The sequence below is a fragment of the Psychrobacter sp. BI730 genome (genome assembly GCF_013414195.1).
Lineage (GTDB): Bacteria > Pseudomonadota > Gammaproteobacteria > Pseudomonadales > Moraxellaceae > Psychrobacter.
In genome coordinates this window covers 1-115,343 of the sequence record NZ_JAATTV010000003.1, presented here as the reverse complement: position 1 = coordinate 115,343, position 115,343 = coordinate 1, and the positions used below count along the sequence as shown (strand labels likewise).

The window sequence follows — 115,343 nt, the reverse complement described above, 5'->3', positions numbered from 1 at the left end:
GGATATTAGGCGACTGCTCATTGTTACTTGCAGGAGTTAATTCAACCACTTCGGCACACCACGGCTGTAGCAACCCTGTATCTAACCAAGGCGCGATAAACTGTTGAAAGTCAGCAGTTTTCGCAGTAAAAAACTGTGCGCCGAACGACCATTGCCAGTTTTTACCAGTCTCACTATCGCTACGATAGCGGGTCGCTAAACGGCCCACACTACGTGATTTTTCGAAGATAGTGATTTGCGGGGTATTGCCTGTCTGGTTTGACGCGCGCTCTAATAGTGTTGCTGTGAGCAATCCCGTTAGGCCACCACCAATGATGGCGATTTTTGGGGCAAATAGAACAGGTGAGCACAAAGCATGATCAGTCATGATGACAGTAGACCTTATAAAGTATTTATGAGTCGCTACTATATTAAGTATCTAGCCTAGTAAATACCGAGTGACTCGTAAATTAACATGGTAGCGATATTGTCTTGTTAGTATTATTGAACCTTCAAAATGCGCCAATATCAATATCGTCTACGTAAAAAAGCCATGCTATTCTCAATAACATGGCTTTTACTCAACTTTAATATACAAATATCAATGGCTAGTATTGAGTCACTATCCTTAACACTATAGGTTCGTTATCAGGCTAACTTACTCTCCGCGGCCCGCTTTGACTTCTTCAACCAAGTCATTAATCACTGAGCTATCGGCAAGCGTAGATAGGTCGCCCAGTCCTACATATTGACCTGCTGCAAGGTTACGCAAGATACGGCGCATGATTTTTCCTGAGCGCGTTTTTGGTAGTGCATCAACCATATAAATGGCATCTAAAGTCGCAATTGGTCCAATCTCGGCACGCACATGACGTTTTAGTTCTGCTTTTAGATCGTCGGTCTTTTCTTCACCTGACTTTAGAATGATAAATGCACAGATACCTGTACCGCGTATCTCATGCGGCATACCGACAATCGCAGCTTCAGCAGTTGCAGGATGCGCAACCACGGCGCTCTCAATCTCTGCTGTACCCAAGCGATGCCCTGCAACATTGAGTACATCATCGACACGACCAGTAATCCAGTAATGCCCATCTTCATCACGCTGAGCGCCATCACCCGTGAAATAATGACCTGGATAATCGCTAAAGTAAGTCTTTAAGAAACGTGGATGGTCATTGTAGATAGTACGCATCTGCCCTGGCCAACCGCTACTGATCACCAAGTTGCCTTCTGCAGGGCCTTCTAAAATCGCACCATCGCTATCAACGATTTCTGGTTTGACGCCATATAGTGGTGTCATGGCCGCGCCTGGCTTGAGATCGACCGTACCTGGTATTGGTGCCATCAAGATGCCACCAGTCTCGGTCTGCCACCATGTATCGACGATAGGACATTTACCATCACCGACGACATTGTAATACCAGTCCCACGCTTCTGGGTTGATCGGCTCACCGACCGACCCTAGCAGACGCAAACTAGAACGATCCGACTCTCGAACAAAAGCATCGCCCTCTTTCATCATCGCGCGAATGGCTGTCGGTGCAGTGTATAAAATAGTCACGTCATGCTTATCGATAATATGACCGATACGCGCCCATGTTGGATGCTCTGGCACACCTTCAAACATTACCGTTGTCGTACCATTGGCCAGTGGTGCATAGGTTGAATACGTGTGACCAGTAATCCAGCCCACATCTGCCGTACACCAGTAGACGTCATCTTCTTTGATATCAAAAACATCACGGAACGTTGAGATAGCATAGGTGATATAGCCGCCTGTAGTGTGCACTACACCTTTTGGCTTACCTGTCGAACCAGAGGTATATAATAAAAATAGCGGGTCTTCGGCGTTCATGACTTCAGGCTCGCAGATCTCTGATTGACCATCGACCAAATTGTGATACCACACATCACGGCGGCCACTCATCGGTATAGAGTTACCCGTACGATGAACGACGATGACTTTTTCGACACTCTCAGTGCCATCCATGTCGAGTGCGTGATCGACATTGGCTTTAAGCGGTGTGTGCTTGCCGCCGCGTAAACCTTCATCAGCGGTAATAACAACTTTTGAGCGACTGTCTATCAAGCGATTACCCAAACTCTCGGCAGAAAAACCACCAAACACCACTGAATGCACCGCACCGATACGCGCACATGCCAGCATCGCTACCATGGCTTCCGGTATCATTGGCATATATAGTGTTACGCGATCACCTTTTACAACGCCAAGCTTGCGTAATGAATTACCTAAGCGGCAGACAGCTTCGTGCAGCTCTTTAAAAGAAATGATTTTATGTAATGAAGGGTGATCACCTTCCCAGATGATAGCAGGCTTATATGGGTTTTCTTCGAGGTGACGATCAAGACAGTTAACTGAGATATTTAGCTCACCATCTTCAAACCATTTGATGCGAAAATCATCTAAATCATAATTGACGTTACTAACCTTAGTTGGTTTTTTTATCCAATCGATTAGCTCAGCACGCTTCGCCCAAAAAGCATCAATGGCTTCGGCTGATTCGATAGATTGCTGGTAGTCTGTAACGTACTTATCAGGTGTGGTATTGGCAGCAGCCATAAACTCGGCTGAGATAGGAAATGATTTCTGAGTCATAGTATTTGGTCCCTTTTAATTATTATGACCTACATGGGTGTTCGTCTATGATGCGCCCCATGTAAGCAATAAGAGTCATCTTCCATAATGTGTGACGCTCATCGTTAGTTTGACAAATAAGCGTGACCGTTGCAAGACATCAAAAGCCAAACATAACAATTTCACTGTACATCTGTATGTTTAGATAATTATATTAGTACTTATACTGGTACGTATAATGCTATTTATAGGGGCAGCTATCATAACGATAGTACTAAAATGACAGCTGGTTGTGATCACACGGTAACAGCGTATGGCTTAGGGCATTTAATCCTTGTAACCTTTAGTGAAATATGGACAATAGCTACACTAAACATACTGCTTCATTTAACAAAATGTCAGCCGCGTTTTTAATAAAAACAATGCTTGGCCTGGTTATACTTTTTTCACCCCATCGTTTTACGAGACCGCAATGACTAATCAACGCAATGCACAAAACCATACTCACTATGATGTCGTTATTATTGGTGCTGGCGCTTCAGGGTTGTACTGTGCACTGACTGCCGGACGGCGCGGTCGCCGCGTATTGGTTTTGGATCATGCCAATAAAGCTGGTAAAAAGATTTTGATGTCAGGTGGTGGTCGCTGCAACTTCACCAATTACTTTGTAGAGCCTGAGCACTTTATTGGTGCCAATCCCCACTTCTGCAAATCAGCGCTAAGTCGTTACCCAAGTTGGGAGTTTATCGGCATGGTAGAGTCGCATAAGATTGCCTACCATGAACGCGAACACGGTCAGCTGTTCTGTGACGACTCGGCACAAGATATCTTGTCTATGCTCCTAGATGAATGCACGGCTGTAGGCGTACAAGTAAAGCTTAATGCTCAGATTGATCACGTTAAAACTGCTGCTCATGATAACGGTGAGCGCTTTTATCTAACGACGAGTAAAAAGCTTGGTAAAAAAGACATTGCGAACGGCACTCAATCTTCGCAAACAGGCTATAGCTGTGAGTCTTTAGTCATCGCCACTGGTGGACTATCTATCCCGACCATGGGAGCAAGTGGTATCGGCTATGAGTTGGCGCAGCAGTTCGGGCATACTCTTGTGCCAACTGACGCTAGCCTTGTACCCTTTACCTTCACTGACAAAACAGGCGAGCTTATCCGTGCTTTGGCTGGTATCAGTTTGCCAGTTATTGCCAGTAATGAGCGTATCTCTTTTAAATTGCCCGTCCTATTTACCCATCGTGGTCTCTCTGGCCCTGCCATGCTACAGCTCTCCAACTATTGGCAGACTGGGGAAACCATCAGTATCAATTTGTTGCCTGAAATAGACGTCACTGAGCTTTTACTTGCTCGCAAAAAGTCACATCCACGCCAGCTTATTCGTACCGTATTGGCAGAAAACACAGATAATGTATTACCCAAGAAGCTATTAGCAGCACTACAGACGCATCTGTGGGAAGACATCAAAGATACGGAGCTTGCTAATATTAAAAACGAACGTCTCACAGAGCTTGGTATTACCCTTAATGGTTGGCAGCTCAAACCTTCTGGCACGGAAGGCTACCGTACCGCTGAGGTCACACGCGGCGGCGTCAAAACTAATGAGGTTTCTTCAAAAACGATGCAAAGCAATTTACAAGACGGCTTATACTTTATCGGTGAAGTGCTTGATGTGACCGGCTGGCTTGGTGGTTATAATTTTCAGTGGGCATGGGCAAGTGGTTTTGTGAGTGGTGAGACCGTCTAATCATGGACACTTATAAGTGTTTAACATTTGCTTAATCGCTGCTGACAGCACTAGGAATGAAATAGTAATAAAAACTCATACAATCCACTCTTATATTCATAGTAGTATTACTTAATAATAGCTTTTCTATTGATAGTAATTCTAATTAGACTAATGAGGTGACCCATGCGTTCAATTAAACACATTCACGGTGAAAAAGAGTCGCACTGGGTAGGTGACGGCTTTTTTGTAAAAACTCTGATCAGTCATTTAGATGACAATCCAGACCTTAATTATAGCCATACTGATCCTTTCTTATTATTAGATTATGCCAAGCCAACAACGTTTTCACCCAATCCCTCTTATAAAATGCAGCCACATGGCGTTGGTCAACACCCACATAAAGGTTTTGAAACTGTCACCATTGCTTATGCAGGTGAGATTAGTCATGTAGATTCGACAGGTGGGCGCGGTGATATTTTAGAAGGTGATGTACAGTGGATGACTGCTGGTCGCGGTATTCTGCACGAAGAGTTCCACTCTGAAGCCTTTGGGCAACGTGGTGGTATATTTAGTATGGTGCAGTTATGGGTCAACTTGCCAAGCGCCCATAAACTGACCGACCCAAAATACCAATCTATCAAACGTGCTGATATGCCTATCGTTGATCTGATAGACAATAGCGACGAGCAAACTGTCATTGGCCAAGCTGCCATTATTGCCGGTGACTGGCATGGGATAGCGGGAGCAGCAACGACCTTTACGCCAGTCAATATGTGGGATATTGAGCTACATACAGCAGGTACAACCACGCTACAAGTACCGAAAACGCACAATACCCTACTCCTGGTACAAGAAGGTCAAATATTGGTCAACGGTACAGCCGTCAGCGCAGGCAGCCTAATTGAATTTTCAGCGCCTATTCGAAATCATGTAGGCACTCAATCTGAACATTCATCATTACCTGCTACTGATACTATCGAATTGACCTACCCTGCAACTACCGATGAAGACACACCTATCAAATTGCTACTGCTAAGCGGCGAGCCAATCGGTGAACCTATCGCAGGTCACGGCCCCTTTGTGATGAATACCCAAGATGAGCTACGACAAACGTTCCGTGATTATCAAACAGGCAATTTTGGATATTAATCAAAATAAATGCGTAAAAAAAAGCCCTCTAACTATCGATAGTCAAAGGGCTTTTTTATAACGCGTTTGTCTGCCTATTCAGTGATACTGACGGATGGATAATTGCTTACACTTCATTCATAAACGGATAATCAGTGTAGCCAACCGTGCTGCCACCATAGAAGCTCTCTGGATGCTGCTCGTTGAGCGGTGCGCCCTCTTGAATACGTTCAGCGAGATCAGGGTTGGCAATATAATCACGACCGAATGCTACCGCATCGATATAGCCTGCTTTGATGTTCTTCTCAGCTTTGTCCGCATCATAGCCACCCGCCGCGATGATGGTCTGATCGAACGCATCACGGACACGCTGACGGAACTCATCGCTATACGGCGTACCACCTGCCCAATCTGGCTCTGACAGATGCAAATACATTAGACCACGCTTATTGATTTGTTCAATCAGCCAAATGTTATCGTCTTCTTCGTAGCCTCCCTCAACATTGTTGAATGTGCCCAGTGGCGAGATACGAATACCAATATGATCTGCATCCCAAGCATCCACACATGCATCGATAACATCTAAGGTCAGACGCGCGCGGTTTTCGCGGCTGCCACCGTATTCATCGTCACGCTGATTGGTATGCTCGGCCCAAAACTGATGCAGCAAATAACCATGCGCGCCATGAATCTCAATACCATCAAACCCCGCTTCCTGCGCGCACTTGGTTGCATGCGCAAAGTCAGTAACCACTTGCTGAATCTCATCAAGACTGGCTGGGCGCGGCGGCGTGGCATCCGCGCGAATGGCTTGGTTGTCACTATCACGCAATGAGGTACGGATACCTACATCGACATCTGAGGCTGAAATTGGCGCACGGCGTTCAGGTTGTACGCTTTCATGTGAGACAAGTCCTGTGTGCCATAGCTGGACGACGATCTTGCCACCTTTGGCATGGACATTGTCAACGATGGCTTTCCATGCAGTGACTTGATCTTGAGTATGTAGCCCTGGTGCGCCTGCATAGCCTTTTGCTTGAAACGATACTTGCGTTGCCTCAGTGATGACAAGGCCCGCCCCTGCACGCTGCGAGTAGTACTCTGCTGCCCATGTGATAGGGACATCGCCTGGCTCAACGGCACGCAGACGTGTCAGTGGGGCCATCATAATGCGGTTTTTTAGCGTTTGTGTGCCCATTTTTACAGGCTCAAATAAAATATCGTGTGCCATAATCTGTCCTATTGGTTATTGTCGCTATTTATGATCTTTAGTTATAGCAACCATCATTCATACTGATTATTATCGAATGCTGTTTAGAAAAACTTATAATATCATTAGTAAATCTACGTTTAGCGCCTACCTTTATAGGGAACAGATTTCATTATTCCAAGCAATATTTACAAACAGATACAACAATATTCACCTATACAAATATTCGTATCTGTTTACTACGAAGACTGTTTACTAAGCCTTAAATACTGTTCGTCTGGGTCTTGTCTTTTGGCTTTAGCATTTTCTTAATTGATAGCTCTAATGACAGATATGTGCCGATCAATATCACAATCGAACCAATGATAGCTTGTATATTTAGCGCCTCGCCAAGCAATAGATACCCTAAAATAATAGCAAAAATTGGGATGACTAAAGTAATACTGGTGGCGCGCGTCGGGCCAATATTTTTAATCAGCTGATTCATAAAGATAAGGGCAATGGCGGTCGAAAATACACCGATACAGATCACGGATACCCACGCCTTTATGCTGATATCTTTACCATAAGGGAACTCATTAAAAGCCACAGGCAGCATAATAATACTACCGATAATGAGCGAGCCTGCAGTGATAGCGACTGGCGATACTTCGTACAGATAGTTCTTGGTGATGTTGGCCCCAAGCGCATAACCTACACAGGCTAGTAGCGCGTAGCCCATCGGTAGGAGTCCTTCGATCAATCCTTTGCCTGGCTCGCCGCCACCAAACAAGCTTTCGCTCATCAGTATGATTACCCCGATCACCCCGATCACCAAACCTAGTGCTTGTTTTTTTGATAGCCTATCTTTAAAAAAGACTCTGGCGATAAAACCACTCATCATCGGCACAGAGGCATTTAGTACGGCTAGCACGCCTGCGTTCACTGACTGCGCGGAAAACGAGAACAACACAAAAGGCAGCGCTGCTGAAAACAAGCCAACGAGCGCTAGCATTTTCCAATGCTCCTTGATGCCTACTCTGTTTTTCTTATTGAGCAATACAAAGACCAACATGACCAATCCGGCGAATATCACACGCAAGCTGGCGAATGCCAATGAGCCAAACTCAGGCACGCCGATACGATAAAAAACGAAAGAGAGTGACCACATAAAAGAGAGCGTCACAAAGATGATGAGGTCACGGTTGGTCATTGGGTAATCCTATTAAGCGCTTAGACTGCGTTTACCAACTCGTGTCGGTCATAAGCGTCTGATGCGTTGTAAAAATTATCATGTGATTAAAAACTCATGATGATAACTTTTTAATTGTTTGATGGGTAATTTTTTATAAAACTTATAGTGAGTTTTTATCCATTTATTAATTTTTTTAGCACAGTTTTAAGGTTTTCACCTTTTTGATAATCTGTAAATTTGGACAAATCCTTTTTAGTAAGCACCATATAGCAAGCAGCGCTTATCCTATATTTCTTATAATGTAGCCTATTCCAGCGCCTTTCTATTCACATACTAAAGAACTCCAAAGTCATCCTTAAGTAAGTCATCAGTTCAATATCTACAAAAACAGATTCACAATCATAGTAAATCCTTCTTATAACACTGCTCTATAACAGCTATGCTTAATAATGCTGATGATAAAAGTAGCTTTAATACATCAGTTCAAGATTTTCTTAAAATATATTAGTTGATATTTGTTTACTAATTTTTTACTATCTACAAGGTATTGGTTAATATTTGGCAATACAAAAAATAGATGGCAAACATCATTAGTAGGATTTATAAATTATTGAGGAATGATTATGAAAAGGATAGCGTTATTTGTCGGTATGATATCAGTTGCAACGGCAGGTTTTTGCGGGGTTGGTCAGTTCTCAGATGAGACCACTTGCTATGTTTATAAACAAGATAAACTACAAAAAAAGCTAAACTGTCAGTATGAGGGCGCTGAGGGTGCAGCGATGAGTTATAGTTTTAGGCAGGTCTCCTATAACCTGCCAGGATTTGGCAAAATGGCAACATCCACCAGCGCAAACTATAATGACCGTAATGAAGTGACTGGATGGACGACCACCGTCAATGATGAGCCCGCGATCATCAGATATCGTCTGCCAACCAATCAGCGTATCGTCAGTGATGCCTATGCGCAGTCTGGTAAAGAGGTTATGCAGTGTTATCTCAGTACAAAATCGCAGTGGGAGATTTGTGCTAAATAGAACAAAATACTCTGGCAATTTATAGTGCAATAAAGCTGAGTGTTTTGCTTGGCTTTTATTGCCACCCGCTAAAAGCTGAAGCATCAACCTTAGCGCCCTCTTCTATAAAATTTTCTCACCGTTTTTTCTATATACTCAACGTCTTCACCACTGTCAAAGCCACTGATAAAATCACTCTTCCTATTAGACAGCCATTGAATTACAACCCTGCATCGGTAAGAATGATGCTACCTATTTATGAAACCTACTCACCAACCCAGTTTATTAACGAGTCAAATACATGAAACTGCGCATCCTAAAGTCTGCTGTGACCAATCCTTGGTTTAATCTTGCCACCGAAGATTGGATATTTAATACGCTCAACCCCGACTCGCATACTCTATTTTTATGGCGTAACTCTGAGACCGTGGTTATTGGACGCTCGCAAAATCCATGGGTAGAGTGCAAAACCGATAAGATGGAAGCAGACGATGTATTTTTAGCGCGGCGTCAGAGCGGCGGCGGCGCGGTATTTCATGATTTGGGCAATACCAATTTTACCTTTTTATCGCCCAGTGATGCTTACGATCAAGAAGCAAACTTCACTATCATCATCAATGCGCTTAAGAAACTCGGCATAGACGCTACGCTGTCTGGTCGCAACGATATGCAGGTCGGCGACCGCAAAATATCGGGCAGCGCATTTAAACATGCAGCCGATCGCAGCTTTCATCATGGCACATTGCTGGTCAATGCCAATATGCAAAAGCTTGGCGACTATCTAAACCCGCATCTACTAAAGCTTAAAGCAAAAGGCATCAAATCTGTGCGCGCTCGCGTGGCAAACTTGGTAGATTTCAATGAGACTATCAATCACGAGACATTGTCTGAGGCGATTATCGAAGCGTTCTGTGAATATCATGGAGAGACTGCACAGGTTGAGCAATTAGATGAGGCCAGCCTTGCTAAGCAGCCCACGCTAAACGCTTACTATCAGCAAATGGCAGACTGGGATTGGCGCTTTGGTAAAACGCCTGAGTTCACTCATCATATCGAGACGCGCTTTGATTGGGGCATGATGGATGTGCATATAGATGTGAAGCAAGCGATGATTACCGAAGTTGTCATCTTCTCTGACGCGCTAAATGTTGAGCTTATCGACCTGCTTAAGAATACATTGACTGGCGTTAAATATAATAAGCCTGAGATTAAAAACAAGCTCGATGACCTAGCAAAAACGCAACCTGAGTTGGTAGCGCAAGTTAGTGATTTTGAAAAATGGTTGGTTGGTGAGATGGAAGGTTAGATTTTGCGACGTCAGATTTAAGCTAGCAAGTATTGCAGGGTATGCTGCTTACACTGCTTGATAAAAAGCTACTGACACAAATGCGCTGTATATAGTTAATGGTATTGATATCATACAGACGCCATTTGAGATTTTGTATATTAATGATGCATAACAAGCACCCTACCATTACTCCATTTTTATGAATAATAAATATTAAGGCATTTTTATGAAGTACTTACATGCAATGATTAGAACCAACAAATTAGAAGAAACGTTATCTTTCTATTGTGACCTTATGGGCTTACAACTGCTAAGAAAGAGAGACTCTGAATCAGGCAGATTCAGCTTATATTTTTTAGCAACGCATGAGGGTGCGCCAGAGATTGAGGTGACACACAACTGGGATGAAAAAGAGTATTCCAATGGCGATAATTTTGGGCACTTTGCCTTTAGAGTCGACAACATATACACGCAGTGCGACACCTTTATACAGGCAGGGGTCGAGATATTAAGACCACCTAGAGATGGCCATATGGCTTTTGTTAAAGACCCTAACAACATCTCAATTGAGCTGCTACAAAATGGCGAAGACCTAGAGCCTATTGAGCCTTGGATTTCGATGGAAAATATTGGCAGTTGGTAAATGAGTGAGGCTAGTTAGTTGGGCTAGGATGAATGGACTGATTCATTTTTTGAAGATAGTGATGATGACACGTATATCACAGTTATAGCGTTTTTAAAATACAATCAAGCTCTAAAAAATGAGGGTAATATGAAAAAGTTATGCATCGCTATAATCGGTATTTTAGGCACTTGCCTACTCTCCACTCATGCAAATGCAGCAAGTTTCGATTGCAATAAAGCGACTACTTGGATAGAAAAAACTATTTGTACGAACACTGAATTGTCTGATCTTGACGAAGCTATGGCAAAAAAATATAGAGAAGATATCAACAATGCAGCTAACAACGAAGACAGTGAAGTCTATAGAAACAATGTGATTATAGATCAGAAATTATGGCTAACTTTTCAACGCAATACTTGTAAAGATACCGAATGCCTCATTCGTGAGTATACAGAACACATCGAAGAGCAAACCAATTACGGTGTGGCTTGGAATTTTTCAGATGAATTAAATTCTTCTGATTTACCGAGAAAAAATGCCTTTGGTAAGTTTTCTCAAACCTCTCAAATCTCAATATATAATTCAGGTACTCAACGCTGGGAAGATACGGGAAAGGCAAAAAACACGGTATCGATTCATAGTGTCGCTAATAAGCCTTATCTTTCTATCATCGAGGGCGTTTTAATTTTTACCAATGCTCATACCTGCGATTTGGGAGAGAGTAAAGCCATATGGTCACAAAACCATTGGGTCATTAACGATAATAATCAGCCAGATGAAACCCTAGAACTACGCTTGTATCCAGCAACTTATAAAGGTAAATCGCATTTGTTATTAAAAGATATTGATGATCAGTTTAGGTGGGGGCGTTGTGGTGCGCGAGGATATTTTGACGGTATTGTATTAGAGCGTGAGTAAGTAAACAACACCTCTCGATTCTCTCAGAATAAACATAAGTTGAACTGAAGATCTAATTTAATAAGTCAAATTTTCATTCTAAATAAAAAAAGACGGCAAGAGATACCCCCTCGCCGTCCATTATTTAACACTCATGCTAAAGAGTTTAGATCTGAGCAGCGACTTCAGCACCATCACGAATCGCACGTTTGGCATCTAGTTCAGCTGCTAGCTTAGCACCGCCGATTAGATGGTACTGCGCGTCTGGCGCATCGCCAACGTTTGGCATCAGCTCAACGACTGACTCTTGACCGGCACAGACAACGACGCTATCGACACGTAATAACTGGCTTTGACCTTGTGGGTTAGTCACCCAGATACCTTCGTTGGTGATTTTGTCATATTGCACGCCCGCAACTTGGATAACGCCGTGAGATTTGATATGCGCACGATGTACCCAGCCTGAGGTTTTGTTCAGACCACTGCCTAGACGACCTTTGCTACGCTGCATCAAATATACTTGGCGAATTGGTTTAATCGCTGCTGGTCTGACCAGACCACCATCACTTTGATAATCGGTATCATTGGTCACGCCCCACTCTTCGCGCCACTCACTGATTGACTGTGGCTCAGGGCGATAGCTTGGATCTTTTAGTCCTTCAGGGCCGATCTCATCCAGTGATTTACCATGATTAGCTGTCAGATATTCACTGACATCAAAGCCGATACCACCAGCACCGATGACCGCGACTGTGTTACCCACTGCTTTTTCGCCAGACAGTAGCTCAGCATAGCTCATTACTTGTGGCAGCTCAGCCCCTTCGAGCTTACCTTCTAGACTTCTCGGTACGACACCCGTTGCCACGATGACATGATGGAACTTAGCTTTTTCAAGCATGTCCTTATCGACTTTGGTATTCAGTTTAATCTCAACACCCAGATGCTCAAGCTCATTGATATAGTAGCGAATAGTCTCAAAGAACTCTTCTTTACCAGGGATGACTTTAGCGTAGTTAAACTGTCCGCCAAGCACGTCTTTAGCTTCAAACAGAGTCACGTCATGACCACGTAAGGCCGCTACATGAGCGGCTGACATACCAGCGACACCGCCACCGATGACGGCGACTTTTTTCGGTTTTTTAGTTTTCTTATAGACCAGTTCAGTCTCATAACAAGCTTGCGGGTTGACCAAACAAGTCGAGCGTTTGTTTTCAAACGTATGGTCGAGGCAGGCTTGGTTACAAGCAATACAGGTGTTAATGCGATCTGTCTGTCCATTTTTGGCTTTATTGACCCAGTGCGCATCAGCTAAGAATGGACGCGCCATCTGAATCATATCAGCTTGACCAGTCGCAACAATTTCTTCTGCTGTTTCTGGCATGTTGATACGGTTAGCCGCCATCATCGGGATACTAATGTGCTTTTTGATTTCAGCGGTGAAATCAACGAAAGCGGCTCGTGGTACGCTAGTCACGATAGTCGGCACACGCGCTTCATGCCAGCCGATACCGGTATTCATGATAGTCACGCCCGCTTCTTCTAGCGCTTTGGCCACGGTGATAACTTCATCCATGACATTACCGTCTTTGACCAAATCAATCACTGATAGGCGGAATAGAATAATAAAATCTTTGCCAGTCGCCTCGCGTACCGCTTTGACCACGTCGACAGCGAACTTCATACGTCCATAAATATCACCACCATAGATGTCTTTACGCTTATTCACATGGCTTGATAAAAACTGGTTGAGCAAATAGCCCTCAGAACCCATGATTTCGACGCCATCATAGCCTGCTTGCTTGGCAAGTTTGGCTGAGCGAGCGTAGTCTTTTACCGTTTGCTCGATGTTTTTGATGCTCATCTTACGCGGTTTAAACGGTGAGATTGGTGACTTAATCGGGCTAGAGGATACGGCAAATGGATGATAGCCATAGCGACCACTGTGCAATATCTGCATAATGATTTTGCTATCGTGCTTGTGCACAGCACGGGTTACACGCTGGTGGTTGATAACGTCAGCTTTAGTATTCATCGTTCCGCCAGCAGGCAACAACCAACCTTCGCGATTAGGCGAGATACCGCCAGTGATCATCATTGCCACGCCGCCCTTGGCACGTTCTGCAAAATACGCCGCCAGCTTGCCATAATTATAAAAACGGTCTTCAAGCCCAGTATGCATTGAGCCCATCACCATACGGTTTTTTAGCGTAGTAAAGCCCAAATCTAGCGGCTCAAATAAATGCGGATAGTGTTCATTGGTGCTAGCGGTTTGGATCGTATTGGCACTATGGCTGGCAGACATATCATTTTCCTTATGAATAGTTTATGAGGCTACTTCTTAAAAACGGCTTTTTAGAATTAATCGGGCTAAGAGATTTAGCATCATCGATATCGTAACACACCGCGATTATTGTCAGCTATGCAGACAAGCGACTGATGAGTGAGCACTATATTAATTGCTATAACGAGCGGGACGGTGTATCAGGCGTTACTGTGGCATATGGTTAAGCAAACACCACAAAACCTAGCCAACTTTTGAGGTAGATTATATACCGTTAGCTTAATGTCACCTAAAAATTAGACTAAGATATAAATCGATAAATATCGACTTATACCTATAATTTCTATGCTAGATTACTGTACTAAATAATATACTGACGTTAATGTACTGACGCATTATAGAAATACGATAAAGGACTATCATCATGACAGATTTCCATACAGGTCTCGGCAAAAATGCCGCCAACCATCAACCACTTACTCCTATTGATTTTATCATTCGCAGCGCGCAAGTTTATCCTAATAAGACTGCCATCGTTTATGACGACCTAGAACACAATAACCTCACTCAGACATGGCAACAGACTTATACTCGCTGTCGCCAACTGGCTGATGGCCTGCGAAAATTGGGCATCGATAAAAACGACACCGTAGCCGTGATGCTACCGAATACCCCAGCGATGGTCGAATGCGCTTTTGGTGTGCCGATGTCAGGCGGTGTCCTCTGTACTTTGAACACTCGTCTCGACATCAATGCGCTTACCTTTTGTTTGCAGCATTCCGAAGCGAAGGTCTTAATCTTAGACAGCGAATTTGCTGAACATGCTGAAATCATCAATGAGACTTTTCCAGACTTAATCGTCATTCACTCAACGGACAAGGCTGTCGATGTCGAGCGCTTTGGGCACATGAGCTATGAAGCATTAGTAGCCAGTTCAGACAGCCTGAATAACTGGGAGATGCCGAAAGATGAATGGGATGCCATTGCGCTAAATTATACCTCTGGGACGACAGGCAAACCTAAAGGCGTGGTCTATCATCATCGTGGTGCAACTCTCAATGCTATCTCTAATATTTTAGATTGGGACATGCCCAAGCACCCGATGTATCTGTGGACGCTGCCGCTGTTTCACTGTAACGGCTGGTGCTTTCCGTGGACTATCGCTGAACGTGCTGGGGTCAATGTATGCTTGAGAAAAATTGATGCTGATTTGATATTGCAGCTGATTGCCAAGCATCAAGTTAGCCATTATTGCTCTGCGCCAGTCGTGCACAATATGATTGCTGGCGGCAAACCAGAGTATAAAGAAGCTATCACCCATACGGTCAAAGGCTGGGTCGCTGGTGCACCGCCGTCTGAAACCATGCTGGCCGCTATGGAAGCAATGGGCTTTCATATCTCGCATGTCTACGGTCTCACTGAAGTATATGGGCCAGTAACGGTTTGTGCTGAGCAGGAAGAATGGAATGAGCTTGATGTGGCCACACGCGCCCAAAAGAAATCACGTCAAGGTATGACTTCTCATCTAATGGCAGGGTTTGAAGTATTTAAGCAAGGTACTACCGAGCCAGTCGCCGCTGACGGGGAAGAGATGGGCGAGCTGGCGCTACGTGGCAATATGGTGATGAAAGGCTATCTAAAAAGCCGCAAGGCTACCGAAGAAGCATTCGCTGATGGCTGGTTCCGTACAGGCGATTTGGGGGTTAAGTACCCTGATGGCTATATCAAAATTATGGATCGACTCAAAGATATCATCATCTCAGGCGGTGAGAACATCTCTAGTATCGAGGTAGAAAACGTCTTGTATAAACTACCTGCGATTGAAAGCTGCGCTGTGGTCGCCGCGCCACATGATAAATGGGGCGAAGTACCTGTCGCCTTTATCGAGATTCACGCCGGTAGCACTCTGCAACGTGATACGGTGATGGAGCATTGTAGTCAGCACCTAGCAGGTTTTAAAGTGCCCAAATATATTGTCTTTGCAGAAATACCGAAGACCAGTACCGGTAAAGTGCAAAAATTTGAGCTACGTCAAACAGCAAAATCATTGGCACACGAAACGCCAAAAGTAACTGCCAGTGCGAAATAAAACGGCAATCTATTAAGTCATATCATTAATTAACATCCATCAAAAAGGTCAGCGATATATAGCTGACCTTCTTTAACTATATTTATAGAGAACTAACTATATCAGCCAAGCTTAGGCTCAAGCCATTGATAAACTAGCATTCCTATAATCATGGAAGGAATAAAGACATAGGCTTGCCATTGCCCAGTACCAAGCAATACAATTCCTGGTCCTGGGCAAATACCAACTAGCCCCCAGCCGATACCGAACAACATCGCACCGATAAGCAATTTTTTATTAATGACAGTTTTGCTTGGCATATCAATCGGTGTACCAATCCAGCTGCTTTGTTGACGCTTTGCTAATCGTACACCGAAGAAAGCGACAATCAGACCACCGCCCATCACAAGAGCAAGGGAGATATCCCATGCACCAAATACGTCCAAAAACCCTTGTACCTTTATAGGATCAGTCATACCTGACACCAGTAGTCCCAGTCCAAACAGCAGTCCTGCTAGCAATCCGATTATATTTTTTAGCATCGTCGTATCTCGCTATTATTATCTTTTATTAACCATCATATGTCGTTCGCGTATGAGTCCGACCATCAGTCTTCATCTGGCAATCTGCCATGAGTTCGCTATAGTAGGCTTAGTACGTGACGACCGATATAAACGGTCAAAATCCCAAACAGCATAAAGGTGACAGTCGCTGCCAATGACCGTGGAGACAGCCGTGCGTTACCACAGATACCATGCCCACTCGTGCATCCTGAACCTAAACGCGTGCCGAAGCCGACCAATAACCCTGCACCAATCAATAATGGCACGGAAGTACTGATAGCTACCTCAGGTAGCGGTCTTGCCAACTGATATAGCAGTGGTGAGATGACCAGACCCAGTATAAACAGCACCTGCCACATCTCTACACGCTTGGGCTTTAGTAGGCTTGAAAAAATACCACTGATACCTGCTATACGACCGATACCTAGCAGTAAGATAACCGTCGCTACGCCTAGCATCAGACCCCCAACTAAGGAGATCGACGTAAATGCTTGCCAGTCTATTTGTATGCTCATAACGGACTACCTAATTAAGTTCATTAAATACGTACTTGAGTTTTAATTTATAAAAATACATTATATTATAAAATATAATAAAAAGGTAAAAAAATACTGAACCTAGCATAATGCGAATAGTTCAGTATTTTCTATAACTGTTAGGACTATACTGTAAAGGCTTTAAAAAGGGCAGTGAAAAAGACTTAATCAGCTATCATATTAATATCTTTATCAGCCCTCTTAATTGGTATCTTTACTGGCCTAACACTTTATCAAGTGCTGCCTCAAAACGCTCTACTGTGCCATCGATATCAGTCAATTTGTCCAAGCCAAATAGACCCAAACGGAAAGTTTTAAAGTTATCAGGCTCGCCCACTTTCAATGGTACGCCAGCAGCGATTTGCACTCCGATTTCAGCAAACGCGTTACCTTTATGCATGTCATCACGATCGGTATAAGAAACGACCACACCAGGCGCTTTAAAACCTTCGGCAGCGACGCTCTCAACACCTTTAGCTTCTAATACTTCACGGATACGTTGGCCAAGTGTCCACTGCGCGTCACACAATTTATCAAAACCGATTGCTTTGGCTTCATTCACGGCATCACGGAACTGACGTAAGCTGTCTGTCGGCATAGTCGCATGGTACGCATGACCGCCATTTTCGTAAGCACGCATGATGTTCAACCATTGCTTTAAGTCGATACTAAAGCTATCAGATTCAGTACTGTCTACTTTTTTGACAGCAGTATCGCTTAGCATGACCAAACCAGCGCCCGGCGTACTGCTCCAACCTTTTTGCGGTGCGCTAATCAGTACATCGATGCCCAATGCTTTCATATCTAGCCATACACAGCCTGAAGCGATGCAATCAATGACTAACAGTCCGCCAACGCTATGCACAGCCTCACTCAACGCTTTGATATAGTCATCTGATAAGATGATGCCCGATGAGGTTTCGACATGCGGCGCAAATACCACTGCTGGCTTTTCTTCTTTGATTTTGGCTACAGCAACGTCGATATCGACTGGAGCAAACGGCTTTGGCGACTCACTATCATCAGCACGATTGGCCGTGAGGACTGTAGATGACTTGGCGATTTTGCCTTTTTCTAGGATTTGCGTCCAACGATAGCTGAACCAGCCATTACGAATGATTAGGCAGTCTTCATCATTTGCCAACTGGCGAGCGACTGCTTCCATACCATAAGTACCAGATCCTGGAACGATCACCACTGCGTCAGCGTTATACACAGATTTTAGGTCACTAGATAGGTCGTTCATCACTTGCTGAAAGGCTTTTGACATATGGTTCAGCGCGCGATCAGTATAAACCACTGAATACTCTAATAAGCCGTTTGGATCGATATCTTGACGTAATGCAGGCATTGAACACTCCTAGTGTATGGTTAGATAATATGCGACATGGATTAGATAGCACTATAATCAAGTACTATTATTTGATGGTGAGGTCTTGCGCTGTCTAGAGATGCATTGTTTCTAAACAAATAAAAAACAACGAACACTGATGAGGTCTACTAACGTGAAGCTAATATATTTATAGTCATATTACGAGCAAACACCAGCACATATCTTGACCTAAGCCATCCATGAGAGCTTGATATTAGCACTGATACTGAAGGTTGACAACGATACGCTCAGGCAACGATATGACTTGCGCTATCGATCATTTATTGGTAGGTATTGGTTGATAAGTTTTGATTTATAAAGCCACGATAAAAACATCAATGCCCTCGATGAGCATCTTGTAGTCCTGACACCACGAAGTCTAGCAACTCACTATCGCCTTCGCGGGCAGCTTTACGCATCAGTTTCGATGGTGCATGGGTCAATGTTTGAGTCAGACGTCGTGACAGCTCAGTGATGATATCTTCTGGACTGACATCGTCTTGTTGCAGCTTAGCAATAGACTCATGCAGCAGCTTATCCACCTGACCTTGAGTACACGCGCGGTACTGCTGAATGTCTTTGCCGACTTGGCGAACCTGAAAGCGGCGATCTATCTCGACCACCAATTGACTCACTAACAGTTCAGCATCTACTGCGGCTTGGCGACGCTGTTCGATATTACCTGCAATGACATGCTGCAAATCATCGACAGAGTACAGATAAACATCATCAATACGGCTAATGGTAGAATCGATATCGCGCGGTACGGCCAAATCTATCATAAGCATTGGTTGATAACGGCGACGCTTGAGCGCTTGTATGGTCATTGTCTTATCAATCAACAAATCCATACTGCCACTACAACTGCTGACAATATCAGCTTCCGCCAATACTTGCGGCAACTCTTGTAAAGGTCTAACGTCTACGCGGCGATTAGGGCCACGTAGCTCAGCCGCTAATGCTTCGGCACGTTCGGGATTACGGTTACAGATAATGACTCGTCCGACCCCTAGCCCTGCGATATGGGTGGCCACCAAGCGATTCATCTCGCCTGCTGCAACGACCAGTAGAGTACGACTGGGTAAATCATCAAATATCTGTGTGACCAATTTGGCAGCAGCAAAGCTAAGCGATACGGCCTGTGCGCCAACTTGAGTCTCGTTACGCACTCGTTTGGCGGCAGCGAATACTTGATCGATGATCCAGCCTAGCTGATTGCTGAGTACTTTTTGGTCTTGAGCCAGATGCACAGAGTTTTTGATTTGCCCGAGAATCTGCGGCTCACCCAATATCATAGAGTCGAGACCAGCCGCTACTCTTAACCAATGAGTCAATGCATGAGTATCACGATGTACATAGAGATAAGGATCAATATCAACGAGTGGTAATTGCTTGAAATCAGCCAGCCACGTTTTGATTTTGGTAATATGCGCACTAATCGCAGCAGACGAGATATTCATGCTACTACTAAAAGTATTGTTGGATGATGATTGGCCAGCAGCTTTGACATCCTGCACATTGGGTAATTGTGAGTCAGACAATTGGCTATTAACATGATGCGACGTTGAAGTGTGCGGCACTAGCGCATAGATTTCGGTGCGGTTACAAGTAGAGACGATCACGCTACCATCAGTAAAGGCTTCTATTTGTTTGAGCGCGACATTTACATCGTCACCCACAAGCGCCAAGCGCTCTCGCAGAGCGACTGGTGCAGTTTTGTGATTGACCCCAATGACCACTAATCTCATTATCGATAGACCATAAACATGACGCTCAGTTGCCCCTTACGCTATCTTATTATTTTTAAAAGACAGTTTTTGACGACAGCGCTAAAAAGGAAGACCCTAAAAACCGCCTATTATATCATTATTGCGGGCTTTAATTAACACTCACCCATCTATGATAACCATATCTCTGTATCTGGTCGCAAATGTAACAAATCAACTACTCATACGATTTATAAAATCAATAGCTGGGTTTTAACTTATGGTCAATAATATAATGTTAAATCATTCGCTTACTCTATCTTAACTTGTTATATTTCTATAATATTCAGTTCGACAGACATATCTATATTTAATCATCTTCAGTGTCGTTCTTTGGCAACGTGCTCGCTACTAGTAGCATATTCATACGGTCAGACATGCCACTATCTGAGTAACACGGATGCTATTGTTTATCTCATCGGTCTACTCGTATAATGTTTGTCATGGGTACATATTGCCAATATTTAACTTAAAATGATTAAAACAAACTTGCCTTATCTGTGTAGGTAAACCATGGGCGAATACGGCTATCTATGATTTTTTTTGGGTCATTACTTCGGTCACCACATCCCTATAGCGAATACTCTAGCTTCCGTGCTTTATTGCATGTCGCTATTAAGCGCCTGTGTCAACGGTATAAGCTAGCGTTGTCTCTAGCCGTGTGCCTGTGTTTGGCAGCCCCTGTTCATGCTAGCCATCCCGATGTATTGCTAGAAGCAAAAATTCCTAAAGTATCCGTTGCTACCGATAATAAAGCAGCTAACAATAAGCTAAATGATGATAGTGCTGCGATTGATACACCTTATAATGAAGATACGCTCACCATAGAGAACGTAAAAAACATTAATGGCTTAGCGCCAACCAGTCTATGGCAACCTGAGCTTAGTGAACCAAGCTTGTACGCTCTACTGGATGCCGAGTTTGCTGCTGATCGCGATGACAAACGACGCGCGGTCTCTATTTATAAGCAACAGTCTTTTAAAGAAGATGCGACAGCCGTGTTTGAGAGAGCGCTTAGCCTGTCTTTGCGTAACGAAAGGGTTGAAGACTCATTACAGTTTGCCAAGACATGGCAAGACCAAAACCCTGACCACGTACCCGCTTGGTTTTATGTCGCGCATTTGGCCCTACGCGCCCATGACTATATATTAGCGGGTGAAACTTTAAACCGTATCTTGCGCTATGACCCACGCGCAGACTTAAGCGAAATCCTTATAGGCATTTACCCAAATAATGATGATGACAAACGTGAACTTCTTGCCGCGTTGCAGCCATTAGATAGCGAGCAAAACGCCTCATTGTCGGTATTAAAAGCAGGTTTACTCTATCAGTTTAACGAACCTGAAGTCGCCATCGTTCATATCAATCGAGCGCTAGAGCGTCAGCCAGACTACGTGCCCTTTATTACCTTAAAAGCCGATATATTGCGCAAAATTGTCACCGCAGAGACTGTCATCAATTATGTCAGTCAAGCTCGCCTACGCAACCCTGATAGCAAAAGCTTGTATTTATATGAGATTCGCTATCTATTAGATTTAAAACAAAGCGAACAAGCGTGGAAGTTACTGCTTGAGGCGCATAGCCGTTTCAGTGATGATTCTGAGATTACTCTACTCGCAGCTTTAGTGAGCTTGGATATTGAAGAGTACGCTAGTGCCGATGAGCTACTCAATATGCTTGCCAAGAGTCCAGCTTATCTTGATCAAGCCTATTATTATCTGGGTATCAGTGCTGAGCGTCAGCAGTTGTTCGATCAAGCCAAATACTATCTCAATGGCGTCATGCAAGAGGATTTGGTATTAGAAGCTCGTAGAAAAGTAGTGGCGTTTGAATTACTCGATAACGACGTCGATGGGGCAATCGCGACGTTAGAGAAGCTGCGCAAAGACTTCACAGTATTCGCGCCTGACACTTTTGTCATGCAGGCCGATATCTTGTGGCAACAAAACGAATCTGATGAAGCTCTGCGCTTACTGACCCGTGCCGCTCGTAAATATCCTGATAATGAGATGCTACTCTTTGCGCGGGCTCAGCTGTTAGATGATAAAGCAGACTATGTCGTTAAGCGTACCCTGCTTAACCATTTGCAAGCATTAGATCCTAGCAACTTATCGTATCAGTTGAGCTATGCACATTTACTACTGGCAAATGAGCGCAGCTCAGAGCAAGGACTGGCACTAGCGACAGCGATTATTCAGATTCGCTATGATGATCCACGTTATGATAACGACCTACATCTACAAGCCCTAAATGTCTTGGCAGGCAATGCATTAGCCAAAGAGAACTATCAGCAGGTCATCGACTACCTACAGACACCTTATGATGTGCTACCAACTCTGCGCTCAGGCACGCTGTTATTGCGCGCCTATCAAGGCTTAGGTAACAATGACAAAGTTGAGGCATTACTCGCAGATTTGCAGCAGCGCTTTTCATTTGGACAGCATAATATCAATGACCGCATACAGCTGTATTAATAGCGCTGATTTTGGATATGTTATTCGAGCTTTGTAGTCACAGAGATATGATAATTGATAAGGTTCTTATAAAACCGAAGCATTTATAAATTACAAGGTCGTTATAAGAAGCTAACAGCCGTGCATAACCGAGCAACAAATAACGCTTAAGCTAATATCTTTGTTCATCTTTCCATTTTGAGAAACTATTATGTCAGCATTAATCACTTCTTATAAACCAAATAAATTGGCTCTGTTTACTGCTATGACTGCAGCAATGGTCATTACCTCTGGTTGTCAGTCATTAAAAACAGCCAACGCGACCAACCAGCCAACGACTACTGTACAAGGTCAAAACGCTGATCAACCCAAAAAGCTAGAGAGCTTTAATATCACGGGCAAGATTGGAGTGACGACACCTGCGAATGATTCGACCGGTACCCGAGGTGGTAGTGCGTTCTATGCATGGGGTCAGCAAAATGACCGATTTGCCATTGAGCTGATTGGCGCACTTGGTATTGGTAAAACCAACATCGAATACAATGGTCAGACCGCTACTCTAGTTAGCGAAAAGACAGGTACATTGACCGCTGATGATCCCGAAACCTTGCTAAAGAAAGCCACTGGTTGGCAAGCCCCAATTTCACAAATGCCTTACTGGATTTCTGGTCGCCCAGCGCCTTCAGATAGTGCGCCACAGCTGGATGATCAGAGCCGTTTAGTTAGCTCAGTCAATGGTGAGTGGACAGCCAGCTTTACTTATAAAGGTACGGATAAGCTACCTAGTAAAATTAGTGCAGTACAGCCACAAGGCAACAAAGTTGTAATGACGATCAATCATTAATCCATCTTTCATTAACAACAGAAAGCCTGCTAAAAACTAGCATTGTTAATTAAGATAGCTATTTATAACTGCACCTTATGATAAAAAATATGACTGAAAATATAGCCGCATCATTTGCTTGTACGATTACTCGTTTATCACCTGCAAAACTCAATCTGTTTTTGCACATCACTGGTAAACGTACCGACGGCTATCATAATTTGCAAACGGTATTTCGCCTGCTTGACTGGGGCGATTACTTGCATTTTTCGGTCAGTGATGATGCTGTTATTTCTACTATAGCTAGTGAATTAAGTGCTAATCAATTCTGTCATCAGCTACTGATACTAGATGGTGCAGAGGCTATCACTACCAGTATAGAAGATAATTTAATTTTCAAAGCAGCACGCGCATTGCTAGCATTTGCCAGACAGTCAAATACTTTACCTGAGCAGTTGGCAAAAGTGCATGTTACTTTAGATAAGCACTTGCCAATGGGCGCGGGTCTAGGCGGTGGCTCATCTAATGCAGCAACGACTATGCTAGTGCTCAATGAGATTTGGCAGCTTAATTTTACCTGTGATGAGCTTATAAAGATTGGCGCGACTGTAGGTGCGGATGTACCTATATTTATCTTTGGCCAAGACGCTATTGCCATGGGAATTGGTGAAGAACTGACTACGATTGAGTTGCCTGACCAGCAATATTTAGTACTGACGCCTAACGCTCATGTAAATACTGCCAAGCTGTTTGCACATTCCAAACTACAGCGAGATATCGCGCCCCTATCGGTTGCAACTATCCAAAACCAATACGCTGACTATGTACAAACGCTCACTACGCCCTATCATAATGTCTTTACCCCAGTCGTCACAAGCCTCGCTTCTGCTGTTGCAGATGCCTTAAGTTATCTACAGGGGTTAGAAGCGCAAGCATTGAGCACAGCACGAATGACTGGCTCTGGTAGTGCCGTGTTTTTACCTCTAGATGCGAGTGTGGCTACTAACAAAAAACTTGTGGCGAAGTGGATTGCAGATGCGCCTTGTGCGGCATATATCGTTGGAAACTTAAAATAGCACATATAACCTTTAGATTTCTTATCATCTAAATAATGACAACGGTAGGATTGCCTATTTTAATTTGCTAAAATAGCGCCAGCAGTAACCTATGATGAATAAATACCAGAAAAAGCTGCAAATGACTTGCAAAATCTGAAAATTTACTTATAATAGGTCGCCACAATAGGGGTATAGCCAAGTTGGTAAGGCATCAGGTTTTGATCCTGACATCCGTTGGTTCGAGTCCAGCTACCCCTGCCATTTTTTAGTACAAAGCGTTAGAGATACATCGAGTATAAGCGGTTTATAGACAGCCACTTATCTTATTGTCATTGACAACGTTATCCCAGTTTCGGTATAGTTCGCAATGGACACCGCTAGGGAAAAGTTATGTTTTAAACGGTTTATCCGTTTTTTAGATAACTGACAGGTCATGACACCATATTAAGAACGACTACTTAGTCGCTATTATATATCGGTTGTTCATAGCCTAGACATTACAGGGGTATAGCCAAGTTGGTAAGGCATCAGGTTTTGATCCTGACATCCGTTGGTTCGAGTCCAGCTACCCCTGCCATTTTTTACTGTAATAGTATACTTCAACACCTTCACCACTCTTTTCTTAATTTGAGCAGTTTGACACTGCTTAGCGGTCGCTGCTTGAGTCAATCAATAGGACTTCTGTCATGCCTTATTTGGCGATTTTTACGGGTAATGCCCACCCAGAATTAGCAAAAACCGTAGCCGATCATCTTCACATACCTCTTGGTAAAGCTGACATCACGCGTTTTTCTGATGGCGAAATTGCCGTGGAAATCAAAGAACACGTACGTGGTAAAGATGTGTTTATCATGCAGCCTACTTGTGCACCGACCAACGACAACTTGATGGAAATCATGATGATGGCTGACGCCTTGCGTCGCTCTAGTGCTGGCCGTATCACAGCTGTCATGCCTTATTTTGGTTATGCTCGTCAGGATCGTCGTCCACGCTCAGCTCGTGTACCTATCTCGGCTAAAGTGGTCGCTGACATGCTGAACATCGTTAGTATCGATCGCGTAATGACTGTTGATTTGCACTCAGATCAGATTCAGGGTTTCTTTGATATTCCTGTAGACAACATCTACGGCACACCTGTATTACTAAACGACCTACAAAAGCAAGACTATGACAATATCATGGTTGTTTCACCTGATGTAGGCGGCGTGGTTCGTGCACGTGCGATGGCTAAGCAGTTAGGCGATACCGATATGGCAATTATTGACAAGCGCCGTGCTCGTGCCAATGAGTCACAAGTAATGCATATCATCGGTGATGTTCGTGACCGTGATTGCGTTATCGTTGATGATATGGTCGATACTGCAGGTACATTGTGTAAAGCTGCCGAAGCATTGAAAGAAAATGGTGCCCGTCGCGTCTTAGCTTACATCACGCACCCTGTCCTATCAGGCAACGCACTTAAAAACATCAGCGAATCTGCATTGGATGAAGTGGTTGTGACCGATACAATTCCACTATCTGCTGAAGCCAAAGCCTGTAGCAAAATCCGTCAGGTAAGTATTGCACCGATGCTGGCTGAAAGCTTACGCCGTATCAATAACGAAGAATCTATTAGCGCGATGTTTGATGCCTAAGTTGATACAACTGCCTTTTCAACAGCTATTGCAGTAATTTCGAATAGCAATGACTGTAGTAAGACATCTTGAATAGTTAAAAAATAGAGCGTCAAGTATCCTTACTTGGCGCTTTGTTTTGTATAGGCGTTTTGCGTAGGTCTTTATTATTGCTACAGAATCACGTATAATGCGCGCCTGTGCTGACCTTTTCGTTGTTTTTATTAGGCTGGCACTATCAAAAGTGCTGATCATGCTTAACAGCAACCATCGTTATGGTAATTATCATAGCGAGCACTGCTATAAGCAAATGGCTAAGCTTAGACATTATGAGGTTTATTCGTAATGATAATATTAGCTATCATCACGTATTAGTGGATTGGTCGCAAATCCACTTTTTTATGACCAGACACTTCATCATTTTTTTTATAGGATTATATCCATGAGCATTAATCATTTTGAACTAAACGCCGTTGATCGTGCTGCTGAACTACAAGGTAAAGGTGCGAGCCGCCGCCTACGTAAGCAGAACCTAGTTCCTGCTATCATCTATGGTGGCAACGAAGAGCCAACAGCTATCTCTATCAAGCTTAACGAACTAGTAAAATCACTAGAATTCGAAGCGTTTTTCTCACACATCTTGACTATCAACGTTGACGGTGAAGAGCATCAAGCAGTTATCAAAGACTTGCAGCGCCATCCTGCTAAAGGCTTCCCAATGCATGCTGATTTCCAGCGCATTGTAAAAGGTCAGAAAATTCACATGAACGTTCCTGTTCATTTCACTGGTCGTGAAGATGCGCCTGGTACTGCTGCTGCTGGTGTACTATCTACTCTAGTATCTGATATCGAAGTTATCTGCTTACCATCACAACTTCCTGAATACCTAGAAGTAGATGTATCTGGCATGGAAATCGGTGATTTGTTCCGTCTATCAGACATCAAACTTCCTGAAGGCGTTGTAATTCATGAGCTTGAGCTAGAAGACGGCCATGACCGTACTATCGTTAACATGCAGCCACCAACAGTAGAAGAAGTTGATGCTGATGCTGACGTTGATGCTGATGAAGTACCAGCAACTGAGCAAAACGACGGTACTGAAGAAAACAAAGACAGCGAGTAATAACTATTTCTAACCAGTGCATTATTTTGTGCTGGTTAGTGATACATTCGTTTAGTCAATAAAACAGCAGGTGATTAAAATCTCCTGCTGTTTTTGTAAGTAAGGTTTGAAAATAAACTGTCTATCAGTACTTCAAACCTTACCCCTATTTATCAAATTCAAGCAGGGTGTTTTTATGGCCATAAAGCTTATTGTCGGTCTTGGTAATCCTGGTCAGCAGTATATGTTTACGCGTCATAATGCAGGATTTTGGTTTGTCCATCATTTGGCTCAGCAGTTTAATATCACGCTCTCCCCTGATAAGAAGTTTCATGGAGTGACAGGGCGTGGGCAAATTCATGGGTCTGATGTGCGTTTACTTATGCCGCTGACGTTTATGAATAAATCTGGTCAGTCAGTGGTGCCTATGGTAAATTTCTATGGCATCAAAAATGATGAATTGTTGATTGCTCATGATGAGCTCGATATTCCAGCTGGTAGTATCAAACTCAAAACAGACGGTGGACATGGTGGTCACAACGGCCTACGTGATATCACGCCGCATATTGGCAATGATTTTCATCGCCTGCGTGTGGGTATCGGCCATCCTGGTCACAAGTCTAAAGTTAGTGGACACGTTCTCTCTAAAGCATCTCCTGATGAGCAGATTGCGATTGATAGCGCGCTGACAGCTGCTTTTGAAGCGCTCCCATTGTTGTTAGATGGTGATGTCGAAAAAGCACGTTCACAAATTAATGGCTTTAAATTACCAGAATAATATAGTCATTAAATTATAATGACCTTTTATTTTGGCAGTTTTATCCCCATTAACCTTTTGATTTAGTTAATTAATATCAGTTACGCCAAGGAACCAACCTATGCTACTTAATATGCTTAAATGCAAATTACACCGTGCCCGTGTTACCCATGCCGAGCTTCATTACGAAGGCTCTTGCGGTATCGACGGCGATCTATTAGATCTTGCTGGTCTACGCGAAAACGAATCTATTGATATCTATAACGTGACCAACGGTAAGCGCTTTCGCACCTATGCTATCCGTGCTGAGGCGGGCTCTGGTATTATCTCATTAAATGGTGCTGCGGCTCATATGGCAGATTTGGGCGATATCGTTATCATTTGTGCGTATGCACATTTTGATGAAGTTGAAGCGTCAACGTATCAGCCAAAACTTGTCTATTGCAACGAAGACAACACCGTAAAAGACACAGCAAATATCATTCCTGTACAAGTTGCTTAATATGACAGGATGGTGAGGTTTTGGTAAATTTAAGATAAACACAAAGTTACATCTTTGAATTAGCTGTTATTATTACTAAAAATCTCGATGCTAAAAGGAAAGCTGAATCTAAATCAAGATTCGGCTTTTTTTATACCACTTTTATTTATCAAATTCACATTTTTCATCATATACAAGGAAACATACTGATGTGGTTGGCCGCGCTTGCAATACTGATTGGGTTAGCAATTTTAGTTTGGAGTGCCGATGTCTTCATTGATGGGGCAACAGCACTAGCAAAGAAGTTTAGTGTGCCTAGCTTCTTAATTGGTGTCTTAATATTGGGTATAGGCACGTCAGCGCCTGAGATGGTGGTATCAGTACTAGCAGCAATAGAAGGCAGCCCTGAGCTGGCTCTAGGTAACGCTTATGGCTCAAATATCATCAACATCGCATTGGTACTCGGTGCAACCGTATTGATTAGCCCTATTATCATCCGTAGAGGCATCGTAAAACGCGACTTGCCCTTGCTGCTGCTAATTACTGTCATTGCCGCTTGGCAGCTACGTGATGGGACATTGAGCCAAGTTGATGGTATCGTATTATTGATTTTGTTGGTCGCCGTTTTAGGGCTACAGATCATAATGAGTATACGCGAAGGCTATCATGAGCACGAAGACGATATAGTCGTGGCTAATGCTGACTCAGCGCACTCAAATAACTTAGAGCACTTAAATAACTTAGAGCACTTAAATAACTTAGAGCACTTAAATAACTCAGAGAGCTTAGAAAAGCTAGAACCAAGTGTAACGCGTGGTCTTGTCAGTTTAATTATCGGTATGCTGATGCTCGTAGCCAGCTCACGCGCTATCGTTTGGGGTGCTGTCGAGTTAGCAACGCTATGGGGTCTTAGTGAGCTCATCATTGGTCTAACGATTGTCGCCGTTGGGACCTCATTACCTGAACTGGTATCGAGCTTGTCAGCTGCCCGTAAAGGCGAACATGATATGGCGCTTGGCAATATCATTGGCTCTAATATTTTCAATACTTTGGCAGTTGTCGGCTTGGCAACGGTCATCGCTCCTATTGCCGCCGACCCAGTGATTCTATCGCGTGATGTAATGGCAATGGGACTATTGACGATATTGCTAGTGACACTATGCGTGTTTGCCTTTAAAACAAAGCGCCAATTCGGTCGTACGTCAGGTGCTACGTTGGTGCTGTTCTTTATGGGCTACACCGCATGGCTGATTCAAAGCGTTAGTATGTAACTGTTTAGGCTAAACCAGCTGAGCAGTGCTACAACTAAATTATCACGTCGATAAGAGTTACTAGGTTAATAAAAATTGTTACGTCAATAAAATCAGATTAAGATTTTTTCTTACGATTTTTAAAACCGCGCCATAGCCCTTCATGTGCCACTTTTGGCATTTTTAGGGTTATGGTGTTGGACAGCATATCTTGTACCGCCAGACCGCGAGGGTTGAACAGACAGAACACATAGTTGAATACCAAACCAAGAAACGCGCTGGCCAATAAGGCTGCGCGTGACCCATCAATAAGACTGCCAATAATGCCGAAAATCAACGGCATCAAACAAGCGGCCAAAATACGCTTAAACGACTGACCCCACGTTAGCCATTGGCCTGCATCATTAATCGTTTTTAATCGCCACGTCTGCATACCTAATGTCTGACCACCACGGCGCCAAAATATTCCGTAGAATGCCACAAGTGTTAGTACAAACGATGGCGTCATAATGGCGTTCTGATACCAGAGCGGCAGTGACTGAGCTTGTGAGGACTCAGTACCCGTCTCCATGGTCAACAGTGTACCCACCACAGTCAATATAGTACCGACCAAAAACAGTAATGCCAAAATCAGCATACCATCATAGAGAATCGCCACGACACGAATCATAGGCTTAGCGATGGTTGGCTCTTCGTTAGGATCTTGCTGTACAGGCGCACTAGATTGAGGCTTTGATTTGCGAGTCGTTTTTGACGGACGTTTAGATGGACTTTTTGACATGGTACAAGCTCATAGCAAGCAGTGAATAGTAACGCTATTGTACCGTAAATGGTGGGGCTATCGTACATTATCCTAGATGACTATTTAACATCGTAGATGGCTGTCCAATCATGCTACATACAAGAGATGGTCGAAGAATAAATAAGTAGAAGGGTGAAAGTTACAGACATAAAAAAACCGCCAATTGTCATAAGACAGGCGATTATTTTAATGTTTTATCAGCTTAAATTAAGCTATTATGCAAATGGTGCGCCTGGAGAGATTCGAACTCCCGACCCCTTAGTTCGTAGCCAAGTGCTCTATCCAACTGAGCTACAGGCGCGTATTTTGCACTTTATCCACTGCGCAGATAATATCTTTTACAGTAAATTAGGTTGGTCATTATATAGATAATATCGCTTGTGTCAACATCTTTTTTAATTAAAACAAATTATTTTTTGAATTAATTATTAAAATGTTTAACGCAGTATATTGCGTTATTACTTTAATAACAACTGAATAAATGGCGGTGAAGGAGGGATTCGAACCCTCGATACGCTTACACGTATGGTTCCTTAGCAGGGAACTGGTTTCAGCCACTCACCCACTTCACCTAACGATTCAAGACATTTATAAAATTTCTATAAACATAGTATTGATGCTAACAATACGTCTCATGTCGTGGGCGAGTATTATAACAAAGCCGAAACGAATTGCAAGCGTTGTCTACAGATTTAATGCGGCTTTTATCAAAATTATAGATATAAGTACTTATATTGCATTTTTATACGGAAAATTGCGACATATCATTGCTAAATATAACAACCAAACTGCTTACTAATATTAGGCCTACTCACTCTACCGTCTTATACCTAATCGACAAGCATAAGACTATGATAGATTTTTTAGTAGTAGGTAGCTATAGTATTTATTACTTATTTCAAAATATCTCAAAAGGAGCTGTTATGCGACCTGTCGTACTGTGTTTTTCAGGATTAGACCCTTCAGGCGGTGCTGGATTACAAGCGGATATCGAGGCCATTGGACAGTCAGGGGCACATGCAGCCATCGCGTGTACAGCGGTCACTATCCAAAGCTCACAGCAGGTATTTGGCTTTGAGGCTTGTGCGGCATCATTGGTAAAAGCCCAAGCTACTGCGGTGCTTGATGACTTGCCTGTTAGTGCTATCAAATCAGGTATGCTCGGTACCACTGATAACATCGCAATGTTGACCAAACTATTTGCTGATCAAGTTATCGATAACAACACGCCATTTGTCTTAGACCCTGTACTAGTTGCAAATAGCGGTGGCAGCTTGGGCGATGAGAAAACACTGGTTAGCGCCTTTAGACAACTGCTGCCCTACGCCACTTTAATCACTCCAAATACTCATGAACTACGAGCGCTTAGCGGTGAGCAAGACTTGCATGTCGGTGCACAAAAGCTATGTGCTCAAGGTACTCATGCCGTACTGGTAAAAACCTCACATGATTTTGATAGTGGTGATATCGAGCAGTACTTATATATACAGGGCGAAATGGTCCATAAAAGTACCTTGCCGCGCTTAGATGGTGAGTTCCATGGCTCAGGATGTTCACTTGCCAGCTTCATCGCTGGACGCTTGGCAATGGGCGATGCTCTCATTGATGCTGTGCAAGCGGCAGACAGCTGGATTACCCAGACATTGCGGGCAGCTGATGCACCGCATCCTGATGATTCGCAAGCTCAACTCATACCAAATCGCTTTGTTCGTTTTTAGAATATTTACAAAGCAATAGCTTACCCAAGTAGCAGACGCAAAAAAGGCGCTCTATATTTTTATAGAACGCCTTTTTTATACCAGTTTTTACATTTAATTAGGTTTAACCCAAGGTTGGCAACACACTCGCGGCCAAACCGCCGATGAATACCTCCAGCAAATAAAAGGCTAAGAAAGCAACCATTGGCGATAAGTCGAGCATACCTAAATTCGGCGTGATACGACGAAACGGAGCCAAAATAGGCTCAGCCAAATTAATGATAATGCCAATAATCGGATGCTCAGATCTGGTAAACACCACAATCCAGCTAACGATGATAGAACCAATCACTAGATAGCGACACATGCGTAAAAAGTCTAACAATAAGCTAGTCGTACCCGTAAAGAATAGCGGTACAGGCGCAATACCTTTATGTGTCAATGCGGCTTTTCCAGAGATATCGATTAGACGAATCAAAAACATCAGCACGATAGCGGCAATGCTAATGCGTCCCTGTGCAACAGTCGGAAAAATACGCCCGAATACATCGACGATATGCGTCGCTTTATAAGCAGGTGCAATCATCGGATTGCTCGCATCCATCCCTGCAAACTGCAACATAAAACGAATAAACACCAGCATCATAGCGAATGTGGTGACCAAATCAAAAATTTGAAATAACATGTTGTTCATGAAGTGCTACTCAATGTGACATTATTAACAGATTCTAGGATGACAAATGTCATTATCAGATGCTGATGATTACATAAGGTGTGACGTCAGTGGTGACTCACAGCACACCTTGTCAGTGTTTACTTGCTCATCTCTTCACTTAACGCTTGGCTACGATCATAACAAGCTTGCATGGCCTCGCTGATTTGACGGCCAATCTCATTGGCTTGCATTGACTCAACCGCTGCTTGAGTAGTACCGTTCGGCGAAGTAACTTTACGGCGTAACTCAGCTGGTGCATCATTACTATTCATCGCCATTTTTGCAGCACCTAACATGGTCTGCATAGCAAGCGCTGAGGCTTGTTCTTTATCCAGCCCTAATGCAACTGCCCCATCGACCATCGATTCGATGAAGTAAAACATATACGCTGGCGCTGAACCTGATACAGCTGTAACCGCATGCATATGTTCTTCGTCATCAACCCACATGACCAAACCTGATGCTTCCATAACGGCTGTTGCTAGCTGCTTCTGTTCTGCTGAGATATTGTCTGTACCATAAAGGCCAGTCGCACCCATCTGAATCATAGAAGGCGTGTTTGGCATTGCACGCACGATATTGCTATAGCCGCCTAGCATGTTTGATAAAAGATCAGTCGACAAACCTGCCGCCACTGAAATGACCAACTGAGTGTCTAATACGTCAGCAAAAGCACTTACCACTACTTTCATCATTTGTGGTTTGACTGCTAGCACCACGATATCCGCACCGATCACAGCAGACTTTGGATCAGCCATTGGATCAACAGTATTTAGACCTTTAGCGGCTAATTGCTCACGTGCATCGCTGCTAGGATCGGCGACCGTGATTAGATTTGGTTTGATGCCGCAACCCACAAGCCCGCTAATGAGCGCTTGTGCCATGTTTCCGCCACCAATAAAACTGATTTTTTTATTATCTAATACCGACATACTTGTCTCCTAGTCACAAAATTCAAAGGTATTCAACTTAACATACTGATATGTAAAACGACACTCAGTTTATCATACTGCCACTATTACCGTTTGATAAATTCAAAATGTCACGCCTGACATCAACCTGATAAAAATCAATGAGTCAGCCAACGGATATTAAACTTTTAACGCTTTCTATTTTAGACTAAGCTCACTTTTGATGTACTCAGCTAATTGATTGCTTTTGGCATCGCTATCTGTCTGCTCAGAACTCAAAAGCCAACTCTCAAATGGTGATGCTAGTAATAGAGGAATATCAGTTTCTATTTCGCTTCCATCTTCAGATTTTTTTGTAAGGGTAATGCTGACTACCATTAACCTTTCTCGTAGCCATAATGGGATCCCGAGCGTTTGATACAGTTTTTTGCCTGCTTGTGGGCGCGCAGCCATCTCAGTTTTCAACCGTAGCTTACGTTCTAACGGTGCTACTTTTAACACTGCCTGCTGAGCTATACCGTCCGCACTATTTTCTAATAATCGTAACAGCGCATCTCCCATCACTCGTAATTGCCAAATGTAGTCATTACTGCTGCACAAGGTGACTAATTCGAAGCTATTATCAGCTGAATGACTAGATGAGTTACTAGATAATGGTAGTACCTGCTCGGTCAGCGGTGCATTTAGCCAAGATAGCCATTCGCTGCTCATACGATAGAGCTGCTGACGATAGCGGCGAATGGTATAAGATGCCTTACGACCTTGCCAAAACAGTTCTGTCTGATGATCTTGGTCATCACGTTGGCTGAGAGTTAGTACGTCATCGACGAGTTGCTTAGCAGGTGGTAATGGCTCATCTTGACCCAACCAATAGTGCAATAGTTGCCGCTGACGATACATGGGTAGCTTTTGCAACGTATCGATATTTAGCACGCGCTGTGCAGGTAAAAGTTGCAGGTCTGTATTTTCTGTCTGCTGCATATCCTGCATAGCTTGAGCATTGACTGTTTCCTGTGCATCACTTAACAGCTGCGCACTACGAGCAATATTATCGATGACATTGTGATTGTATGTAGCCAGTATTGGCATGATGTCGCGGCGTAGCCCACTACGTACGTTATCGCCGCTGTCATTCGTAGGATCATCTATATAAGGCAACTCTAAGCGCTTGGCGTAGGCGCTAATATTGGCTCGTCGTATCGTGAGCCAAGGTCGCCACAGGATATTGCACTGTACGCCCTGCGTTTGCACTCGCCATGGCTGCATACCAGACAGACCATTGACTCCTGCTCCTTGAATCAATCGCATTAATACCGTTTCAGCTTGGTCATCAGCGTGATGCGCTAATAGTAATACATCGTCTTGGTTGATATGAGCGCGCATAACATTATAGCGTGCTTGCCGAGCGGCCTGCTCATCATGTCCATTCACTTGTGCCTGTAAAATGCGACAAGGTATTTTTTGAGCCGCTGCCCAATTGGCAACATGCTTAGCCCAATGCCGACTATCCGATTGTAGCCCATGATCGACATGTAACAGCTGCGGCAGACATGGCAATTTACCTTGCCGATAGAGCTGCACACATAACGCTGCAAGCGCCAATGAATCACGCCCACCACTACAGGCTAGCCACAGGCGACGACCATGCAACTGACCACTATACTCAGACATACTGCTCAATAATGCGGTTGCTAGTGTCTTATCAACTGGCAAATCTGCAATTGCTTTAATAGGATGTGAGATGATTGCACTGCTGGTCATATTCAGCCTTAGTTATTATTAAGCGGTTGTACATTTACTATCGTGCCGATGTGTAAGCACCTACGTTAATCAATACATTGCGTTAGGTGCTTTGTATTAAGGGCTTTGTATAATAACAGCCATAAAAAAACGCGCCATTGAATGACACGTTTTTATTTTAGCACTAAGACTCAGACTCTAATATTAAAAGCCACGCATTTGTGACGTTTAATATTAGGTTGGTACAGTATTAGCCAACTAGGCAGGCAACATCACTTCTGAGTTAAAAGACTTTAGCTTTTCATAACGTAGCTCACAACGCTCTTGAGGATCTAAGTCTTTAATTTCATCGAGCTGTTCAGTGATTAATGCTTTTAAGGCATTCATCACAGGTTGTGGCTGTACATGTGCGCCTTCGCCCTCTTCGATGACAGCGTCAATCAAACCCATTTGGTAAAGGTTGATTGCATTTAATTTCAATGCTTCACTAGCATCTTGTGCTTTTTCAGCAGTTTTCCAAAGAATAGAAGCACAACCTTCTGGCGAGATCACTGAGTAGATGCTATTTTGTAGCATATTTACTTTATCACCAACACCAATTGCCAATGCGCCGCCTGAGCCGCCTTCACCAATGATAGTCACAATCACAGGCACTTTAAGGCTAGAGAATACAGCGATACTTTCTGCAATCGCTTGCGCTTGTCCGCGCTCTTCTGCGCCAATACCAGGATAAGCACCTTGGGTATCCACAAAGGTCATCACAGGAATGTTAAAGCGCTCAGCCATTTTGACCAAACGAATCACCTTGCGATAGCCTTCAGGATTGGCCATACCAAAGTTATGAGCAATACGCTCACGGGTGCTACGACCACGATGTTGACCAATCACCATCACAGGCTGGTCATTAAAACGCGCAAGACCACCTAAAATGGCTTTGTCATCGGCAAAAGCACGGTCGCCATGCAACTCGTCAAATTCGGTAAAAAGCTGATTAACATAGTCCATAAATAATGGACGCTTGGCGTGTCGTGCAAGCTGCACACTATCCCAGACAGTGCTCATAGACGCTTCCCTTTAATAATTATACTTAATGTATTTATGTTTAAGAATAATATCGTTATCCGTGTTCAGATAATGAAAGTACAGTTGTAAACTGAGTAGAAGCTATAGTAGCACATCTTAAATAGCATGACATTATCGACAACACCGCTTTTGTTACGTTAATCTTTAACTCAATACTTACAATGGTAACTGCTCAACCTCTGGAGTCTCAGCCTCTTGAGCTTCAATCACACTAAGCTGTACGCCCCATTTGGCAAACTGGTCAATCTCAGTACGCAAATCTGCGAGCAAGAACGCATAATGCTCGCTGCTATCCGCCAAAGTTATTTGCCAACTGTTTTCAGCGACTACCTTTAGTTCCAGCTCTGGTAGCGCATAGTCACTGCGACTATGATGTGCCAGTACGGCGAGGCGCAACAGTAAACAAAGGTAAACCAACTGATCGCCACCAATCTGACAAGTCTGCTCTAGCATATCGGCTTTAAGCTTGCGGCGATGGTTAAGCATCAGCTGCGCCATGCGTTTTTGATCGACTTGCGAAAACCCTGGAATATCAGAGTATTCAAGCAAATATGCGCTATGCTTGTGATAGCTACTATGACTGATTGCCAGCCCTATCTCATGCAAGAATGCAGCACGTCTGAGCAAGTCGCAATCATCATTGGACAGCGCAAGCTTGTCTTTTACTTGTTCAAACAAATGACGGCTGGTTTTTACCACTTGCTTGGCTTGCTTTTTGTCCCCTGAATAACGCTTGATTAACGCCAATACACTGCGGTCACGCACATCTTCACTAGCAAAACGGCCAAGCATGTCGTACATAACGCCTTCGCGTAACGCACCGTCTGAGTAGGTAATGGTCTCAACGCCCAGCACTTTCATCACCGCGCGCAATACTGCCACGCCAGCAGGAAATACGGCTTTACGATGTTCTTTGACGCCTTCTAACTCGATATCATCAATATTGCCAATCTTAATCAGCAATTTCTCTAACTTTTTGACACCTTTGTAAGTAATGCGTTCTTGCTCATCGGCCCAACCCTTTGACACTAGGACATTGCGCACCGCTTTGATTGTACCGCTTGAGCCGACTACACTGCTCCAGCCCGTTTTTTGGTAGCGACCATTAATCGCTAAGACTTCTTTACGTGCACCTGAAATTGCACTATTAAAAGCTTCTTTAGTAATCAGTCCGCCAGCAAAGAATTTTTGGGTAAAAGAAACACAGCCCATTTGTAAACTTTCAGTCAATAATGGATCGAAATTTTGACCAATAATGAACTCTGTCGAACCGCCGCCAATATCCATAACCAAGCGTTTATCACTACTCTCATTGGTATGCGAGACGCCCAAATAAATCAATCGCGCCTCTTCGCGGCCCGCAATAATCTCAATAGGTTTTGGCAGGATTTTATTGGCACGGGAAATAAAGTCGTTGGCGTTTTTGGCTTGACGCAATGCATTGGTGGCGACCACACGAATACGCTCGGGCGGCACCGAATCTAAACGCGCCACAAACCGGCTTAGACATTCAAGTCCGCGCTTTTCGGCAGCAGCACTTAGGATATTATTTTCATCTAGACCAGCTGCGAGCTGTACCTTTTCGGACATAGACACTACTTTTCGCACCTCGCCATGGTCAAGACGAGCAATGGCTAAGTGAAAACTGTTGGAACCAATATCGATGGCTGCCATCATTTCATCATCGCCAATTGGCGGATTCGTAAGGTAGTCAATAGGCATAGGACAAGTCGTCACCGTGTTAGAGAGAGTGGATAGTTTACCAAAATCACGTGCTATATAGTTATAAAATCACATGTATAGAAAAAAGTAGTAACCACAAAAATCAGGGCAATTTTATCATTAAAGCATTTATGCCAAACACTCGCAAGCGATGCAAAAATGTAGTGGGAACATCGGAGACCACCCTATCAGCTGACAGGTATCGGCTCAGCATCTAGCGCTTGTGTTACGCATATCGGTTTGCTACATTGAAAGCTATCAATATCATGATAAAAAACCGTTATTTACAGCTAGTTTATCCGTATCACTTACTTCAAAAGTCACCAACTAATCGGTTAAAAACCATCTGCAATTAATAGTTATCAACCTCACCAGCAAGGAAGCTAGTCACATGAATCAGACCATCACAAAAGACGCGACCCAAAATACTGAGACCCCTATCAGTAGCGCTAAAAAAGACATGGTAAAAACTGAAAGTTCGCCCAAACAGGCATTTTATGATTTTTACTTAGATGAGCATCAAAATATCGCCTGTCGCCGCCTACATTTTGCAGGTAGTAGCTTTGGCTTATTAGGACTGGCAAAGTCTGTCAAAACTGGCTCAGCCAAACCTTTGGTAAAGGGCATTGCCGCCGGATATGCCTGTGCATGGGTTGGACACTTTTTCTTTGAAAAGAACAAACCCGCTTCTTTTAAGTTTCCATTGAAAAGCTTTGTCAGTGATTTTCGTATGTATAACGATGTGCTACGAGGCAATCTAAGCTTGAGAGATCGCAAGTTTGATAAAGCACGATAACGTTTAGTCGTCATATAAATTAAGTGACAAACTTTATATTCTTCCCAATACGATTATAAATAAGATATCGATAAACAAAAAAACCAGCAAAGATCACGGGATGACCTTGCTGGTTTTTTAAACTTTAACTTTTTAGTTAGCTAATAACTTACATGGCTAAACTATGCTTTTGCCATTTCTGCAAATATCTCATCAGCTGCTTTGATTGACGCATCAATGTCTTCATCGCTATGTTTGATAGACATAAAGCCTGCTTCATAAGCTGAGGGTGCCAAGTAAATACCACGATCTAGCATACCGTGGAAGAAAGTATTAAATACGTCCATATCGCACTCTGTCACGTCATCGAAGTTCTCTGGTGTTTCGGTTGCGCTGTCTTTGACAAAGAACATGCCAAACATGCCGCCAAGCTTATTGGTACGTAGATGAATACCATGTTTATCAGCTGCTGCTTGGAAACCGTCTACTAGGTGATCAACTTTCGCTGCTAACTCGTCGTAGAAACCTTCTGCGGTTAAATCTTCAAACATAGCGATACCAGCGCGCATCGCTAGTGGATTGCCTGATAACGTGCCAGCTTGATAGACGCCGCCAAGTGGCGCGATGCAGGACATGACTTCTTTTTTACCACCGAAAGCACCAACGGGTAAGCCAGCACCGATGATTTTACCGAAACAGGTCAAGTCTGGGTCAATACCGAAATGGGCTTGCGCGCCGCCAAGACCAACGCGGAAGCCCGTCATCACTTCATCAAAAATTAATACTGCGCCATTAGCTGTACATTCTGCGCGCAACGTATCATGAAACTCTTGTGTCGGGATAACCATGTTCATGTTGCCAGCGATAGGCTCTAAGATAACGCAGGCAATTTCTTCACCCCATTTCTCAAAACAATCTTTAATCGCTTGCGGATCATTATAAGGAATCGTAATCGTATGCTTAGCAAAATCAGCAGGTACACCTTTCGACGTTGGTTCGCCGATATCAAGCATGCCGGAACCTGCTTTTACTAATAGGCTGTCTGAATGCCCATGATAACAACCTTCAAACTTAACGATTTTATCACGCTGAGTATAACCACGTGCTAAGCGAATCGCACTCATGGTGGCTTCTGTACCAGAGCTGGTCATACGAATCATCTCAACGCTCGGTACGATTTCGCAAATTTTGTCAGCAACGGTGGTTTCAAACGGCGTTGGTGTACCAAAGCTCAAACCGTCATCAGCCGCTTTTTTCACCGCATCGATGACTTTGGGGTGCGCATGACCCAAAATCATTGGGCCCCACGAGCCAACATAGTCAATATAAGCATTGTCTTCGGTATCATAAATTTTGCTGCCATTGGCACGGTGCATAAAGATTGGCGTACCACCAACCCCTGCAAAGGCGCGAACCGGTGAGTTAACACCACCTGGGATATGTTTACGTGCTTGTGCAAAGAGCTGTTCGTTTTTAGTACTCATAATTATTCTCTACTTATAGTGACATTTATAACGACAATGTTTTTTGATTGAGCGTCTATTTTATATTTGTTTATTATCGAATCTTTCAAGAAGTTTTTACAATTTAAGCTTTTTTGACCACAGAAGACTTGAGCTTCATCGGGCCATAGCCATCAAGTTTGCAGTCAATATCATGACCGTCAGTAGCATCTGGCAACAGGCGAATACTTTTCGCTTTCGTTCCTACTTTAATCACAATTGAAGAGCCTTTAACTTTTAGGTCTTTAATGACCGTCACCGCATCGCCGTCCTGTAGCTCATTGCCAACAGCATCACGTATAACTGCGTCTTGGTCTTCAGCTTGCGCTGCATCAGTCTCAGCTGCCGTCCATTCATGAGCACACATAGGACATACCAGTAACGCACCATCTTCGTACGTATATTCAGCATCACATTTAGGGCAATTTGGTAAGCTCATTATTTCCTCGGCAGTCATCGTACATTAGGTTAATTGTAGAGCTGATATTGTACCGTAACTCACCATCTTTAACCAATTTGTACGCTTGAAAATCAAACGCTATGCCCAATTTAACACTTAACTCATCGCTTATTGATGACGTTTTTTATGACAGGGGTTTTTGTGGTACTCTTCTTAGCCTCATTTAGATTTATGTGCACAAATACTGTCAATGATAAAAGCGCCCATATAATTTTTATCACTTCGATTTATTCTCTATATTATTACTAAGTAAGCTCTCATCAGAAGGATAATAACAATGACTCAGTCTTCCAATCTAGCAGCCGTACCGCAGTTTTCGCAATTAACTATCCAAGGCGAAGATGCCGAAAAATTCTTGCAAGGGCAATTAACTTGTGACGTTACCAAACTCGGGCTTAGCTATCAGGCTGCCGCTATCGGTAACCTAAAAGGTCGTATTGAGTTCGGTATCTGGATCAAAAAACAATCAGAGAAACATTATGATGTGGTCATAAGTAGCGATTGTGCTGAGTCTTTTCAGGCACACCTTAATAAGTACGGGGCGTTTTCTAAATTCGAGACCAGTGCGCCGACGCCAATTTATCCTTGTGTCCTTGATAATGTACCAACTTTTAGTCATAAAGACGACCATAATACGACTGAGGATACACAAGCTTGGATGCAATGCAGTATTGCCACTGGTAACTATTGGATCGTAGCTACCACTCAAGGTGAGTTTCAACCGCAAGAGCTGCGTCTACATCAGCGCGGCGGCATGGACTATGATAAAGGCTGCTACTTAGGTCAGGAAGTCATCGCTCGCATCTACTTTAAATCTGCACCCAAAGCATTTTTGCACTATGTACAAGGCACCGGTGAGACACCAAACGCAGGTGACAAGCTCGATAAAATCCAAGTGGTCAATGCGATGAAAAATGACGATGGCTTTACCGCTTTGGTCGTGGCACGTCCTGAACAATTGGCAGAAAGCGATTTGAGCATATTGGACTTGCCAGCTGCACTACAGATAGATGTTGCGCGCCCGAAATAAAAGCACATCGAATCAAGCAAGCGACGTAGCGAAGGTGATGGTAGTTTACTATATAGCTACCGTCATGATTAACATGAGCATAGAGAATCCTATGACACATATTGCGGTACTTGGAGCAGGCGTGGTGGGCGTGACCACCGCATGGTATCTACGTCAGGCAGGCTATGATGTGACTGTGATTGAGCGCGAATCAGCAGCAGGTATGCAGACATCATTTGCCAATGGCGGTCAAATCTCTGTCTCACATGCCACGCCTTGGGCCAATCCTGCGACCCCGATGAAAGCGCTCAAGTGGCTGTTTAAAGAAGATGCTCCGCTACTGTATCGCTTGCGTGCGGATAAAGCGCAGCTCAAATGGGCCATGCAGTTTTTGCAAGAGTGCCGCGCCGATAGAGCCGATGCCAATCTGGTGCAAATGGTGCGCCTAGGTCTATATTCAAGAGATACCTTACAACAGCTGCGCGCGGATATTGGCATCAACTACGAACAGCAAACACGCGGTATCATGCATTTTTATACCAATCAGGCAGAGTTTGATGCGGCTATCGAACCAACTGAACGCATGCAAGCGCTTGGTTGTGAGCGCCATGTGATTGATATTAATAATGCTGTCAACTTAGAACCAGCGCTTTACCCAATTGCGCATAAGCTCACTGGAGCAACTTATACCAGTCGTGATGAGTCTGGCAATGCGCACCTGTTTACCCAACGTTTAGCGCAGCGCTGTATCGATGCTGGTGTACAGTTTTTATATGATACCGAGATCTTAGCACTCAATGCTGATGCTGACTCTGCCCGTCCGCATGTACACAGTATGACTATCCGTCCAAAAGGCGAAAATGCGCAGACTTTCACAGCTGATAGTCATGTGGTCGCGCTTGGCAGCTATAGCGTACCTCTGCTAAATCCTTTGGGCATCCATGTACCTATTTTTCCAGCAAAAGGTTATTCCGCTACTTATACGGTGAATCCACGTGCACCGCACTTAGCGCCTTTTGTCAGTCTGATTGATGATGAGTTTAAGCTAGTCACCTCACGACTGGGTGACAAATTGCGAGTCGCTGGCACAGCTGAATTTAATGGCTATAACCTAGACTTAAATGCCACGCGCTGTGAAGCCATCACTCGGCGTGTGCAGCAATTATTTCCAAAAGGCATCATTGCAAACTCGGTGCAATATTGGACAGGACTGCGCCCGATGACCCCATCGAACGTACCTTTAATTGGTCGCGCGCACTGCGGTCAAGTCAAACATGGCAGTCATAACGCTTCAGCCACTTTTGATAATTTATGGCTTAACACTGGGCATGGCACATTGGGATGGACACACTCTTGCGGTTCTGCAAAGGCCCTTAGTTTATTAATCCAAGGCGAAACCCCGAATGTCGATTTTGATTTTATCGGTATGAGCGTTTAATCAGATCAGTGATATATGCAGATTACAAACAATAAAAGGCGCTCACTTTACGTGAACGCCTTTTTTGTATTTCTACAAACTTATCATTAATTTTATGCTAGTGCGCCTTCCGCTACAGTCTCTGTAGCAGTAGATAAACCATCTACACCCATATCCAATGCTTCTAATTGCACAGGCACACCGTTGACTGCGGCATTACCACTCAACTGATCAATCAACGTCTCATCGGTCAAATCATTAACACTGACACCTGCATGCGCTTGCGCAATCTTTTGCTTAACCCCTTTACGACCGTGACCAAAGCCATGCGGAATGCTGACCACTCCTGGCATCAGCTCATCCGTCACTTCTGCTACAATGACCACGCTACTCACTCGAGAAGTTACTCTGACATCTTGACCGTCTACAATGCCATGTTGCGCTGCCGTTTGCGGATGCAACATCAATGTACAGCGAGACTTACCTTTTACCAGTCGATGGCTATTGTGCAACCATGAGTTATTGCTACGTACATGACGACGACCGATTAGCAAAATCTCATTACTGTTGTACTCTTGCACCATTTCTTTAACACGGGCTAAATCTGACTGATAAAAATCGACATGAAGATGAATTTGTTTGTCGGCGTGTTTAATAGCCTCTGGCAACATCCGATGCAACGGACCCAAATCAATACCATGTGGGTTTTCGACCAGTGCTTCAAATGTCACGTCTTTATGAGGTCCATACTTTAGACCTTGCTCTAACAAGAACTTAGGACCAAAGGCTTTTGTCGCGGCACGTTCTTTTTGCGTTGCTTCTGGCGCATCTTTGTCTAAGCGCTCTGCCAATCCTAAATAAATCTCCCAGTCATGCTTGGTATCGTCGGTTTTATCAAACAAGGCAGGCGAATATTTAGCGACATTGTGCACGGCAAAGCCGTTAAAAGTAATGTCATAATGGTCGCGCTCTAACGGCGATACAGGCGGTAAAATAATATTGGCATGGCGACTGGTCTCAGTCACAAAATAATCAAGCGAAACCATAAACTCTAACTGAGATAATGCTTCGTCTAACTTTTCACCATTTGGGGTACTCAGAACAGGGTTGCCAGCGACCGTAATGAATCCCTTTAACTGACCTTCCCCTTCTACCAACATTTCATCCGCCATCGCAACCACTGGATACTCACCATTAAAATCTGGCAAGTTGCTGACGCGGCTATGACGTTTACCCAAATAGCCTGGGCCAGAGCTATTCACAACATCGACGGCAGGATTTGGGAACATTAATCCGCCTACTTCATCTAAACGACCCGTGACGATATTGATGACCATAGATAGATATTGGCTGAGCAAACCAAACTCTTGCACTGAGATGCCCATACGGCCGTAACAAACCGAGCTTTCTGCTTCACAAAACTCTTTGACGATACGTTTGATTTCGGCTGCGGTAATACCCGTGATGTCTGCCACTGACTCAGGCGTGTATTGTTCAGCAAACAAAGCAAGTCGATCTATTTCTGGTGCCAAGGCCGCCACTCTAGTATCGAGCTTCGCATAGCCTTGCGTATAGATTTCATTGAGCATGGCCAATAGCAGCAATACGTCCGTCGCTGGACGAATAAAGTGGTGCTCACTAGCGATGTCAGCAGTTTCGGTACGTCTTGGATCAACTACTACCACCTTGCCATCGCGCGCTTTGATATCTTTTAGCTTTTGGCGCATGTTAGGCGCAGTCATGATACTGCCGTTAGAAGCCAGCGGATTGCCACCGATGATAAGCATGTATTGGGTGTGATTGACATCGGGAACTGGAATACGCAGCATATGACCAAACAGATGCATGCTAATAATATGATGCGGCAGCTGGTCGATAGAAGTGGCAGAAAAACGACTGCGCGTCTTTAAACTGGTAAGTAGTTGTTTGATGGTCAACATACCACCCATGTTATGTACGTTAGGATTACCTAGATAAACACCCAACGCATTTTGACCATACTTTTGCTGTATGGATTGAATACCTGCGGCGACTTTATCCAACGCTTCTGGCCAACTAATAGATTTCCAACCGTCTGCCGTTCTCTCTACAGGCTGACGCAAACGGTCAGGATCTTCATGCAAATCTTGCAAAACAGTGGCTTTCGGACAAATATAGCCTTGCGAAAAGGGATCGTTTTTGTCCCCTTTAATCGACAAGACTTTTTCGCCATCGTGCTTTATTTCGACGCCGCACATTGCCTCGCACAATGTACAAGTTCTAAAATGCGTTTGCGCTTCGCCTAACGTTGGTGTAGCCGTGTTTGTGGCCATAGTCACTCTCCCTGTTGTGTTTTTTGTTCTAGATTTCATGACAATAATTTTTGCTTATTATCACTACTGACTAGTATTGCTTCCGTGCAAAAAATTGGCGAACAGTGCGTCAAAACTGATACTCAACGTGGCAATCGCTTGTTGTCTTGAGTAACGCTGCTGATGACAGCCCAATATCAACTCATGTACCTGTGCCGCCGCCATATCGACGCATAGATTGACAGCACTACGCTCGCAAGTACGATTGGATAATTGCAATCCTTGAATAAATATCTCTGTCCATTCTTCTTGTATTTCGGTAATCAGATTGCCCAGTCCATTATTTAATGATGACTGGTTTTCTATACTGTCACTAAATCTAGGACGGTCTTCGAGTAAGTGTTGAAACAATGCGATATTCTCAAATGCAGAATCAAAAATCATAATCAGGCATTGTCGACATTGCTGATTAAACTGATCTTTACTCAACACATCATAATCTTTGAGCATATTGACCCATGCCAGTCGCATCGGGGATAGATAATTGTCTTTTAGTTGGGTGCTCAGCTCGTTTTGCAGCGCCTCTAGGCTCTCAAAATGATTGTAAAAACTGGGCTGTGCAATCCCTGCACCTTTGGCAATTTTATTCATGCTCATGCCCTGAGCACCTTCCAAACTATACAACCGCAAGGCACTTTTTAATAACGCACGCCGCGTCTTGGCTTTCGCCAGCTCACGTTTCGTTTGCACTTTTTCAACGCTCATTTTGTTAGGTGTATTCGCTATCAATATACACTCGCTTATCAAAAATAATTCATAGAATTTCATCTTAACTATAAGGCTATAGTCATTTTAACAAGAAGTCTATCATTAAATGTTACACGGCATTCACTCTCTATTATTAGTCTTAGATCGTGTTGATAACGACTGCCAATTTTTAGTGTTTTTTATCTATCAACTTAAAAATATTTATGCTGTCAGTTTTATAATTTACGGCCAAAATTACTGAGTAGCTTTACGTATATCACTGATAAAGTACGCTATTTATTACACAAATAGATGACTCATAACACAGATGTGCAGATTCCCATAATGAAGCAACACTCTAAACATTGCGTATACAGACAACGGGATTTTGAACGCTTATATTAAATATCACCAGTTGGCTTAAGTTTTACCCAAAGCAGCTGAGTGAAGTGTGAAATAAAAACAGATGGAATAATAATCTCGATAAACAACCAAATAATAAAAAGGAATATAACAATGAACGAACATACGCTAAAAGGTGAATGGAACCAGATGAAAGGGTCAGTCAAACAGAAATGGGCAGAGCTCACTGATGACGATCTCACCCATATCGAAGGTAGTCGTGATAAGTTGGTTGGCCGTGTACAAGAGCGTTATGGCCATGCCAAAGAAGATGCGGAGCGTGAAGTAGATGATTGGCGTGTAGAAAACAAATATTAATATATTCGTTGCATATTTATTCGCTGCATAGTTACTGTACTAAATAAACTGAAAAACCGCATAGAAATATATGCGGTTTTTTTATGGCAGATTTATACTGTACAGATAAGCTATTGGAGAAACAAATTACCATTCTCCAGACACGATAAAACCGCATAGCAATCAATTGTTATGCGGTTTTATTGTTAACTATCCATGTTACCTATCACGACTGCTTTTCATGCATCCTTGCACAAATATTCAGTATATTGTGATACTGGGCATCCTGCCCTTTTTACTACACTACAGCTTCAGTATTACTTGCTGCTATCAGCAAAGGGACTGTGTCCTTACTTCAATCGCTATTGTCATCCTGACGCTAGTTATCGAATCATTATCCTTAATGCGGTCAACTCAATCCTTGAGTCACATTCCCTAATGCCGTGTGACTATAATGCCTAACTCTCACTCGTATGTTAAGTCGCGTAAACGTCATTGCGTGTAAGCATATGCTTACAACAATATATTTTACTTACCACAATTATTACAACTTATTAACGCAAATGACACCTACCGCAAAGTTTTGTACTCTATTATAGATAATGTAAGGAAATATTTCGAAAAATAAATCACTAGAAATATTTATTAACTACGATCTAATTTAATTCGTCAGAATACTTTTAAAATCTTATAGTTATAGAGAATATAGGTACCTTTAACCTACACGACCTACTTAATACCATCATAGGATATTGCCTCATGAAAATAATAAAACCCTTTTCTATTAAGGCCACTCTGTCTACTAGTCTTGTCGTTGCATTATTGGGTACGACAGTAGGTTGTGCGGTTGTAGGCTCAGGATATGACAATCAGCCTGTCTATCGTGGTGATAATAATAGCCAAAACAATAATTTTAATCGCGTAAGTCAGCAGCTTCGACAAGACTTCCGCCGCAAAGGCTATCAGGTTATAGATATCAGAGCTGATAGTTACCGTGGTGATCGAGCTCTTACGGCGTATGCTAAAAAGAACAACCAAGCCTACGAGCTAAAATATACTTACCCTGCCCTAAGACTCATCAGCTCAAGCAAAAAAGCATGGCCAGATAACTGGGATAATAAGTCGCAAAATAATAATAACCGCTATAAAGAAAACAAACATAAAGATAATTATCAGAATGGTCAGCGCTATAAAAAAGGCGATGTCGAAGACACTATTAAAAGAGAATCACGATACCCAGCTATAAAACGCCGCGCTGTCAATAAAGTAAGAGCGATGGGCTACCGTGTCGAAGATATCGATCTTGAAGAAAAAAATAAGCGCGGTATCTTTGAGATTGAGGCTAAACGCGGTTCACAGAAGTACGAGATACTATTAAGTTATCCAAATTTAGATGTGATCAAAGTCAGAAAAGATTGATCGCTTTCAACATTAAAAACAGTAGCGACTGGCAGCATAGTCGCAGCTTTATTAGCAGTGACCACAGGCTGTGTAACTGCGCCGAATGGCTACAATGGCTATGACAACCTTTACGAGCACACTCATAAGGACAATAAAGGCCATAAAAAACACAAAGATAAAAAGAACGATAAAGACAGCTATGTCTCCGTTGTCGAGCAACGAGCTGCTAGTAAAGTCCGTAGCATGGGATATCGCGTCAAAGACGTCAAATATAAAAATGGTGATCGTAAGATTAAGATAAAGGCTGAGCGCGGACGCGACGATTATAAAATCGAGCTAGGCTACCCAAGCTACAACGTGATTAAGCTTAAGAAAGATTAATCAGTTTTTAAATACTAATATTCACTATTAATACTCAGTTGGAACATCAAAAACTTTATAACCAAATAAGTCATTAAGTGGCTTATTTGTTTTTTTTATGAGAAGTCTTACACTCCATAAGCTGATATTTTTCTATATAAGACTAAAAACCCAAGACTTTTATCACATCATAGGCTGGTGTTTCATACGGGTGCGCCTCTTTTAACGCGGCAATGGTAGCATCGATAAATGCTTCATCTACCACCATTTCCACTCGCCATTCATCGACCATTTCTAAACTATCCTGTGTACCAATGTGCGGCGTACTACCTGATAATGGCATAAACTGACCGACTCCTTGTACCTGCCAACAGCATTGCTCATAGTTTCCAATCTTCCCAGCGCCAACAGTAAACAGAGCAGATTTCACTTGGTCTAACGCTGCATCAGGAATAAAAACGGTCAACTTATACATAGGCTTACCTCATAGAATAGTTTTGAATCTCAATCTGCTAGTTCTTAGATAAGGAAGGATGCTCGGTCCATATATAACGTAGCAGCCAGTCTTTGGCATCACCGGCATAATCAATACCAATACGTGGGCGTAGTGATACAGGCGGCTGGCAACTATCATCTTCTATCCAAACTTCTGATGCCGGCGAAATAGGTTTGCCATATAAATCGCGATCAATTTGCAAGCGTTTGGTCAATTTACCAGGGCCTGCGAACTGCTTAGGATGTGTAAACTGCTTATCTGGACTGAGTTGTTGCTCTTCAATCAGACGGTCACTATCGTCAGTCAAAAACCCAGCGCGTATCAATACAGACTCAGGCGACTCTATAGAGCCGCTAATCAAATTTAGCATATGATGCACGCCATAGGTCAAATAGACATAGAACACTCCGCCTTGCTCATACATAATCTCTGTGCGCGCCGTTCGAGTACCTGCATGTGAATGGCACGCAGGATCATCTTGACCAATATAGGCTTCGGTCTCAGAAATACGCATACGTAGCGTTTTTTGCTGTCCATCACTATCGGTTAACTGTCGACATAAGACTTTACCAATCAGGTCAGCAGCGACCACACAGGTTGGACGAGCGAACCAGTCAGGCTCTAAAATAGTTGATGAGGCAGTAGACATTAGCAAAACCTTTTCTTATTTTTATGGTCTAATTGATATGAGTAAGCAATAACAAATTAGCATAAAAGTAAGACAAGGTATCGAGGACAATGTTGGCGCTATGTTTGATTTTTTATACGAGCTAAACTACAAGCCTGTGCCTAAAGAGTAATACTGTTTGATAAATAGATAGAAGCTGCAGTCTTTTATAAGTGGTTCCATTATAGTGGTCTATTTTAAATAGTCTGTTAATAGGTTTGTCGAGTGAAATAGCTGGTTCCGTTGGGGTATACTCAAAAAATAAATCCTTTAAACGATAAATCATCTATTAACAGTCTGGCTGTTCAAAAACTTGATTTTAAATCCATAGGCCTAGTTGTATGGCGTTTTGCCATATATTTGCCCAGTAAGGGTAAGCAAAACATTGGTAATTGAAAAGCACCCAGTAACGGTAGAAACACCGCACCCATAAAGGGTACAGTTATGGTGTAAGAAAGTAATACATTGCGTCCGCCACATACCAGCGCCGCGACAATAGCATTCTCATAGCCAAAACGCCGATATATTATATAAGCGGTAAAATAAAACACCAATGCCAATACCGAACTTAGCACTAGTAATAACAACGCTTGCCAGGGATTATGGTCAAACGTAGTACGAAATCCTGCCATCAGTCCCAGTGGAAACAACATCAGCAGTAAAATATTAAACTGCCCAATTTTGGGATAATAACGTGACAAAATAGCAGGTGGAACAAACCGACGCACTCCCACAGCTAGCACCATTGGCATGAAAATATAAACTAACAAGCGTTTGACATAAAGACCAACGTCTAAATTCGAACTTTCATCGCCTAATAGCCATAATACGCCTAATAATGTACAGGGCATAACGAGCGTAGCAGCGATAGTTTTTGCCGTCGCCAGTTGTGCATCAAATCCCACCGCATTGACCAACGCACCACTACCGAATAATGGGGCAGTGGCACCAAGACCTGCAATCGCCAATAGCCAATCGCCACGTACACCGAGTGCATAAGCAATTACTATTAAAGCTAGACTCATGCCCCCGCTTTGTAACAAGGCAAAAACCCATACATAGCTTGTCGCTATACGCTTTAAAAGTGCATATTGGTCAATGCCTAGTAAAGTAAAAAACATCAAGAAGAACAATATTTGGGGTAAATATACCAATACTGCATTGGATAAGTTTGGAAAAACAAAGCCCATAATTGCACAAACTGGCATAATTAATGTGCTATGGCGCGCAATAAAACTAAGAAGCATGGCCTTTCCTAATAAAAAATGTTTTTTTGATACATATGCTGAACCACGCTGGGATTGTTTGATATCCAACAATCTTAGAGAGTATTAAAATTCCGAGGTGTCTCATATACCTACCACATTGATGCCTGTATAGCGCATCGATCACAGATAGAATATGTATGGTAAGTACACCACGAAGTACACTGTGACTGTTTTAGCGAGTTAAAACGTTGATGCCATTAGCCGACAGCTTAATATTCAAGTCCTCACTAGGGTGCCATCATAGATATAATGCCATAAAAAAACTGAGCACATGGCTCAGTTTTTTATTTTATGCTAAGTATCAGATACTTATTTTAATGGTACACCAATACGGTCAGCCACTTCTTCATAAGCTTCAATCACATCACCTAGTGACTGACGGAAACGGTCTTTATCAAGTTTCTTCTTAGTGTTCTTGTCCCAGATACGGCAGCCATCTGGTGAGAACTCGTCACCTAACACGATACGGTCATGGAATACGCCAAACTCTAGTTTAAAATCAACTAGGATTAAATTACCCGCATCAAACAATGCCTTTAATACATCGTTGACTTGATAAGTCAGCTCTTCCATCTTAGCCAGTTGCTCTTTGGTCGCCCAGCCAAGAGATACAGAAAGTGATTCGTTAACCATCGGATCACCTAACGCATCATCTTTATAAAACAGCTCATACGTTGGCGGCGTTAATGCCTGCCCTTCTTCTAAGCCTAAACGACGCACCAAACTACCTGCTGCAAAGTTACGCACCACGCACTCTACAGGAATCATGTCCAAGCGTTTAACCAACACTTCGTCATCAGACAATTGCTTTTCGAGATGTGTTTCGATACCAGCATCAGACAATTTTTGCATGATAAAAGCATTAAAGCGGTTATTAACCACACCTTTACGTGCTAATTGTTCGATACGCTTACCATCAAGCGCTGAGGTATCATCACGGAAGTGCAAAATCAGAAGATCATTGTCTTCTGTTTCATAGACAGATTTGGCTTTACCTTTATACAGCAGTTGTTGCTTTTGCATTATGGGGGTTCCTGTTCGTTCAAGCTTATGTGGTAAAAACGCGCAGCTACCGCTGACTGATGTAAGATACATGGTTTGCGGCTATGATAAAAACGCAACAGTCAGCGATATAGATAAGGGAGTAAGTTTAGTTCGAAGTGTTACTAACAGCACGCTGAGGTTTTGGCAGCTGATACTGATTGCCTGACTCATTTTGTAGTTGGAGCGTGTTTGCCCCAGCATTAGGTGTTGAATATAAAGGGACAAAAGGTGCCGTTTCTTGGGCGGCAGGTAGCTCTATCGGTGCAAGCTTTTTGCTTTGTTGATAATCTAAGCTACCGTTATCACGTTTACCAAGCAAATTTTTAGTCGCTTGACAGCCGCTTAATACCAAAGTGCTACCCAAAACCAAGGTCAGCATTGCTGGAAGTAATTTTGTCGTCTTTGATGATACTGTTTTTGATGATACTGTCATCATGTTGTCTCTCTGAGTTAGCAGTTATTGCTCATGTAGGCGATTGACTTATCATGATAAGTTGACTTGCTGCTAGCTCGAATATCAATCATCGAACTAGCAACAAATCTAAAATCGCCGAATATCAATTGGCTAAATATCAATTTATCGTATGTTTGCTCGAACCAATGCTTCATCAATAGTCGCATGATGCTGCTCGGCGAGCCAAACCAATGGCAGACGGATACCTTTATCGATAATGCCCATTTTATGCAATGCGTACTTCGCTGGGATAGGGCTTGATTCGATAAATAGATCACGGTGCAAATGTTTGACCACGTCATGGATTTTACCAGCCGCTTCAAAGTCACCACGTAAACCCGCAGAAAAAGTCTCACTCATGGCTTTTGGCGCTACATTAGCAGTGACTGAGATATTGCCTTTGCCGCCTACTTTCATTAGATCAAGCGCAGTGCCGTCATCACCAGATAACACAACCATTCTGTCACCGACGGCTTTGATCAATTGCTCACCGCGACCGACAGATCCTGTCGCATCTTTGATAGCAACAATATTATCGATATCACACAAACGCTCGACTGTTTCTTGAGCGATATCAACTACTGTACGTCCAGGCACGTTATACAGCATTTGCGGTATATTTACGGCTTTGGCAATGGCTTGATAATGCTGAAACAAGCCTTCTTGTGGCGGCTTATTGTAGTAAGGAGCGACTAGCAATGCGCAGTCTGCGCCTGCATCGGCAGCATCCTGAGTCAGCTTGATGGCTTCCATCGTGTTGTTGGCACCTGTGCCAGCGATGACCGGTACACGACCTTTGACATGCTGGACAAAATAGCGAATGACATCGCTATGCTCTTGCATAGATAGGGTCGCTGATTCGCCAGTAGTACCAACAGCCACAAGGCAGTGTGTGCCCTGCTCGATCTGCCAATCTATGAGATCTGCGAGACGTGTATAATCGACCTTACCGTCAGGGTGCATGGGCGTTACCAAAGCTACCATTGAGCCTTGTAGTCGGGTTTTGATCTCGTCGTATGCTGTGCTCATAACCGTGCCTTACTGTATTATCCTAGCTTTTATTAAAGCTGTCACATGATAGGTCGTTTGCAAGTGGCCATTACTTTGTGTGCGTTGATAAACGCTGATGGCGTAACTTACTTAATGTTAATGCTGCGTCTCTACTTACTATAATAGCGTTTGTATCATAGATGATTATATCTACGATATCAGTGTCGTGATGGCAATTTACCAAGAGTAAAGGCCTGCTTACTAACCAACAGAAATATAATAATAAGAGTGCTCGTTAGTGTAGCATATTTTGATTTGACCGCTATCAATCAATTGGCAGTCAGCCCATAAATTTAGTACCAAAAAATGGGCATTATTTTTCGCTTAAATTTATAGAACTTGAACTAAAACCTTGTAGATGAATAGTTAAATCATTAAAGGAACAGTTTAGCGCAATCAACGTACGCTGATAAGTCTCTTATGTAATATTAACGAATCGTCAACACATCGATAGTAGGTCGATAGAATCGAAAAGGCAACCCTCTCGTACCGATGCCACTACTGACAAATATCTGTGCACTTGCATGTTGATATAAGCCGCGCTGCTTACCCATGCGACTGTTATATAGCAATGCTGACTGCTCACTACTGCGTCGAATATCGTTCTGTTTTTGAGCAAGCAGGATATTTTTTTGAATAGCTTTTGCAGCACCGGTTATCAACAAAGGGCGTGGCTGTAAAGACTTTGGCAGATCACTGATACTATCAAATCGTGATGCCAAGATAATCACTGGACTGGTGGCATTGGCAATCTCCGATCCAAGCATTGCTTTATCAGTCGCCTCTGACGTTTCAATATCTGTAGATTGCTTGGACACATCTTGCCAGCCGCAAAGCACCGCTACTAATGAATTTGTATTCGAGTTTTCTTGCTCAACACTGTCTTGATTATTAGTTCGATAAGTCGACTGATTGACGACTAACTGCTCATTTGTCGCTCTTGCACATTTGAGTGGCAGTGACGTACATTGCTGATCGATATAGTTAATATCGAGTACATCAAAAGTACTAGCCAATGTATCTTCTAATAATGGCTGACCTTGCTTGGTCGTATTCATAGACTGATAACGCAAGTCCGAGGTACTCATGACTGTATAAACAGGTTTATTTACCCCCTTGAACAGCATTAACTGACCCACTAAATCTGCACTTGGGTAGTATAGCCAGTCCCCAGTAATCAGTACGGCATCTGCTGACAAAGCATTGATAGTAGAGACCAGCTTGCGAATATGACGCGGCTTACCACCGTATATCCCTATACGCAAATCTGCCAATACGGCGACCTTGAGCGGTGTAGACAAATCTAAGTCAATAGAATGATGCTCTAATCGTAAGCGGTTGGGTTGTACAATGACAGTATAAAAGTACAAGCCCATCATCAATATTGCCATAAGTACGGCAGATAGTGATAGCTGCGCTAACATCGGCATCAGCTCCTGTGACCAAACCATGATAAGCAATACTGCCCAAACAGGCATCGTATAAGCAGCATAATATAATGCGAGCTTTACCCAAATACGCATAAAGCGCTTGGTAGGATTGGCATTAAACGTTTGTAGCCCTGACCACAGTGCAATGTACGCTAGCAATGCTGCTGACGTCGTTGTAATAAGCGTATGTAGAGCGGGGTCAGTCATAATTACCTAGCGGTTGCATAATGGTACGAGCCGACTAAGCGACTCGGCCCACCTTAGAGCCTATTGATTGATCAATAATTCACTTAACGAATGGATTGCTGTTGAGGTCTTACTCTTAGCTGTTTGATAAAAAACCAAACATTATAGAGGTCGACCTCCATGATAGACAAGCACAATTATTGACGTGCGCGCTGCCTTTATACCCTGAACCATAATCTGAGTTACATTATTAGCCACATTAACAGTCACGCGTTAATCATGACACCTACTCAATACGTAGACCAATAATAGCAGGAATGCCTTGGCGTATAACTTCTATAGTGACCACGCCTTTTTTAGGAAGAGAAGCAATAGCACCTGAAAAGTCTGCCACTGTTTTAATCGGCTTTTGATGAAAGTTAGTAATAACATCACCTGCCAGAATACCTGAGCGCGCCGCCAATCCAGTAGGATCCACTGTGGTAACCAATATGCCCGTTTTATTATCAACAGCGATTTCTGCTTGTTCATCTGCCGTCAAATCTCGTAAACGCAAGCCCAACTGTACATCGTCATTTTGCTCATCACCGCTCTGTGCTCTTACATCATTGGGCGCATAAGCGAGCTTGCCGTTAATCACCATCTGCTTACCGTTACGCTGAATCCGTGCACGGAAGGGATCGCTTGGACGCGCTCGATTGAGCAAGTTCAGCAAGTCTGATGCCTCCATGATTTGTACATCATTGTATTGCAGAATGATGTCGCCAGGTTTTAGGCCTGATTTTTGTGCCGGTGAATCTGGTGATACACGTGTCAGCAAGGCACCTTGAGGGCGCTCTAAATTATAAGCCTCGGCCAGATTGCGATCGATATCTTGTGGATAGATTCCTAAATATGCACGCGCCACTTCACCATCATTTTTTAGCTGCTCATAAATATCCATGGCAGCGTCAATAGGGATAGAGAATGACAGACCCATATAACCGCCAGTACCACTAAAAATACGCGAATTGATACCAATCACTTCGCCGCGCTGGTTAAATAGTGGCCCGCCAGAGTTACCCGGGTTTAGTGCTACATCCGTTTGGATAAATGGTACGCTCGTCTCACGCGAAAAACTACGCGACTTGGCACTGACAATACCAGCAGAGGCTGAATAGTCAAAACCAAATGGCGAACCAATTGCTAATACTGGCTCCCCTACTTTTAGACCACTTGAGTCGCCGATAGGCAGGGCTGGAAATTGATTGCCCTCAACTTTTAGCACGGCCACATCTGAGCGCTCGTCACTACCGACCAAGGTTGCATCAAGCTCGGTTCTATCATTAAGCGTCACAGTGATTTTGTCCGCACCTGCGATGACATGATGATTGGTCAGCATATAGCCATTAGAGGTAATAAAAAAGGCCGTACCATAAGCATGTTCAATCGCTGGCGTCGCGACTCGATCAGGAATACGTAGACGATCACCAAAGAACTGACGCAACACTTCAGCGGTCTGAGCCTTAGCAAGCTCGGCTTCACTAATCGTTTTGGTGACATTGACGCGTGCCACTGCTGGCGTGACTTGTTGCACCAAACCAGAGAAATCAGCCGTAGTGACTGCAGCCTGAGCACTGTTTATCGTCGTGACATTAATACTAGCAAACATCGCGGTACTAACAGCAAGTGCCAGCGCACTACGTTGTAACCAGCGCTGCATATTGGCAGTGGTCTGTCCTTTGAACATATTGATAGGCATTTTGTGTCCTCCATATGAGTAATCGCTGTTATTAACAGCCACATTATGATTGTCAGCGATAGCGACTACACCAAGCGGCATGCCCCTATTCGTTACTATTTGGTGAAATTATATTCTTTTATCTATTTATCTTGTCTATTTATGCGGCGCAGCACTTTTATTCGAACTTATTGTCATAGCTCTTTAGCAGTTACTTTACGCTTATTTTTATCCCTACTCATTACTTGAATATTTATAGAGCGCTTGTCTTTAGAATATAGTTAATAGTGTAGAACATGGTTAATAGTGTCGTATAAAAATAAATACTCTCAACGTTCAGTATATGACATTTCATGGCGCTAACACTATTATCCTGTGCGCGACGTGCATGCCCAACGCAGCTACTGTATGATAAATAAAAACTTGAAGTATTATGCTGAAGCTTTTTGCATAGTGCAGGATAACCCAAGGCAGCGTTATTTCATATGGGCTTCGTATACTTTTATGGCCGTGACATAGCTTTTTAGCAGGTACGGCTTACATCAGCTTGAAATAAAATCATGGTATGATGTCAAACCAAATATTTTACTAAACAAACAAAAGTTAGCTTGTATATAAGACTGTTTATTGCAGGTTTATAAACTGGCTATCATCACTCTTGTTTTCCATCTTTTGCATTTCTAGCGTATTGTGATTTATCTAGAAGCGCTTTTGTCTTTGCTACTTTATAGTAGTTATATCATATCTAGCTTATGTTGTGATTCATGAGGTCTATCAGTGCGATGGTCTAGCTACAATAAAAACGGATAACAACTTAATGTTAAATAAACGGTAGCGACTATCTTATAACAGCTATCGGTAGATATAAAATATGACAAGATTATAAAAGGATTAATTTATGGATACCGCCCTTTTGCTATCCGGCGTGGTTGGGATTGGCATTGCCGCCCAATGGTTGGCTTGGTATTTAAAGCAACCATCCATTTTATTTTTATTACTGATTGGTATTATCGTCGGCCCAGTGCTGGGTGTATTTGACCCAGACTTGGTGTTGGGCGAGCTGATGTTTCCTTTCATCTCTTTGGGCGTAGCGATTATTCTATTTGAAGGATCGTTAACGCTAGAGTTCGATGAGATTAAGCAACATGGTACCGTGGTACAGATGTTAGTATCGGTCGGTGTACTGATTACCATTGCTATCGTGGCCCTATCGACTTATTTACTATTCGATGTCGATCCATTGATTGCGTTGCTGTTTGGTGCGCTGGTCTGTGTGACTGGTCCAACGGTCATTATGCCACTGCTGCGTAGTGTACGCCCCAACAAAACCATTTCCAACATCCTAAAATGGGAAGGTATTATCATTGACCCAATCGGCGCTATTGCTGTGGTATTGGTCTATGAGTACATTATCTCAGGCGGCGAAGCCAGTAGTATTCTACTATTTGCTAAGATTGTCGTATTGGCAACTGCAATGGGTATGGCGGGCGCTTGGCTACTTGCGTTCCTTATGCGTCGTCATATGATTCCTGAGTTTTTGCGTAATGTTTTTACTCTAGCATTTGTACTGGTGTTATTTTCAATATCAAATCATCTAGAGCATGAATCAGGTCTATTGACCGTCACAGTATTGGGCGTAGCATTGGCAAACTGGCCAAAATTCCCACGTGAAACGATTTTAGAGTTCAATGAATCGTTGACCATTTTGCTGATTTCAGTGCTGTTCATTATTCTGGCGGCGCGTGTAGAGTTGGCAAGCTTGCTCAGCGTTGGTTTTGCAGGGCTAGTGCTGCTCGCTATCGTGATGTTTGTCGCACGTCCATTATCAGTCTGGGCATCAGCTATCGGCTCGAACCTTAAGACCAATGAAAAGCTGATGATTAGCTGGATTGGGCCACGTGGTATCGTTGCTGCTGCTATCTCATCACTGTTTGCAATTCGTTTGCAAGAGTATGATATTCAGGGCGTAGAGCTGCTTGTACCTCTCGTATTTATGGTCATCATTGGTACGGTCATGATTCAAGGCTTGGGCGCAAAGGTCGTCGGTAATTTACTTGGCGTACGTGAGCCTGAGACTAACGGTATCCTTATCGTCGGCTCAAACCCAATTGCGCTATTGATTGCTACCTCTCTAAAAGATCAAGGCTTTGACGTCATCGTTGCGCACAATAACTACACCAATATTGCACGTGCACGTATGAGCGGTCTGCGTACTTACTTTGGCAACCCTATCTCTGATCACGCAGATCATCATCTGGATCTAATCGGTATTGGTCGTCTGTTTGCGATGAGTATGGACAAAGAAATGAATACATTGTCCGAGATTCACTATCGTCATGAATTTGGTGAGCGTAAGCTATATCGTCTCAAATTCAGTGACGAAAAAGTCAAAAGTGAGCGTGATGATAAGCAATCGAACTTCCATTCACAGTGGTTGTTTGGCAAAGATGTGACCTATACCAAGCTTGCCAGTATGCTGTCTAAAAAAGCTCGAATTAAGATTACTAACATCACGGATAGCTATAGCTTTGAGCAGTATAAAGCGGATAATAAGCAGTTCGTACCGCTATATACCGTCGACAAAGAAGGCAAACTGCACGTTATCACTGATAAGTTTGACGGTACTGTCCCTCGTGACCGCAAGCTTATATCGCTAGTGGTAGACGATGAAGTACAGCCGAAGCCAGTCGATGTAACGCCGAAGCAAGAGCAGGCTCGCATGGCAGCTGACGCTAACTTTGAATCTAACTCAAAAGCACCTGAAAAGCGTAAAGAGCAGGAGCCTAGCCCTGATGACAGTCAGACAGCAGCGCCAGAGTCTTCGGTAGATAGTGACAAAAGTGATGAGCAAAATACCGCTAATCAGTCATCAACCACTCAAAGCAGTAGTACCGAGACTAAGTCACCTTCTAGCACTACCGTAGAGAAAAGTGAGCCAGTAGAAGAGCCAAAAACGTCTGCTACGAATGTGGATAATAAAGGTGTCATGTCTGCAAACTCAACAGCGACTTCGAAGACCAAAACCTCTACGAATAGTAATGGCAATGGTAGTGCGCCTAAAAACAAAAAAGGCGCGCTTGATCCAAACCGTCTACCTGACTCTGCTCAGGATAGCGACGCCTCTATCGCTACTACTGAGGATGTAAAAGCAGATAAGTCAGACGACAAATAATATGTGTCGTTATCGGCTTTATTAACTCAGAGATGAAATATTTACCTTAATAAAAAGCCCCAGCAATGTGCTGGGGCTTTTTATTAAGGCTAACTAACTAACTGACTGGCTAACTGGCTATCGATACCTCTAGCTGCCTTATAAATCTACAAACCTACTTAGCAAAACCTAATTATTTGATATCGAATCTATTCATAACTGTCTGCCATATACGCGCACTCACCTCATCCGTACTGCCCGATGCATCAATACGCTGTATACGCTCAGGATACTCGCACGCAAGCTGGCTAAAACCAGTATGCACCCAAGTAAAAAACTCGGTAGCCTGCTGCTCAAAACGATCTGCCGCACTGCGCTTATTGGCACGTTTCATACCCTCTGCTACTGGCAAATCCAACCACAATGTCAGCTCAGGAAGCTGCGTCACAAATTGTTTGATAAGCATATCGATTTTGCCGCGTACCAGCTCGTCACCATACGCACGCCCAAAGCCCTGATACGCAATAGTAGAGTCGGTAAACCTGTCACATATTACCCAAGTACCATTTTGGAGCGCTGGTAAAATGACTTGCTGCATGTGATCACAGCGCGCCGCAAACAATAGTAGCAGCTCAGTATCGTCTTCGATATCCGTCGCTGGGTCCAATAATATGTCACGCAATTGCTCGGCAAATGGGCTGCCACCCGGCTCACGAGTACGTAGATAAGGGATGCCATTATCTTCTAAGTGCAAGCACAACTGTTCAATTGCGGTGGTTTTGCCTACGCCTTCAGTCCCTTCAAAACTAATAAAGCGCCCTAAATTAGGCACCGTCTCCGTATTTGAAGCACTTGATTCAGGTGGATTCGATGGTGGTGTGTTGGTATGTGACGGTGTTGCGCTGGTGTGCATAGATACTGACATGATATGACCTTATGTCATTGATGAGCACTACCTCTACTTTGTAGCGCTCAATAAACGATAAGTTTTTTAAGAAGATTAAGAAGGAATATTACTGCGGCGGCGTTTGAGATTTTTTCTCACGCATGACACTGAGGTAGTCTTTTACCGCTTGATTATGCTCAGCCAAGCTGTTGGTAAATTTGTGCCCGCCATTGCCCGTTGCCACAAAATACAACGCTTCACTATCGGCAGGATGTAAGGTCGCTTCGATAGAAGCCGCTGATGGTAGCGCAATTGGCGTTGGCGGTAAACCATCAATTTGGTAGGTGTTATAAGACGTTTTTTCATTGATGTCTTTGCGGCGAATATTGCCATCATAACGACTGCCCATACCATAGATGATAGTCGGGTCCGTCTGCATACGCATGTTTTTATTCAAGCGGTTTCTAAACACGGCAGAGACTAAAGGACGTTCATCAGCAACGCTGGTCTCTTTTTCAATAATAGACGCCATCACTAACGCTTCATATGGACTCTTATAAGGCAGATTCGGCGCACGATTTTCCCACGCATCAGTCAGTACCTGCTGCTGACGCTTATACAAGTCAGTCAATACTTTTTTATCGCTGGTTCCTTCACCGTAATAATAAGTATCAGGCGCGAACCAACCTTCAAGATTATAGTTAACAATCGGGTCACTACTATTAACAACGCTGTCTGGCAATACACCCGTCAAATCCAATGCTTGGGCAATACTGGCATTGTCACTATCTGCGGTCAGTACTTCTTTCTCAATTTTGTCGTTGTCACGCAGTGCTTGGTAAAGGTCTTTAGATGTCTTGCCTTCGATGATCTGCACCTTGACCATAGCCGCTTTTGCGCCTTGACCTAGTATTTGTAGCGCCTCAGCGATAGTTGGGTTTTCGGGTAATTGATACGTACCAGCATGCAACGGCGCATCGACTTGTGACTTGATATATAGCTTGGCCACGCCTGCCGAAAACAGCGGAATCTGTTGTTGCCACTGCGGTAGTAGACCATAATACGTCTGACCTGGTTCAATCGTGACCATCTGCTGCGGCTGCTCGATACGACCAAACAACGTCTGATAAACCATGACCAAGAAAAATGCGGCAATAAGCCCCAATACTAGCAGCACTTGATAGCCGCGTTGCATAAAAAACGATGGGTTATTGACTTTATATTGACGTGGTTTACTGTTGCCGCTGATAAGCGAGACGTTGGTTGCTGGCGTTGCTGATGTGTCTTCCACCTTATCTACCACTGGTTGCGCGTCCGGCAGCGTGGTATCGACACGCTCCTCGACTGTGCCATCTTGTTTGTTTGACGGCGACTCATTGGGACGTTCAGGTGGTATATTGGGTGTAGGCTTGCTCATGGCAACTCGCGAGGCAGATGTTTGCTAGAATTTAGCACTGAACCGTGCGATTTTCAATGGTATTTGCTTAGCTTATGAATTATCTTGCTATTGATAGCAGTTTATATGGCTTAATACTTAGGCCTTTTTTTCAGTATTCTCAGCTTATCTATTAATAATGAAAATATCTTATGAACCTACATTTTAACCAAAGTCTTGCTAAAAACTATCACTCTGAATCTCAAAAAGTTCGTGTACTCAGTGAAGCATGGGTAAAAGAAAATAGTTACTGCACCAATTGTAGCGCCCAATCGCTAGCTGAGTTTGCTAATAACAAACCTGTCGCTGATTTTTATTGCGAAAATTGTAATGAGCAATATGAGCTAAAAAGTAAAAAAACCAAGTTAAGCAATGTTGTCAATGATGGTGCTTATCAGACGATGATTGAGCGTATCAATAGTAAGAATAATCCCAGCTTCTTCTTTTTGACCTACTCAAAAGAATACACCGTTAATAATTTTCTAATTATTCCCAAGCATTTCTTTACGCCCGATATTATTGTTAAGCGTAAACCCTTATCAGTGAATGCCAAACGAGCAGGTTGGGTTGGTTGCAATATTGACTTACGCCACGTACCCGAATCGGGCAAAGTATTTTTGGTCAAAGACCAACAAGTTATACCGCGTGAAAATGTCACCCAACAGTTCCAAAAGACTTTATTTCTACGCAAGCAATCTATGGCTTCACGCGGTTGGACACTCGATGTCTGGCAATGTATCGACCGTCTCGATGTCAGCTTTTCTCTCAATCAGGTCTATGCTTTTGCTGAGGAGTTGCAGCTCAAACATCCTGAAAATAACCACGTAAAAGATAAAATCCGCCAACAATTACAAGTATTACGAGATAAAGGCATCATTGAATTTGTGAGCCGTGGTCACTATCGAAAGTTATACTAAGAACACTTATCATCCCATAATGGTAAACCTTTGGCAGCAACCAAACGACCGTAAAACTTATGAGGAGGGTAATCTAGCTCTAGCTCATCATTTACTTTGAAAAAGTGTTTCACATTGCCATCGAGACAGGTATAAGCTCGATTTTTTACTTGTTTATTCCAGCTCATTAACAGCCCTAACGGAGTACGAGAAGCTTTAGTAAAAGCTTGTCTTTCGGTTGTGATTGCACACATCACAGTATCTTCATGAAACTGCTTATCTAAACCTTGTTTAATGACTTCTTGACGGGTATGCGCATACTTAAACACACTCCCAAATGCTGTGTATTTTTTATCTTTCTTAGAATAAACAATACTAAATGCTATCTGTGAATAACAAGGTAAGTGAATTATTTCACCAGGTTCTTTCTTCGCTAATTTACAGATTTCATCAAAAACCATCAAACGACGGATTTGTAGCGGGATACTTTCATATTCATAGACTGAACTCATTCGATTTTATCCTTTTAAAAGAAAGGATCATTGATCGATTTGCTTTATGGCACAAGTCTGCGTAACAAAAGACGATCACTTCTTTTGAGGGCTTTTGCTAATCTACTTGGTATAAATGACTGAAGTGATATACGAGAACTTTTAATTGTTGAAAGTATCTATGATAAAGACAGGCGGTTCAAATACTTATCAAATAGAAGTAATCGAAACGATGAGTGCACTTATAGAAGTGGTTGCAGAAGATGGTGAAACTGCTCTACTAAAAGCACAAGAAATATATAGAAGCGAGGATATTATTTTAGAACCTGATGATATGCTTGATACTGAATTTATTATCTTTGGCGTAGAATAGAATGAGTAGCTAGCTCAAACCAAAAGTAGCTCTCAGTACTTGTGAACTTTAATGGATAAGCGTGTAGATAATAGTAGAGCGCTGGCTCTTGACCAGTACATTCAATAATGGTCTGACAGTGAAAAATGGTAAAGTCCAGTCAATAAAGGTCAGTGGGTCAAGCTTGTCAGTGACAATGATGCTTACGTATTTACCTACGAATGGCTGTCTGCTGTACGAGAAAAAATGGCAGATAATGCAACTTTATGGGTCAGCGGTACGCATCATAATATTTTTACTTTAGGACGTATCCTACCGCAGCTTGGTTTTAAAATACTCAACGTTATAACTTGGGAAAAGACCAACCCACCACCCAATTTCTCTTGTCGGTTTTTCACTCACTCTACAGAATTTATTATTTGGGTAAGAAAACACCCCAAAATACCTCATTACTTTGACTATGATTTAATGAAGCGACTTAATAACGATAAACAAATGAAAGATGTGTGGCGTTTACCCGCTATTGCCAAGTGGGAAAAGTCTTGTGGCAAGCACCCAACGCAAAAGCCGCTAGCGTTACTAGCCCAAATTATTTTAGCATCTACTAAAAAAGACGCTTTGGTTCTCGACCCTTTTTCTGGCTCTGCGACGACAGGTATTGCAAGCAATGTCTTAGGAAGGCAATTTATCGGTATTGAGCAAGAAACTGAATATCTACAACTCAGTCAAGCGCGCTACGAAGACTTACAAAACGATGGTCGAAAGGAATTCTTCAAACAACATTTCTATCGACTATTAAATAAAGAGAGTAACAACTAAACAGATTCAAAATCCACAACATCACCTGACAATAACGTCAGACTGCTCATTGGCATGATACCGCGCAGTGCATTGCAAAAGAAGAGGTGCGTTAATTTAGGTAAATCCTCATCTTGTAGCGACCTGATTATGACTGGATATTGCGTCGTAGATAGTGCATCTATAATTACCTGACGCATGACGCCAGCGACGCCTGATTGAGCCATAGAAGGTGTGTACCACTGGCCAGTGGTTAGGTAGTTTTCATTATCTTTATGAATACTAGAGCTAGTTTTGGATTCTGATAGTGGTGCTTCTGCCAATTGATAGAATACATTACTCATCGTACCCTCAACCCACTGCCCGCCCATATCACGTAGCAGTCCTTCACCAAGTGTTGAAGCAAGCTTTGATGCCAATGGCTCAGCTTTTATACGTTGTAGCTCACCACTAGCAAGGACATTGTCTAAACGATTAAGGCTCTTGAGACCTGCCAGCGGTGGCGGTAAGCAAGCAATCTGAGAAGCCAAACATATTGCCGAGGCAGTAGGTTGGATGGGTACTAGATTTCCATCAGGCAAAGACAATTGCAGCACAGTAGAAACTCGCATTGCTGTAGCCTTTAGCCATATTTCACAGTCGCTACCATTTGTACTAGGTGTATAACCATAACCACGCACATCCTGCGCAGCGCGGGTGACCACTAGCTTGAGCATACCCTGCTCTAACTGCTGGGCATACAGTTGCAGTACGGCTAATAGCTCTTCGCTATTTATGTTTAGCTGCAAGGCTTTAGCATGAGAGACAAGCCGCCGATAATGATAATCTGACCATAGTATCAATCCATCGATGACACCCATAGTGGTAAAAAAACCGTCAGCGTATGCCAGCCCGCGATTATCTAAAGACATCGTTACCGTTTGGTTGGTCGCTCTGTTATCTTCGGTCACACTATTATTTTCGGTTACCCTATTGTCTTCGGTCACACTGCTGACTTGTGGGTACAGACATACCCAGCCGTTTGGCACTGACGTCGTATCGGTCATGATTTAGCTATTGTCTGTTTGAGCAGCGGCTTTATTGATAACCAGCATGCAACTGTAGAACTCGCATTTTGCTAGCTCTATTTTTTGTCCACCGACGATTCTGTTTTTAATGATTTGACTATTGAGCATATCAGCCACCATTTTTCCGCCATCATCACCCATCAATTGACGTGATAGCTGATAGGCTTTTTTGGCATGGTTTTGGCTCAGCTCTTTTTCTTTGTCTGTATCAGTAGGATTGGCATAGTACCAGCCTAGCTCTAGATATTTTTCAGAGTCGATGATATCTAGATAAGGCGCGTCCGTTTTCATAAAGCGATATTTTGCCGCTGGATTACTGGCATAGTCTAGGCTGTTTTCGTCAGTGCTCATCACTTCGCCAAATACGGATTTTATACTATCTAACTCATCTACAGCGAGCGACTCAACCTTATCAGTACCCCATGCTGCGACATCATATCTCACTGGCGTGCCTTGCTGAGCAGTGGCACCGTCTAGGTCAGGATTGTTTGCGCTGTCCTGTACTGGCTCATTCGTTGTTGCCTGCTCAGTGGTCTCAGCATCTGGATTTGGAGCATCTTCTTTGGTGCTGTCACAGCCACTGAGCGTCACACCAACTGCCATTATCGTACCGACTATAAGGGTCTGTAGGTTAGGATTCCACATGGATAATTTACTCACACTTTTAGATTGATCTCGAAATAGTATTAACGAGCTGGCAGGAACGCCGCTGATAACGAATAGTTTTCAATAAAGAGCATATTTCACAAACATTATAATCTAGCAGTCATTACAGCATATTGATATAGGTTTCCATATTTTATAGTTTACCCAACTGCTCAGCACTTGACTACCTTTTACGTTACGCGGAGCACTCCCCGAGAGTACAGATTTGTTAAATATATAACGTACTAAAACGACCTTTTCTTTAGTAGGAAGTAGAAAACTGCTTGCGCGTGTTTAGCGTATGTTTGCTTCAATGTCACAATTAATTTTCAAAAGCGATAAGGCCGCTTCTGACTAATAATGTCACTTCCTAATCATTGATTGGTAATGGCCTCTTGGTTTGTCAATCATAGCGTTATCCCTTATGATGATTGAGCGCCACTTATTACTTCTTTGATAGTATTTTTATTTTCTAGCCAGCGGACTATTTATGACCCAACACTTTATTGTTATTGGTAATCCAATCGCTCATAGTAAATCTCCTGAGATTCATAAGCAGTTTGCTATACAAGCAGGGATTGATATTAGCTATCAGCGTCAGTACTGCCCTGATGACGCCGCTAGTTTTACAGCTGTCGTTGAGGCATTTTTTTGTGGTGGCGGTGTGGGCGCTAACGTGACAGTTCCTTTTAAACAAGTCGCTTATGACTGCTGCGCAGCGCGTGGTGGTTTATCAGAACATGCCAAGACGGCAGGCGCGGTCAATACATTACTGTTGAACAAAGCACTACTAGAAAGCGGCGTGCCAATCACTGAAGCACTCTATGGTGATAACACGGATGGGCAAGGACTTATCAATCACATTATGAGTATGGACTGGCCGCTGACCGATGCTCGTATGGCGCTAATAGGTGCAGGCGGGGCCGCTCGTGGCGTGATATTGCCATTATTTGAAGCAGGTATCGGCTCTCTCACGATTGCTAATCGCACCGTGTCTAAGGCAGCTGATTTGGTAAATGAACTAAGCGCGGCCAGCTCAGTGATTGATGACCAAAATATCGAGGTTTGCGCGACCAATGAACTCAGTGGCGCTTTTGATATCATCATTAATGCCACCTCTATTGGTTTATCAGGTGATACGTTGCCGTTGGATGATGCTCTAAACTGTCAATACGCTTACGACATGATGTATGGTCGTCCGCTACCATTTTTACAGCATTTTGCCGCTCGCGGCGCACAGACCTCTGAAGGCTACGGTATGCTTATCGGTCAAGCTGCTTTAAGCTTTGAGCGTTGGACTGGGCATACTATCGATGTCGCACAAGCGACAACAGCGCTAAATAAAGACAGTTAATCAAAGAAAAGTCTTTGCAAAGCTCTACCCTATTAACTAAAACGTAGTAATAGCCAATTTTCAAAACGGCGCAGCGGTACACGCAATCGCGTAGAGTGTATCGCCAGACCACCGCTCAATCCAATCACGCAGCCGAGCGCCGTATCAATCATACGCGCTTGGATAACGTCTCCAGCGACTGGTGGCACTGACATCGTACTACCATACTCGGCGATAAATATCGTCAGCGGCGTGATAAATATTACCGCCAGTCCATAATGCCGATCGACAAACGATTCAATCAAAAACATCATACATAGTATTGCTATAGCGATGCTCCATCCTGATAGTCCCCAAGACAGCATCCAGCCCGCCACGCCCATGCCAGCCAACGTACCCAATAATCGATGCAACTGTTTGATCCACATGGTTCGTAGCTGCATACCTTGGGTGATAATAAAGCAGCTCATCGCTGCCCAATACGGATAAGGCAGCTCTAACAGAACGGCAACGACCAACGCCAAACTAACAAAACTTACCACGATAAGACTATCGCTAATCATATCAGGCTGATAGTCATAGACAGGTACAGAAGCAACAGGACGCGTCGCCAATAAGAACAAACTATAGAGTAGCGCTAGCAACATCGAGGAGCCACTACCCAATATCACAAGCCCTATCGCTGAGAGCACTTGATCAATCGGCACAGGGATAAATAGCGCAATCGCACCCGCCATCAATACAAACAATCCTGCGGGTGGTGGTTGCCGATAATAACGACCTAACATCACTACACTAATACCAATCAGCATAAACACAGGTAGCCGCAGCATTGGCAATAGCTGCGCTATCAGACCCAATGCAAAGCTCAGTATCATCGCAAACCCCCAAGCCATGACCGTTACTAGCCGATGTGGTAGCCCGCCTACAAACGGTAGGTTTAGAATAATCATCGAGCCTAGCGATGCTTTGATACCTGAAGACAAGTCACCAAAATAAGCCCCTACAAACACCGGAAAGCTAATCGCAATCGCCGCGATGATGGGCATATGCCATGGTCGCTGACTGCGATTGACTGTGAGTAAATGATTCAGCTCACCATCGATTAACCCCTTAATACGAGTTAATAGTGTACTCAACCAAGAGGTTCGCTGTTGCTTTTTTGAGGTGCTCATAAATGGCTTTCCTATTTGATAAGTCCATTTTTCTTTGAATTTAAATGAGTCTACATAACCCTTTATAGAATAATTTCAAGCGAAGATACAATTTACCTATGCAAACTAAAATGAATTAATAACATAATTAATCATGAATAATAGTTATTAGTTGTATATTTGTCGCTGTTTAAGATTTATAATCATATCAACGCCATAACAGCTATCTGCCACTGAAGGCATTCTAATAACTAATACACTAGAAAGCTGTCCACTAATAATTCACTTGATGACTAATATAACGTCTAGCTCATCTAAAATAAGTAAATATCGCTTACATAATTTGTGACTCAGATATTGCGCCATAAGTTTATGATAGCGAACTAACCAAAGAGAGCGATTATGTTAACTTACAAAGCCCCCTTACGTGATATCAAATTTTTGATTAATGATGTATTTGACTATCAGACGCATTATAAAAGCTTAGACAACGGCGAAAACGCTGATCCTGAAACTGTAGACATGATTCTACAAGGCATGGCTGATTTTGCTGAAAACGTCATTGCCCCGCTCTATCAATCAGGTGGTGAAGAAGGCTGTCATTTTAAAGATGGCGTCGTGACCACGCCAAAAGGCTTCAAAGAGGCTTATGACCAGTTTGTAGAAGGCGGCTGGCAAGGTATCTCATATCCTGAAGAATTCGGTGGTATGAATCTGCCAACGTCAATCAACCTTATTAAATCTGAGATGATCGGTACTGCTAACTGGTCATGGTCGATGTATCCTGGTCTATCAACAGGTTGTATCAACACATTGCTTCAGTACGGTACTGACGAGCAAAAAGCCCTGTATTTACCTAAGTTGGTCGAAGGCTCATGGGCAGGTACCATGTGTCTGACTGAGCCACAGTGTGGTACGGATTTGGGTCAAGTTAAATCAAAAGCCATTCCACAAGATGACGGTACCTACAAAATCAGCGGTACCAAAATCTTTATCTCAAGCGGTGAGCATGACTTAACAGATAACATCGTCCATATCGTCCTAGCACGCCTACCAAATGCACCAGAAGGCACGCGCGGTATATCACTATTTATCGTACCAAAATTCACCCCGAATGCTGAAGGTGAAGCTGGCGAGCGCAATGCCGTAGTTTGTGGTTCAATTGAGCACAAAATGGGCATCAGCGCATCTTCGACATGTGTATTGAACTTTGATGGCGCAGTCGGCTACTTGATTGGCGAACCGCATAAAGGCCTAAAAGCCATGTTCACATTTATGAACACGGCTCGTATCGGTACTGGTATCCAAGGTCTGGCGCATACTGAATTGTCTTTCCAAAACGCCTTACCATATGCCAAAGAACGCCGTTCTATGCGTACACTATCTGGTACTAAAGATCCTGAAAAAGTAGCTGATGCTATTATCCATCATGCCGACGTACGCCGTATGCTACTGACGCAAAAAGCCTTTGCTGAAGGCGGTCGCTCAATGATTTATCATTCAGCACGTTATGCCGACAAAATGGCACAAGGTATTGTCAATGGCGATGACGAAGAGTTCGAAAAATGGGACGACAAATTGGGCTTCTATACGCCAATCCTAAAAGGCTTCTTAACTGAGCTAGGTATCGAAGCTGCTAAACACGGTCAGCAAGTCTATGGTGGTCACGGCTACATCAAAGAATGGGGTATGGAACAAATTGCTCGTGATGCCCGTATCGCAACGATGTACGAAGGAACCACTGGCGTACAAGCACTTGATCTACTAGGTCGTAAGGTTATCTTACAGTCTAAAGGTAAGATTATCCGTGACTACACGTCAAACATCATGAAATGGTGTGGCGAGTACGCACTCGATAAAGAAATGCGTAAATTCGTTTGGGCATTGACCAAGCTATGTGCTGAGTGGAACACCTTGACGGTACGCTTGATGCTGATGGCACGTAAAGATCGTGAAATCATCTCAGCCGCGTCAGAGGACTTCCTAATGTACTCAGGCTATGTGATGATGGGTTACCATTGGGCGCGTATGGCAGCGGTCGCTTACGAAAAGCTAGAAAAGGGTGGCACAGAAGCACCAGAATTCTACAAAGCAAAAATTCAGACTGCTGAATTTTACTTTGATAAGTTGCTACCACGTACTTCTGGTCACGCAGAAGCGATGGTTGCACCAAGCGAAAGCATGACATCAATGGAAATCGATCACTTTGCTTTCTTAGACTAAAACTGCATCGATAATCAATAAAAAAGCGCCTATCATTTAGGCGCTTTTTTGTGCTTAACTGAAAGTATGCTTATACGGAATCCACAGCAACTAGCAATTTAAGGCAAGTACTGTTAACTACCAAGCATTTTCTTATGATAGACCGCACTTATCTCTTCAACTTCTACACATATCTGCAATGCCGCACGTCCTGACTGCTCTGCGCCTATTTTTTCCTCGATAGTAGCGACCAACAGCTCAGCCAACTGATCACGAGTAGCCATATCACGTCCACTCATGAGCTTTAGGTGAGCATAAATAAATCCATTGGCCTGCTCATCATCTTCAACACCTACTAGAAATGACTTAATAGGTACAATGCGGGCTTTGATATCAGTAGGCATCTTAAACTGACCACTATCCCACAATGCTTTGTTTAGCGATTTGAGCAGTGATTCTTCATGAGCGATACTAACGTTAGGTGTCACTTGAATGGTTAAATGTGGCATGAACATGTCCCTAAATGTAGATGAAAATTAATAGATAAGCTGGCGTATAAGTCTACGCCTTATCGCTATGGTCAATCTACAACAATCTTGCGCCAAAATATCTTCAATACAAGCAAAACCAGTATAGATTACTCATAAATATGCTTAGCGGAATTGTCGACATGGCGAATTTATAATAAGCAGATTACAGCCACCGTATAATCTTTTATTCATCAGTAATATCACTAAAGCAAGCATCAAGCGTCGCGGCCAACTGTGCAGGCGGCAATTCAATCTCAAGACCGCGGCGGCCACCACTTACATAGACAGTGGCCCGATCTTGAGCTGTACTATCTATCACGGTTTTTAGTCGCTTTTTTTGACCCAGTGGACTGACGCCACCCAACACATAGCCTGTGCTACGCTCTACTTGTTTGGGGTCAGCCATCTGTACTTTTTTGCAAGATAGCAATTTGTTAGAAGATAGCGCCTTAGCCATTTTTTTAAAGTTAAGTGTCTTGTCGACTGGCAATATCGCCACAGCAAGTACACCCGTATCAGTGGTCACCACTAGAGTTTTAAACACCTGTGTCACCGCTACGCCAAGTTTTTCTGCGGCTTCTAAACCAAACGATACGGCATTGCTGTCGTGAGTATATTCGTGTACTTGGTAATCAAGGTTACGTTTTTTGGCAAGATCGATAGCTGGAGTCATAAGTTTTAGGCTTAATAAAATGAAATTGAAAAATAGACGCTATATTTATGAGTCATCGGTGATATAAATATATTATTACCCTAAACATGTGAACTTTCAAATGTTTGAGCATTTTGTATAATTGGTCACTCACTACAGCGTAACCAAACCGTATTAATATTGGTAGTATATACAGACACTATATATCGCTTTGGTGGCTTTTATGGCATCATAAGCGCAACATATTTGACTATTTTTGATACTGATTATGATACCGAAGTTCTTAAAAAAACGGATTTTTAAAGCGCCAGTCGCGACTGATGGCACTGCTAAAACTGATGGCAATGCAATCGCTACTAAGCCTTATTCTAATGCACCGATCAATCAGCTGTATCGTAAGCTGTCAGGTCAGATGCTCGATATCGCCGTAAAACCTAAGTTATTAGGCGAGCTACCTGAGTTCGACAATGATGATCAGACGCTACGGTTTTATGTATTACAGGACTATTCTCGTTCCAACAGTATTCTGATCGACTTGCAGACGCAAGAGCACAATTTACCGCCAGCACTGGTTGGAGTAAATGATGCCGCCCATAATATTAAAGAAAATGCGGCCATCATATTTTTGAATCACCCAAGTGCTAAAGACAGCCAGCTGTCTCCTCGCCTTTCTCGCTTAGTGTCTGCTGTATTGCAATATCCCGAGCTAAAGGTACGTTTAGTACCAGTATCGATTCTGTGGGGACGCGCACCTGAAAAAGAAGATTCGTTATTTAAGCTACTGACTGCTGACAACTGGCAAGACCCTAGCATCACTAAGCAATTATTTAATATCGGGGTGATGGGCCGCGACACTTTTGTACAGTTCCACCCACCGCAAGACTTACGTACCATTATCAACGATAATCTCAAAGGCGACGTGGAAGGACCTGCTACCTTTGACTCAGTTGCTACAGATGCCCTTAAAGCAGATTTAACAGCGGCGGATTCACTCGATACAGAGTCAACTGCCGCTACTACTACTGATACCGCAGCTGACGCTGAGCAGACACCAAGCTATGCGCTAGTCGCATCGGCTGATAGTAATCGTGAACTGGTTCGTATGTTGCAGCAGCAATTGTCGATTTATCTAGATAAACAGCGTGCCAGTATGCTCGGCCCAGATCTGTCAGATAGACGCAACTTGGTAGACAAACTGGTGTACTCGCCAGCGATCAAACATGCGATTGAGATGGAAGCGGCCGAAAAAGGGACCAGCGTTCGAGAAGCTCGCAGTCAGGCCAGGGGCTACGCTAATGAGATGGTCAATGACTACTCTCATTCCATTATTAGAGGCTTTTATAAATTTTTGACATGGTTATGGACGCAGTTATATGACGGCGTAGAAGTCCATCACTTCGAGCGAGTACGTGACCTTGCGACCGATTATGAGCTGATTTATGTGCCTTGTCATCGCAGTCATGTCGACTATCTATTACTGTCTTATGTCATCTACAAACGCGGCCTGAGTATCCCTTATGTTGCAGCAGGTGATAACTTAGATGTACCTGTATTAGGCCCACTATTACGCGGTGCCGTTGCGTTTTATATTCGTCGTAGCTTCCGTGGTAACGCGCTATATACCGCTGTACTGCGCGAATATATGCATACCCTGATCACGCGCAACACTCCGATTGAGTACTTTATTGAAGGTGGTCGCTCACGTTCAGGTCGCCTACTACCGCCGAAGATGGGTATGCTAGCGATGACTGTCCATAGCCAACTACGCCAAACCAATAAGCCTGTGGTATTTATACCGACTTATATTGGTTACGAGCGTATTATGGAAGGCGGCACTTATGTCGGTGAGCTAAAAGGTAAACCAAAAGAGTCGGAGTCTTTGATCGGGCTGCTCAAAGTTGGCCGTAAAATCGAGCGTATCTTTGGTAATGTGCACTTAAGCTTCGGTACGCCATTACACCTTAGCGATTTTATGACAAAATTCGATGTGCCAGCCAATAGTTTGCCATCCGATCGTACTGACTCGCCGCTCGATGAAAAAACCAGCGCCATGGTTGATAACATCGGTGTGAAAGTCATGCAGCATATCAATAAAGCTGCGGTCGTAACCCCTGTCTCGCTGCTATCATTGGTTCTGCTATCAGCACCAAAAGCTGCATTGGATGAAAACATTTGCCGTGAGCAAATCGCTTTGTACCAAGGTCTGGCTCAGCAGCTGGTCTACTCAGAGGATACAGTTATCACTGATATGACGCCGCAGCAAATCATTGATTATGGTATTAAGTTAAAGCTCATTGAGCGTACGCCGCATATCTTGGGCGATATCATTCAGGTCGCAGGTAAGCAAGCAGCGTTGCTTAGCTACTTCCGTAACAACATTTTGCATGTCTTTATTTTGCTGTCGTTCCTGTCTGCACTAGTCGCACGCAACGGACGTATCAAACGCAGCCGTCTCGATAGTATCGCTGAGCAGTTATATCCATTCCTACAAAGTGAGCTGTTCTTATATTATCCAGCACATGGCTTGGCTGATACGCTCAATAAGAAAGTTGATAATCTGCTGTCTCATGGACTCATCGTTGACTTGGGTGATGATACGCTCAGCGTTCCTGAGTCTAATAGTAAGCATTATCAGCAGTTACAAGTGCTGGCAACACCAGTTGGACAAAGCCTTGAGCGTTACTTTATGACGCTTGCACTACTCGCTCAGCAAGGCTCTGGTAATTTAACTGAAAATGAAGTTGTTGACCTGTGTCACCTGCTCGGACAGCGTTTGTCTGTGCTTTATGCAGATGATATTCCTGACTTCTTTGATCGCGCCTTGTTTACCAGCTTCATCAGTGCGTTGACTCGTCTTGACTATCTACAAAAAGATGATGAAACAGGCATATTGACTTTCGATCATCGCATTAACGACATCGCTCATCATGCTAAGTACGTGTTAACGCCTGATATGATGCAAATCTTGCAGCAAGTTGCTAGTTTGGACGAAGAAGAAATCACTCACGCCATTACTGAGATTAGTAATAAAAAACAGCGTAAATTTGGGCGTAAGCGTTAATTTTAACAACTAGCCATACCCTTTAGAATTTTAAGCTAAATAAAAAAAGACCGCTAACGATTAGCGGTCTTTTTTTGGATTGGACTATATTAAACAGCCGTATTAGTTAGTAATTTTCTTATACTTGGCACGTTTAGGACTGGCGTCATCACCCATTGTCTTTTTACGATACGCTTCAAACTCAGTATAGTTACCGTCAAACCAGACTGGGCCTTCTTCTTCGAATGCCAAGATATGAGTGGCGATACGATCAAGGAACCAGCGATCATGCGATACGACCATTACTGTACCTGGGAATACTTGAATCGCATCCTCTAGTGCACGTAAGGTTTCGATATCTAAATCGTTTGATGGTTCATCGAGGAGCAATACGTTTGCGCCTTGCTTTAGTGTTTTCGCCAATTGCAGACGGTTACGCTCACCACCTGATAATTGACCGACGTGCTTTTGCTGATCTGAGCCTTTGAAGTTAAAACGTCCGATATAGGCACGGCTTGGCGTGGTGTAGTCGCCAACCGTAATGATATCAAGGCCGTCAGAAACTTCTTCCCACACGGTTTTGTTGTCATCTAGATGATCACGTACCTGACCGACATAGGCAACTTTAACACTTTCACCCAAATCAACCGAACCAGTATCTGGTGTATCGCGCTCAGTAATCATGTTAAACAGCGTGGTTTTACCCGCACCATTTGGACCAATAATACCAACGATACCACCAGCTGGTACGTTAAAGCTTAGGTTTTCATACAGCAGACGATCGCCGAATGATTTAGAGATATCATTAATCTCAATAACCTTGTTACCCAAACGTGGACCAGGTGGAATATAAATCTCAGAGGTCTCATTACGTTTTTGGAACTCAGTCGAGTTCAACTCTTCAAAACGCTGTACACGAGATTTAGACTTAGCCTGTTGGCCTTTCTGGTTTTTACGAATCCACTCAAGCTCTTTTTTCAGCGCTTTAGCAAATGATTCTTCTTGCTTGTTCTGCTGCTCTAGACGCGTGTTCTTTTGCTCTAGCCACTCAGTATAGTTGCCTTCATACGGATAGCCATGGCCACGGTCAAGCTCCAAGATCCACTGAGCGACGTTATCCAAGAAATAGCGATCATGGGTAATGGCAACGATAGTACCGCTGTAATTCTGCAAGAACTGCTCTAGCCATGCAACAGACTCGGCGTCCAAATGGTTGGTCGGTTCGTCAAGTAGTAGCATGTCAGGGCGCGACAATAGCAGACGGCATAGTGCCACACGGCGTTTCTCACCACCTGACAGTTTGCTAACGTCAGCATCCCATGGTGGCAGACGTAGCGCGTCGGCTGCTTTTTCTAGCTGGTTATTTAAGTTGTGCGCATCCCAAGACTGGATGATATCTTCCATCTTGCCTTGCTCTTCAGCAAGCTTATCAAAATCAGCATCAGGCTCTGCGTATTCAGCATAGATAGCATCTAGACGTGCTAGCGCATCTAGTGCTTCGCGCATACCGTCTTCGACATTACCACGAACGTCTTTGCTGTCGTCTAGCTGTGGTTCCTGTGGCAGATAGCCAACTTTGGTACCTGCTTGCGCACGTGCTTCACCACTGAACTCAGTGTCCACACCTGCCATGATACGGAGCAAGGTTGATTTGCCTGAACCGTTAATACCCAAAACACCAATTTTGGCACCAGGGAAAAACGATAGGTTGATATTTTTTAGGATTTCACGCTTAGGGGGAACAAGTTTTGACACGTTGTTCATCGTGTAAATATATTGAGCCATTAACACTCCGATAGACTGCATAGAAGAGAACAGCAAATGCCACTCAGCGATGATGCCAAGCGTGCCGTACCTCAAAATCAGGGTTACAAATTATAGGTCATTATCGCATTGTGGCGCATACCCTGCAAGCTGACAGGTTGTTTTACCAGTTGTTTTACTGTTTTTGACAGCAGCCTATGCCTTTTGGCTATAAAACTCGCTCTAAAAAATAACTCAAGAAGTCTTATCCTAATGAACTAACTTAACATTTTGATTCATTAGCGTTTTATAAAGACCACAAAAAATAGCATCAAAACTTTCGCAAATTTAATCAATAGCCGTTAGCATGTTAGTGTGGCTTAACAAGGTCGAGTAGATCCGTTTGATATCTAATTATCAAACGGATTGATCATCTGACCTTATGTTCGTCTCAATATCTACTTTATCGCAATCATACAGGTACTGATAATATGGCCAACGGCTATCGCCCTGAAATTATTCAACGTGCGTTTGTCGATTTTATCGGATCGCGCTTACATCCGCTTTGGTCATTGACGACTCCTAAGTTACGCCTGATCGCACGCTATACATTAAGTAATGATTTAATAGCACTTCGATTTGAGACCAATAGAGCCTTTAAACAGCAAGTTTCTAAGGTGATGAGTGGTTGGCAAGGTGGTCAATATCTCGATTTGCGCGTTTGTATCGATGGAGTTTATCACCAGCGTAGCTACTCGATAGTAGGTTTGGCGCATCAACCCCTCTGGTGGCGCGACGATACTACCGAGAGCCATACGGCAGACCAACGACATACGGTAACTATCGCGATTAAACCGCAAGGGTTGGTATCTAACTATTTAACCAAACAGATGCCACTGGCTAGCGTCGTTGATACAAGCTTGCCACTGGGTCATTTTACTTTAGCACAGGCAAAGGCAAATTTAGACCATAGAGAACCAGATAACCAAAAACTAAACCCTTTATTATTTGTCGCTGGCGGTAGCGGTATCACACCTATGCTCGGACTTATCACTCAAGCCTTGAGTAATGGTCACCATGTGACGCTGTTGCATTACAGTCGAACTGTTTCATCCAAGCTGCAACATCAGTGGCAAAAGCTGAACGAAGCGTATCCAGACTTCACTTATCATCTAATCCATACTGAAGATCCGACTACCTATTTGGCTGGCGTACGATACTTAAGTGTAGAGAGTCTGCTGTCGCTAAACTTACCTCTAGCAGATACGCAGATATTTGCTTGCGGTTCACCAGCGTTATTAGCTGGCTTATATAAAACCGCCGCAGAGATAACTTTCTCTACAGACAAACAGCTGCGCGATAACATCATAGTAGAGAACTTTGGTAATGCCCTAGCTAATGTTGATAATAGCAGCAATCAAACATTTGATAGAACAGTACCTGTAGCAGAACACACTGTCTATTTACGGTCACGGCAACGACAGTTTAGCAGTGACACGATCATACTGACTGCTGCTGAGAATGCAGATGTACGGCTAGCACATGGTTGTCGGCAAGGCATTTGCCAGTTGTGCCGCTGCAATAAAGTCAGCGGCGTGGTCAAAAACGTCCAGACAGGGAAAGTAAGCGGGGATGGTTACGAGTCTATTCAGACTTGCATTAGTATTGCCATGACTGATGTGGTTCTCGATGTTTAATGACTGGCTCAATAGAACGACCGGCTCAATAGAAAGCATATGCCAAACAACCTATAAGAAATAGAAGACAAACGTTATTTTATAGGCTAAAACTCAGATAACTTATCAAACCGGATGCAGTGCTGTTTATTCACGCCATTTCGGTTAAGGATTTATTTATGCGCTTATTACCACCCGTTACTACGCCACAATCTGCAGTGCCTATCTTGACGCCACTGTCCGATGCACAACTAGCGAAAAACGCGCCTTTGCCTTTGACATCGCAAACGCCTTACACGCAGCTTAACGATAAAGCAATCAATGATAGCGATCAGCTAGACACGTCAACACGGACTCGCTACCCAACAGTAACTGATGCCCCTCTATCAAAGCCTCAAAGTGATGCTTTAGCCGTAGAGCTCAATGCCCTGTACAAAAGCGTCATGGACTCGCTAGGCAGTGAAGATGCACGCTACATACAGCGAGTATATGCCACCGTGGTATATAGTGAAATTATCGCCCGTGGTTTACTCGCAGCGGCTGGGCGTATGCCATCGAAACGCAGTCTGGTCGCTACTTGGCTACTAGGTACGTCTTTACTTAGCTTTAGCAAAATATTGAACAACATGGAGCTAGGCCATAACGTTATGCATGGTCAATATGACTGGATGCAACACCCGCACCTTAATAGTCAAAAATTCGACTGGGATATTGTCTGCCCTGCTCCATTATGGCAACACTCACATAATTATTTACATCATACTTTTACCAATATTGTAGGCCGTGATCATGACGTAGGCTATCACTTGATTCGAGTGACTGATGAGCAGCCTTGGACGCCAGAAGATCGCTACAATATGTTTAGTACAGCGGTACTGGCATTTGGATTTGAATGGGCGGTAGCCTTTCATGACATCCAAATCAGTGCAGATGAATACGCTGACTCTCCTGATCTGCACAAAATCATGCAGCAAAAGTCTCGTGCGTTATTTGCCAAAATTGGACGACAAATAGGCAAAGACTATATTGCACTGCCGTCTGTAGTTGCGCTGACACTAGGTCGTCGTAGCGCCTTTAGTACGTTGAGCGGTAACATGACTGCCAACACTGTCCGTAACCTATGGACGTGGGCGGTGATTTTTTGTGGGCATTTCACTGAGCAAGCGCATATCTATACCCATCTCGATGCCAATGAAAGTAAAGGCGACTGGTATGTACGCCAAATCCTTGGCTCTAGCAATATCAAAGGCAGCAAATGGTTCCATCTTTTGACAGGTAACTTGTCCCACCAAATTGAGCATCATATATTTCCTGATATGCCAGCTGGCCACTATGCAAAGATTGCGCCGCAGGTACAGGCCATATGCCGTAAGTATGGTTTAAGCTATAACACTGGCCACTTTGGCACACAACTCAAGCAAGTACTGGGACGTATTTATCACTTTAGCAAACCTAGTGAAAAAGAATGGCAAGCCTATGTACAGTCAACGAAAAATGCAGATAGTACTACTCATAAAGATGATAGGTCAGCTGTCAATTTAGAAAACAAATTAGCGATAGAGAACACTGATGGTCTCACTCGCTTTTTGCCTCCAGTCGTCCGTAAAGCTATCTCCTATGCATGGTGACATATTCATATTTGCAACTAGATACGGCCATGATAAGGTAGGACGGAAGATATAGATGACGTTAACAGTCGTCCTATCAACCATTACGGTAAGGGTCTAGATTATTAAGCATCAAACCTACATACTAAACTGGTACTATTAAATTAATAAATATTTAATTACTAATAAAAATTTGATAATAAGAAATGGAGTATATTAATGAGTAACCAAACCTCTAAACCAAATCTAGAAATTATTCATAATCAAGCAGCGAACCGCTTTGAGACATCTATCGATGGTCAGACAGGTTATATTAGCTATCAGGAAAGTGCTGACAAGTTGGTCTACGATCATACTATCGTACCGCAGCAACTGGGTGGCCGCGGTGTTGGTTCAGCACTGGTAAAGCACGCATTGAATTATGCACGTGAGCAAGACAAGAAAGTGATACCACAATGCTCATTTGTCGCGTCATACATTAGCAAACATCCTGAGTATCAAGATTTAATTTAATTGGCTACGTAGTTAGGTTCAATTAATTCGTTAACGAAGCTCAGTTAAGTGATATCGGGCAAAGCAGGAAAATACGTAGATATTTATTTAGCATAGGAGACATACCCCAGCACCACTTTTAATAAACCAATTCGACATAACAATAAAGGTTATTAATATGAGTAGTTTATCTGACAAACAAATCAATCTACAGCTAGAAGAGCTTGCTGGTTGGCAACGTGACGGCAATAGCATCGTCAAAACCTATCATTTTAGCGATTTTATCGAAGCTATGAGCTTTATGAATCAAGCGGCATTTCATGCTGAAGCGCTTGAGCACCATCCAGAATGGCGTAATACCTATAATATCGTAGAAGTTCGTTTAACCAATCATGATACAGGCGGTATCTCTAGTCTAGATATTCGTTTAGCCAAACGTATGGAGCATATTATTCAGCCCAAACGGTTGTAGTAGCAAGTCTATAACGTATGCCTTGATGCCGATTGTCCTAGTTTTCTAACGATTACCTTCGTTAAAGTAGATAAAAAAGACCCTCAATTGAGGGTCTTTTTTATAGTAGGTATTTACAACGATAAGCTGTGTTTACATCTTGCGACTGACAAAGGCAACGATAAACAAAATCACAGCGACTGCTAAGAAAATGTATGCCAAATTAGCAGACAATCCTGCGACACCGCCAAAACCTAGGAAACTCGCTAATAATGCGATTACTGCAAAAATAATAGCCCAACGAAACATAATATTCTCCTCAATAATGGTAAAAAACAGATATTAGAATTTATATAGCATCTATTTAACTTGTTTTTATCTAATGCTAGTTATTACTGTTTACGCTTATAGATTAGCAATGTTCGTCTCCAAAAAACGTTCATTTTAGTAATAATATCGGTAGGTTATGTAAAGTTTGTAGTAACTGTTAATGTCTCATACTTCTTTTTCTTTAATAGATGATATTTTCGAAATAGAATTATATTTCTGAATACAGTGTTATTTGACTGAGAGTTATTAAACTAAGCGCTTTTTAACTGGACGTGTTTTTATTGAATACTCTTTTACTGAACGCTACTCTTCCAACTGTATGCAGAACTATTTTAAATTTCTCACGTTATATGTGATGTTGGCTGCAAACTATAAACTGTAGCGACCTCACAAACCCCTAACCTAATCAAACGACTTGGTTTATAGTTTACTATCCACCTATTCTCAAATCTATTAAGGACAATACATATGGATACCAATACGGATACTGAAAAATCTACACAAAAAACCAGCGGCGACACACGCCCTTATGCAGTTGTTCTATATGGTGCGACAAGCTTCGTCGGTCAGATCACTGCCCACTATTTAACCAATTTTTTATCAAATAATAAGAACGAAGATGGCTCAAACGTATCATGGGCAATCGCAGGTCGCGATGAAGACAAGCTTAATAAGTTACAGGCAAAACTTGAGAGTAAGGTAGACATTATTATTGCTAACAGTAACGATGCTGCTAGCCTTGATAAGATGACCAAACAGACTCAAGTCATCATCTCTACTGTAGGCCCATATCTGAAATATGGTGAGCCACTGATTAAATCTTGTGCTGAAAACGGTACGGATTATGTCGATCTTACTGGTGAGGCCATTTTTATCAAAGATATGATGGACAAGTACCAAGATACTGCCAAGCAAAGTGGTGCCCGTATTGTTAACTCTTGTGGTTTTGACTCTATCCCGTCAGATTTGGGCGCGTACTTTACCCAAGCTAAGGCAGAAGAAAAGTTCGGCGAGACCTGTAATGTCATCCATATGCGTGTCAAAGCAGCCAAAGGTGGTATCTCAGGCGGTACTATCGCATCGATGGCATCAATATTTGAAGAAGCTGGTGAGGACAAAGCACGTCGCAAACAAGTAGCCAATCCATACCTGTTAAACGATGATAGTGATGCACCAAACGTACGTCAGGATAATGTTAGCAAACCAGTATATGACAGCAATCATAAGCGCTGGTTAGCACCGTTCGTCATGGCGACCATCAATACGCGTATCGTCCATCGCACTAACCAATTACTCAGCTATGAGTACGGTCGCGATTTCAAGTATGACGAAGCAATGTGGATGAAAGATGGCGTCAAAGGAAAACTGTCTAGCTATGCTATGAGCGCAGGTTTATTGGGCTTTGCCACTGCAATGATGATTAAACCAAGTCGCGAGTTACTATCCAAGCACGTCTTACCAAAAGCTGGCTCAGGCCCTTCTAAGGACGAGCAAGAGAACGGCTACTTTGATATCCGTCACTTTGGCCAAACGGCCAAAAATGACACTATTACCGTTAAAGTAACAGGTGATAGAGATCCTGGTTACGGCAGTACTTCTCGTATGATTTCGCAGGCCGCATTATGTCTAGCACAAGATATCAGCAAAGAGGACGTTGGCGGCGGGTTCTGGACACCAGCATCTGCGATGGGTAATAAGCTCATAACTCGCTTAGAAGCGTATTCTGGTCTTAGCTTTGAAGTGATTGATAGTTAATCTATTGACTAATGACAAAGGCTCAATGTCTTTATGACCGTATCTTGGTTTCGAGATACGGTTTTTTATTGTCTACTCTAAATATTTAGACGTAGATTAAATTAAGAACAACGTATTTTTTTGGTGAACAATGTTTCTGTTTTCCGATTATTTAGTACTTTATGATACTAACCATTAATCCAATATTGCTACTATCGTTTTATATATATTGTAGAAAAATTATATGTAAACATTAGTTTAATGTAGTATATGTTATCAAAGGATTTACATAATAGAACTTAAGAACTATCTAAACACTGTTTTTGAATTATGAATAAAAACTACTGATAAAAGTCTCTATAATACTGACGAATAGCACTCAAAAAAAACCATTAATAACAATCAGCTAAGTTCAAATAATAACTATAAACAACTAAAAATTCATATTTTCTAATACTAGAGACATCGGTAAATATTTATTATTATCAGACTCATTTATTAACAGCTTTAATAACACAAGAAACCTTTACTATTAATGAGTTTTGGGGAAATCTAGAAGTTAATATAACGACTAGACTTTAAGTATGGCAGTTTCATAACGTCACAAGAAAACATTAAACTGTTAGAACCTTAATGAGTTTGCTACTGAAATATAAACTACATCGTTGATAATTTGCATACAGTATTTACAGACACCTTTGAGTAAAAACGGCTTATCATTAAATATGAGTTATCGTTTTTAATTATTACTAATAATACATATGGGAGCTTTATAATGAAAAAGAATATTTTATCGTTAATTTTAGGTACTACGCTTGCATTGCCTACACTTGCAATGGCTATGCCGACCAACAGCAGTGATTCTATGCAATCACGTATGCCAAGTAGCTCTGTCAAAAGCAATGTACAAGTCGGTGTAGAAGGACCAACTGGTAAATTGGGAGCTGCACAGCCTAGCCATGTCAATATCAATGACTCTAGCAATAAGATGAACGACTCTCGTAGTGAGATGAATGATTCGAACAAGAGTATGAACAACTCTGACAACAGAGTGAACGAATCTAATGACAAGATGAATGATAAAGCTGGCACTATGAGCAATAGTAATATGCCTACTATGAACGGTAACGTGCCAACGACAACGGGTGCAGCCTCTACACAGTCTACCCAACGTACGCAAACGCCAAACATGCAGCATAGCAATGCAGACTATCAGCCTTTAATCGCTGGTGAAGCCGCTTCTAACAATAAAACGGCAAATGCTACTAGTACCTTGCAAGAAAAGAAAAAAGACAACCGTGGTGAGTTATTAGCCACTCAGCCAGCAAATGTACAGTTTAAAGAAAACCGCCGTATTGCTGTAAATCGTTAATATGGCCATTAATATTTAAGTATATTAACAAACATAAAAAGGGCAGCCTATTGGCTGCCCTTTTTTATATTAATCTATCTATGCTAGCTATTTCAATTTTGATTATTTCTTATTTTTAGTCACGCCAGCTTTTTGTAATAAGGCACCAAGTGTACCCATTTTACTTGGGGCTTCAGCTTTATCATTTTTTACTGGCTTACTACGATTGCTCGCGTTGTCTTTATCCTGACGCTTGCCACGTGGCTTAGACGGACGTTTGTCAGCAGCTGGACGGCTATTATTTGGACGGTCACTATTTGCGTTATTATTGCGTGGACGACTGGTTTTCTCACCATCTGTCGTAGACTTGGCAGCCGTACGTACAGGTTTTTCAGATTCAGGTTTCATGCTAAAGCCAATACGACCACGTTTTTCATCGATAGAGATAACACGAACCGAAACGATATCGCCAGGTTTGACACGGTTCATAGGATCGGCGACAAAGTCATTGGCCATCTGCGAGATATGTACCAAACCATCCTGATGGACACCAACATCAACGAAACAGCCAAAGGCCGTTACGTTAGTAACTACCCCTTCTAAGGTCATGCCTTCGCTCAAATCTTTGATGCTATTGACGTCATCACGGAAATTGGCCGTTTTAAACTCAGGACGAGGATCGCGAGCAGGTTTAGCTAGCTCTTCGATAATCGCTTTTACGCTAACATTATCATCGTTAGCAGCCAATGTAGTCGTATCGATAGTATTTAACACACCGTCGTTACCGATGACTTCTGACAACGGCTTGCCCGCTTGTGCAAGTAAACTATCGACCAATGCATAACTCTCTGGATGCACACCAGTAGCATCTAATGGATTGCTACCATTATGAATACGCAAGAAACCAGCTGCTTGCTCAAATGTCTTAGCACCTAGACGTGGGACGTTTTTGAGCGCTTCACGGCTATCAAATGCACCATGCTCTTTACGATAGGTTACGACTTGCTGTGCCACATTGCGGTTAAGACCTGCGATGTGAGCCAAGATAGCTGGGCTGGCTGTATTTACGTCCACACCCACGGCATTCACGCTATCTTGAGTTACTTTATCCAGACTATCTGCAAGCTGGTTTTGATTGACGTCATGCTGATATTGACCCACGCCAATGGCTTTTGGATCAACTTTAACAAGCTCTGATAATGGATCCTGCAAGCGACGCGCGATAGAAACCGCGCCACGTACAGAAACGTCTAGATTGGCCAACTCATCACTAGCAAGTTCACTCGCTGAATAAACAGACGCGCCCGACTCATTAACGATAACGGCTTTGGCTTTTAATGCATCATTCGCAGCCAGAATCTCTTTGATCATCGCATCTGTTTCGCGACTTGCCGTACCATTACCGATAGCGACCAAGTCAACGTTATAAGTACTTAATAACGCATCGATGACTTTTTTAGCTTCATCCATCTTATTATCAGGTGCAAACGGATACACTGTCGCTATGACAGGCTTCTCTTCGCTATCTGACATGACATGACCTTGCGCATCAACGATGGCCATTTTTACGCCATGACGGATACCAGGATCGACACCCAAGATTACTTTAGGACCTGCAGGTGCAGACATTAGCAAATGCTGTAAGTTGCTAGCGAATACATCAATCGCATCCGCTTCTGCGGCTAAGCGCTTTTCAGTTAATAGGCGATGCTCAATATGCGGACGCCATTTGTCTTTCCACAAGCTACTGGCTGCCTCTGATAAAAACTCACGGCGGGCTGCTAGTGCTTTAGCATCGACATCGAAATGACTGATGATTTTTTCGATAAATGGTGCGTCTTCGCCTTCAATTTTTAGACCCAAGACATTTTCTTGACGACCGCGCAACATTGCTAATAGGCGATGATTTGGCAGTCGAGCAAGACTTTCGCTATGCTCAAAGTAGTCTTTGAATTTCTCGCCAACTTCGCGCTTTTCTTCGCTCGCAACGCTCGATACGATACTGGCAGTTTTGGCAAAACCACTGCGTAAATTGTCCAACAAACCCAATGCTTGTGTCCACTCATCAACGATAATCGCTTGTACGCCAGCGAGTTGTTTTTCAATATCGCTAAAATCAACCTCGATTTCATTACCACTGTCATCAGTGATACTTGACTGGACTTGATAATCAGCCAAGGCATCCGTCGGAGTGATTTCTTGGGTCAAGACCGCTTGAGCAGCAGTATCAAGACCAGCGGCACGAGCTTTGGCAGCAGGTGAACGACGACGCGGACGATATGGCAGATAGATATCTTCAAGCTCAAGCTTAGACGTCGCATTATCGATACGCGTCTGTAGCTCGTCAGTCAGATTGCCCTGTGTGCTTAACAGCTCAGTAATTTTGAGCCGACGTGTTGCCATGTCACGCTCATAATTAAGAGACTTCTCTAAAGCACGCAGCTGCGCATCATCAAGATTCTGGGTTTTCTCTTTGCGGTAACGCGCAATAAAAGGAACCGTCGCACCTTCATCGTAAAGTTTGACAAACGCATTGACTTGAGCAGTCTTAATGCCAAGCGCGCGAGCAAGCTTGTCGTGAATATTCGCGTGTGTGGTTGCATCCAAAACCTGTGCATTTGTCGAGGTTTGAGATGACGTTAAGGTATCAGTGCTACTCATATACGTATCAATCGTTGAGAAATGTAGCTTTGCATTATAGCAAAAGCTGCATGAATAAAAATCCTTTTTATCTTTTCGTTATTTATCGGCTGTTTTGTGGCTCAAATCGTTTTATATCATGCGTTCTGCCGCATCGTTAAACAAACGCATACAGCATTTATCTTTATGAGTGATGCAATTGGCCGTGCAATCTTATACACTAAAGTATCAATAGCGCGAATATTGATAGGTGCTGCCATATTGAACAATAGTCTTTGATTTTATGACGTACTTATTTTTGACCAATTATTAAATAATAATACTTGGTTAGCAGTCATTTTTTACTCATGACTTTTTATTTATAGTCTCTGCTAACCGCCGTTTTTGCTAACAATAATTTTTATAAGAGGATGCCTGTATGCCTGATAATAACAGCCCTGATACCTTGACCCAGCGTATTTTGGTCGTCGATGATGATGCCCGTTTACGCTCTTTGTTACAGCGCTTCCTAGAAGACGACGGCTTTGTGGTTCGTACCGCTCATGATGGCGGTCAGATGGACAAACTCATGCAACGTGAGCTTTTCTCTTTGGTCGTACTCGATTTGATGCTGCCAGGCGAAGACGGTATCAGTATCTGTAAGCGTCTGCGTGAAGACAATGCGGATATTCCTATTATTATGCTTACTGCCAAGGGTGGCGATGCTGATCGTATCGCAGGTCTAGAAGCGGGTGCAGATGATTATCTACCTAAGCCTTTTAACCCAAAAGAGCTATTGGCTCGTATCAAAGCTGTATTACGTCGTCAAAACCGTGAGTTGCCAGGTGCGCCAAGTCATCAAATGGAAGTGGTCGAGTTTGGTCCATGGACACTAGATCTATCGACTCGTACGCTCAAACGTGATGGTAACGTAGTCACTTTGACGACAGGTGAGTTTTCAGTACTAAAAGCGCTCGTACAGCATCCACGTGAGCCATTGACTCGTGATAAGTTGATGAACCTTGCTCGTGGTCGTGAATGGGGTGCGATGGAGCGTTCTATCGACGTCCAAGTATCGCGTCTGCGTCGCCTGATTGAAGACAACCCTTCACAAGCACGTTATATCCAGACCGTCTGGGGCGTTGGCTATGTGTTCGTTCCTGATGAAGCTGAGGTAGAAACAATCAAAAGTGAATAACTTTTGACTGATCTAATTCCTTTTAATATAGGCCGTGTTTGGCTACTTTCAAACACGTGCCAATATGATGAGCATACCTGTGAAAAACCAAATTATTTTTCAAAACATACCCTGCACGTTAGTGACAGGGTTTTTAGGTGCTGGCAAAACCACCGTAATCAATCAGTTACTGGCCTCGAAACCGAATGACGAACGCTGGGCTCTCTTAATCAATGAGTTTGGTCGTATCGGTATTGATGGCGCACTCCTAGCCAGCTCCCAAGATAACGATCTTGAGCAAAAGAATATTGCCATTCGTGAAGTCAGTGGTGGCTGTATTTGCTGCACCAGCCAGCTGCCCTTACAGATTGCAATCAGTCGTCTGCTCAGTGACCATCATCCACAGCGATTGTTGATCGAGCCCACAGGATTGGCACATCCACGTGAGCTGATACTACAACTTAGTGCGCCGCACTGGCAAACCGCCCTAAAGATGAATGCTGTGATAACCGTACTGAGTGGCGAGCAGTGGCAACAGATTAAGTATCGTGATCATGATGGTTTTCAAGCGCATGTCCGTGATGCCGATGTGCTGATAATCAATCGTTATGTCCAATTAAATACTAGCAAAGAGCAAGCCTTGCTAGAATGGATAACCAAACTAAATTCACAAATAAAAATCATTTGGGCAGCATCAGGACTAACAGCATCTGAGACAACAGACTCATCAGACGTTCATTCATCAGATGGTCTTGTAGCAGATGGTCTTGTAGCAGATGCATACTCTAAAACGTTAAACGACCAACTGAATCAGCCTAGCTCTATCATTTCGAATCAACGAAAAGTCAGTATCTCTAATCCTAAAAAATCGATGATTGGTTTACAGTCTCAAGCTAGCTCCTTAGCAACTGTGCCATCATCGAGTTCATCTACCGATGAGACTAAAGCTCAGGCTAGTGCTGATAGTGATCTGCCCTATCGCTACCATGAAGAGCAGCAAGATTTTCAATTGGCTGGATGGCGATTACCTGCACACTATGTACTAGACGCTGATGATTTACAGGATTGGTTATTAGCACTGCCAAACTGGCAACGCATTAAAGGCGTGGTACATACTTCTGATGGCTGGATGCAGATCAATTTTAACCCTGGTAGTCTAACTACCAGAACCATCGACCCACAGACGGATAGTCGATTGGAAATTATTTTGCAATTAGACAATACTGTCGATACAGCTACAGAAAAATCAGAAACTGAGAATGGTGCCAAAGCGTCATCAGTATTGATAGATTGGGAAGAGTGCGATCGCGAACTGATGGCACTGGTTATATAGCAACAGACAAAAAAAGGGCAGACATTGCTATTTTATCTAGCAATGTCCGCCCTTTCTTTTTTCAACGCAACTAGGGCGTGTCCTCATTTTAAAAATGGTGATAAAAATGAGATAAGTCGCAGTCAAACAAGGAAAATAGCGCAGATAATATCGAGATATTAGTCAGCTATTTGACGCCGTTTGGCAAGATTTAGCCATTTTTAACCCATTTAGATGACTATCGATTGAATTGAGGACACGCCCTAACTATTGTTTAACGCAACTGACTGTCTTTACTACCACGACGATTAAACAGCTCAGCTGCTTTTGCTTCTTGTTCAAGCTCCGTCTGACAGCTAACGCAGTGCTGAATACCGGGCACCGCTAGTCGCCTTGCCTCTGGAATAGGCTTACCACATTCGTCACACAGCTCAGCACTCACACCTGTCGGTAACGAACGTCGCGCGCGTTCCAATGCATCATTGACCGTTGCATCCATTTGTTCGTGCTCAGCACCATCTCTTGACCAGCCACCTGCCATAATCTTATCCTATTTTTCATTCATTATAATTAGACAATATAAATATCTTTAATAACAAATAGATGGGGCTAGCTATGGTTAATTGCAACCTGCGATAGTGTATAAAACCATCAATAAAGAATGACGTAATTATTTTGACTCACCTTAAAACTTTGCTACTAGTCTTTTGGTTGTAGCTCAATGACCTGACCTCGTACGCCAATGCTCTCATCACTCATCAGGCAGACATAGCCTGCCATGATATCTTCAGGTGTTTTTAAGCTCATCGGGTTTTCACCTGGATACGCATGCGCACGCATATTGGTACGAGTACCACCTGGATTAACGCAGTTAAAACGTAGATTGGTTGTGTTCTGCGTCTCTTGAGTAAAGATATCACTCATACCTTCTACTGCTTGTTTAGAAAGTGCATAAGCACCCCAAAATGCGCGAGGATGTGTACCTACAGTGCTAGAGGTGAAAACAACAGACCCATGATCAGCATCTTTTAATAGCGGCAATAGCGCTTGGGTCAGCATAAAAGTCGCTGTGAAATTGACTTTCATCACTTGGGCGAAAGTATCGACATCATACATCTCAAGCGGCGTTAATTGTCCTAATATACCAGCATTATGCAAGATACCATCTAACTGGCCGACTTCTTTATTAATTAGCCCTTCGAGCTGCTGCATTTCGGCATAAGTCGCCCCTTCTAAGTTCATCGGCAACATAGCAGGCTGCTTACCACCAAGACTCTCAATCTCATCGTAGACGTACTCAAGCTTGCTACTAGTGCGGCCTAACAATAAGACAGTGGCGCCATAACGAGCATAGGTCAATGCAGCAACACGGCCAATACCATCCCCTGCTCCAGTCACCAAAATAGTCTTACCATCTAGGCAATTACTGGACGGTACAAAGTTACGAATATCATCATGAGTCAAAGGCTGAATAGGACTTTGAACCGTTTTTTTATTGTCTTGTGGATCGACTGGTTGGTTATTATTGTCACTCATGGCATTGCTCACTACTTATCATTAAATCGTTGAGGATATGTGCTTATGGTTGTAAATCTGGTGATATGTAGCAGTCTATAAATACTCAAACTTACCAGACGATAGCAGCAATTTGTTTAACTGCTCAGGCGTATCCGTAATATAGTCGGCGCCCCATTTTTTCAAAGACTTTTGATCTTCAGGTGGAATATATCCATAAGCAGCCAAAATCGTTGGCATGCCAGCGGCATTGCCAGCTTCAATATCACGCACATGATCACCGACATAAAGTACGCAGCCTGCCGCCCCTCGTGGGATACCAAGTTTTTCTAGCGCCATATACATTGGCTCTGGGTCTGGTTTGGTGCGAGATACATCATCTGGACAGACCAAAACTGCACAGCGCTGATCCAGTTGCATCTCACTTAATAGCTTTTCAGCTAAATAACGCGGCTTGTTGGTAACGATACCCCATGGCACGCCCTTTGCTTCAAGTTCAGTCAGTACCGCTTCAAGCGCCTGAAACACGCAGCTATCGACACAGATATCTGCTTCATAATCATCTAAGAACTGCTGACGAAACTCAAGCAATGCTTCCTCGCTGACTTCGAGTTGATCGTTATGTCTTAGCATCAATTGCACCATGGCCGAGGCACCCGCAGAGACTTGCTCGCGGATTTCCGCTTCAGGCGGTGCCTGCCAGTCATTTTCGAGACTCATTTTACCAATGATACGAACAAAATCAGCAGCAGTATCGATTAATGTCCCATCAAGGTCAAATAAAACAGCTTTTACAAATTGGGTCATAGTGAATGCTCTTGAGATTGATGACGTGTTTAGTGAAAGTATGGCAAATAAATGGCTGCGTGCAGCATTAAACCAATGGCTTTTGTACGGCTATCATATAATTAACATCGACGTTTTGGGCAAGCCAGTAGCGTTTGGTCAGCGGATTATAATGCAAACCGATAATATCCTGACGAACAAATCCAGTATTGAGTGCCATTTTGTCTAATTCTGCTGGCGTGATAAATTTGGCATAGTCATGGGTGCCGCGATCAAGCAACCGCAGTACATACTCTGCACCAACGATGGCAAACAGATAAGATTTAGGATTGCGATTAATCGTTGATAGTACACAGACACCGCCAGGAGCTAACAACTCATAACAAGCCTGCACGATCGAGCTAGGATCTGGCACGTGCTCTAGCATCTCCATACAAGTCACTACATCAAACTGACCAGCATGTGTTTTTGCCAACTCTTCAACGGGTATATGCTGATAGCGAAGCGTATTCTCTAACTGGCTTTGCTCTGCATGTAACGCAGCAGCTTTTAGGTTTTCTGTACCTAAATCAATCCCTGTCACATCAGCACCGCGGCGTGCCATAGATTCTGACAATATTCCACCGCCGCACCCTACGTCGAGTACTTTTTTGCCAGCAAGCCCTTGCTCAGCGGTTTTATTAGCATCGTTTTGATAGCCACGTTTGACGTTTTCTTCTATCCAGTTTAAACGTAATGGATTGATCTCGTGTAGCGTTGCAAACGCCCCTGTGTTGCTCCACCACTCACTCGCCAAGTTATTAAATTTTTCGACTTCGCTAGGATCTACGTTGATGGTGGTAGACTCTGTACTATTGAAAGCGCTATTATTATTTTGATCATTTGAAGTTGATGAAGAATTTAAAGCAGAGCTCATGGTATGTTCCTTGATTGTCACTATCGTTATTATCGTTTACAGTGCATGATTATGTGCTTAATATTAGCATGAGAGTAGCAGTTTTGTCGTAAGCACATCGTCAGCGATTGTGAATAGGCTTAAACTTTACCCTGTTTTTTGGGCAGTATCTTGATATAGAAAAGATACGTATCCTTGTGACAATATCGCATTCTGATACTTTTGAATCTCTTAAGTTCCATATAGAAATAAAGCAGACACTTGAGAAACAGTAGATTCAAAAAGTAACAAGCAATATACCTTAAATAATAGCTAACAGCTTTACAACTATCGGTTAAGAATGCGATTCACAAGTACATACATTTTACGTTATCATAGTCGATACTTTGTTATTGTTCGATTATACTCGACACTGTCTGGTTTAGACGCTTTAAAAGCTATATATTTTAGAGTGTCACATGTTTAACAACCATATAGACACAAACCTCTTAACCCATTCTAAGTCTCCACACCTCAAGGATAAAGTATGAAACGTGTCATCACACTGACTGGTCTAGCCATGGCCATTGGACTTGCCTCTATGGGCGCACAAGCTGCAGACTATGTCGCTGGAAAAGATTACCGTGTGCTAGACAACCCAGAGAAAATCAGCGGTGATGCCATCATTGTTCGTGAATTCTTTTGGTATGGTTGCCCACATTGTAATGTGCTTGATCCGCATATGGAAAAATGGGCAAAGACTAAAGACAAAGATGTCGTATTCTTCAAAACACCAGCGGCACTTAACCCTGTTTGGGAAGCCAATGCACGCGGTTTTTATGCGGCTCAGCTTTTAGGGTTCGAAGACAAAACTCATTCTGCATTATTTGATGCTATCCACAAAGATGGTAAAAAACTGTTTGATCAATCATCATTGAGCAAATGGTACGCGTCAAAAGGCGTGAATGAAAAGAAATTTAACAGCCTATATAACTCATTTGCTGTTGGTACAAAAATTGGTCGCTCACAAGAAGGCGCTAAACGTTATCAGCTTTCTGGCGTACCAGCTGTGGTGGTGCAAGGCAAATATGTAGTCACTGGTGAGAGTGCTAAAGTACCTAAAATCGTCGACTACTTGGTCGACAAAGCCCGTGCTGAAAAGAAATAACTCAAGCAATAAATACTTGAATAATAGACATAACGCACAGTACATCCGTACGTCATGCACAAAAAAGCCAATCATAAATTGATTGGCTTTTTTGCATCTTAACATTTTAGCTATACGTCTTTTAATCACCCATTTTTTAACTACTAATCTTTCAACTAATAAAATTCTAATTAATAGATTTCTAGCTTGGTATATAGATGTTATTTCTTCAGCTGCGATAAAATAGCCACTTCACGAATATAACTTGCCAAATCTGCTTTAGATTCTGCCAACAACTCATCATCTTGCATGTGTTTGGCATACTCTATCCACAACAGTAACTGATACATACTGTGGTGCTCAGAAGCTTTATATTGCTTCACAAACTGCTTGAGCGTACCTTCGTCATTGATATTTAGACGCTCGTACCAACTCTCTATTTTTGAGACTTGCTCTTTAGGAAAAAAGGCATCAAATAGTGCTTTTATCAGCTCATGGCGATTTTCTTCAATCATAAGCTTGCCAACACGTTTGGTCTGACGGTTACGAGCATTGGCGCTAGTAATATCAGCCAATGCCATTAGCTCCGCCATAAAATAGTCACTGGCAGGTAAGGCTTTTAGCTGTTTTTTCGATAAGCTAGCAAGCGGTATAGATAATTGCTGCAAGCGCTCATGGGCTTTTTTGAGTTCTGTACGCGAGACGCGCATGTCCTGTTCTTTCCAGTCGATCATAAAAGCTTTCCAAAATAATAATTAATAAATTAAATAGTGTCTGATATCATTACCAACGACTTTTTTCGCGGTGTTTTGCCAATACCTTCACGCCTTTAGGCATGGCGTCAGCAAGGCGGCGTTGTAGATGATCAGTGATAAAAACAGAGCGATGTTTGCCGCCCGTACAGCCTATGGCAACCGTGACCGTATGACGATTATTGTGCAAAAATTCTGGTAGCCAACGGGTCAAAAAATTATCAATATCACCCATCATTTCTGCTACTTCTGGATAATCTGAGAAGAATGCGCCTACTTCGGCATCCAATCCTGTCGAGTCACGTAACTCAGGGTTCCAATGTGGATTCGGTAAAATTCTAACATCGAATACAAAGTCAGCATCGATAGGACTACCGTATTTAAAACCGAAAGACAGTAGATTGATGACAATCTGATTGTCCATGCCTATATGTTCACGCAAGCTGTCTTTTAATTGATGAATATTTAGGCTACTGGTATCAATCCTAATATCAGCATGACCAGCAATTGGCTCTAATAGCTCAACTTCTTTTTTGATAGCAGCAGGTAAATTAAAGGCTATATGCTTAGCGTTATCACTATCGATATCTTGTGACATCAAAGGATGTACACGGCGCGTCGCGTTGAAACGGGCTATCAGCGTACTCTCTTGTGCAGTCACATATAAAATCTGTACCGCATGCGACCCATAAGTTTCCTTGAGAGAAGCATATGTCACTGCAAAGTTAGATAAATCCGCACGTGGCGTTCGAATATCGACACCCAGCGCAATACGATAAATGCCGCTTTCATTAACCAGTTTATGAGCAGCATTAGGTAACAAAGACAGCGGTAGGTTATCAATAGAGTAATAGCCTAGATCTTCTAAGATATTCAATACTGAGGTCTTACCAGATCCTGAACGCCCTGAGACCACTAATATACTGAGCTTATTCGTAGACGTCTGATCCGCTATCGTTGCTGCCGCATTACTATTTTGATCCTGACTTACACCCATGATCTACTCATCCAAGTCTATTGTATCTAGTCTACTGCTATGTCATAAAAGCTAATTTACCACTACCAACTGATTGTCTAACAAACGCGCTTTTCCTAGCCATGCTGCGACTAAAATAACGATGTTTTTGTTTTCTATATTAAAGGTTTTAGAGTCACTTACGACAGAACCTAACTCCTCAGTCTTGATTTCCAGATAATCAATAATAAAACCTGCGTCACTAATACGTGTCCGCGTCTCTACTAATAGCTTATCAAATGCTTGCTGACTAAGAGCCGTACTTTTCAAACTCTGCGCTAATTCTTGCAATGCTTGATGTAATACAGGGGCAGCTTGACGCTCATTTGCACTTAAGTATTGATTACGCGATGATAGCGCTAAGCCATCATCAGCACGAACAATAGGCGCACCAATGATATTAATAGGATAACTCAAGTCACGTACCAACTGCTTAATGATAGCAAGCTGCTGATAGTCTTTTTGTCCAAATACTGCCACATCTGGTTGTACGATATTGAATAATTTAGCGACCACAATACCGACACCATCAAAGTGTCCAGGACGTGATTGACCACATAACTGATTGGCAATAGCCCCAGCTAATACAGCAGTAGGTGGTGGTAATACTGGATACATCGCATCAATGCTAGGTGCAAACACGTAATCTGCATTCACTGTCGCAAGCTTAGCCACATCTGCATCTAGTGTACGCGGATAGCTGTCAAAATCTTCCCCAACGCCAAACTGAGTGGGGTTAACGAAGATACTGACCACCACTACATCTGCATGCTGTTTGGCAATTCTTACCAGCTCAAGATGACCGTCATGCAGATTACCCATCGTTGGTACTAACGCAATGCGCTGCTGACGGCCTTGTTTGTCATTTTGCTGACCACGATAAGGCTGCAGCGCTTCACGTAGTGACGAGATATCATGATAAATAATTGGAGACATGATTACTTTTCTTCTATTCAAACGTTCTGTTGTTCAATAGCGTAAATAACTTTAATAACTTCAAAATCAGCTAAATTGGTGCTGCTCAGTCGGGAAGCTACCTTCGCGTACTGACTGCTGATAGAGCGCAAAAGCACCTTCGATACTGTGTGCGCTATTACGCTCATCTGTTAAAAAATCATGGACAAAACGTGGCACTCGGCCATGCGCCATACCTAGCATGTCATGCATAACCAATACCTGACCATCAGTATCGGCTCCAGCACCAATACCGATAACTGGCACGGTAACGGCTTCAGTAACGGCTTTTGCAAGCGCGGCTGGAACACATTCTAACACTAGCAGTGCAGCGCCAGCGGCTACGACTGCCTTAGCATCGGCAAGCAGTTTATCAGCCGCTTCATCACCGCGACCTTGAATTTTATAGCCACCAAACACGTTGACTGATTGTGGAGTCAAACCAAGATGCACACAAGTTGGTGTACCTGCTTGCGCCAAGGCCGTTACTAATTCACAAAGCTCACTACCACCTTCGATTTTTATCACATGCGCCCCTGCTTGCATCAGCGCGCGGCTATTAGCAGCGGCTTCTGGCAATGTCACATAACTCATAAACGGCAGGTCAGCCAATATCAACGCGTGTTTATTACTACGGGCAATATTGGCAGTGTGATAAGCCATATCATTGACTGTTACAGGTAGTGTCGAGTCATGGCCTTGTACAACCATGCCCAAGCTATCCCCAATTAGAATCGTGTCAATTTCGGCTTTTTCCATCATTCGTGCAAACATCGAGTCATAACAGGTCAAGCAAGTGAACTTGGTACCGTCTTTTTTAAACTTATTTAGAGTAGATAATGTTGTCATATGACCCTCAATTAATCTGCAATGCCTTTGATTATCAATATTGCTACTATTCTAGCTGTGATCGAGAGGTCTCAGACCAATCTCCCAATCATCTATCACTTAGCATCATTTACTTATAATCAATCGCTTGATAGTAATGTTAAACCTGTCCAATCGCGACTTTGTGAATAGTCACCTATCAACTTACCTGCGATGGTTAAGTGTGGTGACATCTCTCGCAGTGGTATTAAGACAAAATTGCGCTCACTTAAACCAGCGTGCGGTATTGTCAGTGTTGGATCGGTAATCTGTATCTCACCGTATAGCAAAATATCAACATCTAGACTACGTTCGCCCCAACGGCGCAAACGTGCCCGCTTAGCCATGCTTTCTAAATGCTGACAAAAAGCAAGCAGCTCATAAGGGGCAAACGTTGTCTCAAAACCAGCTACTGCATTAACAAAATCTGGCTGATCTTGCGGACCCATCGGTGCTGAAGCGTAAAAAGAAGAGACACTTACTTTACGTACCTGCTCATGTGCTCGCATTACTGCAAGCGCCTGCTGCAAATGATCAGCAGGCGAACCCAGCTCATTAGCGAGGTTGCTACCCAAACCCACATAACAGGTAACCCAGTTACTATTATCTGTACTGTTATCCATATTATGCGCTTTCAGTACTAGGCTGACGGCGGCGGCGCTTCGATGGTACAGGGCCTTTACTATCAGTTACTTTCACAGCAGGCATCTGATCATTCGTATCTTGCTTCGCTTTAGCAGCCTTTGCAGTAGTTGCTTTCACCGATTTTTTGGCTCTCGCAGGTGCAGCAGTTTTTGTCGCGTCTTTGCTACCTACTGCCTTGCTAGCTACTTCCTTTACACTTTTAGTATCGCTTTTAGCAGTTGATTCAACTGCAGGTTTAGGCGCTTTTTTCGCATACTTCGCTGCTGGCTGTGCTTTGCCTTTACTATCCCTCGCATCGCTATTGCCTTGTACCTCGGTATTGCTCGTATTATCTACAGTAGGTTGACGACGGCGACGCTTATGCGGGATCGGCTCGTTATTCATACTAACTAACGCAGGTGATCTTGCGATCGAGCGAGCTGGTCTAGCCTGACTAGCTGACGCTTGAGCTTCTGGCTTATTAGTATTAGACGGCTGAACATTATTTGAGCGTTCAGACTTAACCGCTTGCTTTAATGCATCTTGATTGGTTGATGCTGGCTTTCGTACAGGTGCTTTGCTGCGCTTCGACGTATCATCAGCTGACAGCTGCTTCTGCAATGGTGGCACTACGTTCTCGTGCTCGATAACAAATAATGGCTTAGGCTTTGCCTGTTGACTTGCTGATTGTTTGTTATTAGCAAGAGACAACTGCTGTAGCTGAGCAAGCTCATTATTGTCTTGCTCTACTTGCTGCACGTTATGTCTACCACTGTCAGTGCAACCAGCTTTAGATTGACTTGCAGCGCGGCGGCGGCGAGCTGGAATATTTGACGAATCATTTACCATTGATTGCTCATTTCTACCTTTTTCAGCACGGTCATCGGCTTTATTTTGCTTTGTACTGTTCTGATTGGGTGCTGCATTATCAGTAGTCTGTGTTTTTGATTCTTGACGATTACGTCCGCGACCACGTTGCCCTTTTTTATAAGCACCTCGGCGAATATTTTCGTCAAACTCATCAATCGCTTGCTGCTGCTCTTGTTCAGACAAGGTTTGATACGTCTGCCACCAGTCACCCATATCGTTGGTTGACTCTGATAGCGGATGCTCAGCATCGCCACATTGTTCACGCAATAACAAAAAGTCAAAGCCCGCACGGAAACGCGGATGCTCAGATAGCTGAACGATCTGTTTGCTACGCGGGGCTGCAAGTTTTGGCTGCAATATCCAGATATCACGGATAAATTGCTCAGCAAATTTCGGAATAGCGGTTTTGATACGCTGACGGTCAATGACTTTACCAGCAGCATGCATTTGCGCTTCGGCAAACGGCATATTGCGCTTCTTAGCTTTTGCCAATTGATGTAGGTAATTTTCCCACAGTAAGGCAGCATAGAAGAACGCAGGGTTGATACTCTTGCCCGCTGCAATACGCTTATCAGTATTGATAGCTACCTGATTGACTAAAGCACTTGGCTCAGACGGTGGATAGATAATGAGACTATCAATCGCACCTGATTCAAATAATAATGGCAATAGGGGTACTAGATAGCCACCGGTAAACATCTTTTGCGTTTCATCATAGAGACGATGCGGTGATATTTGCTCAAGCAGCGCCCAGTTCCCGTCATTGAATTGCGCGGACAACGCTTCATCAAACTCAAAACCTAACTTGGCTTTGAAACGTAAGGCACGGAGCAAGCGCACAGGATCTTCTTCGATACGTACTGGCGCATTGCCCAATAGACGAATGATTCTATTGTCAATATCATCAAGCGCGCCGCAGAAATCATGAACGATGCCTTTGAGCGGTTGATAATAAAGCGCATTGATAGAGAAATCGCGACGGGAGAAATCTTGTTGGATATCGCCCCAAACATTGTCGCGCAGAATCATACCATCTTGATTGGTATTAGCGTCATTGGTTGGTGGACCACGGAAAGTAGCAACTTCAATCAACTCGCGACCTGAATACACATGCGCTAACTGGAAGCGGCGACCGATAATGCGGCAGCGCTTACCAAAGACATCTTTAATCTCATGTGGCTTGGCATCAGTGACGGCATCAAAGTCTTTCGGGCGCAGACCTAATAAAGTATCGCGCACCCCACCACCGACGATATACGCATCAAACCCAGCACGAGTCAATGTGGCAATCACTTCAGTAATGGAATTGGGTAATTCAGATTTATTCAGTTCTAACTGCTTGGCGGCACGCTCGGCCATGCATCTACTCCTCGCCGGTATTCTTTAACTACCCCTGAATAACACAGCGTTTATCAGGCGGATGTACCCGCTAGTTTAACAAATTTTGGACCTACTGGGGGTGTTATGACATTTACTTACATGCTATTTTGTCAATATTGGGGTTAATTAATGCAAAACACTGTCATTAATCGCGCACGCTTAAACGTCTTTGGTTTTTCTCGACTGTTTTTGCACCGATACCTTTCACTTTTGCTAACTCGTCCACTGTCTTAAAATCGCCAAACATATCACGATATAAAATTATCGCCTGCGCTTTACTGCTACCGATACCATCCAACGAAACCAGCTCACCTTCATTAGCTCGATTGATATTGATAACTTTCTGCTCACGCGCTTGTGTGATAGCTTTTTCTTTTGCGATTAAATACTCATAGGCACGTTTAGGGTCGTCAAAACAAGGATCTGCATTCGCATTACTGAGTGCGACCACAGACAATAGGAGACTAAAAGCGGTGGTCGTCAGTAAACTGGCAAATGAAAATTTACGATGAGCGTTCATGTTGTTTCGCCGCTTCCCACAGTGCATCCATTTCTGTTATATCGCTGTCTTCGATACGCTTGCCAGCAGCAGCCAATTGAGTTTCAATGTAGCCAAAGCGAGATTTAAACTTGTGCACGCAGGTTAAGGTTGCTGTCTCTGCATCCAAATTTAATTTGCGTGCAACATTGACCAGTGCAAACATACAGTCGCCTAATTCCTTTTCGACCTCTCTGATGTTAGCTTTGACCTCAGCTGTAGACTTATCTGTCAGCTCATGTTTTAGCTCAGCAATCTCTTCGTCTAGCTTATCTACGGCACCTGCAATACCTTCCCAATCAAAACCCAATTTTGATGCTTGCTTTTGTACATCCTGCGCCTGCATCAATGCGCTACCCGCTTTGACTTGATCTAAGCGACGCTTTGATTTACCACGTGCTTCGCGTGCCTGCTGCTCCTCAAGCTTAATCTCATCCCAGCGTACTTTTACTGCCGCATCGTCTTTGAGCGTTTCTGCTTCAAACACATGAGGATGACGACGAATCAGCTTCTCTTGTAGAGTAGTAATGACGTCACTCATGTCAAAGCGCCCTTGCTCAGCATACATCTGACAATGAAACACAACTTGCAGTAGCACATCGCCTAGCTCGCCTTTGATATCTTCATCATCATCGGTTTGTACCGCTTCGCCTAGCTCATAAGCTTCTTCGATGGCATAAGGAATCAGGCTATGATTGCTTTGCTTTTTATCCCATGGACAATCAACTCGCAGCCGTGCCATCAATGCTAAAAGATCATCAAGCTGTCCTGTGGCTTCTGGTGTTCCTTGTACTGGTGCAGGCACTGTGATTTTATTATCAGGAGTATTCATAAGGGAGGCTCTTATTTTTGCTTATTGCTTAATGTAATAATTGTGGCTTATTCAATGTACAAAGGGGATAAAGCAATCAAATGCAGCTGTATACATGGCATTTCACGCCAGGTTAACGCTTTCACTCTTTTGTAATAAGTTGACGATAGTGTAGCATTGAACACTTATTAGCTTATAATTGTGCCATCTACCTTATTATTTTACCATTGCTCACGCGCAAGGAATTTTCTTATTATGTCTACTTCTACGACCATTATCTATCAGCCAAAAACTGAATTTAATCCTATTACGATCAGCTCATTCAAAGCTTATGATATTCGTGGTGAGCTTGGCGTTAATTTGGATGAAGAAATTGCTTACCGTATTGGGCGTGCTTTTGCTCAGATTTTGTATCAACGTTATCATGCCGCTAGCACTCAGCCCGATGATACAACGTCGCTACGACCTGCTATCGTTATCGGTAGCGACATTCGTCACTCGAGTGAACAACTAAAGCAAGCAGCGATCGCAGGTATGATGGATGCAGGCATCGATGTAATCGATCTGGGCATGAGTGGTACTGAAGAGGTGTATTTTGCCACCAGTCATTATCAGGCATTAGGCGGTATTGAAGTCACTGCCAGTCATAATCCTATCAACTATAATGGCTTAAAATTGGTCAAAGAGCATTCAAAACCAATCAGTGCCGATGATGGTCTGGCAGAAATTCAGGCGCTTGCTGAGTCTGGCAAATTCACGACTGACAATCCATCAGGAAAACTACAATTACTGACCGATAAAAGTACTTATGTCGATCATGTCATGACCTTTATCGATACTGATAAACTAAAGCCACTCAAGCTGGTCATTAATTCAGGCAATGGCAGCGCCGGGCCAGTGGTTGATTTATTAATTGAGAAGCTAGCACAAGCTAATACACATGTTGAAGTCATTAAGTTACATCATGCCCCTGATGGCAGCTTCCCTAACGGCATTCCCAATCCTATGATTGAAGCCAATAGAGTGGCTACCCAGCAAGCTGTTTTAGAACATAATGCCGATCTTGGTATTGCCTTCGATGGGGATTTTGACCGTTGCTTTTTATTCAATGAAAAAGGCGAATTTATTGATGGAAGCTATGTGGTCGGTATGCTCGCGCAAGCCTTTTTAAATAAGTACCCTAACGAATCTATCGTCTATGATCCACGAGTAATTTATAACACCGAAGCCGTTATTAACGACCATGGTGGCAAGACCGTCATCAGTAAGTCTGGACACTCATTCATTAAGCAAGTCATGCGTGACTCTGGTGCTATATACGGTGGTGAGATGTCTGCCCATCACTATTTCCGTGATTTTTTCTATTGCGATAGCGGCATGATTCCCTGGTTATTGACCATTGAGCTACTCTCTATCACTGGTAAAACCTTATCAGAATTGGTCACAGGCTATATCCAAGCATACCCTAGCTCAGGCGAATTAAACTTTCACCTCACCACTCACGATGCACCAACTATCATCAACGCGATTGAAAAGAATTTTAGCGTGCACAATCCAGTCAAATCAACGCTTGATGGCTTGAGTCTGAACTTTGGAGAGTGGCGCTTTAATTTGCGGGCATCTAACACAGAGCCACTTATCAGATTAAACATTGAAAGTCGCGGTGATAGAGAGTTATTAGATACTAAGATACAAGAAATAAATGAATGGTTAGCAGCACAAGGTGCGAGGACAGCTTAACCTTAGTTCTCCATAACCGTACTTCTGAATACTATGTGGCTATTTACAGCTAATAGTATTCAGAGTATCTCTTAAATTGATCTTACTCACTATGAAAGTATACTAATACCCAATGTGTGGAATGATTACTTAGTACAAAACCAAGGTAGATAGCTTGTTTTTACTCAATCAAATAAATGCTAATTACTATAAGTATCAGGCAGAAAAAGCCTATCGAAAAAAAGATTGGCAACAATGTATTTATCAGTTTTCTGGTACCTTAAAACATAAAGCCACACTAACAGACTTCCAAGCTGATATGTTTAATGATGCTAAAAAACAACTTCAGCTTGAGAACTTTAATAAAGGAAAAAAAATAGCCGTCTGTGGCTGGGATTTATCACATAATGCTGCTGGTAGAGTACTCACTTTAGCTGAGCTCTACCAGCATTGTGGATACAATACCTCTATTATTGGATGTGTCATTTCATCTAACCCCAAACGTCCAAAGCAACTGTGGGAGCCGATGCAGCTTTCAGATATTCTTTGCAGTTTCATAACAGTAAAAGATACTGCAGAACTAATTTATAAAGCCTTTGATTTCGTCCGATCACATCCTTTCGATATCATACACTTGTCAAAACCGCGATTACCAAACTTAATCATAGGTAGACTATATCAACTGATTTGGAATACTCACATAATTATGGATGTTGATGACGAGGAGTTGGGATTTGGTCAATTTGACAAGGGTTTTCTTCCAAAGAATACAGATATAACTAATATTCGTAGTGATTACTGGCTTAATAAAAGTGTTAGTTTGGCTAATACCTTTGACGCTATTACCGTATCCAATGCCGCGCTACAATTTAGATATTCAGGTATAGTAATCCCTCATGTTAGAGATGCTAATAAGTTTCTACCCTCAAAACAGCTTACTTTAGAAATGCGAAAGAAGTATGACGTACCACCTACGCAGAAAGTATTACTATTTTTTGGTACACCTAAGCCGCACAAAGGCTTAATTGAGACTGCACAAGCTCTGTCTCAAATAAAAGAAAACAACTTTTTATTCCTTATTATAGGTGATTTTATTAATAAAGCCTTTCAAGACAAGCTCACAGCTATAAAAGGGGTTAATTTCAAGTTCTTACCAAATCAACCCTATCATAGTATTAGTGAGTTTGTTTCAATGGGTGATGTATGTGTCATCTTACAAGATACTGACTCAATCATTAGCGAGTATCAACTACCTGCAAAACTTATCGATGCTCTAGCCATGGGGTTGACCGTTATATCAACTGAAACACCAGCTTTAAACTCGTTAATTGAAGATGGAGTCATTATTCCAACTAACAAAGAACAGCTTCCATCTACCTTGATACAGGTACTTTCTGAGCCAAGTAGGTCAGCGTTTAACCGTGACTATTTTTTACAGAATCTAAGCACTCAAGTCTTTATCCCAGTACTTACTGGTTTATTAAAAAAATTGCGCTCACAGAACCATCCCATTTACTCAAACAAGTGTTACGATATTATCACCTTAACTGAGTATCACCCATCCCCGTAGGACATATCCATATGCCTAAATTCATATTTAGAATACCTACTTATTATCAGCAAATACAAAAACGTAATTTCGCGCAAGCTTTAGCCCTATTGCCCAACTATCAATGGACAATAACAAGTAAGCGACGTTGGATGTGTGCGCGGTTAGGTATTTATACCCCACTGTTAGAAGCCGAGTGGCGAGGGGGTAGCGTCAGAGCTGGTGTAGCTTATGTACAAGCACTATCAGCTTACGGCAAGCTAGAGGAATGCGAAAAAGTTATTAACCGACTCATAAAAAGGCCAACCATATCCCGCTATTTGCCAGAGTTAATAAGAGAGCTTGCAAAGTACAACTTACCTCTAGCAATCAAACTTATACATACCCTACCCACAGCCAAGATCACGATCTATCATCGTGCATTGCAGTCAGCCTATTTACTCCAAAATAAAGCTAAAAATAATCAGCCAGAGAAAACTTTAGATAACCAAACACTAGTGGCTCATAGAGAACTAATACTCAATAGTCGCGAACACCCAGATCTCCTACTATTAGAGAGCAATTGGCAAGCGAATACTCATACAGATAAGCTGTATTATCTAAATAATTATCAATCGCTCTTTGATTTACCTAATTACAAAGTTATCGATGACAATGCCATATTTGATAGTCTAAATTTACAAGTAGAAAATTCTATTTATACCGCGCTCCTGTCTATGAATAAAGAAAAGCGGTTCAGAGTCAGTATTTTGACTACCATGTATAATGCCAGTAAATATATTCGCTCTACATTAGAGAGTTTCCTAAACCAAAGCTGGCATAATATCGAGGTGATATTGATAGACGATGCCAGTACTGATGACAGCTTAAGCATTGCACAGGAAGTGGCCAACAAAGACCCTCGTATCAAGATTATTCACCAAGAGACCAACACCGGTACTTTTTTGGCAAAAAACAACGGTTTAAGATATGCATCTGGTGAATTTATTATCTGCCATGATTCAGATGACTGGGCTCATCCTTTGAAGATTGAACACCAAGTAATGCCATTATTTCTAGACCAAACCTTAATGGCTACCACTTCAGATTGGATCAAAATTGACAATCAAGGAAGTTACTTCGCCCGCGCAGCATTCCCCTATAAGCAAAAAAACCCCGCTTCTTTGATGTTTCGGCGTCATACTTTAAAGTATATGTTACAAGATGGTTTTTTATGGCAGCCTTTCCGTACAGGAGCAGACAGCGAGTTGTTTGAGAGGTTTAAATTAGTGTTTGGCAGCCAAAGTATCCGTCATGTTAGTAAACCATTAACGTTAGGGGCTCATCGCTCTGACTCATTGATGAATGCAAAACATACAGGCACCCAAAGTACTGACTCTCGTATTCAGAGACTACAATACTGGGAAAAATGGCGATTAGAACATATCGAGATGTTGCGACGAGCACACTATTAACTATATGCTCATTTACTTATCATATTGAAAATCAGTAGAAAACAATAGAAACAGCCATCTAGCCGATTCCTCGGCCAATGCCTGTGTAATAACCTTCTAACTGCTGAATTTCTACTCGCCTAAGTAGGTTTTTAGCATCGAAAATAGGAGTCTTATTCTGATTTATTAAGGAGATATCTGGACGATATTCCTCCGACCAATTTATAATAATAATAGCATCGATATGCTCAAGGTTCGCATAAGGAAAGTCGGTAAACTTCAGACGTTCATCAGAACTGTACTCTTCACTCAATTCATCTTTAGCTAAAGGATCGTAAACAGTCGTGATAGCATTGTGTCCCCATAGCAAAGGTAACACATTGTGAATCGCACTCCCTTTAGTTCTTCCTGTTCCTTCTTTATAACCAGCACCCCATATCATTATAGATTTACTGGCAATATTTGAATCGAAATATTGCCATAACTTACGGAAGATTAGTTCTTTCTGGTCATTATTTATATACACTACTTCATCAACGATATTAGCAGACAACTTTAAATCTAGTAGATGCTTTTTTAAAATCGCATTCTCTTTAGGTAACGTACTCCCACCATACCCCCAACCTGCTTTTAGAAATCCTACGCCTAGGCGATTATCTAGTTTTAGTAGTGATTCGACATCAAACATGTCTACAGCACAGTGATCGGCCAGCCTTGCTAATTCATTTATTAAACTAAGCTTACTGGCCATCAAATTCATCATGCAGCTTCGTGTAAACTCAATAGTTTTTAAGTTATGTAAGCAATAATTGTCTGTATGCTCTAAAAACTCTCTACAAACCACATTATTCTTAGCCGTGTTTTCTGTTTTTTCACCTATCAACAATAATCTTGGCTCGATAGTGGCCAAGAATATTGAAGCATCATTAAGAAACACAAACGGAATATAAAATACATTTTCTGAAGTTAATTGTTTAGCAATGCTTTCTATTCGGCCAATTTGGGTAATACCACTCAAACACACATCACAAGATTGATACTTTAGATAATCCAACACTTTCTGCTGAACAGCATCTGTCATTTGATCTAGAAATAACCAGTAGGTATCGAAATTTATTGAAGGAAGAACCGCTTGATCAAATGTACAATATATCAGGCTACCATCGTCAAGACTTTTTTGCCATTGATTGCACAGTATTTTATCAAATTGATATCGGCGTACATGCTCATCTGCTGATTTAGATAGAGCATAAAAGGTAACTGATAGCCCAAAATAAGTAAGAGCCATAGCTCCTGCTACTGCTTTCGCGTTGTTACCAATAATACAAATACTACTTTCTTGTGTAGATGTTTTTTTCATAGTTTATTATCAGGATTAAATGTAGTTAGAGGTTACAAATACGTTTGAGCAATGCATTCGTCGAGTCGTCATAATCTAAAGATTGTTGATGAATAGCATCATTTAACTGCTTTGCCATCACCTTACCAATTTCCACACCCCATTGGTCAAATGGATTGATCCCCCACATTACAGACATCACATAGACTTTATGTTCATACATAGCAAGCATCATGCCTAATGTTTTTGGTGATAGCTTATCAATTAATATGGTAGAAGATGGTTGGTTTCCTCGATAGTTTTTGTGCATAGCAGACATTGCGCTACATACTTCTTGTAAATCGACAGCTTCATTGCCAAATGCTAAAACTCGACTTTGGGCTAAACAGTTGGCCAAACTTAGTTTATGTTGTAGTAGTAGCTGTTGGTCGATATCTTGACGATCTTCGTCATAGCGATTGATGAAAGCAATAAAGTCACAAGCTACTTCTTGGGTACCTTGGTGCAGAAGTTGGTAAAAAGCATGTTGAGCATTTGAACCAACTTCTCCCCATAATATAGGACAAGTATTAAAAGTGATCTTTTGACCTTTTAAATTCACTGACTTCCCATTACTTTCCATCTCTAATTGAGTCAAATAGTTAGGAAAATATTTCAAACGCCCATCATAAGGTAGGATAGCATGAGCATTGATATCCAAAAAACTACTATTCCATACACCGAGCAACCCCATCATAACAGGTATGTTATCTGTAAAAGGAGTTTCGATAAAGTGCTTATCCATTAGATATGCACCTGCTAATAGTTCATTGAAATTTTTCATTCCAATTTTAATAGCAACTGTCAAACCAATAGAAGACCACATGGAAAAACGTCCGCCAACCCAATCCCATAGATTCAACTGATTAGCCTTATGTATACCCCACGTATCCATTTTTTTGGCATCTGCAGAAATACCAATAAAGTGATTTCTTTTGATACTCTTTTCATTATCATAGCTATTAGATAACCATGCCAAAGCAGTCTGAGCATTTGAAAGTGTATCAGAAGTGGTGAAAGACTTAGATGAAATAATAAAGGCAGTAGTTTCAGGATTAAGCGTGCTTAACAACTTATCTAACTGTGTACCATCCATATTAGAAACAAAATGAGTTTCAATACAATTATAAAAAAGCCCTTTTTGTTTAATCTGTTCCTCTCCTGTCCATTCTGATAATGCCATACAGGCCATCAGTGGCCCAAGATCAGATCCTCCTACACCAATATTAACAACATCCTGAATAGCCTTACCCGAATAGCCCCTCCAAATGCCCGACGTCAATCTTTCTACGATAACGGCCATGCTATCCAAGCTTTGATGAACTTGTTTAGCAATATCAACGTTATCCACTATTAGACTAGCACCTTTGGGTAGTCTTAAAGCAGTGTGCAATGCTGGACGGTTCTCTGTCGTATTTACTTTGTATCCAGATACCAGCTTATCAATAGCATCACTCAAACCCATCTGCTCTGCAAATTCAATCAGTAATTTTTTAGTTGATTTATCAATTAGTTGCTTTGAGTAATCAAAGCACACACCCTCAAAATCAATTAGTAGATCCTCTGTTCTTCTATCGTTATTTTCGAACAGAGTCACTAAATCTGCAATTGTATTAGAGTGGTTGACCAATTTTTTCCATTGTGGAGCTAAGGTAGGATCATTCATAGCTTTGTCCAATATTGCATCTAAAAATATTTGTGTTTGTCAGCATTATCTTTTATTTCCAATGAGCACTTAGCATAATTGTAAAAAACTATCGCCTAGGAGTTGTCACACATAGATTTATAAAGGGTCATAAAGAGAAATTTAAATATAGCGCAGACACTGATTTAATAGATTAACTATGTTTGTTGCTCAGAAAAATAAGCAAAAGCTTTGAGGTAGGTGGACATACTACCTGCATCAAAGCTGTTTCCAATCATCGTGGTTACATCAACTCTTGCTGATGCAATCAAAGCATCAATAGCATCTGTCAATTGAATCTCACCTTTTTTGTCAGGCGCTGTTCTATCCAAATAATCCAAAATCTGATGATCAAACACATAGCGCCCCACTACAGCCAAATTGGAAGGAGCGTCTTTGGCATTAGGTTTTTCTACAAACCCAGCTACTGATAAACTTTGGTTAACCTTAGATTTACGATAAATTTGGTTGTCTCCATCAAGCCTTGCTATACCATATTTATGAATATTTTCTTTTTCAACAGGATCAACAAGAATCTGAGAATATCCAGTCTCAGCAAACTTCTGAGTCATATAAGCTAAGTTCTGTTTTGCGTAATTAGTTTTGAAAGGATCAATCACCACATCGGGTAGTAATACTGCAAAATCATGACCATCGATGATAGGTCTAGCTGCTGCAACTGCATGACCAAGTCCCAATCGCTTGCCTTGTCGTATACTAGAGATCTTCACATCATCAGGTAACCATTGTAAATTATCTGCTAAAGAAATTTTGCCACCATCACGCAAGGCTTCATCCAACTCTACATTGATATCAAAATAATTTTCAATAGCCTGCTTTTGTGGATGTGTGACCAATACGATATGCTTAATGCCTGCGGCAATAGCTTCTTCAATAACATAATGGATAACAGGAAGATTGCCTAAGGGCAAAAGCTCTTTGGGAATGCTCTTAGACAAAGGCAACATGCGTGTACCAAAACCTGCAACTGGTATTACTGCATGTCTTACGTTCCTAATTTTATTAGTCATATTAAATTCATCCCGCTAGTTTTTCATCTTTTTTTAAGTGACCATATTTACTTTATAATGAGATAACAAGTATTTTTATCTAGATATAGTACTTGCGCACCACTTCTATAAATTTAGCTAAATCACTCTTTGGTAGCTCATTGATTCCTGCAGCTCCTTCACGGCCACCTCCAGTATTAAACTGACTACATATAGTGCTTGCACCATAAGGATTATCTTTAGGTGCTCTTAGGCTTATTGCATATGAGCCTGTAGCGTTATCAGTTACGATTACGACAGGCTTGCCTGGATTGGTCGCTGCTAACTGGTTACCATAAGTACCACTTATCCTACGAGCCCAAGGTTCATCCTCTAAGATCACTACTATGAGGTCATTATCAACTAACTGTTCACTTGTCTCAGCTTTTGCGATGTCTGACTCATAACCTTGCTTGAGTGTCTGATAGGGAGACTTTGGGTCAGTAATGACTGCAAGAGGACTATCATAATTTATTAATCGCTGGTACAAATCGGCAGGATCAAAGTACAGGTCAGCTACTGAATTGCCATAGCCATTATAATTAACCAAAATACCTAGCTCTTTTAGCTGCTCACATTGTGTTTGAGTTAACCCTAAACGCTTAACATGTTCGCTAGCAACATTGTCTAAGCCATCACCATAAATCGCAGCCACTGCCCATAATACATTTTTATCATTCAACATATTATTAATCAACAACCCTGTACATACTGTGGGCTCGGTATTAATTACTGTCTTTAAATTCTTATGCTCAAACAGCTTATCGGCCTTATGATGATCACAATAGAATAACGACTGGCAATGCTCTAAGACTCGCTTTACCTCTTTGTCGTTTTTATCAAATGATACATCTAATACGGTGATCTGAGCATCATTTGCGAGGTTTTCATCAATCTTACTAACTAAAGCAATATCACGTTTTACACCAGTAATGAGTATTTGCTTATCATAAGCAGTGATAGGATGCGATTTCCTCAATTGTATTAAAGAAAAGATTCCATCAGCATCACCATTGAATACATCTATATACTTACTCATTAGTGAACTGCCTATTTGATAAACTGATTATTGAGCAAGTAGTCCACTACTTGACTGGCACATTGTTCGATGTCATCACAATTGGTCGATAGATGGATACTTGGAGCAATTGGTGATTCATACGGTGAATCAATTCCTGTAAAGTTTTTGATCATGCCATCACGTGCCTTCTGATAAAGGCCTTTGGGATCACGCTTTTCACAGGTTTCGAGTGGTGCGTCAACAAAGACCTCAATAAAACGTTTATCACCGATCAATGCTTTTGCCTGTAATCTATCGGCTCTAAACGGTGAAATGAAAGCGGTGCTTACGATGAGACCAGCGTCCAAAAAAAGGTTACTGACTTCAGATATACGGCGAATATTCTCGACCCTGTCTGCATCACTAAATCCTAAGTCTTTATTAAGACCATGGCGCACATTATCACCATCTAGCAGATAGGTAGTATAACCTTTATCAAACAAAAGTCTATCTACAGCATTCGCCACAGTTGACTTTCCAGAACCTGAAAGTCCTGTATACCATAGTATACAAGGTTCAGAACCAATCCTTTCTTTTCTCTCTTCAGGACACACGCCTGCATCATGCCATACAATATTGGTAGCCTTACTCATGTTTCATCCTTAGTTTCAATAAAATCTCTAATACAATTATTAATTAAGTCTATGTAGTGGGTGTTTAAAATGGATAAACGATAGGAATCATAATAACACAGACTAAAGTGTACACTACGGTGATCAATCCACCCACTTTTACAAAGTCTTTTATCTTATAAAGTCCTGTGTTATAGACCATCAGATTGGTCTGATAACCAAAAGGACTAATAAAAGAGCAAGAGGCTCCAAAGCACACTGCCAATATCAATGGAAAAGCGTTAACGTCCATACCAATCGCTAAGCTATAGGCTATTGGAAACATCAAAGCAGCAGCCGCATTATTAGTCAAAAGCTCAGTTATCATGATTGTAAGAACCATCACGCCCAGTAATGTCCATACAGGTGCATAACCTGATAAGCTATTAGCAGCAAAGCTAGCTATCTGTCCATCCATGCCTACAGCTTGCATTGCGTTTGCTAAACTCAGTGCACTGACTACAATCAGCCAAATACTCACAGGAAAATGACGTTTTATTTCGTCGACACTAATACAACCTGTAAATAATAAAGCCGCAAATAAAAACAGTGATAAATCAAATAGCGATCTGCCCGTGACGACTGAGCCAACAATCATCGCTACAAAACCTACCATGACAAGTTTTTCGCGCCAGCCTGAAATCATATTATCTGGCGTAACTCCTGATAGTATGTAAAAGTTTTTGCGTAAATTGTCACGGCTGGCGAAGTCAGTACCTGTCGCTAGAAGTAATAAATCACCTGCTCGTAAGTGCACTTCTCCCAACTTACCACTGACCTGCTCCCCCTCGCGACGTATCGCCACGACAGCAGCATCAAACTTTGCTCTAAACCCCGTCTCTTTTAAGCTTTTTCCGACCAAGTTAGAGTCTTGCTTAATAGCAACCTCTGTCAGCTCTTGAGTTAACAATCCAGTTTTATGAGCAAAAAGCTTCAGTCCATCAAACTGATCCAACACTTGTATTTTTTTTACATTACCGCTGAACAGTAGCTTGTCCCCAGCCCTCAGCATTTGAGAGTGTGAAACAGGCCTAACTAACCGGTCGCTGCGTATGATTTCTACTAAAAACAAATCGACTAAATTTCGCAGACCTGCCTCTTCCACTGTTTTACCGACTAAGCTTGAAGTGCTTTCTAACTTTGCTTCTACAAAATATTCCTCAACATCCTCTTCAACCATCTCTTTTTTGGGTAACATAAGACTGGTGAAATAAAGAACAATAGCACCCAGCAAAAAGACAATGAGTCCGATTGGGGTTAGGTCAAAAAACCCGATAGCCTCATGACCTTGCTTCACCCACATACTATTAACCACTAAGTTCGTAGAGGTGCCTATCAGTGTCATCGTACCGCCTAATGTTGCAGCAAAGCACATAGGTAGCAGTACACGGGCAGTATTCACCTGTGGGTTTTTTTGTATGCTGCTTATCATCGCAGCGACTACGGCTGTGTTGTTTAATACCGCTGAAGAGATACCTGAGAAGGTAATAGTGCGTATTATGGAGGAACGTTCAGATTTAGAAAACAACGAGCGAGTAAGATGCGTAAGAACACTGGTCTTCTCTAACGCATATGCAATAAGGATCAGCAACACCAATGTCGCCAGTCCTTCGTTTGCTGCATTACCGAGTAATGTTTCGCTGTCCACCCACCCTAATGCAAATATCAAGACAAGCACACTGCCAAAAATGGCTGTAGTATGTTGTTGAAACTTGACAAGTAAAACAACTAAGCCAACTAAAATAATAGTTAGCAACCACATGGATAGGGTCATAATATATACGCCTCAGCATACTTCAATATAATAAAACTATTCGCGGAAGGCGGCTAATATAATAAATTTGAAACGCAAACATAGCAATTTAAGAGAAGTAAATTACTTATAGCTATAGTCAATCCAAGATAAAAGAAGTACAACCCATATCATGAAATAGTTTAGGTAAATTATTCTCCATCCAACCTTGGCGTAGAAACTTAGCTTGCGCCCATTTCTTTTCAATAGGATTTAAGTCAGGACTATAGGATGGTAGAAATAAAAGCCTGTGACCGTGCCTATTAAGTAGCCCTTTCACTCGTTTGTGAAAGCTAGCATTATCCATGACAATTACGCATTTAGTTTTAAGGCTTGGAATGAGCGTGTATTTGCACCAGTCATAGAATATATCGCCATTGATGTTTTT

General features: G+C 42.7%; 98 protein-coding genes and 4 tRNA genes (1 of these 102 running past the window's edge). 43 read left to right on the top strand and 59 right to left on the bottom strand.

Features of this window, described 5'->3' with window-relative positions:
• Both HCZ91_RS02890 and acs read right to left on the bottom strand, forming a co-directional pair.
• A protein-coding gene (locus tag HCZ91_RS02890) for an NAD(P)-binding protein (RefSeq protein ID WP_179798021.1) crosses the window boundary here: on the bottom strand, positions 1–367 show its 5' portion. The gene continues 830 nt to the left of window position 1, outside the view; only the first 367 of its 1,197 coding nucleotides appear in the window; the start codon lies at positions 365–367; its stop codon lies off the left edge, out of view.
• A gap of 270 nt (positions 368–637) precedes the next feature.
• A complete protein-coding gene (acs, locus tag HCZ91_RS02885) occupies positions 638–2,599 on the bottom strand; it encodes an acetate--CoA ligase (RefSeq protein WP_179798019.1) in 1,962 nt (653 codons plus the stop codon).
• A 451-nt stretch (positions 2,600–3,050) separates the two neighbouring features.
• Here acs and HCZ91_RS02880 point away from each other — a divergent pair, with 451 nt between their 5' ends.
• Entirely contained in the window at positions 3,051–4,334 is a 1,284-nt protein-coding gene (locus HCZ91_RS02880; RefSeq protein WP_179798017.1) for an NAD(P)/FAD-dependent oxidoreductase, read from the top strand.
• Positions 4,335–4,499: 165 nt separating this feature from the next.
• Positions 4,500–5,465, top strand: coding sequence for a pirin family protein (locus tag HCZ91_RS02875; RefSeq protein WP_179798015.1), 966 nt, complete (start codon positions 4,500–4,502; stop codon positions 5,463–5,465).
• A gap of 106 nt (positions 5,466–5,571) precedes the next feature.
• Here the strand turns inward: HCZ91_RS02875 and HCZ91_RS02870 are convergent, their stop codons facing one another.
• Positions 5,572–6,675 carry an alkene reductase gene (locus HCZ91_RS02870; RefSeq protein WP_058024390.1) on the bottom strand — a complete coding sequence of 368 codons (1,104 nt, stop codon included), beginning with the start codon at positions 6,673–6,675 and terminating at the stop codon, positions 5,572–5,574.
• 241 nt (positions 6,676–6,916) lie between these two features.
• Entirely contained in the window at positions 6,917–7,846 is a 930-nt protein-coding gene (locus HCZ91_RS02865; protein ID WP_179798013.1) for a DMT family transporter, read from the bottom strand.
• A gap of 605 nt (positions 7,847–8,451) precedes the next feature.
• On the opposite strand from HCZ91_RS02865, the gene HCZ91_RS02860 reads away from it, so the two are divergent.
• From HCZ91_RS02860 to HCZ91_RS02845, 4 genes are all read left to right on the top strand, one after another.
• On the top strand, positions 8,452–8,865 hold the full coding sequence (locus HCZ91_RS02860) for a hypothetical protein (protein ID WP_179798010.1): 414 nt from the start codon (positions 8,452–8,454) through the stop codon (positions 8,863–8,865).
• A 280-nt stretch (positions 8,866–9,145) separates the two neighbouring features.
• The gene (locus HCZ91_RS02855; RefSeq protein WP_179798008.1) at positions 9,146–10,150 is read left to right on the top strand and encodes a lipoate--protein ligase; all 1,005 of its coding nucleotides are present in this window, start codon (positions 9,146–9,148) and stop codon (positions 10,148–10,150) included.
• A 208-nt stretch (positions 10,151–10,358) separates the two neighbouring features.
• Positions 10,359–10,775, top strand: coding sequence for a VOC family protein (locus tag HCZ91_RS02850; RefSeq protein WP_179798006.1), 417 nt, complete (start codon positions 10,359–10,361; stop codon positions 10,773–10,775).
• A gap of 129 nt (positions 10,776–10,904) precedes the next feature.
• Positions 10,905–11,675: a lysozyme inhibitor LprI family protein gene (locus tag HCZ91_RS02845; RefSeq protein ID WP_179798004.1), complete on the top strand. Its 771-nt coding sequence runs from the start codon at positions 10,905–10,907 to the stop codon at positions 11,673–11,675.
• A gap of 145 nt (positions 11,676–11,820) precedes the next feature.
• On the opposite strand, the gene HCZ91_RS02840 is transcribed toward HCZ91_RS02845, so the two are convergent.
• Complete coding sequence (locus tag HCZ91_RS02840; RefSeq protein WP_179798002.1) at positions 11,821–13,956, bottom strand: NADPH-dependent 2,4-dienoyl-CoA reductase; 2,136 nt, start codon at positions 13,954–13,956, stop codon at positions 11,821–11,823.
• Between the two features lie 403 nt (positions 13,957–14,359).
• On the opposite strand from HCZ91_RS02840, the gene HCZ91_RS02835 reads away from it, so the two are divergent.
• On the top strand, positions 14,360–16,024 hold the full coding sequence (locus tag HCZ91_RS02835; protein WP_179798000.1) for an AMP-binding protein: 1,665 nt from the start codon (positions 14,360–14,362) through the stop codon (positions 16,022–16,024).
• Positions 16,025–16,125: 101 nt separating this feature from the next.
• Here the strand turns inward: HCZ91_RS02835 and HCZ91_RS02830 are convergent, their stop codons facing one another.
• The 4 genes from HCZ91_RS02830 to hemA form a co-directional block, all read right to left on the bottom strand.
• Positions 16,126–16,545, bottom strand: a complete 420-nt coding sequence (locus HCZ91_RS02830) for a DUF6691 family protein (protein ID WP_179797998.1) — start codon at positions 16,543–16,545, stop codon at positions 16,126–16,128.
• 98 nt (positions 16,546–16,643) lie between these two features.
• Positions 16,644–17,081, bottom strand: coding sequence for a YeeE/YedE family protein (locus HCZ91_RS02825; protein WP_179797996.1), 438 nt, complete (start codon positions 17,079–17,081; stop codon positions 16,644–16,646).
• Between the two features lie 235 nt (positions 17,082–17,316).
• A complete protein-coding gene (locus tag HCZ91_RS02820) occupies positions 17,317–18,453 on the bottom strand; it encodes an aminotransferase class V-fold PLP-dependent enzyme (protein WP_179797994.1) in 1,137 nt (378 codons plus the stop codon).
• A 356-nt stretch (positions 18,454–18,809) separates the two neighbouring features.
• A complete protein-coding gene (gene hemA / locus HCZ91_RS02815; protein WP_179797992.1) occupies positions 18,810–20,222 on the bottom strand; it encodes a glutamyl-tRNA reductase in 1,413 nt (470 codons plus the stop codon).
• A gap of 551 nt (positions 20,223–20,773) precedes the next feature.
• Between hemA and HCZ91_RS02810 the strand changes: the two genes are divergently transcribed.
• From HCZ91_RS02810 to HCZ91_RS02765, 10 genes are all read left to right on the top strand, one after another.
• Positions 20,774–22,714, top strand: a complete 1,941-nt coding sequence (locus HCZ91_RS02810; RefSeq protein ID WP_179797990.1) for a tetratricopeptide repeat protein — start codon at positions 20,774–20,776, stop codon at positions 22,712–22,714.
• 190 nt (positions 22,715–22,904) lie between these two features.
• On the top strand, positions 22,905–23,537 hold the full coding sequence (gene lolB, locus HCZ91_RS02805) for a lipoprotein insertase outer membrane protein LolB (RefSeq protein ID WP_179797988.1): 633 nt from the start codon (positions 22,905–22,907) through the stop codon (positions 23,535–23,537).
• 89 nt (positions 23,538–23,626) lie between these two features.
• Complete coding sequence (ispE, locus tag HCZ91_RS02800; protein ID WP_179797986.1) at positions 23,627–24,592, top strand: 4-(cytidine 5'-diphospho)-2-C-methyl-D-erythritol kinase; 966 nt, start codon at positions 23,627–23,629, stop codon at positions 24,590–24,592.
• 167 nt (positions 24,593–24,759) lie between these two features.
• A tRNA-Gln gene (locus HCZ91_RS02795) sits at positions 24,760–24,835 on the top strand.
• Positions 24,836–25,075: 240 nt separating this feature from the next.
• A tRNA-Gln gene (locus tag HCZ91_RS02790) sits at positions 25,076–25,151 on the top strand.
• A gap of 109 nt (positions 25,152–25,260) precedes the next feature.
• Positions 25,261–26,208, top strand: coding sequence for a ribose-phosphate pyrophosphokinase (locus HCZ91_RS02785; protein ID WP_057758042.1), 948 nt, complete (start codon positions 25,261–25,263; stop codon positions 26,206–26,208).
• 421 nt (positions 26,209–26,629) lie between these two features.
• Positions 26,630–27,310, top strand: coding sequence for a 50S ribosomal protein L25/general stress protein Ctc (locus HCZ91_RS02780; protein ID WP_057758040.1), 681 nt, complete (start codon positions 26,630–26,632; stop codon positions 27,308–27,310).
• 175 nt (positions 27,311–27,485) lie between these two features.
• On the top strand, positions 27,486–28,067 hold the full coding sequence (gene pth / locus HCZ91_RS02775; protein WP_101205142.1) for an aminoacyl-tRNA hydrolase: 582 nt from the start codon (positions 27,486–27,488) through the stop codon (positions 28,065–28,067).
• 100 nt (positions 28,068–28,167) lie between these two features.
• The gene (gene panD, locus HCZ91_RS02770) at positions 28,168–28,548 is read left to right on the top strand and encodes an aspartate 1-decarboxylase (protein ID WP_010196068.1); all 381 of its coding nucleotides are present in this window, start codon (positions 28,168–28,170) and stop codon (positions 28,546–28,548) included.
• A 188-nt stretch (positions 28,549–28,736) separates the two neighbouring features.
• Positions 28,737–29,798: a calcium/sodium antiporter gene (locus HCZ91_RS02765; protein WP_179797984.1), complete on the top strand. Its 1,062-nt coding sequence runs from the start codon at positions 28,737–28,739 to the stop codon at positions 29,796–29,798.
• Positions 29,799–29,895: 97 nt separating this feature from the next.
• Here HCZ91_RS02765 and HCZ91_RS02760 read toward each other — a convergent pair whose 3' ends face one another.
• The 3 genes from HCZ91_RS02760 to HCZ91_RS02750 all read right to left on the bottom strand — a co-directional run bounded on the left by HCZ91_RS02760 (position 29,896) and on the right by HCZ91_RS02750 (position 31,151).
• Positions 29,896–30,558, bottom strand: coding sequence for an RDD family protein (locus HCZ91_RS02760; RefSeq protein ID WP_165597760.1), 663 nt, complete (start codon positions 30,556–30,558; stop codon positions 29,896–29,898).
• A gap of 245 nt (positions 30,559–30,803) precedes the next feature.
• Positions 30,804–30,880, bottom strand: a tRNA-Arg gene (locus HCZ91_RS02755).
• A gap of 181 nt (positions 30,881–31,061) precedes the next feature.
• Positions 31,062–31,151, bottom strand: a tRNA-Ser gene (locus HCZ91_RS02750).
• 351 nt (positions 31,152–31,502) lie between these two features.
• Between HCZ91_RS02750 and HCZ91_RS02745 the strand changes: the two genes are divergently transcribed.
• Positions 31,503–32,297 (top strand): hydroxymethylpyrimidine/phosphomethylpyrimidine kinase, encoded by a 795-nt coding sequence (locus tag HCZ91_RS02745; RefSeq protein ID WP_179797982.1) that lies wholly within the window; start codon positions 31,503–31,505, stop codon positions 32,295–32,297.
• A gap of 103 nt (positions 32,298–32,400) precedes the next feature.
• On the opposite strand, the gene HCZ91_RS02740 is transcribed toward HCZ91_RS02745, so the two are convergent.
• From HCZ91_RS02740 to ppx, 5 genes are all read right to left on the bottom strand, one after another.
• A complete protein-coding gene (locus HCZ91_RS02740; RefSeq protein WP_227692066.1) occupies positions 32,401–32,961 on the bottom strand; it encodes a YggT family protein in 561 nt (186 codons plus the stop codon).
• Between the two features lie 128 nt (positions 32,962–33,089).
• On the bottom strand, positions 33,090–33,923 hold the full coding sequence (gene proC, locus HCZ91_RS02735) for a pyrroline-5-carboxylate reductase (RefSeq protein WP_179797978.1): 834 nt from the start codon (positions 33,921–33,923) through the stop codon (positions 33,090–33,092).
• Positions 33,924–34,100: 177 nt separating this feature from the next.
• Complete coding sequence (gene tilS, locus HCZ91_RS02730) at positions 34,101–35,663, bottom strand: tRNA lysidine(34) synthetase TilS (protein ID WP_179797976.1); 1,563 nt, start codon at positions 35,661–35,663, stop codon at positions 34,101–34,103.
• Positions 35,664–35,900: 237 nt separating this feature from the next.
• Entirely contained in the window at positions 35,901–36,704 is an 804-nt protein-coding gene (locus tag HCZ91_RS02725) for an acetyl-CoA carboxylase carboxyltransferase subunit alpha (protein ID WP_179797974.1), read from the bottom strand.
• Between the two features lie 177 nt (positions 36,705–36,881).
• Positions 36,882–38,447 (bottom strand): exopolyphosphatase, encoded by a 1,566-nt coding sequence (gene ppx / locus HCZ91_RS02720; RefSeq protein ID WP_179797972.1) that lies wholly within the window; start codon positions 38,445–38,447, stop codon positions 36,882–36,884.
• Between the two features lie 460 nt (positions 38,448–38,907).
• Here ppx and HCZ91_RS02715 point away from each other — a divergent pair, with 460 nt between their 5' ends.
• Complete coding sequence (locus tag HCZ91_RS02715) at positions 38,908–39,243, top strand: DUF962 domain-containing protein (RefSeq protein WP_179798219.1); 336 nt, start codon at positions 38,908–38,910, stop codon at positions 39,241–39,243.
• Positions 39,244–39,404: 161 nt separating this feature from the next.
• Here the strand turns inward: HCZ91_RS02715 and hemL are convergent, their stop codons facing one another.
• Both hemL and HCZ91_RS02705 read right to left on the bottom strand, forming a co-directional pair.
• A complete protein-coding gene (hemL, locus tag HCZ91_RS02710; RefSeq protein WP_179797970.1) occupies positions 39,405–40,706 on the bottom strand; it encodes a glutamate-1-semialdehyde 2,1-aminomutase in 1,302 nt (433 codons plus the stop codon).
• A 103-nt stretch (positions 40,707–40,809) separates the two neighbouring features.
• Positions 40,810–41,163 (bottom strand): zinc ribbon domain-containing protein YjdM, encoded by a 354-nt coding sequence (locus HCZ91_RS02705; protein WP_057758016.1) that lies wholly within the window; start codon positions 41,161–41,163, stop codon positions 40,810–40,812.
• A 298-nt stretch (positions 41,164–41,461) separates the two neighbouring features.
• Here HCZ91_RS02705 and HCZ91_RS02700 point away from each other — a divergent pair, with 298 nt between their 5' ends.
• Together HCZ91_RS02700 and HCZ91_RS02695 are read left to right on the top strand one after the other, a co-directional pair.
• Positions 41,462–42,214, top strand: coding sequence for a folate-binding Fe/S cluster repair protein (locus HCZ91_RS02700; protein ID WP_179797968.1), 753 nt, complete (start codon positions 41,462–41,464; stop codon positions 42,212–42,214).
• 91 nt (positions 42,215–42,305) lie between these two features.
• Complete coding sequence (locus tag HCZ91_RS02695) at positions 42,306–43,631, top strand: D-amino acid dehydrogenase (RefSeq protein WP_179797966.1); 1,326 nt, start codon at positions 42,306–42,308, stop codon at positions 43,629–43,631.
• Between the two features lie 92 nt (positions 43,632–43,723).
• Here HCZ91_RS02695 and HCZ91_RS02690 read toward each other — a convergent pair whose 3' ends face one another.
• The gene (locus HCZ91_RS02690; RefSeq protein WP_179797965.1) at positions 43,724–45,922 is read right to left on the bottom strand and encodes a molybdopterin oxidoreductase family protein; all 2,199 of its coding nucleotides are present in this window, start codon (positions 45,920–45,922) and stop codon (positions 43,724–43,726) included.
• A gap of 63 nt (positions 45,923–45,985) precedes the next feature.
• Positions 45,986–46,690 (bottom strand): TetR/AcrR family transcriptional regulator, encoded by a 705-nt coding sequence (locus HCZ91_RS02685; protein WP_179797963.1) that lies wholly within the window; start codon positions 46,688–46,690, stop codon positions 45,986–45,988.
• A 474-nt stretch (positions 46,691–47,164) separates the two neighbouring features.
• On the opposite strand from HCZ91_RS02685, the gene HCZ91_RS02680 reads away from it, so the two are divergent.
• From HCZ91_RS02680 to HCZ91_RS02670, 3 genes are all read left to right on the top strand, one after another.
• Positions 47,165–47,368, top strand: a complete 204-nt coding sequence (locus HCZ91_RS02680) for a CsbD family protein (RefSeq protein ID WP_057758006.1) — start codon at positions 47,165–47,167, stop codon at positions 47,366–47,368.
• 738 nt (positions 47,369–48,106) lie between these two features.
• On the top strand, positions 48,107–48,766 hold the full coding sequence (locus HCZ91_RS02675; protein WP_179797961.1) for a hypothetical protein: 660 nt from the start codon (positions 48,107–48,109) through the stop codon (positions 48,764–48,766).
• Positions 48,767–48,823: 57 nt separating this feature from the next.
• Entirely contained in the window at positions 48,824–49,129 is a 306-nt protein-coding gene (locus tag HCZ91_RS02670; RefSeq protein WP_257019957.1) for a hypothetical protein, read from the top strand.
• A 142-nt stretch (positions 49,130–49,271) separates the two neighbouring features.
• Here HCZ91_RS02670 and HCZ91_RS02665 read toward each other — a convergent pair whose 3' ends face one another.
• The 8 genes from HCZ91_RS02665 to HCZ91_RS02630 all read right to left on the bottom strand — a co-directional run bounded on the left by HCZ91_RS02665 (position 49,272) and on the right by HCZ91_RS02630 (position 57,444).
• Positions 49,272–49,583, bottom strand: coding sequence for an NGG1p interacting factor NIF3 (locus tag HCZ91_RS02665; RefSeq protein WP_102090888.1), 312 nt, complete (start codon positions 49,581–49,583; stop codon positions 49,272–49,274).
• Between the two features lie 37 nt (positions 49,584–49,620).
• A complete protein-coding gene (locus HCZ91_RS02660) occupies positions 49,621–50,253 on the bottom strand; it encodes a DNA-3-methyladenine glycosylase (protein WP_179797959.1) in 633 nt (210 codons plus the stop codon).
• A 323-nt stretch (positions 50,254–50,576) separates the two neighbouring features.
• A complete protein-coding gene (locus HCZ91_RS02655; RefSeq protein ID WP_095570686.1) occupies positions 50,577–51,518 on the bottom strand; it encodes a lantibiotic ABC transporter permease in 942 nt (313 codons plus the stop codon).
• A 330-nt stretch (positions 51,519–51,848) separates the two neighbouring features.
• Positions 51,849–52,562, bottom strand: a complete 714-nt coding sequence (gene purC / locus HCZ91_RS02650) for a phosphoribosylaminoimidazolesuccinocarboxamide synthase (RefSeq protein ID WP_179797957.1) — start codon at positions 52,560–52,562, stop codon at positions 51,849–51,851.
• Positions 52,563–52,689: 127 nt separating this feature from the next.
• Positions 52,690–53,040 carry a hypothetical protein gene (locus HCZ91_RS02645; protein WP_179798214.1) on the bottom strand — a complete coding sequence of 117 codons (351 nt, stop codon included), beginning with the start codon at positions 53,038–53,040 and terminating at the stop codon, positions 52,690–52,692.
• 120 nt (positions 53,041–53,160) lie between these two features.
• Positions 53,161–54,066 (bottom strand): 4-hydroxy-tetrahydrodipicolinate synthase, encoded by a 906-nt coding sequence (dapA, locus tag HCZ91_RS02640; RefSeq protein WP_179797955.1) that lies wholly within the window; start codon positions 54,064–54,066, stop codon positions 53,161–53,163.
• A 449-nt stretch (positions 54,067–54,515) separates the two neighbouring features.
• Complete coding sequence (locus tag HCZ91_RS02635; RefSeq protein ID WP_179797952.1) at positions 54,516–55,724, bottom strand: hypothetical protein; 1,209 nt, start codon at positions 55,722–55,724, stop codon at positions 54,516–54,518.
• A 265-nt stretch (positions 55,725–55,989) separates the two neighbouring features.
• Entirely contained in the window at positions 55,990–57,444 is a 1,455-nt protein-coding gene (locus HCZ91_RS02630) for a Do family serine endopeptidase (protein WP_179798212.1), read from the bottom strand.
• Positions 57,445–58,321: 877 nt separating this feature from the next.
• Between HCZ91_RS02630 and HCZ91_RS02625 the strand changes: the two genes are divergently transcribed.
• Positions 58,322–60,595 carry a sodium:proton antiporter gene (locus HCZ91_RS02625; RefSeq protein ID WP_179797951.1) on the top strand — a complete coding sequence of 758 codons (2,274 nt, stop codon included), beginning with the start codon at positions 58,322–58,324 and terminating at the stop codon, positions 60,593–60,595.
• A 172-nt stretch (positions 60,596–60,767) separates the two neighbouring features.
• On the opposite strand, the gene tmk is transcribed toward HCZ91_RS02625, so the two are convergent.
• Complete coding sequence (gene tmk, locus HCZ91_RS02620) at positions 60,768–61,499, bottom strand: dTMP kinase (RefSeq protein ID WP_257019955.1); 732 nt, start codon at positions 61,497–61,499, stop codon at positions 60,768–60,770.
• Positions 61,500–61,587: 88 nt separating this feature from the next.
• A complete protein-coding gene (mltG, locus tag HCZ91_RS02615; protein ID WP_179797949.1) occupies positions 61,588–62,877 on the bottom strand; it encodes an endolytic transglycosylase MltG in 1,290 nt (429 codons plus the stop codon).
• A gap of 170 nt (positions 62,878–63,047) precedes the next feature.
• On the opposite strand from mltG, the gene HCZ91_RS02610 reads away from it, so the two are divergent.
• Positions 63,048–63,812 carry a DpnI domain-containing protein gene (locus HCZ91_RS02610; RefSeq protein ID WP_179797947.1) on the top strand — a complete coding sequence of 255 codons (765 nt, stop codon included), beginning with the start codon at positions 63,048–63,050 and terminating at the stop codon, positions 63,810–63,812.
• Here HCZ91_RS02610 and HCZ91_RS02605 read toward each other — a convergent pair.
• Positions 63,809–64,303, bottom strand: a complete 495-nt coding sequence (locus HCZ91_RS02605) for a hypothetical protein (protein ID WP_179797945.1) — start codon at positions 64,301–64,303, stop codon at positions 63,809–63,811. The two genes, HCZ91_RS02610 and HCZ91_RS02605, sit on opposite strands and share 4 nt — an antisense overlap.
• Before the next feature lie 160 nt (positions 64,304–64,463).
• Here HCZ91_RS02605 and HCZ91_RS02600 point away from each other — a divergent pair, with 160 nt between their 5' ends.
• Positions 64,464–64,655 carry a DpnD/PcfM family protein gene (locus tag HCZ91_RS02600; RefSeq protein WP_101204585.1) on the top strand — a complete coding sequence of 64 codons (192 nt, stop codon included), beginning with the start codon at positions 64,464–64,466 and terminating at the stop codon, positions 64,653–64,655.
• A gap of 204 nt (positions 64,656–64,859) precedes the next feature.
• On the top strand, positions 64,860–65,453 hold the full coding sequence (locus HCZ91_RS02595; protein ID WP_346342175.1) for a site-specific DNA-methyltransferase: 594 nt from the start codon (positions 64,860–64,862) through the stop codon (positions 65,451–65,453).
• On the opposite strand, the gene HCZ91_RS02590 is transcribed toward HCZ91_RS02595, so the two are convergent.
• Positions 65,450–66,478, bottom strand: coding sequence for an aminotransferase class IV (locus tag HCZ91_RS02590; RefSeq protein WP_257019953.1), 1,029 nt, complete (start codon positions 66,476–66,478; stop codon positions 65,450–65,452). The two genes, HCZ91_RS02595 and HCZ91_RS02590, sit on opposite strands and share 4 nt — an antisense overlap.
• A gap of 3 nt (positions 66,479–66,481) precedes the next feature.
• A complete protein-coding gene (locus tag HCZ91_RS02585; protein WP_179797943.1) occupies positions 66,482–67,144 on the bottom strand; it encodes a hypothetical protein in 663 nt (220 codons plus the stop codon).
• A 490-nt stretch (positions 67,145–67,634) separates the two neighbouring features.
• Between HCZ91_RS02585 and aroE the strand changes: the two genes are divergently transcribed.
• Positions 67,635–68,498, top strand: coding sequence for a shikimate dehydrogenase (gene aroE / locus HCZ91_RS02580; RefSeq protein ID WP_179797941.1), 864 nt, complete (start codon positions 67,635–67,637; stop codon positions 68,496–68,498).
• Between the two features lie 32 nt (positions 68,499–68,530).
• On the opposite strand, the gene HCZ91_RS02575 is transcribed toward aroE, so the two are convergent.
• The gene (locus HCZ91_RS02575) at positions 68,531–69,652 is read right to left on the bottom strand and encodes an FUSC family protein (RefSeq protein ID WP_179797939.1); all 1,122 of its coding nucleotides are present in this window, start codon (positions 69,650–69,652) and stop codon (positions 68,531–68,533) included.
• Positions 69,653–70,033: 381 nt separating this feature from the next.
• On the opposite strand from HCZ91_RS02575, the gene HCZ91_RS02570 reads away from it, so the two are divergent.
• Entirely contained in the window at positions 70,034–71,854 is a 1,821-nt protein-coding gene (locus tag HCZ91_RS02570) for an acyl-CoA dehydrogenase C-terminal domain-containing protein (protein ID WP_179797937.1), read from the top strand.
• Between the two features lie 113 nt (positions 71,855–71,967).
• Here HCZ91_RS02570 and HCZ91_RS02565 read toward each other — a convergent pair whose 3' ends face one another.
• Both HCZ91_RS02565 and ybaK read right to left on the bottom strand, forming a co-directional pair.
• Entirely contained in the window at positions 71,968–72,342 is a 375-nt protein-coding gene (locus HCZ91_RS02565) for a 5-carboxymethyl-2-hydroxymuconate Delta-isomerase (protein ID WP_179797935.1), read from the bottom strand.
• A 205-nt stretch (positions 72,343–72,547) separates the two neighbouring features.
• Positions 72,548–73,036 (bottom strand): Cys-tRNA(Pro) deacylase, encoded by a 489-nt coding sequence (ybaK, locus tag HCZ91_RS02560; RefSeq protein ID WP_179797932.1) that lies wholly within the window; start codon positions 73,034–73,036, stop codon positions 72,548–72,550.
• A gap of 247 nt (positions 73,037–73,283) precedes the next feature.
• On the opposite strand from ybaK, the gene plsB reads away from it, so the two are divergent.
• Positions 73,284–76,076 carry a glycerol-3-phosphate 1-O-acyltransferase PlsB gene (plsB, locus tag HCZ91_RS02555; RefSeq protein ID WP_179797931.1) on the top strand — a complete coding sequence of 931 codons (2,793 nt, stop codon included), beginning with the start codon at positions 73,284–73,286 and terminating at the stop codon, positions 76,074–76,076.
• Positions 76,077–76,178: 102 nt separating this feature from the next.
• Here the strand turns inward: plsB and ettA are convergent, their stop codons facing one another.
• Entirely contained in the window at positions 76,179–77,840 is a 1,662-nt protein-coding gene (ettA, locus tag HCZ91_RS02550; RefSeq protein ID WP_057757965.1) for an energy-dependent translational throttle protein EttA, read from the bottom strand.
• Between the two features lie 449 nt (positions 77,841–78,289).
• Between ettA and HCZ91_RS02545 the strand changes: the two genes are divergently transcribed.
• The 4 genes from HCZ91_RS02545 to HCZ91_RS02530 all read left to right on the top strand — a co-directional run bounded on the left by HCZ91_RS02545 (position 78,290) and on the right by HCZ91_RS02530 (position 82,045).
• Positions 78,290–79,495, top strand: coding sequence for an iron-sulfur cluster-binding domain-containing protein (locus HCZ91_RS02545; RefSeq protein ID WP_179797930.1), 1,206 nt, complete (start codon positions 78,290–78,292; stop codon positions 79,493–79,495).
• Between the two features lie 158 nt (positions 79,496–79,653).
• Positions 79,654–81,102, top strand: a complete 1,449-nt coding sequence (locus HCZ91_RS02540; RefSeq protein WP_179797929.1) for an acyl-CoA desaturase — start codon at positions 79,654–79,656, stop codon at positions 81,100–81,102.
• A 198-nt stretch (positions 81,103–81,300) separates the two neighbouring features.
• Positions 81,301–81,594 (top strand): GNAT family N-acetyltransferase, encoded by a 294-nt coding sequence (locus tag HCZ91_RS02535; RefSeq protein WP_179797928.1) that lies wholly within the window; start codon positions 81,301–81,303, stop codon positions 81,592–81,594.
• A 157-nt stretch (positions 81,595–81,751) separates the two neighbouring features.
• Positions 81,752–82,045, top strand: a complete 294-nt coding sequence (locus tag HCZ91_RS02530) for a 4a-hydroxytetrahydrobiopterin dehydratase (RefSeq protein ID WP_057757953.1) — start codon at positions 81,752–81,754, stop codon at positions 82,043–82,045.
• A gap of 132 nt (positions 82,046–82,177) precedes the next feature.
• Here HCZ91_RS02530 and HCZ91_RS02525 read toward each other — a convergent pair whose 3' ends face one another.
• On the bottom strand, positions 82,178–82,333 hold the full coding sequence (locus tag HCZ91_RS02525) for a DUF1328 domain-containing protein (RefSeq protein WP_082624527.1): 156 nt from the start codon (positions 82,331–82,333) through the stop codon (positions 82,178–82,180).
• 489 nt (positions 82,334–82,822) lie between these two features.
• Between HCZ91_RS02525 and HCZ91_RS02520 the strand changes: the two genes are divergently transcribed.
• Entirely contained in the window at positions 82,823–84,109 is a 1,287-nt protein-coding gene (locus HCZ91_RS02520) for a saccharopine dehydrogenase NADP-binding domain-containing protein (RefSeq protein WP_179797927.1), read from the top strand.
• 754 nt (positions 84,110–84,863) lie between these two features.
• Positions 84,864–85,460, top strand: coding sequence for a hypothetical protein (locus HCZ91_RS02515; protein WP_179797926.1), 597 nt, complete (start codon positions 84,864–84,866; stop codon positions 85,458–85,460).
• 102 nt (positions 85,461–85,562) lie between these two features.
• On the opposite strand, the gene HCZ91_RS02510 is transcribed toward HCZ91_RS02515, so the two are convergent.
• The gene (locus HCZ91_RS02510; RefSeq protein ID WP_179797925.1) at positions 85,563–88,100 is read right to left on the bottom strand and encodes a Tex family protein; all 2,538 of its coding nucleotides are present in this window, start codon (positions 88,098–88,100) and stop codon (positions 85,563–85,565) included.
• A gap of 397 nt (positions 88,101–88,497) precedes the next feature.
• Between HCZ91_RS02510 and ompR the strand changes: the two genes are divergently transcribed.
• Both ompR and HCZ91_RS02500 read left to right on the top strand, forming a co-directional pair.
• Positions 88,498–89,256 carry a two-component system response regulator OmpR gene (gene ompR, locus HCZ91_RS02505; protein ID WP_179797924.1) on the top strand — a complete coding sequence of 253 codons (759 nt, stop codon included), beginning with the start codon at positions 88,498–88,500 and terminating at the stop codon, positions 89,254–89,256.
• A 79-nt stretch (positions 89,257–89,335) separates the two neighbouring features.
• Positions 89,336–90,568: a CobW family GTP-binding protein gene (locus tag HCZ91_RS02500; protein ID WP_346342171.1), complete on the top strand. Its 1,233-nt coding sequence runs from the start codon at positions 89,336–89,338 to the stop codon at positions 90,566–90,568.
• Positions 90,569–90,821: 253 nt separating this feature from the next.
• On the opposite strand, the gene HCZ91_RS02495 is transcribed toward HCZ91_RS02500, so the two are convergent.
• The 4 genes from HCZ91_RS02495 to ubiG form a co-directional block, all read right to left on the bottom strand.
• Complete coding sequence (locus tag HCZ91_RS02495; protein WP_101204603.1) at positions 90,822–91,088, bottom strand: DksA/TraR family C4-type zinc finger protein; 267 nt, start codon at positions 91,086–91,088, stop codon at positions 90,822–90,824.
• A 158-nt stretch (positions 91,089–91,246) separates the two neighbouring features.
• A complete protein-coding gene (locus HCZ91_RS02490) occupies positions 91,247–92,083 on the bottom strand; it encodes a YciK family oxidoreductase (RefSeq protein WP_257019952.1) in 837 nt (278 codons plus the stop codon).
• 75 nt (positions 92,084–92,158) lie between these two features.
• Positions 92,159–92,869, bottom strand: coding sequence for an HAD-IA family hydrolase (locus tag HCZ91_RS02485; RefSeq protein ID WP_101204604.1), 711 nt, complete (start codon positions 92,867–92,869; stop codon positions 92,159–92,161).
• Between the two features lie 67 nt (positions 92,870–92,936).
• On the bottom strand, positions 92,937–93,764 hold the full coding sequence (gene ubiG / locus HCZ91_RS02480) for a bifunctional 2-polyprenyl-6-hydroxyphenol methylase/3-demethylubiquinol 3-O-methyltransferase UbiG (protein ID WP_179797923.1): 828 nt from the start codon (positions 93,762–93,764) through the stop codon (positions 92,937–92,939).
• Between the two features lie 505 nt (positions 93,765–94,269).
• Between ubiG and HCZ91_RS02475 the strand changes: the two genes are divergently transcribed.
• Entirely contained in the window at positions 94,270–94,890 is a 621-nt protein-coding gene (locus tag HCZ91_RS02475) for a thiol:disulfide interchange protein DsbA/DsbL (protein WP_179797922.1), read from the top strand.
• 200 nt (positions 94,891–95,090) lie between these two features.
• Here HCZ91_RS02475 and yjgA read toward each other — a convergent pair whose 3' ends face one another.
• From yjgA to mazG, 8 genes are all read right to left on the bottom strand, one after another.
• Positions 95,091–95,603, bottom strand: a complete 513-nt coding sequence (gene yjgA / locus HCZ91_RS02470) for a ribosome biogenesis factor YjgA (protein WP_057757930.1) — start codon at positions 95,601–95,603, stop codon at positions 95,091–95,093.
• A gap of 49 nt (positions 95,604–95,652) precedes the next feature.
• The gene (rapZ, locus tag HCZ91_RS02465; protein WP_179797920.1) at positions 95,653–96,618 is read right to left on the bottom strand and encodes an RNase adapter RapZ; all 966 of its coding nucleotides are present in this window, start codon (positions 96,616–96,618) and stop codon (positions 95,653–95,655) included.
• 51 nt (positions 96,619–96,669) lie between these two features.
• Positions 96,670–97,572, bottom strand: a complete 903-nt coding sequence (panC, locus tag HCZ91_RS02460; RefSeq protein WP_179797918.1) for a pantoate--beta-alanine ligase — start codon at positions 97,570–97,572, stop codon at positions 96,670–96,672.
• A gap of 66 nt (positions 97,573–97,638) precedes the next feature.
• On the bottom strand, positions 97,639–98,439 hold the full coding sequence (gene panB, locus HCZ91_RS02455; protein WP_179797916.1) for a 3-methyl-2-oxobutanoate hydroxymethyltransferase: 801 nt from the start codon (positions 98,437–98,439) through the stop codon (positions 97,639–97,641).
• Positions 98,440–98,558: 119 nt separating this feature from the next.
• Positions 98,559–99,080 (bottom strand): 2-amino-4-hydroxy-6-hydroxymethyldihydropteridine diphosphokinase, encoded by a 522-nt coding sequence (gene folK, locus HCZ91_RS02450; RefSeq protein ID WP_102091395.1) that lies wholly within the window; start codon positions 99,078–99,080, stop codon positions 98,559–98,561.
• A 1-nt stretch (position 99,081) separates the two neighbouring features.
• Positions 99,082–101,310, bottom strand: coding sequence for a polynucleotide adenylyltransferase PcnB (gene pcnB, locus HCZ91_RS02445; RefSeq protein WP_179797914.1), 2,229 nt, complete (start codon positions 101,308–101,310; stop codon positions 99,082–99,084).
• Between the two features lie 166 nt (positions 101,311–101,476).
• Complete coding sequence (locus tag HCZ91_RS02440; RefSeq protein WP_179797912.1) at positions 101,477–101,851, bottom strand: ComEA family DNA-binding protein; 375 nt, start codon at positions 101,849–101,851, stop codon at positions 101,477–101,479.
• Positions 101,835–102,701 (bottom strand): nucleoside triphosphate pyrophosphohydrolase, encoded by an 867-nt coding sequence (gene mazG / locus HCZ91_RS02435; RefSeq protein WP_179797910.1) that lies wholly within the window; start codon positions 102,699–102,701, stop codon positions 101,835–101,837. The genes HCZ91_RS02440 and mazG overlap by 17 nt, the downstream gene beginning before the upstream one ends.
• Before the next feature lie 234 nt (positions 102,702–102,935).
• Here mazG and HCZ91_RS02430 point away from each other — a divergent pair, with 234 nt between their 5' ends.
• From HCZ91_RS02430 to HCZ91_RS02420, 3 genes are all read left to right on the top strand, one after another.
• Positions 102,936–104,420 (top strand): phosphomannomutase CpsG, encoded by a 1,485-nt coding sequence (locus tag HCZ91_RS02430; protein WP_179797908.1) that lies wholly within the window; start codon positions 102,936–102,938, stop codon positions 104,418–104,420.
• A 154-nt stretch (positions 104,421–104,574) separates the two neighbouring features.
• Positions 104,575–105,969, top strand: a complete 1,395-nt coding sequence (locus HCZ91_RS02425; RefSeq protein WP_179797906.1) for a glycosyltransferase family 4 protein — start codon at positions 104,575–104,577, stop codon at positions 105,967–105,969.
• A gap of 11 nt (positions 105,970–105,980) precedes the next feature.
• On the top strand, positions 105,981–107,402 hold the full coding sequence (locus HCZ91_RS02420) for a glycosyltransferase family A protein (protein ID WP_179797904.1): 1,422 nt from the start codon (positions 105,981–105,983) through the stop codon (positions 107,400–107,402).
• Positions 107,403–107,460: 58 nt separating this feature from the next.
• On the opposite strand, the gene HCZ91_RS02415 is transcribed toward HCZ91_RS02420, so the two are convergent.
• The 7 genes from HCZ91_RS02415 to HCZ91_RS02385 all read right to left on the bottom strand — a co-directional run.
• Positions 107,461–108,741, bottom strand: a complete 1,281-nt coding sequence (locus HCZ91_RS02415) for a UDP binding domain-containing protein (protein ID WP_179797902.1) — start codon at positions 108,739–108,741, stop codon at positions 107,461–107,463.
• A 25-nt stretch (positions 108,742–108,766) separates the two neighbouring features.
• Positions 108,767–110,425, bottom strand: a complete 1,659-nt coding sequence (gene pgi / locus HCZ91_RS02410; RefSeq protein ID WP_179797900.1) for a glucose-6-phosphate isomerase — start codon at positions 110,423–110,425, stop codon at positions 108,767–108,769.
• A 176-nt stretch (positions 110,426–110,601) separates the two neighbouring features.
• Positions 110,602–111,462 (bottom strand): UTP--glucose-1-phosphate uridylyltransferase, encoded by an 861-nt coding sequence (locus HCZ91_RS02405; RefSeq protein WP_179798202.1) that lies wholly within the window; start codon positions 111,460–111,462, stop codon positions 110,602–110,604.
• A 91-nt stretch (positions 111,463–111,553) separates the two neighbouring features.
• Positions 111,554–112,531, bottom strand: a complete 978-nt coding sequence (locus tag HCZ91_RS02400; RefSeq protein WP_179797898.1) for a DHH family phosphoesterase — start codon at positions 112,529–112,531, stop codon at positions 111,554–111,556.
• Between the two features lie 11 nt (positions 112,532–112,542).
• Entirely contained in the window at positions 112,543–113,145 is a 603-nt protein-coding gene (cysC, locus tag HCZ91_RS02395; RefSeq protein ID WP_179797896.1) for an adenylyl-sulfate kinase, read from the bottom strand.
• Between the two features lie 64 nt (positions 113,146–113,209).
• Positions 113,210–114,937, bottom strand: a complete 1,728-nt coding sequence (locus HCZ91_RS02390) for an SLC13 family permease (protein ID WP_179797894.1) — start codon at positions 114,935–114,937, stop codon at positions 113,210–113,212.
• A gap of 118 nt (positions 114,938–115,055) precedes the next feature.
• On the bottom strand, positions 115,056–115,343 hold a 288-nt coding region (locus HCZ91_RS02385; RefSeq protein ID WP_179797892.1), incomplete at its 5' end, for a transposase.

What these genes read in the sequence shown, in the direction of transcription:
- HCZ91_RS02695 (WP_179797966.1), top strand. Translation starts at nt 42,306, where the DNA reads ATGACACATATTGCGGTACTTGGAGCAGGCGTGGTGGGCGTGACCACC.
- ppx (WP_179797972.1), bottom strand. Translation starts at nt 38,447, where the DNA reads ATGCCTATTGACTACCTTACGAATCCGCCAATTGGCGATGATGAAATG.
- HCZ91_RS02430 (WP_179797908.1), top strand. Translation starts at nt 102,936, where the DNA reads ATGTCTACTTCTACGACCATTATCTATCAGCCAAAAACTGAATTTAAT.
- HCZ91_RS02415 (WP_179797902.1), bottom strand. Translation starts at nt 108,741, where the DNA reads ATGAAAAAAACATCTACACAAGAAAGTAGTATTTGTATTATTGGTAAC.
- HCZ91_RS02715 (WP_179798219.1), top strand. Translation starts at nt 38,908, where the DNA reads ATGGTAAAAACTGAAAGTTCGCCCAAACAGGCATTTTATGATTTTTAC.
- HCZ91_RS02855 (WP_179798008.1), top strand. Translation starts at nt 9,146, where the DNA reads ATGAAACTGCGCATCCTAAAGTCTGCTGTGACCAATCCTTGGTTTAAT.
- HCZ91_RS02830 (WP_179797998.1), bottom strand. Translation starts at nt 16,545, where the DNA reads ATGCTAAAAAATATAATCGGATTGCTAGCAGGACTGCTGTTTGGACTG.
- plsB (WP_179797931.1), top strand. Translation starts at nt 73,284, where the DNA reads ATGATACCGAAGTTCTTAAAAAAACGGATTTTTAAAGCGCCAGTCGCG.
- HCZ91_RS02660 (WP_179797959.1), bottom strand. Translation starts at nt 50,253, where the DNA reads ATGTCTACTGCCTCATCAACTATTTTAGAGCCTGACTGGTTCGCTCGT.
- HCZ91_RS02840 (WP_179798002.1), bottom strand. Translation starts at nt 13,956, where the DNA reads ATGTCTGCCAGCCATAGTGCCAATACGATCCAAACCGCTAGCACCAAT.
- acs (WP_179798019.1), bottom strand. Translation starts at nt 2,599, where the DNA reads ATGACTCAGAAATCATTTCCTATCTCAGCCGAGTTTATGGCTGCTGCC.
- HCZ91_RS02570 (WP_179797937.1), top strand. Translation starts at nt 70,034, where the DNA reads ATGTTAACTTACAAAGCCCCCTTACGTGATATCAAATTTTTGATTAAT.
- HCZ91_RS02610 (WP_179797947.1), top strand. Translation starts at nt 63,048, where the DNA reads ATGAACCTACATTTTAACCAAAGTCTTGCTAAAAACTATCACTCTGAA.
- HCZ91_RS02440 (WP_179797912.1), bottom strand. Translation starts at nt 101,851, where the DNA reads ATGAACGCTCATCGTAAATTTTCATTTGCCAGTTTACTGACGACCACC.
- HCZ91_RS02760 (WP_165597760.1), bottom strand. Translation starts at nt 30,558, where the DNA reads ATGTCAAAAAGTCCATCTAAACGTCCGTCAAAAACGACTCGCAAATCA.
- ubiG (WP_179797923.1), bottom strand. Translation starts at nt 93,764, where the DNA reads ATGAGCTCTGCTTTAAATTCTTCATCAACTTCAAATGATCAAAATAAT.
- lolB (WP_179797988.1), top strand. Translation starts at nt 22,905, where the DNA reads ATGTCAGCATTAATCACTTCTTATAAACCAAATAAATTGGCTCTGTTT.
- HCZ91_RS02880 (WP_179798017.1), top strand. Translation starts at nt 3,051, where the DNA reads ATGACTAATCAACGCAATGCACAAAACCATACTCACTATGATGTCGTT.
- HCZ91_RS02535 (WP_179797928.1), top strand. Translation starts at nt 81,301, where the DNA reads ATGAGTAACCAAACCTCTAAACCAAATCTAGAAATTATTCATAATCAA.
- HCZ91_RS02820 (WP_179797994.1), bottom strand. Translation starts at nt 18,453, where the DNA reads ATGCCTGCATTACGTCAAGATATCGATCCAAACGGCTTATTAGAGTAT.
- HCZ91_RS02635 (WP_179797952.1), bottom strand. Translation starts at nt 55,724, where the DNA reads ATGACTGACCCCGCTCTACATACGCTTATTACAACGACGTCAGCAGCA.
- HCZ91_RS02400 (WP_179797898.1), bottom strand. Translation starts at nt 112,531, where the DNA reads ATGAGTAAGTATATAGATGTATTCAATGGTGATGCTGATGGAATCTTT.
- HCZ91_RS02745 (WP_179797982.1), top strand. Translation starts at nt 31,503, where the DNA reads ATGCGACCTGTCGTACTGTGTTTTTCAGGATTAGACCCTTCAGGCGGT.
- HCZ91_RS02690 (WP_179797965.1), bottom strand. Translation starts at nt 45,922, where the DNA reads ATGGCCACAAACACGGCTACACCAACGTTAGGCGAAGCGCAAACGCAT.
- HCZ91_RS02520 (WP_179797927.1), top strand. Translation starts at nt 82,823, where the DNA reads ATGGATACCAATACGGATACTGAAAAATCTACACAAAAAACCAGCGGC.
- HCZ91_RS02875 (WP_179798015.1), top strand. Translation starts at nt 4,500, where the DNA reads ATGCGTTCAATTAAACACATTCACGGTGAAAAAGAGTCGCACTGGGTA.
- HCZ91_RS02810 (WP_179797990.1), top strand. Translation starts at nt 20,774, where the DNA reads ATGATTTTTTTTGGGTCATTACTTCGGTCACCACATCCCTATAGCGAA.
- HCZ91_RS02565 (WP_179797935.1), bottom strand. Translation starts at nt 72,342, where the DNA reads ATGCCACATTTAACCATTCAAGTGACACCTAACGTTAGTATCGCTCAT.
- HCZ91_RS02495 (WP_101204603.1), bottom strand. Translation starts at nt 91,088, where the DNA reads ATGGCAGGTGGCTGGTCAAGAGATGGTGCTGAGCACGAACAAATGGAT.
- HCZ91_RS02740 (WP_227692066.1), bottom strand. Translation starts at nt 32,961, where the DNA reads ATGTTATTTCAAATTTTTGATTTGGTCACCACATTCGCTATGATGCTG.
- purC (WP_179797957.1), bottom strand. Translation starts at nt 52,562, where the DNA reads ATGCAAAAGCAACAACTGCTGTATAAAGGTAAAGCCAAATCTGTCTAT.
- HCZ91_RS02575 (WP_179797939.1), bottom strand. Translation starts at nt 69,652, where the DNA reads ATGAGCACCTCAAAAAAGCAACAGCGAACCTCTTGGTTGAGTACACTA.
- HCZ91_RS02420 (WP_179797904.1), top strand. Translation starts at nt 105,981, where the DNA reads ATGCCTAAATTCATATTTAGAATACCTACTTATTATCAGCAAATACAA.
- HCZ91_RS02590 (WP_257019953.1), bottom strand. Translation starts at nt 66,478, where the DNA reads ATGACCGATACGACGTCAGTGCCAAACGGCTGGGTATGTCTGTACCCA.
- ettA (WP_057757965.1), bottom strand. Translation starts at nt 77,840, where the DNA reads ATGGCTCAATATATTTACACGATGAACAACGTGTCAAAACTTGTTCCC.
- tilS (WP_179797976.1), bottom strand. Translation starts at nt 35,663, where the DNA reads ATGACCAGCAGTGCAATCATCTCACATCCTATTAAAGCAATTGCAGAT.
- yjgA (WP_057757930.1), bottom strand. Translation starts at nt 95,603, where the DNA reads ATGATCGACTGGAAAGAACAGGACATGCGCGTCTCGCGTACAGAACTC.
- HCZ91_RS02485 (WP_101204604.1), bottom strand. Translation starts at nt 92,869, where the DNA reads ATGACCCAATTTGTAAAAGCTGTTTTATTTGACCTTGATGGGACATTA.
- tmk (WP_257019955.1), bottom strand. Translation starts at nt 61,499, where the DNA reads ATGTCAGTATCTATGCACACCAGCGCAACACCGTCACATACCAACACA.
- dapA (WP_179797955.1), bottom strand. Translation starts at nt 54,066, where the DNA reads ATGAGCACAGCATACGACGAGATCAAAACCCGACTACAAGGCTCAATG.
- HCZ91_RS02475 (WP_179797922.1), top strand. Translation starts at nt 94,270, where the DNA reads ATGAAACGTGTCATCACACTGACTGGTCTAGCCATGGCCATTGGACTT.
- HCZ91_RS02870 (WP_058024390.1), bottom strand. Translation starts at nt 6,675, where the DNA reads ATGGCACACGATATTTTATTTGAGCCTGTAAAAATGGGCACACAAACG.
- HCZ91_RS02725 (WP_179797974.1), bottom strand. Translation starts at nt 36,704, where the DNA reads ATGAGCACTGTCTGGGATAGTGTGCAGCTTGCACGACACGCCAAGCGT.
- proC (WP_179797978.1), bottom strand. Translation starts at nt 33,923, where the DNA reads ATGTCGGTATTAGATAATAAAAAAATCAGTTTTATTGGTGGCGGAAAC.
- HCZ91_RS02675 (WP_179797961.1), top strand. Translation starts at nt 48,107, where the DNA reads ATGAAAATAATAAAACCCTTTTCTATTAAGGCCACTCTGTCTACTAGT.
- HCZ91_RS02585 (WP_179797943.1), bottom strand. Translation starts at nt 67,144, where the DNA reads ATGTGGAATCCTAACCTACAGACCCTTATAGTCGGTACGATAATGGCA.
- HCZ91_RS02665 (WP_102090888.1), bottom strand. Translation starts at nt 49,583, where the DNA reads ATGTATAAGTTGACCGTTTTTATTCCTGATGCAGCGTTAGACCAAGTG.
- ybaK (WP_179797932.1), bottom strand. Translation starts at nt 73,036, where the DNA reads ATGACTCCAGCTATCGATCTTGCCAAAAAACGTAACCTTGATTACCAA.
- HCZ91_RS02765 (WP_179797984.1), top strand. Translation starts at nt 28,737, where the DNA reads ATGTGGTTGGCCGCGCTTGCAATACTGATTGGGTTAGCAATTTTAGTT.
- HCZ91_RS02865 (WP_179798013.1), bottom strand. Translation starts at nt 7,846, where the DNA reads ATGACCAACCGTGACCTCATCATCTTTGTGACGCTCTCTTTTATGTGG.
- panC (WP_179797918.1), bottom strand. Translation starts at nt 97,572, where the DNA reads ATGTCTCCAATTATTTATCATGATATCTCGTCACTACGTGAAGCGCTG.
- rapZ (WP_179797920.1), bottom strand. Translation starts at nt 96,618, where the DNA reads ATGGGTGTAAGTCAGGATCAAAATAGTAATGCGGCAGCAACGATAGCG.
- HCZ91_RS02825 (WP_179797996.1), bottom strand. Translation starts at nt 17,081, where the DNA reads ATGAGCATACAAATAGACTGGCAAGCATTTACGTCGATCTCCTTAGTT.
- HCZ91_RS02490 (WP_257019952.1), bottom strand. Translation starts at nt 92,083, where the DNA reads ATGAGTGACAATAATAACCAACCAGTCGATCCACAAGACAATAAAAAA.
- HCZ91_RS02845 (WP_179798004.1), top strand. Translation starts at nt 10,905, where the DNA reads ATGAAAAAGTTATGCATCGCTATAATCGGTATTTTAGGCACTTGCCTA.
- HCZ91_RS02545 (WP_179797930.1), top strand. Translation starts at nt 78,290, where the DNA reads ATGGCCAACGGCTATCGCCCTGAAATTATTCAACGTGCGTTTGTCGAT.
- hemL (WP_179797970.1), bottom strand. Translation starts at nt 40,706, where the DNA reads ATGAGTACTAAAAACGAACAGCTCTTTGCACAAGCACGTAAACATATC.
- ompR (WP_179797924.1), top strand. Translation starts at nt 88,498, where the DNA reads ATGCCTGATAATAACAGCCCTGATACCTTGACCCAGCGTATTTTGGTC.
- mltG (WP_179797949.1), bottom strand. Translation starts at nt 62,877, where the DNA reads ATGAGCAAGCCTACACCCAATATACCACCTGAACGTCCCAATGAGTCG.
- HCZ91_RS02525 (WP_082624527.1), bottom strand. Translation starts at nt 82,333, where the DNA reads ATGTTTCGTTGGGCTATTATTTTTGCAGTAATCGCATTATTAGCGAGT.
- pgi (WP_179797900.1), bottom strand. Translation starts at nt 110,425, where the DNA reads ATGAATGATCCTACCTTAGCTCCACAATGGAAAAAATTGGTCAACCAC.
- cysC (WP_179797896.1), bottom strand. Translation starts at nt 113,145, where the DNA reads ATGAGTAAGGCTACCAATATTGTATGGCATGATGCAGGCGTGTGTCCT.
- panB (WP_179797916.1), bottom strand. Translation starts at nt 98,439, where the DNA reads ATGACAACATTATCTACTCTAAATAAGTTTAAAAAAGACGGTACCAAG.
- HCZ91_RS02785 (WP_057758042.1), top strand. Translation starts at nt 25,261, where the DNA reads ATGCCTTATTTGGCGATTTTTACGGGTAATGCCCACCCAGAATTAGCA.
- aroE (WP_179797941.1), top strand. Translation starts at nt 67,635, where the DNA reads ATGACCCAACACTTTATTGTTATTGGTAATCCAATCGCTCATAGTAAA.
- HCZ91_RS02835 (WP_179798000.1), top strand. Translation starts at nt 14,360, where the DNA reads ATGACAGATTTCCATACAGGTCTCGGCAAAAATGCCGCCAACCATCAA.
- HCZ91_RS02540 (WP_179797929.1), top strand. Translation starts at nt 79,654, where the DNA reads ATGCGCTTATTACCACCCGTTACTACGCCACAATCTGCAGTGCCTATC.
- pth (WP_101205142.1), top strand. Translation starts at nt 27,486, where the DNA reads ATGGCCATAAAGCTTATTGTCGGTCTTGGTAATCCTGGTCAGCAGTAT.
- HCZ91_RS02530 (WP_057757953.1), top strand. Translation starts at nt 81,752, where the DNA reads ATGAGTAGTTTATCTGACAAACAAATCAATCTACAGCTAGAAGAGCTT.
- HCZ91_RS02780 (WP_057758040.1), top strand. Translation starts at nt 26,630, where the DNA reads ATGAGCATTAATCATTTTGAACTAAACGCCGTTGATCGTGCTGCTGAA.
- folK (WP_102091395.1), bottom strand. Translation starts at nt 99,080, where the DNA reads ATGGATAACAGTACAGATAATAGTAACTGGGTTACCTGTTATGTGGGT.
- mazG (WP_179797910.1), bottom strand. Translation starts at nt 102,701, where the DNA reads ATGAATACTCCTGATAATAAAATCACAGTGCCTGCACCAGTACAAGGA.
- HCZ91_RS02860 (WP_179798010.1), top strand. Translation starts at nt 8,452, where the DNA reads ATGAAAAGGATAGCGTTATTTGTCGGTATGATATCAGTTGCAACGGCA.
- HCZ91_RS02850 (WP_179798006.1), top strand. Translation starts at nt 10,359, where the DNA reads ATGAAGTACTTACATGCAATGATTAGAACCAACAAATTAGAAGAAACG.
- hemA (WP_179797992.1), bottom strand. Translation starts at nt 20,222, where the DNA reads ATGAGATTAGTGGTCATTGGGGTCAATCACAAAACTGCACCAGTCGCT.
- HCZ91_RS02390 (WP_179797894.1), bottom strand. Translation starts at nt 114,937, where the DNA reads ATGACCCTATCCATGTGGTTGCTAACTATTATTTTAGTTGGCTTAGTT.
- panD (WP_010196068.1), top strand. Translation starts at nt 28,168, where the DNA reads ATGCTACTTAATATGCTTAAATGCAAATTACACCGTGCCCGTGTTACC.
- HCZ91_RS02655 (WP_095570686.1), bottom strand. Translation starts at nt 51,518, where the DNA reads ATGCTTCTTAGTTTTATTGCGCGCCATAGCACATTAATTATGCCAGTT.
- HCZ91_RS02630 (WP_179798212.1), bottom strand. Translation starts at nt 57,444, where the DNA reads ATGCCTATCAATATGTTCAAAGGACAGACCACTGCCAATATGCAGCGC.
- pcnB (WP_179797914.1), bottom strand. Translation starts at nt 101,310, where the DNA reads ATGGCCGAGCGTGCCGCCAAGCAGTTAGAACTGAATAAATCTGAATTA.
- HCZ91_RS02600 (WP_101204585.1), top strand. Translation starts at nt 64,464, where the DNA reads ATGATAAAGACAGGCGGTTCAAATACTTATCAAATAGAAGTAATCGAA.
- HCZ91_RS02625 (WP_179797951.1), top strand. Translation starts at nt 58,322, where the DNA reads ATGGATACCGCCCTTTTGCTATCCGGCGTGGTTGGGATTGGCATTGCC.
- HCZ91_RS02515 (WP_179797926.1), top strand. Translation starts at nt 84,864, where the DNA reads ATGAAAAAGAATATTTTATCGTTAATTTTAGGTACTACGCTTGCATTG.
- HCZ91_RS02605 (WP_179797945.1), bottom strand. Translation starts at nt 64,303, where the DNA reads ATGAGTTCAGTCTATGAATATGAAAGTATCCCGCTACAAATCCGTCGT.
- HCZ91_RS02705 (WP_057758016.1), bottom strand. Translation starts at nt 41,163, where the DNA reads ATGAGCTTACCAAATTGCCCTAAATGTGATGCTGAATATACGTACGAA.
- HCZ91_RS02680 (WP_057758006.1), top strand. Translation starts at nt 47,165, where the DNA reads ATGAACGAACATACGCTAAAAGGTGAATGGAACCAGATGAAAGGGTCA.
- ispE (WP_179797986.1), top strand. Translation starts at nt 23,627, where the DNA reads ATGACTGAAAATATAGCCGCATCATTTGCTTGTACGATTACTCGTTTA.
- HCZ91_RS02510 (WP_179797925.1), bottom strand. Translation starts at nt 88,100, where the DNA reads ATGAGTAGCACTGATACCTTAACGTCATCTCAAACCTCGACAAATGCA.
- HCZ91_RS02700 (WP_179797968.1), top strand. Translation starts at nt 41,462, where the DNA reads ATGACTCAGTCTTCCAATCTAGCAGCCGTACCGCAGTTTTCGCAATTA.